The sequence below is a fragment of the Corynebacterium suedekumii genome (genome assembly GCF_030252185.1).
In the GTDB taxonomy this organism is placed as follows: Bacteria; Actinomycetota; Actinomycetes; order Mycobacteriales; family Mycobacteriaceae; genus Corynebacterium; species Corynebacterium suedekumii.
This window is the reverse complement of the sequence record NZ_CP126970.1, coordinates 1474795-1590137: the sequence shown is the minus strand read 5'-3', so window position 1 is coordinate 1590137 and position 115343 is coordinate 1474795. Positions and strand designations below refer to the sequence as shown.

Sequence of the window (115343 nt, the reverse complement as noted above, 5' to 3'; positions counted from 1 at the left end):
TTGGCCGTGTCCCGTGTCGCCTGCATGCCCACCACGCTAGACCACGGGCCCGACACTAGACCTGAACTGCGATTTCGTCGTCGATGTCACCGCCACGGGCGGCGAAGAAACCGATGGCCGCCATGAGGAGACAGCTGGCGCCGAGGGCGGCGAGGATGAGGCTCCAGTCGAGAGTGATCTGGTACGCGACGCCGACCAGGAAGGGGCCGGCCGCCGCGATGAGGTAGCCGTAGGGCTGGACGAAACCGGAGAGCCGGGCGGTGATCAACGGGGCGCGGGTGCGGGCCGGGATGAGGGCGATCGCGGTGGGGAAACAGTAACCGCCGATACCCAGCAGGGCCGCCCACAGGAGGGGCACGGCGGCGTCGGTGAACCAGATGCCGAGGTACCCGGTGGCCATGATCGCGGCGAAGATCAGTGGCAGCAGGTAGATACGGTCAAGCCGGTCGAGGACGAAGGGGATGGCGAAACCGCCGACGGCGTTGATGCCGCCGACCAGCGCGAGCGCTACGCTGGCGGTTTCCGCGGGGTGGCCGTAATCGAGGAGGATCTTGGGCAGCCAGCCCATCTGCACGTAGGCGTGCATCGACTGCAGGCCGAAGAAGAGCATGAGCGCGACCGCGGTACGGGAGCGCCACAGGGACTTCAACCCGGCCGGGGTCCCGGCACCGGGGGTCGGCGAGGACACGGACGGGAAGTCGAATCCCGCGCGGGCGGCGACCACGGCCCACACCGCGACCTGGGCGGCGGAGAATCCGGCCCAGAGGAACAGAGCCCATCGCCAGGCGCCGGGACCGGTGAACAGCAGGATGCTCAGGGGCCCGATGGCACCGGAGAGGCTGAGGATCGCACTGTAGACGGCCATGAGGGCGACGACGTGCCGCCCGCCGTGGGACTTGATCCACGCCGGCAGGAGCACGTTCGCCAGGGCGATGCCGGCGACGATGAGGGCCGTGAGCACGAGGAACAGCCACATCGCCCCGACCCAGGGTCGGGCGGCGAGGCCGACGAGCGCGATGACCATGCCCACGAGCAGGGTGCGGCTCAGCCCCAGGCGGGTGGCCACCGGCACGGCGACCAGACCGACGACGGCGAAGAACAGGCCCGGCATCGCGGTGATGACGCCCGCGATGGACCCGCCGGAGCCGAAGGCGGCGAGCGCGTCGCCGAGGACCGGGGCGAGGGAGGAGATACCCGCCCGCAGGTTGATCGCCGCGAGGAAGACGGCGATGAACGCGAGGGCGGCCGGGATGACCGCGCGGTTGTTCACCGTCAGATCAGGCCCATGTCAGGCCAGGACCGGGGCCCAGGACGGGCCGGTCTCCGCGAGTTCGGGGTCGAGCTTCTGGATGAGCGGCTTGGGCTTGGCCAGGGTGGTGCCGGGGACGACGTCGATACGCTTCCACGCCGCCTGCTGGGTGGTGTAGTCGCCGGTGATGACCGGGTAGCTCTGACCTTCCTCGGGCAGACCGACGCCGACGAGGTCGACCGGCATGTCGTCGGTGACCTCGTGGATCTCCGGGCGGGCGGCCCACACGCCGTCCCGGCCGAGGGTCTCGTGGACCTGCTGCGCGATGTGCGGCAGGTAGGGGGTGAGCATGACGTTGCAGTCGGAGACGACCTGGAGCGCGGTCCACAGGACGGTGGCCAGGCGCTCGCGCTGCGACTCGTCCTTGGCCAGCTTCCACGGCTCCTGCTCGGCGATGTAGGCGTTGGCCTCACCGACGACGTGCATGGCGGCGGTGATGCCGGCCTTGAACTTGGACTGCGCCAGTGCCTCGCCCACGTTGTCGAAGGTCTCGGCCGCGAGGTCGAGGATCTTCTGGTCGGCCTCGGTCAGTGACGCCGGTACGGGGACCTCACCGAAGTTCTTGTGCGCCATGGACACGGTGCGGTTGACCAGGTTGCCCCAGCCGTTGGCCAGTTCGTTGTTCACCCGGCGGACGAATTCGTCCCACGTGAAGTCGGTGTCGGTGTTCTCCGGGCCGGCGACGGCGATGAAGTAGCGCAGCGGGTCCGGGCCGAACTCGGCGAGGAAGTCCTTGACGTAGATGACCACACCCTTGGAGGAGGAGAACTTCGAGCCGGACATGGTGAGGAACTCGGAGGAGACGACCTCGGTGGGCAGGTTGATCTCGCCGTAGCGGTGGACCGATCCGCCCTTGGCACCCTTGCCGGCGTAGCCGAGGAGCTCGGCCGGCCAGATTTGGGAGTGGAAGGTGATGTTGTCCTTGCCCATGAAGTAGTAGCCGAGGGCGTCCGGGTTCTGCCACCACTGCTGCCACGCGTCCGGGTCACCGGAACGCCACGCCCACTCGATGGAGGAGGACAGGTAGCCGATGACGGCGTCGAACCACACGTAGAGCTTCTTGGCGTTGTTGTCCTGCCAGCCCTCCACGGGAATGGGGACACCCCAGTCGATGTCGCGGGTCATGGCGCGGGGGCGCAGGTCCTCGAGGAGGTTGAGGGAGAACTTGAGCACGTTGGGGCGCCAGTCCTCGCGGCCGCGCAGCCACTGCCCCAGCGCGTCGGCCAGGGAGGGCAGGTCGAGGAGGAAATGCTCGGTCTCGACGAAGTCCGGGGTCTCGCCGTTGATCCTGGACACCGGGTTGATGAGGTCGGCGGGGTCGAGCTGGTTGCCGCAGTTGTCACACTGGTCGCCGCGGGCGCCGTCGGCACCGCAGATCGGGCAGGTGCCCTCGATGTAGCGGTCCGGCAGGGTGCGCCCGGTCGACGGGGAGACCGCACCCATGGTGGTCTCCTTGATCATGTAGCCGTTCTCGTACAGACCGGTGAACAGCTCCTGCACCACCGCGTAGTGGTTACGGGTGGTGGTGCGGGTGAACAGGTCGTAGGACAGGCCGAGGCCGGCGAGGTCCTCGACGATCTGGCGGTTGTAGCGGTCGGCCAGCTCCTTGACCGTCACGCCCTCCTTGTCGGCCTGGACCAGCAGCGGGGTGCCGTGCTCGTCTGTACCCGAGATCATGAGGACCTCGTTGCCGATCATCCGCTGATAGCGGGCGAAGACATCGGAGGGGACGCCGAAACCGGCGACATGTCCGATGTGGCGGGGGCCGTTGGCGTACGGCCAGGCGACGGAGACAAGCACAGACTGGGTCATGGGTTACACCTTATTTGATGGGCCGCTTGCCGTTGCGCTTGGCCAGACGCTCCTGGCGACGCGCCTTGTTCTCCTTCGCCCGCTGGTGCTCGGCGTGGATCCGGCGTTCCCGGGCGAGCCGGGCCGCGAACTCCTGCTGGGATCGGTAGTCGAGGTAGAGGGTGTCCTCGCGCAGGTCCTTGGTCAGGGCGATCATGAGGCAGATGATGACGATGAGGAACGGGCTGGCGGCGATGATGGTGATGGACTGCAGGTTGCTCAGCGAATCCTCGTTGACGGTGAGCAGCACCATGCCGATGATGGCGGTGAGCAGACCCCACAGCGCGGACACCCACGGGGTGGCGTTGGTGCGGCCGTGCTGGGCGAGGGTGCCCATCACGGTGGAGGCGGAGTCCGCGGAGGTGATGAAGAAGGTGGCCAGCAGGATCATGGCGACGACACCCAGGATGGTGCCGCCGGGGAGCTGGTGGAGCAGGTTGAACAGCTGGGATTCGGCGGAGCCGTCACCCCAGATGGAGTTGCCGTCCTGCTCGAAGCGGATCGCGGTGCCGCCGAAGATGGAGAACCACACGACGGAGACCAGCGAGGGGACGACGAGGACGCCGATGGCGAACTCACGGATGGTGCGGCCGCGGGAGATGCGGGCGAGGAACATGCCGACGAATGGGGACCAGGAGATCCACCACGCCCAGTAGAAGATGGTCCAGGTGCTCAGCCACTCGCCGGCAGTGCCGTTGGCGGAGACGCCGGTGCGGCCGGCCATCTCGAAGAACTGGGCGAAGTAGGCGCCGATGGAGGTGGGCATGAGGTTGAGCATGGCCACGGTCGGGCCGAGGATGAACACGAAGATGGCCAGGATGGCGGCCATGATCATGTTGGCGTTGGACAGGTACTGGATGCCCTTGCCCACACCGGAGACGGCGGAGACGATGAACGCGAGGGTGAGCACGCAGATGATGCCCACGATGGTCCAGTCACCGGGCGAGTCGATGAGGCCGGAAGCCGAGAGACCGGCACGGATCTGCAGGGCACCCACGCCGAGGGAGGTGGCGGTACCGAAGACGGTGGCGATGATGGCCAGGGTGTCGATCAGCTTGCCCAGGAACCCCTTCGCACCCTTCTCCCCGATGAGGGGGACGAAGGCGGAGGAGATGAGCTGGGGGCGGCTACGGCGGAAGGTGGAGTAGGCGATGGCGAGGCCGACGATGGCGTAGATCGCCCACGGGTGCAGCGTCCAGTGGAACATCGCCGAGGCCATGGCGGTACCGACCTCGTTCTCGGCCCGCCCGGGGACACCGTCGCGGTAGAAGGTGAGCGGCTCGGTGGCACCGTAGAACATCAGGCCGATGCCCATGCCGGCGGCGAACATCATGGCGATCCAGGAGACGGTTCGGAACTCGGGCGCCTCGTTGTCGCCGCCCAGGCGGATGGAACCGAACTTGGACAGGCCGATGATGATCATGAAGGCGACGAAGATCGTGCCGAAGAGGACGAACGCCCAGCCGAAGTTGTCCACGACGAACGACAGCGAGCTCGACGCGAAGGAGGCGAAGCTGTCCGAGCCGAGCATCGCCCAAAGGACGACGCCGATGATCACGGCCGCGGCCGGGATGATGATCGCCCAGTCGAAGCGGGCCTTGCCATCGTCGGGTTCCCGGAAGTCCGGGTGGGCCGCGCCGCCGATCCGGTCGCCGATGTAGTCGGCGTTCGACATCATGGTCGCGAGCTGCTCGGTGGCGGTCGGCTCGGCAGGCGTCGCCGCCGAAGCCTCCGAAGCCGCCGACCCAACCCCCGGGTGCTCTGTGGAATTGTCAGGTGTGGTCATGAAACGCACCATTATCCAGATTCTCAGTCAATGCAAACCTGGCCGGGAGAATTCGGACATAAATGGCAGGCCCATTCCACGCCCGTCCCAGGTTGCGCCCACCACGGAAACACCACATCAGGCGAGGTCATGGCCCGTTTCTCCCGGGCGAAACTCACAATTGCATAACAATGCACATTAGTGTGACCTATCTCGCGGCGAGAACCGCCTCGTAGAGTTCCCGGTTGGACACTCCCCTGCCCGAGGCGACCTGCCGGCAGGCGTCCTTGAGCCGCACCCCCTCGGCGACGAGGGACTCGACGACGGGGACCAGCGACTCCACGTCGAACTCCCGCGGGGAGCCGCCTTCGATGACCACCGTGATCTCACCCTTGACTCCCTCGGCGGCCCACTCCGCGAGCTCGGGCAGGGTGCCGCGGCGGACCTCCTCATAGGTCTTGGTCAGTTCCCGGCACACCGCGGCGCGGCGGGTCGGCCCGAGCACCTCGGCGGCGACGGCGAGGGTGTCGGCCAGGCGGTGCGGGGACTCGAAGAAGCAGGCGGCGCGTTCCTCGGTCCGCAGCGATTCCAGCCATTCCCGGCGCGGGCCGGGCTTGCGGGGAGCGAAGCCGTCAAAGAGGAAACGTCCCACGGGCAGGCCGGACAGGGCCAGGGCGGTGGGGACGGCGGAGGGGCCGGGCAGGCAGGTGACGGGCACACCGGCGTCGTGGGCCGCGTCGACGAGCGAGTAGCCGGGGTCGGAGACCAGGGGCATACCGGCGTCGGTGACCACGAGGACGGTGCCGGAGCGGGCGGCGTCGAGCAGTCCGGCGGCCCGACCGGCCTCGTTGTGGTCGAAGTTGGAGATCACCTTCCCGCGGATCTCCACGTCGAGGGCGGTGGCGAGGGTGCGGACGCGGCGGGTGTCCTCGGCGGCGATGACGTCGGCGTCGGCAAGCGCCTGGCGCAGCCGCGGGGAGGCGTCGTGGATGTTGCCCAGCGGGGTGGCCGCGAGGACCACGCCCCGGGGAACAGGTCGGGGAAGGGATTCAGGCCGGGACATGCCTTGTACCCTAGACTCTTTCCCGTGAACCCCGCCACGACCTCCACCGCCGACACACCTGCCGTCGGCCCTGGGTTCGCCCGGCGGATCCACCCCGATCCCCCGCGGCCGTGGTCGTGGACGCGGGCGGACACCATCGCCACGCTTGTCATCGCGGCGCTGGCCCTGGTCACCCGGTATGCGGGCCTGACCAGCGCCGTGGCCTCCGGCACCCCGGTCTTCGACGAGAAGCACTACGTCCCGCAGGCGTGGGACATGGTCCGTTCCCAGGTCAACCCGCTCATCGGCGGCATCGAGTCCAACCCCGGGTACGGCCTGGTGGTGCACCCGCCGCTGGGCAAGCAGCTCATCGCCCTCGGCGAGTTCGTCTTCGGCTACTCCCCGCTGGGCTGGCGGGTGATGACGGCCCTGTTCGGCGCCGCCACCGTCGTCGCCGTCATGCTGCTGGCCCGCCGGCTGGCGGGGACGTGGCAGGTGGCGTTCTTCGCCGGCCTGCTGGCCACCGTCGACGGGGTGCTGCTGGTCAGCTCCCGTTTCGGCATGCTCGACATCTTCCAGGTGTTCTTCATCGTCGCCGCCGCCTGCGCCCTGGCCTTCGACCACGAGCAGATGCGCGGCCGCCTCCACCGGGCGTGGGGTGACGGCATGCTCGGCGACTCGCCGTTCGGCCCCCGCCTGGGGTTCCGCTGGTGGCGTTTCACCGCGGGCGTGTTCCTCGGACTCTCCCTCGGCGTGAAGTGGTCGGGGCTGTACTACATCGCCTTCTTCGGCCTCATGAGCGTGTTCTGTGACCTTGCGTTACGACGCCGCTACGGCGCCACCCGCCCCGTCACCGGCACCCTCGTGCGTGACGTCCTGCCCGCCCTCGCCTCGATCGTCGTGGTCCCCGTCCTGCTCTACCTGTGGGCCTGGCGCGCGTGGTTCTCCTCCGAGACCGCCGTCTACCGGCATGCCGCCACCGACGGCTCCATCGGGGACGACTCCTGGCTGGCCGCCCTGCCCGACTCCCTCGCCGGGTTCGTGTTCTACCACCAGTCCGTCCTCGAGTTCCACGCCTCCCTGACCACCTCCGGCGGGCACTCGCACCCCTGGGACTCCAAGCCGTGGGCGTGGCTCGTCGCCGCCCGCCCCATCCTCTACTTCTCCTCCACCGACATCGACTGCGCCGCCGGCACGTGCCGGCGGATGATCTTCCTCTTCGGCACGCCCGCGATCTGGTGGCTGACCGTCCCGGTCCTGCTGTGGGGGCTGTGGTGCCTGGTCATCCGCCGCGACCGCCGCTTCCTCATTCCCCTGGTCGCCTTCGCCGCGGGATTCCTCCCGTGGCTGGCCAGCTACGACCGGCAGATGTACTTCTTCTACGCCACCGCGCTCGTCCCCTTCACCATCGTGCTCATCTCGCTCACGCTCGGCCAGCTCCACGGCCGCGGACCCGAGGTCGGGCTCCGTACCGTCCGCACCCTCGCCGGCGGCCCGATCACGTGGGGCACGCTCGCCGTCATCGCCTACCTCGCGTTGGCGGTGGCGATGTTCCTCTACTGGTTGCCCATCCTCTACGGCATCGTCATCCCGGAGGGCTGGTACCACTCCCTCATGTGGCTGCCGAGCTGGACCTGAGGCTGGACCTACACGGGTGTGGCGCCCAGTTCCCGCCACCCGGCGCGCAGCATGACATACCCGTGGTGCGACAGCCACGCCCACGCCATGGCGGCGAGGGTGACCAGCAGCAGGAGCAGGCCGAGGTACTGGCCGGACTCGACGGTGCCGAGGACCATGTCGCGGACGGTGAAGCCGAACAGGAACATCCACAGGGCGCCGACAACGGGCAGCATGCCGGAGACGAGGCGGGGTTTCCACGCCACGGCGAACAGGCCGAAGGCGATGCCGAGGCGGTGGGCGGCGGCGTCGACAAGCAGACCCGCGGAGCGGGGTCGGCGTCGGGGGCGAGGATCTGCCCGTCGGCCTGCCCCCCGGAGGTGACGGCGGTGAGGCCGCCGGCGTCGCCGAGCAGCTGCAGGGACCACAGAACCCAGGCGATGCCGGAGATGATGAGCAGGACCCGCGCGAGCGCGAGACCGACGGCACGGGCGTTCGCGGTGCGACGCCACTCCGGTTCCACGCCGGCGATGATGACCTCGGACAGGTCCGGCGGGGTCATGCCGCCGTCGGCGGGCTCGGCGAAGGAGAGGGTGCGGCTCAGCGCCAGCGACTGCTCCCAGAACGCGGCGCACTGCCCGCACTCGGCGACGTGGGCGTCGACGACGTCATCGGGCAGCGGGACGGGTTCGCCGTCGAGGCGGGCGGAGAGGGCGGCCTGGACCCGGTCATGGTCAACCACGGGTGAGCACCCCGTCCAGGCTGGCGCGGCCGGCACCGAACACGACGATCATAAGCAACGCCACGATGAGCACCGCCGGCAGTTCCACCCCGCCGTCGGCGGCGAACAGGCCGTTGCCCAGGTGCACGAACCAGACCGCCGCGGCCATGAGCAGGGCCAGGGCACCGGCGACGAAGGTGGTGAGCAGCCCGACCACCAGCAGCGCCCCGCCGAGCAGTTCGCCGGCCATGACCAGGTAGGCGGACAGTTTCGGCTGCGGCACCCCCCACGCGCTGAACTGGCCGGTGGTCTCCGTCAGCCCGGTGATGAGCAGTTTGTCCCAGCCGTGCGCCACGAACACGATCCCGAGGACGAGACGCAGAAGCAGCAGCGCAGCATCCCTCACGGCCGGTTTATCCATGCCGATTAGACTACCTCCTACCCCACCCGAGGAGTACGTCATGCTCATCTCCACACCCATTGGACCGCTGACCCTCACCGCGAGTGACCGCGGGCTCACCGCCGTCGACTTCGGCGGGGAGGGCACGGGGTCCTCTCCCTGCTTATCGACGCCGCCGCGCAGCTCGCCGAATACTTCGCCGGCACCCGCCGTACCTTCGACCTCCCGCTCGACGTCCCCGACACCGGCTTCCGGGCCACCGCCCAGGCCGCCCTGGCCGACATCGCCTTCGGGCAGACGATGTCCTACACCGAGCTGGCGGCCGCCTGTGGCAACGACCTCGCCGTCCGCGCCGTCGGCTCCGCGTGCGCCACCAACCCGCTGCCCATCATCCGCCCCTGCCACCGGGTGCTGCGCGCCGACGGTTCCCTCGGCGGCTACCGCGGTGGCCCGGCGGCCAAGCAGTGGCTGCTCGACCACGAACAACGCGTCCTGGGGAACCGCTGACCGTTTCCGGCAGTCCAACAGGATATGGAGACCACCATCACCGACATCCCCGACATCACCGACACCGATTCCCTCATCCACTGCGAGGACGGCCGGGCCCGCCCCACCTGGGCATGCACCTCCGACCTGCTGCGGGACTACTACGATACCGAATGGGGCATGCCCGTCCGCGACGAGCAGGGTCTGTTCGAGCGCCTGAGCCTCGAGGGCTTCCAGGCCGGCCTGTCCTGGGAGCTCATCCTGCGCAAACGCCCCGCGTTCCGGGCCGCCTTCGCCGACTTCAACCCCGATGAGGTGGCGGTGTTCACCGACGCGGATGTCGAACGTCTGCTCACCGACTCCGGCATCATCCGCAACCGCCGCAAGATCGAGGCCGTGATCACCAACGCCCGGGCCACCATCGAGTTGCGCGAGAAGGGCGGCCTGGTCGAGCTCATCTGGTCGCACCAGCCCGCCGAGACCCCCGCCCCCGTCACGGCCGACGACGTCCCCTCCCGCTCCCCCGAATCCGCCGCCCTGGCCAGGGCACTGAAGAAGGAGGGCTTCACGTTCGTCGGCCCCACCACCATCTTCGCGCTCATGGAGGCCATCGGTGTCGTGGACACCCACCTCGTCGGCTCCTGGCGGCGCGGCTCCTCCGGGGTGTGGACATGAGGATCCTCCTGGCACCGGAGACCGTCAACCTCGGGGAGACCTCCCGCGGTGTCGAGGTCGCCCGTGCCCTGCTCACCGCACGAACCCACCCTCACCGTCCTCGGTTCCGCCCGCCTCCCCGTGCCACGGGAGCGGGCGTGGGAACTGCTCATCACCCCCGAACACATCGAACAGTGGTGGGGCCACCCGGCCGTCTTTCCCACCGGCACGCACGCGGGCGCCCACGGCACCTTCGAATGGGTCGGCCACGGCCTCATGCCCATCCACGTCACCCGCTTCGACCCCGACGAGCGACTCCACTTCTACTGGGGCGAACTCGGTGACCCGACCCCGGGAGATGACGCCTCACTCATCGAGTTCACCCTCGTCCCCCGACGGCGACAACACCGTCGTCCTGCTCGTGGAGAACATGGCCCCACCCCAGACCCGCGAGACCCTCGACGGCCAGGTCGGCGGCTGGACCATCGTCCTCAAGGCGCTGCAGGACTACGCCGCCAGATAGGTGGTGGCCGTGCCGCGAGGGACGGCCCCCTTCCCACGCCACCCGTGGCGGTCATGGGTCGTCACAGACCCAGGAGCAGTGCTGCACACGGGGCTCACTGCGTCGAGCTGTTACCCACGACGGGCTGGGACACTCTGGATCTGGGCACCGTCGTCTTGTGCCTCCCGGGTCCGGTGCAGCACGAACAAAGGACTCCGGTGCCACCACCGCCTGGCAGCAGGCCGACGGGTCGCCACCCGGTGGGCCACGTGAGACGATGACGGTCAACGTCATACCTGCGTTGTGCGCCCACGAAAGGTCGGCTGCCGATGACTCCAGTGGATCTCCGCTATCCGTTCAGTGGACCGTGGCTCGTCCAGAACTCGCCCGCGAACCGCGTGCCCAGCCACGGCACGGCCGCATTCGCGAGTTCGTATTCGATCGACTTCGTACCTGTCGACCACCGCGGGCGCACCGCGCCGATTCGGTTCGCCACGTGGGTGCGGCCTGAGCCCCCGACCCGATTCCCCGGGTTCGGTCGCGATGTGCTCGCCCCCGCCGATGGAGTCGTGGTCGCACTCGATGATCACCAGGTCGATCATGATGCCCACAGAGGTCTCCCCTCCGTCGCCTACGTCCTCAGCCAGGGCCGCCGAGCTGCTGCAGGGTGGAGCGCCCTGGCAGGCAACCACGTACTGATCCGAACCGACGCCGGCCCGTACGTTGCCCTGTGCCATTTGCGCCAGGGAAGTCTCGCCGTGGCCATGGGCAGTCGCGTGAAGGCCGGCGATCGGGTCGGCGCGTGCGGAAACAGCGGCAACAGCACGGAGCCACATCTGCACCTCCAGGCCATGGATCACCGCGACCCGACGACGGCGAACGCCGTCCCGATCACCTTCGACGGGCACCTCCCGAGGAACGGTGTGTTGACGAGTCCATAGCTGTGGAGGCTGGTCGCATCGACATCGACGAGCCGCCAGTAGTCGGTGTCTGCGCATGGGGCATGATTCGAAAAACCCCTGCCAGCGCACTGGCAGGGGTTACAGGGGTGGAGCTCAGGGGGCACGTGTCGAACTCTTGGCCTTCGGAAATCACCTGATGTTGATCCAGCCCGCCGTATTACTCAGACAAGACCAATACGCCAGGGACTAACCCAGGTCTCACGCGGGGCGTGAGCTGCCCGCCAGCCCCGTGAGGTCAGGAGCCAGTCGACGACGCGGCGGCCCCCTTGACTTCGGACATCCACGGCTCGATTTGGCGTGTGGCGTTCAGCGCAGGCACGCTGCTGGTCTTATGTCCCAGGAGCGGCATGTGCGCATGCTTTCAGGCGACTTGGATACGGCTGTCTCCCCTGACGTACTCGATTGACAGGTCGCCGCCGACCGCCTCGAGATAGCGCCTGATCGTGCCGATCTTGGCGTTGTCCAGGTCCCCGTGCTCGATCTTGGAGACCTGCCGCTGGCCCACGCCGATGCGCTCGGCAAGCTGTGCCTGGGTGAGCCCGGTGGCCTCACGGAGCTCACGCAGCCGAGAGGCCCGGACCTGGGCCAGCATCCGCTGCTTGTGCTCCTCCACCCGGCCACGGTTGACCGGGCGTCGCTGGTGCAGCTCATCGAGGGTGGTCATGTCGCTCACTTCTCCTTCAGTCGTTGCAGGTGGGCGTCGAACAGGTCATCGGCCACCGGGATGTTCTTCTTGGACCAGCGCTGCCAGTTGCCAGCCTTGTCGACGGCGACCAGGAAGATCCCTCGGGCTGGGGGTCGAAGGCAAACAGCAGCCGCAACTCCGTGCGTCCTGACGAGCCAGGCCTCAGCTCTTTCATGTTGCGATGACGCGACCGGTTGACCGTGTCGACGATCGGGCGACCCAGCTGTGGGCCGTACTCGCCCAGAAGCTCGATGGCCGCTGACACCTGCTCGTAGGAGTCCTCGTCCAAGCCCAGGAGCCAGTCCTGGACCAAGGTGACATCGACGCTCCACATCCCTGTATCTTAGACCATGCAAGTTCTATCGAGCAAGGTCACGTGACATCCCCTCATCGGCAGATGGGGACACTACAGACGCTCGCCGGTGCCGCTTGAACCGCATCCTCCGGGACTAACCCCGTGCTTGTGTGCGCTTCGATGAATCTTCACGCCGAGTAGCCAGCCAGCGCACACCGAATCGCCCCCGAACGGGACAGGTTGGGACGACGGTGCGGTCCCGCTCACATCTGAGCCAGAGTCGCCCGACGCACAGTGGGGCCGTGCGTCTACGTCTACTGAGGCTCGGTGAACGAGACTGGTTTGCCCGAGGCACGCGCGTAGTCGATCTCGCTTCGGGTCGACTCGCCGAGGTAGCCGCCCGAATTGACCACCAGCACGCGGTCAGCCAAATCGATCTTATGCCGGTGGAGCGCGTCAAGCATCGCCTCCTGCTCCATCGAGAGGCCTCCCTCCCCCGTGAGGATTGTTTCACCCGGAGCCAAAGGGGTGGAGGTCAGGGGCACGAGTCGAACTCCGGGCTTTCGGGAATCACTTGCTGAAGATGCAACCACTGGCTGCATTGAAAGAGAGTCCCCGGGGTCAGCAGGTGCCTTCTGTGTTCGGTCATGGTGAAGGGCGAGAAGGGGATGAGCTGCCGCGGTACAGGCATCCGTGGACTTCGTCCCGGCGGGCTGACAGACTCGGAGCGGGTTGCCACTGTGGCTTCCCGGCCTCTGGTGCGGTTGGGGTGGTGTTCGCGGCATGTCCCGCTGCTCGACAGCGTGGCTGGGTATGAGGTCGAGATACCCGGTTCTACGCCTGCGATGGGATGGGCGTCTGCTGGTAGAGGGCGAGTCGCCAGGTGCCGTCCTGACGGTTGTAGACGCTGGACATGCGCGCGATGAACGCGGGCTCATCCTCGTCGCGGTAGGCACGGCCGGTGTAGACAAGGACCGCGTGATCGTCGCTGAGGGCGACGAGCCTCTGATCGGCGATGTCGTAGCTCCGCCATGGGGGTACTTCGTTCAGGGATTCGATGACGGCCTGGCGGTCGAAGACCTGGCCGTGGGCGAGGACCATGACGCCGTCGCTGGCCATAATCTGCCCGTAGAAGTCTGCACCCGTGCTATTGCAGAGGGATGTCCATCCCTGATGTTCGAGGTCGAGCAGCTCTTCGAGCATGGCGCGTCACCTTTGTTTGTCAGGGTTTCAATCCCTTATACACCGACGCCCTCGCCTGAGTCCAGGGTCGCAACAAGGCCAGAACCGGAACTATCGCCCGTGGCAAGCACCCGCCAACCTCCGGCACAATGCGTACGTGCCGCTCGAAGCCCGACCTGCGCTCGTTGCCGGGGTAATAGGGAAAGCCCCTGCCAGCGAACTGGCAGGGGCCACAGGATGGTGGACGCGGGCGGACTCAAACCGAACACCTGGCAGCGGTTCGAGCGGCTCAGTTCCGCGTGGAATCAAGCGAAACTCGGTATGGGTCTCGAGTCAGACGGTGCCGCTGACGATGAGCCGGGCGTCGTGGCGAACCCTAGGAGACGAGCTAGAACACCCCTCACGGAGAGCCAAGTGGACGCTATCCGAACCGCCCGCACGAACGGCGAAAGCGTCGTCTCTATCTGCCAGCGGTTCGATGTGCATCGGATGACCGTCTGGACGCACACGAGAGACTTGCTCTGACTTCTCCTCGGACCGCACCCCCAGGGTGCCCCCGTGCACAAGCAGCGGCACATGAGCGCTGCTGAGTCCGGAGGCTTGTCGGCTTCATTTGCGACAATGGCACTATGAAGTTCAAGCGCCGCAACCTCGAAGCTCTCGCTGACCTCATCGTGGGCAACGCGGGCCGTGACGACGCTGAGAATGTGGACGAGGCCAAGTACTTCCCTTACAGGTCCAGCATGTACATCACCGAGTTCTTCCAAGAGCTGGAGACCGAATACCAGCATGACGGTTCAACTCGCCACCGCTGGGTGGCAGATGTATTGGAACAGATGCTGGCCGAACCGCACGACGGACCCAACCGCCCGCCAGAGATCTTCTGCCGCCTCATCGACCAACTGATGAGCCCGGCCGATCGGCTCAACGAAGGGTCCGACCGTCCTCGGGCGCTCGCGCAACTCAATGAGGTACTTGGCCGCGAAGGTTTCGAGGCGTTCTATGGCGAGGACAACCACTGCTACCTCCGTCATGTCGGCACCCAGACCGTGACCATCCTTGCCGCCAACCCCCACCGCCCCTTCAGCAAGGCTGAGCTGGAGCGGCGGCAGCTCCTGACGGCGTACCTCGACCAATGCAGCGAGGATGACCTCATTGAGGAGGTGCTCCTCCCGCTGTTCAGGCAACTTGGCTACCACCGCATCACCGCCGCCGGGCACAAGGACAAGGCCCTGGAGTACGGCAAGGACATTTGGATGCGCTACACCTTGCCGACACAGCACATTCTCTACTTCGGCATCCAGGCGAAGAAAGGCAAGCTTGACGCTTCGGGGGTTACCAAGACGGGAAACGCCAACATGGCGGAGATCTACAACCAGGCGCTCATGATGTTGGGCCCGACCCCCGGAAAGTAGACACGGGGGATGTGATCAGGAAGCAGATCTCAGCGTAACAGGACATTGCTCTTCAAACACTGCTGGAGCGAGATACCCGCACCAGGAATGCCGACGCGTGGTGTTGTAGCGGGTACACCAGCGGAAAACATCTCGCCGGCACTGCAACTGATTGGCAAACGTCTTCGCGTCCTGGAGGACCTCACGCTTCAACGCGGCGTTGAAGGACTCCGCCAGGGCATTATCAGCGCTGCTGCCGATCGCGCCCATCGACTGCCGGATCCCCAGCGTTCTGCACGTCTCCTGGAACGCATGGGAAGTGTAGACGGCGGATTCAATCGGTGGTCGCAACACCAGGTTCTTGGGCCGATGGTAGCTGCTCTGTGAATACCTCGGCTGGGGTTTTCCAGTTGAGCACTTTCCTCGGCCGGTTATTTAACGTGTACGCGACCGCGGCGAGATCGTCAGCACCCCATCTCGACAGGTCGGTGCCCTTGGGGAAGTACTGTCGCAGCAGCCCATTGGTGTTTTCGTTCGTGGGCCGCTGCCAAGGCGAGTGCGGATCAGCGAAAAACACCGTGGTGCCGGTCTCGAACGCGAATCTGGCATGCTCTGCCAACTCCTTGCCTCGATCCCAGGTCAACGTCTTACGCAGTTGCTGCGGTAGATCCGTGATTGCTCGGGTGAGCGCATCAGCCATCGCGGTCGCGCCGTGGCCGGCCAAGGCCGGCCCGTTTTTCACTCGCGGCTGCTGCCCGTAGCCTGCAAGTCGTGGCAGGTGCACCAGCAGCACAGAGCGGCTCTTGCGCTCGACGAGCGTTCCGATCGCGGACTGGTGTGTGCCGATGATCAGATCCCCCTCCCAATGTCCAGGCACCGCGCGGTCCGCCGCTTCGGCGGGACGCTCGGAGATGACGACATCGTCTGTGACATGGCCTTGTGGCTTGTTCCGTGAACGCCGTCGTGGTTTCCGCAGCGCTCGACCAGTGCGTAGACACGTGACGAGCTCGCGCTTGAGTGCGCCGCGCCCCTGGATGAACAGCGACTGGTAAATCGCTTCGTGGCTGATCCTCATGGCACCATCATCAGGGAAATCAACTTTCAGCCGGTGCGAGATTTGTTCCGGGCTCCAACCCGTGACCCATTGACGGTCCTCTCGGTGTGGCTTGTTTCGTCCCTTCCAGCGCGGTGCATCGGGCCCCTGAACTACCGTCCCGTCCGGCAGACTGACGCTGCCCTCAAGGCGTTGTTGCACATAGTCACGCAGCGCGGTGTTGGTCACCAGTTTCGCTTGTTTGGGCCGCTTGGCCGCAGACTCGGCCTTCCACTGCGCAACGGAAGCCCGGTACTCCACTTCCCCGGCACGGGTCGCGGCGTTTCGCCGCAGTTCCCGGGAGACTGTCCCGGGATCGCGTCCGAGTCGTCGGGCGATCTCACGGACGCCGACATTTTGAACGTGTAACAGCGCGATCTCTTCACGCTCAGCAAAGCAGAGATAACGGCCAGCAGCTGGAGCAAGATCTAGTGGAGGCATACCTCCAGCATGGCGAAACCACCGCGTACCCACCGGTGCTGACACACCAACAGCAACCGCGGCATCCTCGCTCGTAAGCCCATCAGCGATCTGTACCCAGAATGCCCGCTCGACCTCCCGTCGCGGGGGCGGGCGCCCCGGAGAGCGCATCGGTTGTCGCACCGCTCGATCCGCATCCGCCTGACGACGTAGCATCACACACCTCCATGTCATCGAGGTGTTGCGACGACCAGTTGAATCCGCCGACACTGCCATGGTCCGAGTGAAAAATTGCGTCGTCGAGACTTCCGCGCTGACCCTTGGCCATCACCAGGGCGTCCTGGACCAGGGAAGTACGCATGTGATCGGCGATCGCGAAGCCGGCCAGCCGGCGGGAGAAACAGTCGATGACGGTGGCGAGGTACATATTCGACCCGTCCGCGATCGGCAGGTACGTGATATCGCCGACGTAGACCTGGTTTGGTGCCGGGGCGGTGAATTTCCTCCCCACCAGGTCCGGAAACACCGGCTTCCTCCCATCCGAGACAGTCGTGGTGACCTTGCGCTTCTTCGAGTAGCCAACCAGCTGCAACGAGCGCATGATCCGGGCGACTTTCTTGTGATTGACCGGGCTGCCGGGCGAGTCGTCGTTGAGTTGCGCCGTGATGCGTTTGGAGCCGTAGCAGCCGCGTTCTGCGGCGAACACGGCCTTGACCCGTGCGCCGAGGATCGCGTCGCTGAGCAGGCGTTGTGTCCTGGCGGAGGAGGTGTTTCTCCATTTGTAGTACGAGGACCGGTTGAGTTTCAGAACCTCACATAACCGCTTGACCGAATGGCTGTTCTTGGCGTCGTCAACGAACTGGAAGCGGATCACCAGGTCGTCTCTTCCGCAAAATATTTCGCGGCCTTGCGCAGAATATCGCGTTCCTCCCGGAGTCTGCGTACTTCTCGTTCCAGCTGGCGGATGCGTTCCGCTTCGGTCACCACGGTCGGTGTGTCAGAGCTGGAGGAAGAATCCGAGCTGCTGGTGCGGGCTCCGGTGCCGTATTTGCGGACCCAGATCTGGAGGGTGTTGCGGTTGACGCCGAGTTCGGCGGCGAGGGCGTTGATCGATACGCCGGGGGAATTCTCGTAGAGGGCGACCGCGTCGCGGCGGAACTCCTCGGTGTAGGTCTTGATCGGCATGGTGGCAGGTTACCTTTCCTCCCCGGCAGAAAGCCGGGTTGTCGGGTGTCTACCAAACAGGGGTCAGGTCCGTTGGCACACGAGATCTTCGATCCCGAAACCAACCGTCGCGTCTTGGTCGATCACGCCTTCATCGTGGCAGGTGGCGAGATCACCAAGGCAGCCCGCAACTGGCTTGGCAACGCTCTCGACGCTAACAAGCGCAGTCAGATCATGTTTATGGATCGCGACGACATCTTGAACCTCTACGTCGTCGCAAACCTGCCGCTGCCCGAGGAGGCCCTGCCGCCAACACCACCGAATCCGTGGTCGACACACGACGAGGCACCGTTTTAGGACCTGACGCCGAAGACCTAGCTGTACTGACCGGAGACGTTGGTCGAATCTGTGTGATCCGGTGACATGACGAAGACCTCCCGTGTGGAATGGGAAGTGCTCTAATCCAACCCAGCCACACAAGAGGTCTTCGATGTCTCATGCTAACGCAGCCCTGACTCCCCGTCACCGCCTCAAGGTCGCCCGCCTCGTTGTCGACGACGGTCATCCCATCTCCGAGGTCGCCGCCCGGTTCCAGTGCTCCTGGCCCACCGTCAAACGCTGGGCCGAGCGCTACCGCGCCGGCCAGCCCATGACCGACCGCTCCTCCCGACCACACACCAGCCCGAACAAGACACCCCAGCACGTGGTCAAACGGGTGGTGTCACTGCGTCTGCGTAAACGTCTCGGGCCGCTGCAGCTGGCCGCTTTGTGCGGGATCGCCCCGTCGACCGCGCACCAGATCCTGAAACGGTGCCGGCTCCACCGCCTGGCGTACACCGACCGGGCCACCGGCGAGCCGGTACGCCGATACGAACACGACCACCCCGGTGCGCTCATCCATGTCGATGTCACCAAGTTCGGCAACATCCCTGACGGTGGTGGATGGGCCGACGTCGGCAAGCGCCAGGGCGATCGCCACCGGGCTGCGACCCCGGGCAAACCCCGCAACCGTTACCGCGAGCCGTTGATGGGGCACTGTTTCGTCCACACCGTCATCGATGATCACTCGAGGGTGGCGTACGCCGAGATCCACGATGACGAGAAAGCGGTCACCGCGGTCGGGGTACTGCAACGAGCTATCGGGTGGTTCGATCAGCGTGGGATCACCGTGGAGCGGGTGATCAGTGACAACGGGTCAGCCTACCGGTCGAAGCTATGGCAGCAGACCTGCGGGGAGGTGGGGATCACCCCGAAGTGGACCAGGCCGTACCGACCGCAGACCAATGGCAAGATTGAGCGGTTTCATCGCACCCTGACCGATGGGTGGGCCTATGCCCGGCATTACCTGTCGGAGCAGGAACGCAGAAACGCGTTGGGTCGGTGGCTGCATGACTACAATCACCACCGACCCCATTCCGCATGCGGAGGTCAGCCACCGATCACCCGGTTAACTAACCTCCCCGGTCATTACAGCTAGCCGACATCGACCGCCGCCTCGCCAGCGAGCACGACCACCACACCGGAGCACGCAAACAACTCAGCACGGCCCTCGGCCTGCTGGTCGACTGCGCAACGCTCTACGCGCGCACGAACGACCAAGGCAAACGTCTGGCGAACCAGGCACTCACCGACGGAATCGAGATCAGCGAAGACGAACGGGCGACGATCCGACTCGCTGAGCCCTTCGCCGCCCTCACACCAGAACCCGCACCTACAGATGTCAGGAGTTCTAGTACGTCTTCAATTGTGGAGCTAAGGGGAATCGAACCCCTGACCTTCGCATTGCGAACGCGACGCTCTACCAACTGAGCTATAGCCCCGTACGCTCCCTGGCGGGAGCAGATTCACACGTTACTCCTGCCGGGGCGGGGAGGAAAAATCAGCCGGCCCGACGGTCGTCGGAGATGCGGTCGAGGCGACGGAAGCCGCGGCGCGGGGCGGGCTCGTAGTCCTCCTCGAAGTGGGACTCGGTGACCGGGAGGTAATCGAAGTCGGGGGATTCGTCGTCAAGCTCGAGGACCACGGCGCCGGGGCGGCGGAGGTTGCGGGGGATGTTGAGTTCCTCGTCGGCGGCGTTGCGGACACCGAGGCTGGCGCGGCGCAGCTGGCGGATCCGGCGGTGACGCAGGGCCTCCTCCTGACGGACCTGGTTACGCAGGGCAACGAGGTAGATGGCGGTGGCCGCGAGGGCGATGCCCGCCAGTGCCCAGATCCAGCCGCCGAGGATGAACGCGAGGATCGCGGTGACCAGGACGGCGGCACCGAGGCCGATGAGGGTGCGCTGGCGACGCTGGTAGCGGGTGAGGGTGTACTCGGCGTCAGCGACGGGGTCGTAACCGCCACGGCCGCGGCGGCGCTCGGCGAACTCGATGTCCTCGTCGGAGAGTTCGTCGTCGAGCTCGCTGTCCAGCTGATCGGCATAGGCATCATCCTGAGCATCGGTTGCAGCGTCGTCGGCAGGCTCCTCCTCGAGCACCTCCACCACATCCGAGTCGCGGGTGTCGGGGTACATCAGGTCGGCCGGGGAGACGTAGGAGTCGTCGTAGGCGTAGACGGCGTCGCGCTCGTCATCCTCCTCGTCGTACCGGGCCTCCTCGGTCACCACCTCGGACTCATCGGCGTCGGTGTGCTCCGCAGTCTCCCCAGTCTCCGGGGCCTCGATCTCGTGGACGAGATCCCCGTCGACGACCTCGGCGACCTCCTCCTTCTCCTCGGCCGGTTCCTCCTTGCGGGTGAACATCCCCTTGAAGGCGCTGGCGGCGGTGGAGCCGCTGAAGGTGCGGGAGGGGCGGTCGTCGTCAAGCAGGACGTCCTCCTCGGCGGCGACGACCTCGTAGTCGTCCTCCTCCGTCTCGTGGGCGCGGCGCACGTCGGCCGGGGTCAGGCGCGGGCGACGACGCCCGGGCAGGACGTCGGTGCCGCCCTGGTAGAGGACGCGGGTGTCGTCGAATGCTTCGCCGGCGCGGCGGATCGGCTTCTGGCCGCGCAGGAGGAGCGGAGCGAGCACAAACAGCCACACCACGATGATCAGGACGATGATCAGGCTTCCGGACACGCTGTGTGCCACCTTCCATGGGGAGGGGAAATGAAACTTCGGCTTCAGGGTATCCGCGTGGACCGGGGTGACCGCCCTGCCACGCCGACCGACCGATCAGCGCAGTCGTCCGGCGCGGCGCAGGCGGGCGACACAGGTGTCGGGGTGGTCCTCGACCATCTGGGCCACGTAGTGGTGGTCGCGCCACCGGCCGTCGATGTGCAGGTTGCGGCGCAGGAATCCCTCGGTACGGAATCCGTTGTGGGCGAGCACCCGGCCGGAGGCGGGGTTGTCGGGCAGATAGGTGGCGGTGACGCGGTGGAGGCCGATGCGGCGGAAGGCGTGGTCGGTGCCGAGGGCGCAGGCGGCGGTGGCGACACCGCGGCCCATGTGGGCGGAATGGACCCAGTAGCCGATCCAGCAGTCGGAGACGCTGCCGTGCTGGATGGTGCCCAGGGTGACCTGCCCGGCGAAGGCGCCGTCGAGGTCGATGGCCAGTGGCACGACCTGGCCGCGGAGGGCGGCGGCACGCAGGCCGCCGATGACGTTCCACCAGGTGGCCGACGAGTGCGCCAGTTCCCAGGTCTCCGGGACGGTGGGTTCGACGGGTCGGAGATGAACCTCGTCGAGGAGGCGTTGTTCGCGCCAGGCCTTACCGTCGTGGGCGGTGAGCGGCCGCAGGCGGATCTCGCCGCCGTCGGGGAGCACGACGGTGGGGGTGGCTTCCGGCCAGCCGGGATGGACGGCGTCGCGGGGGCCGGTGGCGGCGGTGCGGAAACGTCGGCCGGCCAGCCCGAAGGGGTCGTACACTAGCGGGCCCGCATCAGGTGGTCTGGGCGAGGAACATGACCTCGACGACATCGCCCGGGCGGATCTCGGTGACGTCCTCGGGCAGACGGATCATGGCGTTGGCCTCGGCGAGGCCGGCGAGCAGGTGGGCGGGCGCTCCGGCGGCGCCGCCGAGGCCCTCGACCAGGTAGTCCTGGGTGTCGGCGTCGCGCATGAGGCGGGCGCGGATGAAACCACGGCGCCCCTCGCGGGAGGCGACGTGGTTGAGGGCGCGGGCCCGGACGACGCGGCGGTTGGAGTTGTGCTTGCCCAGCGACAGCCGGATGAGCGGCCGGATGAACACCTCGAAGGTGACCAGGGCGGAGACCGGGTTGGAGGGCAGCAGGAAGACAGGGATGCGCTCCTCGCCCAGCAGTCCGAAGCCCTGGACGGAGCCGGGGTGCATGGCCACCCGGGAGGTGTCGATGTCTCCGAGTTCGGCGAGGACCTCGCGGAAGGCCTCGGAGCCGGAGCCGCCGACGGCGCCGGAGATGACCAGGACCTCGCTGCGGATGATCTGGGACTCGATGATCTCCTTGAGGCGGCGGGGTTCGCCGGCGGCGATGCCCACGCGGTAGACATCCGCGCCAGCCTCGCGGCCGGCGGCGGCCAGGGCGTAGGAGTTGACGTCGTAGATCTGGCCGAGGCCGGGATCGCGGTCGATGTCGACGAGTTCCCGGCCGACGGAGATGACGGACATCCGGGGCCGCGGGTAGACGAGGACCTTGGAGCGGCCGACGGCGGCGAGCAGGCCGATCTGGGCGGGTCCGAGGACGGAACCGGAGGTCACGGCCACATCGCCCGGCTGGATGTCGTCGCCGGCGCGGCGGACGAAGTCGCCGGAGCGGACCACCCGGTGGGCGGTGACGCGGCGGCGGCCGCGGTCGGTCCACTCGAGGGGGAGGACGGCGTCGGCAAGCGTGGGCAGCGGCGCTCCGGTGTGGACGCGCACGGCCTGCTTGGGCTGCAGGCGCAGGGGCTGCTGGGACCCCGCGGCGACCTCGCCGACGACCGGGAGGGATCGCTCGACCGGTTCGACAGGGGCGTCCGGGTCAGGTTCGGGGGCGCCGAGGCCCCGCTCGCCGCCGACGTCGACGGCACGGACGGCGTAGCCGTCGATCGCGGCCTGCGGGAAGCCGGGCAGCGAGCGGGTGGCCTGGACCTCCTCGGCGCACATGAGGCCGAGGGCGTCGGCGATGGCGATGCGCACCGGCTCCGGGGTGACGGCGGCGTCGGTGACCAGGGCGAGCTGCTGCTCGACAGAACGCATGACCTGCTCCCTTCAGTCCTGCAGAGATCCCGGCGGGGTCCTACGAGGTGGTCCGGACGGCCTCGCCGGCGTCGTGCTCGGCGGCATCGTGCTCGGCGAGGATCTCGGTGATCGCCTTACGCAGCGCCGGGCCGTACGTCGGGTGGCTCAGTCCGAAGTCGACGCACGCCGGGATGTAACCGGCCGGGTTGCCCAGGTCGTGGCGCTTGCCCTCGTGGACGACGATGTGGACCGGGTGGCCCTCGGTGATCATCAGCTCAATCGCGTCGGTGAGCTGTATTTCGCCGCCCTTGCCCGGGGTGATGCGCTTGAGGGCGTCGAAGATGGCGCGGTCAAGCAGGTAGCGGCCGGTGGCCACCAGGGTGGAGGGGGCGTCGTCGACGTCCGGCTTCTCCACCATGCCGACGACGCGCTTGACGCGGGCGGCGGGCAGGTCACTGTCTGCGGCGATCTCCTCTACGTCGAAGACGCCGTAGTTTGAGACCTCCTCCGGGGAGACGTTGACGGCACACAGCACGGAACCGCCGAGCTCGGCGCGGACCCGGGCCATCTTCTCCAGCACGCCGAAAGGCATGACCAGATCATCCGGGAGCATGACGGCGACGACATCCTCGTCGTCATCGAGGACGCTCTCCGCCAGGCCCACGGCGTGCCCCAGGCCGAGCGGCTTCGCCTGCTCGACAGCGACCGGCTGGATGAGCTGGTTGGCGCGCTGCACCTTGGCCACCTGCTCGTCCTTGCCGCGCTCGCTGAGGGTCTCCACCAGGTTGGGGAACTGCCCGAAGTGGCGCATGACCTCCTGCTTGTTCGGCGCGACGATGACGGCCATGCGGGACGCGCCCAGGGCGGCGGCCTCCTCGGCGATGAGTTCGATGCCGGGGGTGTCCACGACCGGCAGCAGCTCCTTGGGAACCGTCTTCGTCGCCGGAAGGAACCGGGTTCCCATGCCTGCAGCGGGAACAATGACGGTCTTCACACCATGCGGGTGCTCGTGAGATGACAAGCTCATAGCGTCACACCCTACCCCGAGACCATGCCCGGATGTGCCCACCCCGCCGCATCGGTTTCGGTGCATGATGGAGGTCATGGACCCAGCAGAGATCAGGGAACGGAAGGTGGCGCTGCGCGCGCAGATGATCCAGGTGCGCCGGGGCATGAGCCCGGAGGACATCTCGCGGGAGGATTCCGCGATCATCGCGCACGCCGCCGCCCTGCTGCGCTCACTGTCCCCGGTGGAGACCTCGGTGGCCGCCTACTCCCCCTCCCGGGTGAGCCCGGCGGCACCCTGCTTCTCGACGCCCTGCACGGCGAGGCCTCCTCCCTCCTCCTGCCTGTCTCCCTTCCGGGCGGCCATCTCGACTGGGCCCGGTACCAGGGGCGCCTCAATCTCAACCCCGGCGCCCTCGGCATCGCCGAGCCCACCGGCGACCGCCTCGGCCCCGACGCCATCGCCTCGTGCCGACTCATCCTCGTCCCCGCCCTCGGGGTAAGCCCGGACGGCATCCGGCTGGGCAAGGGTGGCGGCTACTACGACCGGGCCCTGGCCCACCTGGCCGCCGGCGAGAACCCCCCACGCACCGCGGTTCTCCTCTATAACGGGGAGATCCGTGACGACATCCCCGCCGAGGGCCATGACATGCCCGTCGACCTGGCCATCACCCCGGCGGGGGTCCGCCACTTCCGCTGAACCTGAATCCGCCGGGAACCGTCGGCGCCCCTGCGGAGTCCAATGGGGTATGAGCCCTTCTCCCCTACCCTCTCTGCGCCGCACGCTGACCACCCCGGGGTGGCGGCGCTCCCTCCTGCTCCGCCGGGTGGCCGCCGCCCTCCTCGTCCTTCTCGCCCTCGCCCTGACCGTCCGGGAGGCCACCGGCCAGGATCCCTCCGCGGTCGTCTTCGCCCGCGACGTCCCCGCGGGCGCGGCGGTGACGGCCGACGATGTCTCCTCCGTCCGGGTTCCGCCGCATCTTCTTCCCGCCGACGCACTCACGGATCCGGGCGAGGTGGAGGGCCGGGTGGTCACCGCCGCTGCCCAGTCGGGCGAGATCGCAACAAAGCACAGATTCATCGAAATCGGCCCGGCCGGTACCGACGTGAGTGGAATCACACACCTGGTGCCGGTGCGACTCGCCGAACCCGAGGTGATCCCCCTGCTGCACCACGGCGACACCGTCGACGTGGTCACCCACGCCCCCGACTCCGGCCTTCCGGAGACCATCGCCGCAGGTGGAAAGGTCATTTTAGCTTCCGCTCAGGACACCCCCGGAACCCTCCTGGTCGCCCTCCCAGCCGATGACGCCCGGGCGGTCGCGGCGGCCTCACTGGGGTCACCCCTGGCGGTCGTCATCACCGGGGACCGTGCTTCCGGAGGGTGATTGGTCTACAGTCTTTTTGTCAATACGTCCTCCCAGATTCAAAGGAGATCCAACATGCTGCAGGGCTTCAAGGACTTCATCATGCGCGGCAACGTCATCGACCTGGCTGTCGCCGTGGTCATCGGTGGCGCCTTCACCGCGATCGTCACCGCGTTCTCGGACAACCTCATCAACCCGCTCATCGCCTCCATCGGTGGCGCTGAGGTCAACGGCCTCGGCTTCAACATCATCTCCGGCAACGACGCCACCTTCCTCGACTTCGGTGCCGTCATCACCGCCGCCATCAACTTCCTGCTCATCGCAGCAGTGGTCTACTTCGTCATCGTCGCCCCGATGAACAAGCTGAAGGAGATCCAGGAGGCCCGCCGCGGCATCAACCAGGATGAGGAGGACGTCGCCCCGACCGACGTCGAACTGCTCACCGAGATCCGCGACCTGCTCTCCCGCGAGGTCCGCTAGTCACTCACCCGTGGTGGGGAGGGCGCTGCTCGCGCCAGAACTCCTCACCCGTGAGTGCATCCTCGGCCTCCGGGTCGAGAAGAACTTCCCGCTGGTCGTCAGCGGGTTTTTCGATTCCGAAGCCGTGATCGGCCCGATCCACACTGCGGTCGATGTCAGGGGCATCGGAAGGCCGGTGCACCCTACGCCGCTCGCGCCGGCTGCTACTCAACGGTGTGCTTCTGCAGCTGGTCGATGAGGTGGTGCACCAGCGGCGTCAGGGTCGCCATACCGTCACGCACCGCCGCCCGAGAGGGAGCGAGGTTGACCACCACGGTCGATCCGGACACCCCCACAATGCCCCGCGACGTGCCCGCGTCCACCGCACCACAGGCCAGGCCCGAGGCCCGGATGGCCTGCCCGACACCCGGCACCATCACGTCGATGACCGCCCGCGTGGCCTCCGGGGTCTTGTCCCGCGGGCCGACACCCGTGCCACCGACGGTGAGCACGAGGTCAACTCCCCCGACCACCGCGGTCTCGATGGCCTGCCGGATCTGGGACTTCTTCGAGCGGACCGAGATGCAGCCGTCGACGGAGAAGTCGGCCTCCACGAGCAGCTCTGTCACCAGCCGGTCCGTGTCCTCCCCCGACCCGAGCGTGTGGTCGGAGACCAGCACCACCAGGGCGCGGCGCCGCGGCGGGAGACGGTCCTCCTTCTCCACGGCGAGCAGCAGCTCCTCGTCGGGCTCTGCCACGTCGAGCAGGGCAGATGTGCGGGGAATCTCCGGGACCGAATTCATGGTGTTGTTCATCGTGCGTCCTGACATGCGGGGGATATATGGCGAAAAACTACTCTGTGGTCAGAGTAACCTCTACCTCTCGGGTCTGTCCCGTATCCGGCTGAGTTACTTCCAGGGTGACGGTCTGGCCGAATTCCTGGGAACGGATGTCGGCCACGAGGGCGTCGGAGGTGTCGATGATCCGGTCCTCCACGCGGGTGACCACATCACCTTCTGCGAGACCGGCTTCCTCGGCCGGGCTGCCCGGCTCCACGGAGGCGATGAGCGCCCCGTCGACGTCACCCCGAGCAGCGACCTGCACACCGAGCATCGGGTAAGTCGCCTCACCGGTGGCGATGAGCTGGTCGGCGACGCGCTTGGCGAAGTTGGAGGGGATGGCGAATCCCAGGCCGATCGATCCGGCCTCCCCGCCCGAGCTCAGCGAGGCGATGACCGAGTTCATGCCGATGAGATGACCGTTCATGTCCACGAGCGGGCCGCCGGAGTTGCCGGGGTTGATGGCCGCGTCGGTCTGGATCGCGTCGATGAGGGAGGACTCCCCGCCACCGTCGGAGGCACGCACCGGGCGATTGAGGGAGGAGACGATGCCGGAGGTCACCGTGGAGCTCAGTCCCAGCGGGGAGCCTATGGCCACGACCTCCTGGCCGACGTTGATCCCCGAGGAGTCACCGAAGGTGATCACCGGAAGGTCCGAGATGTCCCGGATCTTGATCACCGCGATGTCGGTCGCCGGGTCGGAGGCGACGAACTCCGCCTCATGGGTGGCACCGTTGTTGAGCGTGACCTGCATCAGCCCACCGTTTTCTGCACCGGCGACGACATGGTGGTTGGTGAGGACGTAGCCGTCGGAGGAGATGATCGAACCTGACCCGCTGCTCGCGCCGGCGCGGGTGGCCAACTGGATGGACACCACGGTGGGAAGCACGTCCGCGGCGACCCGCTCCACCCCGCCTTCCGGGGCGTCCGGCGAGGGCTGGCTGGGCTCGCGCAGTGAGTTGACGGTCTCGGACTCCCCGCCCGCGTTCGTGTTCGCCAGGGTCAGTCCGACGATGCTGCCGGATGCCACCGAACCGACGAGCATGAGGGCCAACGCGGTCCCCAGACCGACCCGGCGCTTCTCCTTCGTCGGAGCCGGCGCCATCACGGGTGGCTCCGTGGCCGCCGAGGACGGGGTCCCCGTGTCCGGGTTCGGGGTGGCGGGCGGTGAATTGTCCCAGGACCGGTACGGGGAGTTCACCGGCTGGTAACCGCCGGAATTCGGGGTGTTCGGGGTGGTCTGGTCGTTCATGCGTTCCACCTTCCTCTCCCCCACTGGACCATCCCTGGGGCAAATCTGTACGTTACCTGGGTTCGCGGACGTCGTCCGCCACCGGTCGTCCGGGAAGCTCCACTCGCATGTCGGTGCCGCCGTCGTCGGACTCCTCGATCCGGATGCTGCCGCCGTGGCGTTCAATGATCTGCTTGACGATCGCCAACCCGAGGCCGGAACCCGGCATTGCCCGGGCCTCCGGCGAACGGTAGAAGCGCTCGAACACGCGCTCCCGGTCGTCCTCGTTGATACCGGGGCCGGAGTCCGCGACGGAGAGCTCGATCCGGTCGTCGGCGATCTGGGTCATGCGGACCCGCACCGTGGAGTCGGGCGGCGACCATTTTGCCGCGTTGTCCAGCAGGTTGAGTGTGGCACGGCCGATGGCGAAGGCGTCACCGTCGAGCACCCAGGGCAGGGTGTCGGTCTGGAAGTCGACGTCGAGCCGGCGGCGCCGGACGCGTTCGATGGACGAGGCGATGGTCTCTTCCAGGAGCACCGGTTCGTTGATCCGTTCCGGTGCATCCTCCCGGGCGAGGTCCACCAGATCACCGATGAGGGTGGACAGCTCCGACATCTGGGCGAGCACGTCCCGTTCCATGTCCCGCAGGTCGGCGTCCGACATGGTGTTGACCACCCCGGGCCGGTTGACCATCATGATGAGCTCGATGTTGGTCCGCATGGAGGTCAGCGGGGTCTTGAGCTCGTGGCCGGCGTCGGCGACGAGCTGGGCCTGCTGCGTGCGAGACTGCTGGAGGGTCTCGAGCATGGCGTTGAAGGAGCGGGTCAACTGGGCGAGTTCGTCGGTTCCGGCGACCGCGATGGGCCGGAGGTCGTCCGTGCGGGTGACGTAGTCCACGGCGCGTTGCAGGCGCGACAGCGGGCTGAGGCCGGCGGTGGCGACGACCATGCCGGCGGCGATGGCCAGGAGGATGCCCATGGCGGCGATGAACAGCAGGATGCCGCCGAGGGTGGAGATGAGCTGGCGCGTCGAGCTCATGTCGTGGGCGAGGACGACGGTGGTGCCGAAGCCGTTGTTCACGGCGATGATGCGCTCCCCGCCGACGGTGTTGAAGGTGGAGAAGTACTCCCCCGGCACCGGGTTGAAGTCGGTGCCCAGCCGGATGTTGTCTCCGCGGCTCGAGGTCCAGCCCGGTGGTGACACCGCGAGACGGGAGCCCGGGTTGTAGGACTTGAATCGTTCGATCTCGGTGCCGATGTGCACGAGCTGGAGCGGTTCACTGGCCCGGTCGATGAGCAGGCTCGACTTCTGGGACAGTTCCACGTCGACGGATGCCGTGAGGGTGGAGGACACCGTCCAGTACGTCACCAGGGTGACGGCGCCGACGGCGACGGCGACGACCGTGGCGGTGAGGATCGCCAGGCGCCAGCGCAGCGGCGTGTGCGTGACGATCCCCCCGTTGGGCCCCACGGCCGTGGAGGCCGGGGTCAGGTCATCGTGGGACAGAGGTTCCTGTGCGACGGCGGCGCGCCGCAACATCACGGAGCTGTCTCCCGCAGGACGTAACCGACGCCCCGGACGGTGTGGATGAGGCGGGACTCATCGTTGGCCTCGGTCTTGCGGCGCAGGTAACCGATGTAGACCTCGAGCGCGTTGCCGGAGGTCGGGAAGTCGTAGCCCCACACCTCCTCGAGGATGGTGGCCCGGGAGAGCACCCGTCGCGGGTTCTGCATGAGCAGCTTGAGCAGCGAGAACTCGGTGCGGGTGAGGCTGAAGGAGCGGTCGCCGCGGCTGACGTCGCGGGTCTCCGGGTCGAGGTGGAGGTCCTCGAAGACGAGTTCCTCCTGATCGTCCTGGCTGGTCGAGTTCTCCACGGCGGCGCGGCGGAGGAGGGAGCGGACGCGGGCGAGCAGCTCCTCGAGGGCGAAGGGCTTGGGCAGGTAGTCATCGGCGCCGGCATCGAGGCCGGCGACCCGGTCGGCGACGGCGTCGCGGGCGGTGAGGATGAGTATCGGCCGGTCGTATCCGGTGCTGCGCAGGTTGCGGCAGACCTCCAGGCCGTCCATCCGGGGCATCATAACGTCGAGGATGATGAGGTCGGGCTGTTCCCGCGAGATCATCTCCAGTGCTTCGACCCCGTCCTCCGCGAGGGTGACATCGTAGCTGTTGAATGCGAGTGACCTCCGCAGGGATTCGCGTACGGCCTGTTCGTCGTCGACAACGAGTATTCTCATGTATTCCATTATGGACTACTGGTGAATCAAAAACACCGGCCGTACCCGCATATTTATGCAGGTACAGCCGGGTTTCTGAGAATTCTGGGCCTGTGCTCAGAAACTAGAACTGCTCGACCTCAACGAGACCGAGCTGAGCGGCCTTGACCAGACGGCGCGGAATGCGCACGGTCTGACCGTCGATCTTGACCTCCTGGAGGGCGACATTGTCGGCCTTCCACTGGGAGCGACGCATGCGCGTGTTGGCGCGGGACTTCTTGAACTTCGGAACTGCCATGGTTGATTACCCTCCTTACGCCTTCTTCTTGCGGCGGGCCATGCCACCGAAACGCTTCTCGAACTTCTCGACGCGACCAGCGGTGTCCATGACACGCTGTGCACCGGTCCAGAACGGGTGGGACTCGCTGGTGACGTCAACGACGATCAGCGGGTACTCGTTGCCGTCCTCCCAGGTGACCTTGCGGTCGCTGGTGACGGTGGAACGGGTCAGGAACTGGAAGCCGGTACCGGCGTCCTGGAAGACCACCGGGTGGTAGTCGGGGTGAATATCGCTCTTCATAGATTCTCGATTCCCTCAGGATGGAACATCAGGTCGGTTCCCGGCATTCGCGTGCGGTCCGGGATCGTGCCTGAGTTGGGTTGGAGATTGACAACTCGGACCATGGTACACCCCGGAACCCGAAATCAGAAATCTCCGCTACCTGCGGCGACGCGCGTTCCACCAGGCCAGAATGATCACGCCGAGCAGGATCTGCGCCAGCCCGATGACCGTCCATGCCACCGGTCCGAGCGCGATCGGATACACGACCGACCCGACGGCCAGACCGATGTGGACGCCGCCGTGGGCGCCGGCCGCCCACCACACGTTGCCGGTCCACAGCATCAGGGCGCCGCCGAGGATGGACATGCCGAGCGGGATCATGAGGTAGATGAGGAAGTCGAGCGTCGACTGCTGCCCACCGGAGGAGGTGAGGTGGATGGCCGTGAACGCCACGGTGGTCCACGCCAGCGTCAGCCACGGGCGGGTCCGGGTGACGTGGAAGAACCAGCCGCGGAAGATGAGTTCCTCGGGCAGTCCCTGCAGGAGCAGGGCGCGGACGACCAGGTAGAGCAGGACCCAGCCGATGCCCACCTGGGTCAGATCGGTACCGCCGACGGCGACGGTCTCCGCCGGAGCATCACTCAGCGGCGGTGCCACGAAGGCGAGGACGAGCCAGGCGGCCGCCATGGCGACGGACACGATCGCCAGACCGCCGAGCAGGCCCACGCCAGCGCCACGGGGGTTGAGCAGGCCGGTCACGCGTATCGACGCCCGCTCCACCACCCGCATCCACACCGCGACGCCGGCGATGATGAGGGCCGGGGTGAGCAGGAAGATGACGGAGCTCGCGTTGACGAGGGCGGTGTCGTCGCCGGCGAAGCGATTCTCCGCCCAGGAGTGCAACGGGATCCGGGCGAAGTTCGCCACGAGCATGAGGGCGGTGCCGACGATCGCGCGGATGAGCAGGCACCACCAGGTGACGGGGAGTCGCGGGGACAGATCGGGAAGAGATGACGTGTCATGTCGCTCACGCTATGGACCTGCCCGACGTTCCAGAACCCCCTGGAGTCACGATTCGGCAGGCCAAGAATCATGACCCGGGTCATGGGTCGACGCCGGTAGCGTGAGGGACATGACCGAGTACAGCCCCGGCGTCGACCGGGACACCCCGGCAATGGATCACCGGTTGCTCACCTTCTTCTTCGGGGCGGCGGTACTCCTCTATCTCAGTGTCGTCCTCGCGTACGGCCGCCCCGCCGTCCTCCAGGCCCTCGGTGGCGGCATCGCCGTCCTGCTCGTCGTGGCGTGGATCGCCTGGTCCCGCCGGCCGTCGACGGTCACCGCCGCCGGTTTCGCGGTGGTGGCGTTCGCGGCCTTCCTCATCGCGGACTCCCCCGTGTCCATCGCGACGCAGTGGATGGCACTCATCGTCCTCACCCTCGGGACCACCCGGGGGGTCGCGCTGATCTACGGCGCCGTCACCCTGGCCGTCACCGCCGCGACACACGTCGCCGCCGGCAGTGGACTGGGCCGCATCCTCGGCGAATCCCTGGCCACCGTGCTCATCGTCCTCGCCGGCCTGTCCTTCGCCTCCCTGCTGCTGCGCGCCCGCACGCTGGATGAATCACGACGCCGGGCGCTCACGGAACTCGCTGAGGCGAACAGCCGCCTGCAGGCCAGCCTGCGGGACTCGCGGGACCTGGCGCTGGCCCAGGAGCGGGAACGGGTCGCCGCGGCCCTGCACGACGGGCTCGGTCACCAGCTCACCACCATCGGCCTGAGCCTGGACTTCTCCCGGCGGATGATCGACCGGGACCCGGCCCGCGCCGCCGAGGAGATCACCCGGGCCCGGGAGGCGACGTCCACGGCGCTGGACACCATGCGCGCCACCGTCCGGGCGATGCGCCCCACCGAGCTCGCGGAGGGCGGAATCCACGAGACGCTCGCCTCCCTCGCGGATTCCTTCCGGGGCACGGGGCTGACCGTCACCTTCCGTTCCGCCGCCGGCCCGGAACCGGACGAAGCGACCACCCTGCTCATCCTCCGCACAGTCCAGGAGGCCCTGACCAACGCCGTCCGCCACAGTGGTGCCGACCGGGTCGGCATCGACCTGTCCCCCACCTCACTCACGGTCGCGGACAACGGCCGGGGCAATGACGCCGCGCCGAGCTTCGGCCTCACCTCGTTGTCGGACCGGGCCCACGCCGCGGGTGGGAACCTCAGCCTGGACCCGCACGGCGGGCCCGACGGCGGCTTCCTGCTCACCCTCACCCTCCCGGAGCGCACATGATCCCCCAGATCACCGCCATCCTCATCGACGACCACCCCATGCTGCTGCGCGGGCTGTCCCTGTTGTTCGAGACGATCGACGGCATCGACATCGTCGCCACCTCCACCGACGGGGCCCGTGCCCTCGAGCTCGCGCGGGAGCATGACGCGGACATCGTCATCACCGACGCCGCGATGCCGGGGGTCGACGGGCTCGGGGTGGTGACCATGTGCGCTCCGCATCTGCCCACCCTCGTGCTCACCACCTTCGACGACGCGCAGCTCGTCTCCTCCCTCGTGGCCGCCGGCGCATCGGGCTACCTGCTCAAGGACGTGCCCCCGGATGATCTGGCCCAGGCGATCCGGGCGGCCGCCGACGGTGGGCTGGTACTCGATCCCCGCATCGCGCGGCACGCGCAGGCGGGGTCGACACCGCCGGACGGCGAGCTGGCGCTGCTGACGCGGACGGAACGGGACGTCGCAAAGCTGGTGGCGCAGGGACGCAACAACGCCGAGATCGCCGCCGAGATGGTGCTGGCGGAGGGGACGGTGAAAAACCACGTCTCGGCGCTGCTGCGGAAGCTGCACGCCCGGGACCGGACGGCGCTGGCGCTGCGGCTGGCGAAGGCCTTCGGGCTGTGAACACGGGATTAGGATTTCGGCCCGGATTTCTGTAGGGTTGTCCCTTGCTGTTGTCGAAGTATACGTCTACGCCCCGTCAGCCGACTCGAGACGGCGCCCCGACCTGTTCCCCACGGGAACGTGAGGTTGGTGCGGCGCGGTCCCGGTAGTTGCGACGTGGGCGGCTAGGAGAAAGAAAGTCCATGTCGGCTATTTGCCAGGTCACGGGACGCAAGCCGCAGTTCGGCAAGTCCGTCTCGCACTCGCACCGCCGCACCTCGCGCCGTTGGAACCCCAACGTGCAGCGTCGTCGGTTTTTCCTGCCCTCTGAGGGCCGTACCATCACCCTGAACGTTTCCACCAAGGGACTCAAGATCATCGATCGCGACGGCATCGAGTCCGTCGTGACCAAGATCCGTGCACGTGGGGAGAAGATCTAAGTGGCTCGTAATGACATTCGCCCGATCATCAAGCTGAAGTCTACGGCTGGCACCGGTTACACCTATGTCACCCGCAAGAACAAGCGCAACAACCCCGACCGTATCTCCCTGATGAAGTTTGATCCGGTCGCCCGCAAGCACGTCGAATTCCGCGAGGAGCGATAATCTATGGCTAAGAAGTCCAAGATCGCCAAGAACGAGCAGCGCAAGGAGATTGTCGCCCGTTACGCGGAGCGTCGCGCCGAGCTCAAGGCCATTATCAACAACCCGAACACCTCTGACGAGGATCGTCTGGATGCGCAGTTCGAGCTGAACCGTCAGCCGCGCGACGCCTCCCCGGTCCGCGTCCGCAACCGCGACGCCCACGACGGTCGCCCCCGTGGCTTCCTCCGTAAGTTCGGCCTGTCCCGTGTCCGTATGCGCGAGATGGCTCACCGTGGTGAGCTCCCGGGCGTCCGTAAGTCCAGCTGGTAAGAGAGGGTGGCACACATGAAGCAGCGCACCAACCACAAGAAGGCGCGGATCGAGCAGTCCCGCCGCCCCAAGAAGAACCCCCTCAAGGCTGAGGGCATTGAGAAGGTGGACTACAAGGACGTCAAGACCCTTCGTCTGTTCATCTCCGACCGCCACAAGATCCGTTCCCGCCGCGTCACCGGCCTGACCCCGCAGCAGCAGCGTCAGGTCGCCACCGCCGTGAAGAACGCACGCGAAATGGCACTCCTGCCGTTCACCAGCCGCTAAATCGGCTCAACGGGTAGCAACAGCGCAACTTTTGCCGCTGCCCCTCACACGGTGACACGGTAAAAGTTCCAGAAACCCGCTCCCCGGATTCCTCCGGGCGGGGCGGGTTCCTGTATTTTCAGAAGTGTTTTCCCGCCTCTTTTCCGCCCGTGCCAGAGGAGTTCTCCGTGCTGCACCAGTCCCTGACGGAGCTTGCCCAGCAGGCCTCGCAGTCCACCTCCCCCGCTGTGGCGCGCGGTGTGCTCGCGGAGGCCCAGGACCTGCTCCGCAACGCCCTCGACCACCGGGCCCCCGAGAACGAGCTGACCACCTGGTTCTCCTCGGTGGTGGCGGACACCCTCACCAGTCCGGCCGGCCGTGCGCTCGACCCCACGCTCGTGCCCACCGGCGCCGTGGCCCGTGGTGACGCCACCCCGGCCACGGCCGTGCAGTGGCTCAGCGACGACGGATCGGAGGTCGCCGACCTGGTCATTTCCGTGGGTCTCGACGTCGGTGAGATCCACCCGGTGGCGTCTGCCCCCGACGCCCTGCGTATCGACGCCGCCCTGGACACCCCCGACGCCCCGTCACCGTCCCTGCTCGCCGACGCCCTCACCCACCGCCCACCGGCCCTCCAGCTGCACCAGGGCCTGCCGGATCGGGCGACCCCGGTGGACATCACCGCCCACCTGCTCACCCCCGCGGTCGACGTCGCCCGCTGGGCTGATCCCCGGCAGGCCCGGACCCTCGACCGCCTCACCGGAGGGGTGACCAACGGCTCGCTCACCGAGAACGAGGCCTTCGCACTGACCCAGGCGTGGGAGACCGGCATCGCCCTGCAGCTGCGCCGCTGGCGCGACGGGGTGCCCGGCCACGAGATCCTCGTCGAGGACCTGCCCGCCCTCGACCGCAGCGCCTACGGTGCCGCCGCCCGCCTCGTCGGCGGAGCCCTGCGCTCGCTGGCCGCGCGCCACGGACTCTCCCTGTAACCGCACCGCTCGGTCCTCCCGTTCCGCTCACGGGTTATACTTTTTCGACCAGCCACCTTTTGGTCAACAGAAAGGAGTTGAGGTATCCATGGCCGGACATGTGGGCCGTCCCCGCAAGAAGAGCCCCAAGCGGCGCGGTTCAACCGCCCGGGAGGAGATCCTCGACGCATCCGCCGAGCTGTTCACCACCAAGGGTTTCGCCACCACCTCGACGCACCAGATCGCCGATGCCGTGGGGATCCGCCAGGCGTCCCTGTACTACCACTTCCCGTCGAAGACGGAGATCTTCCTGACGCTGCTCAACTCCACCATCGAGCCGTCCACCACCCTGGCCGCCGCACTCGGCGAATCCGACGCCTCCCCCACCCTGCGCCTGTGGTCACTCGTCGCCGCCGAATCCCGGCTCCTGCTGTCCACCCGGTGGAACGTCGGACGCCTCTACCAGCTGCCCGTCGCCGCCTCCGAGGAGTTCGCCGAGTACCACTCCCAGCGCGCCGAGCTGCGGGACATCTTCCGTTCTCTGGCCGCCGACATCGTCGGCACGGATGATCCCCGCATCGACCTGCCGTTCCACATCGCCCTCTCGGCGATCGAGATGCGCCCCAACAACGGTGAATCCCCCGCTCCGCTGTCCGAGGAGGAACTGCCGGAGGTCTCGGTCATGCTCGCCGACGCCGCCCTGGACATCCTCCACGCCGAGCTTCCCGACGACCGCGTGGCCCGCACCCTCGAACTGATCCGCCTGGCCGGTGAAACTGAGGATTAGTCGATGATCCAGGCTTCGGGCAGGTTCTCCGAGGCCACGAGGATGTCGTCCTGGTAGACGAGCACGCGGTCGCCGGACAGTAGGATGTTCGACGGTGACGCGGGGATGACGAAATAGCCGTTCGCCGGGTCGGACTGACTCATGTCCACCGGCATGGCCAGGGTCCCGCCGAACACGTCGGAGCGGTAGGTCAGCTGGCCACCCTCCCCACAGACGGTGACCCAGGCGTTGTCGCCCTTACCCGCGTAGATGAGGCCCTCCGCGGCGTGGCACCGGGTCGCGGAGTTGTCACTCCACCCCTTGAGCGTCAATCCCGCCGACTGCGCGGCCGCCGGCAGACCGGAGGACTGCTGCTGAGGTCGTGGCTGGGACTGTGCCCGGGTGGCGGTGGCGGCCGGGGCTGGTGCGGCCTCCGGGGCATCCTCCCCGGCGTCGTCAGCGACGGGGCCGGCCGTCTCCACGACGGTGGACTCCACCACGATGGTGCCTGGGCTCGACGTAGCCACTCCGTTGCCCCCGAGGTTACCGTTGAGGAAGAGGTACGCCACCACGCCCGCGATCGCGACCGCCAGCACGGCGATGAGGGCGACGAGGATGCCCGCAGCGCCGCGACGTCGCGGCGGCGGGGCGGCAGCGGTCCCCCACTGCTGGGTCTGGGGTGGCTGGTCCCACCCCTGCTCGCGGGTCTGCGGGGCAGGCTGTTCGTTCCAGGGGTTGGTGTCCCATGAGTTGCTCATCGTGTCGTTCCTTTGTCAGTTCACTTGTGTCCGTCAGCAGACGGGTAGCTGAAATCGCAGTTGTTCGGCCTCGGGCCCGTCCACCGTCAGCGCGAATCGTGCGGGGTTGAGCTGCGGGACAACGAGGTAACCGCCGTCGCGTTCGACGCTGTGGACCTCACAGGTGCCGTTGCTCCACACCACCCGCTGACCGTCGGTCTCGAAGGCGTCCCGGTTGTCACGATTGCCGAAGTCGATGGCACGTACCCGAGTGTCTCCGCTGTGACAGTCGATGACCGCGGACATTCCTTCCTCCCCCTCACCCGGTGCGCAGGACAGGCCGTTCCAGCCACTGAGTTCCTGGAACCGGGGCAGCAGGTCGGGGAAGGCCTGCACAACGGGGCGTTCCGCCTCCTCCCAGGCCGGGTGATTGGCGGCGAACCAGATGCCCGCGCCGAGGATGCCGGAGAGCAGGACCGCGATGGAGGCAAGCCCGGTCATCGCCCACGGCCCCAGTCCGGCCTTCTGCGCGGGCGGGGCGACCGCCAGCACCGGCACCGCGGTAGTGGCGCTGCCTTCCTCCCGGGACGGTGGGCGTGGCGGGTTCGAGATGGACGGCCGGTTCCCGGTCTTCACCAGTTCCTGGATGAAGGCGGTAGCCGTGGGGTAGCGGTAGGCGGGCACCGGATTGAGAGCCTTGCGGAACACCTTCTCCACACCCGCCGCGTCACCGAGGTCCCGCGGGTTCAGTCCGAGCTCCGCGAAGCTGGGGAAGGGCCGCTGGTGCTGACCCCACTGGTCCCGGCTCATCGTGTCCTGCAGGGAGTGCAGGGAGAGCATCTCGAAGGCGATGAGGGTGAGGGCATAGTTGTCGGTGGCCGCGGTGGGTTGGTTGTGCACGACTCCCTCACTGCCGGCGACGCCACCCGGGAACAGCTCAGGTGCGTAGTACTTCTCGGTGCCGATCATCATCGACAGGGACGTGATGCGGGTGTCCTCCGCCGAGAGGCTAATGCCGAAGTCAGTGAGCAGACTCTTCGCCTCCATCGCCGCACCCGAGGGGATGAGGATGTTGCCCGGCTTGATGTCGCGGTGGATGATCGGCGGGTCCATCTGCAGGTGCAGGAAGTCCAGGGCCGCGGCGACGGGGCGGAGGATGTCCACCGTCTCCTGGACCGTGAACCGCAGGTTCCATTCCCGGCGCTGCCGCAGCAGCGAGCCGAGGTCCTGGCCCGGGATGTAGTCCATGACGAAGTAGGCGTCACCGGTGTCGGTGAAATCGGCGAAGTGGATCTTGACCACCGCCGAGTGGCTGATCCGGCCGAGGGTGACCATCTCCGATTCGAAGCGACGACGTCCCGACTCCTCATCCAGCAGTTCCGTGGACAACTGCTTGACCGCCACGTTGCGGCGGAGTTTCGGGTCCCAGGCGCGGAACACCACCCCCATGCCGCCGCGGCCGATCTCGACGATGTCGGTGTAACCGTGCCGGGCGGTGAGGGTGTCGCGGAAGTCGGAGGAGTTCACGATCTACAGCAGGCTGTCCGTGTCGAGGTCAATGTTGTCCGCCGAGTCGGCCTTGGTCAGGTCCATCATTCGCCAGTCATCTCCGGCCTTGGCCATGAACACCACGCCGACATTGACACCTGCGGCATCCAGCACGGTGACCATGACGAGATCCTCGAGTCCCTCAGCGGCGGCGGCCTCGGAGAAGCGCTCCTGTGTCACCCGGTACATCGGTGCGAACCAGTCGCGGACCATGTTGACGGAATAGCCGACCTCGGGGTCGGTGGCCTGGAAGTATGCGTCGGTACCGGCGAAGTTGCCACCTTCGTTGAGACTCAGGGTCGAGGTCAGGCCGGAGCGGGTCTCAGCAGCGCTGTTCTCCCCCAGCCAGGTGCGTGCCTCGTCGGCGGTGCGCAGGTCGAGGAACTCCTGGACCTTCTTCTCGGCATCGCCGACATTGTCCACCCCGGTGGATCCGCCGCCGTTGCCGAAGACGACGAACGCGGCAGAGGCGAGCAGCGCGCCGACGACGAGGGAGGCGACGGCGGTGAGGATGAGTGCTGTGCGGGAGGAGTGCTTGTATTCGGAGGAGACCTTGTGGGCCTGTTCGGTGGCGCGTTCGCGGGGGGCGTCGAAGGAGGACGGGCGGCCGGAGCCGGCATCGGGTCCCAGCGCTGTCCCCGGGCCCGGCGCCGGTGCCCCGACCGGCTGAAGCGCGGCCAGCTCCCGGATCGCGGAGATGGTTACGGGTGGGGCGTCGGGGTCGTTGATGCGGGTGTCATAGAGCCGGCGCTTCTCCGGATCGCCGAGGATGGTGGAGGCCAGGCGCAGTTCCTCCTCACCGCCGGGGTTGTCGGTACGCCCGTCGTCAAGGCGCTGCTGAAGATCTGTGACGATGTCTGCGGAGCTGCCCGTCCGCTCGAGACCGAGGGAGGAGTAGAGATCGTAGTGGCCCACTGTCTTGCCTTTCGCTGAGGTTTAGCTGTCAATTTTCATAGTGGCAGACCGGGCGGAAATGTCCACTCCTCCGGACGTTTTCTGGGGAGTACTCCCCACGCTCGTCACCCCTGTGAGGTCAGCGTCGGCGCTGGGCCGCGGCGTAGTGGGCGAGGAACAGGCGGTAGGGTTTGTACACACCTGCGCCGTCCTGGGCCAGGCGGGCGCAGAGCCGTTCGATCTTCTGGTGGGTCTTCTTCTCCGACCAGCCGAGAGTCTCCGCCACCTCCTTGACCGTGGGAATGTCCGACTCAGAGGCGCCGGCGAACTTCAGCAGCGGCTCTGCGAGGACGTCCATGAGCTGGCGCTGCTCGAGCGTCGGCGTGTGGCGTTCGTAGGTGGCCTCGGTCCCCTCGTCGGGCTGGACCGGCTGGGGCCGCTGCAGACCACTGGTGGGGATGTCGATGTGCAGCTCGTAGGTGCGTTCCGGGGTGCTGAAGGCCACCGCGCTGGGCCCGGCCGGCAGCGGGATGATCGACCCCGGCCCCACGCTCGCCCGACTGCGGGTACGCACACTGCGCGACTCGACGTCGAGGGTGATGTGGGAGCCCCGGTTGCCCAGGAACCAGCCCTGCCCGCTGTACCAGACCTGAAAGAGAATGCGGTGCAGGTAGCGGTCGTCGGTGCCCACGGGGAAGCTGCCGGAACGCCCGACGGTGGCCTGCATCGTGGGGTCGAGGATGACGTAGTTGCCCAGTAGATCGTCGATACGCAGCGGGGGCGCCGGCAGGTCAGGCGAAGTCACAGGGAGTCTCCTGGTCGATGTATGAAGGTCTGCTCATTATCTCACCGGTCGCACGCCGTGGCAGGCATTCCCGCCAGCCGCTCCCCCAGGTCGGAGGCCAGCTGGGTCGCCATCGCCTGTGCTCCGAGGTAGCTTGCCGACGCCGGCTTCACCCACAGCGCCACCCCCACCTCACCGTGGTCCGTGGGGATGAGACCGAACTGCCGGACGGTGTAGCCACCGTCCGGATCCGGCCCCCAGCCGCCCTTGAATCGGGCGCCCGGGAACTGGCCGAGCCCGTATCGCTGGTCGGGGTCGACCCACGCCATGTCCGTCAGGACGGCGTCGGCGCCCGCGACACAACCGAGGCCGGCGGCGAAGACGGCCTGGTCGCTGACCGTCCACGGGGTCTGGCCGAAACTGCTGAACCCAGGTCGGGTGACGGTCTCGGTGACGTCGATGACCACCCCGGTCTCGGCGACGACGCTCTCCGTGGCGTCGGCCGCCGCCTCCGGTGGCCCCAGGCTGGCCCACAGGGTCTCGGCGGCGGCATTGTCCGAGGAGCGGATGGCCGCACCCGCCACCGGGGCGAGGGCGGGGTCGGCGCGCAGGGCCGCCACGGCGATCGGTACCTTGATCGTCGACCAGGCGACGTGCCCGCCGGCATCCCCCGCCACGAGCGTGTCCGCACCGTCGGAGACGGCCACCCCGGCGGTGCCGCCGTGGGTGGCCACGGCGGCGTCGATAAGCGGCTGCAGGTCAGTGACCACCGGGGGCTCCGGCTGCGCGGTGGAGGTGACGACCTCGGTGACCGGCGCCGGTTCCGACGGACTGCTGACGCACCCCACCACAAGCAGCGGGGCCAGGAACGGGATCGCGCGTCTCACCAGAGGTACACGACTGCGTTGTTACCACCGGTGCACGTGACGAAGGAACCGTTGTCGTCGCAGGTCATCCGGTACGTCTGTCCGGTCACCGGACTGTAGGCGGAGATGACCAGATCCTCCTCGCCGTTCATGGCGCGAGCGCGGCGGTACTCCTGCGCGACGGAGTTGGCGAAGGCCTCACTGGTCACCTCAGTCCCCCGGTAGACGTTCTCGAAGTCACCCGCGGGAGCCGAGCCGGCGCCGGTGACGGGCCGGGCGGCACCCGGCAACTGGGGTGAGGCCTCCCGGGGATCGGCCGGTTCCGCGGCGGCGGGCGCATCCTCCTCCGGAGCGACGACGTAGGTGCTGGTCACCGTCTGCGGGGCTGACTGGCTCGTCACCGAGCTGAACCAGCCCGCATTCCAGCCGTACGCAAAGACGCCCGCGGCCAGGAGAAGTAGCAGCGCCAGCGGAATGAGCAGCAGAGGGGCACGGGACGGCTTCGACTGTGCATAGGCAGGCTGGTACGTGGGCTGGTACGGCGGCTGCTGACCCCACGCGGGTGCCTGATGCTGGGACTGGTGCTGCGTGGGGAACTGCCGGGTCCCCCATTCGTCCTGCCCTGTACCGGACGCGGTGGGGCGAGCAGCCCAGTCGCCGCTCGCCCAGGTGCCATCGCCGCCGCCCCAGGTGTCATCGGGAGGACCGGGGCGATCGTTGTTGGTCATGGTGATCACTTTCCTTGTAGGGCGGGAACCGATTCCTGCCAGCTTCTACTTAATTAACTCACAGAAGGTGTCTAGGCACGATTGTTTTCACCCCAATGGGGAGTTCTCCCCGGAAAGTCGCCGGTGCCGGGCCCGCGGATTTACGTTCAGGTGGCAGGCAGTGATCAATGCCTCGACATCCCTCCCCCACCCCGAGTTCCAAGGAGTTCCCCCATGTCACGCACCACCCGTCGCGCCGCCACCGTCCTCGTCGGCGCCGCCGTCGTCCTGTCCTCGTTCTCCGTCGCCCAGGCGCAGACGCTGGCCGAGAACATCACCACCGCCCAGCAGGGAATCCAGGTGGCGAACCAGGGCGCACAGCTGGCCAACCAGTTCTCCAGCCTGTCCTCCAGCTCTGACACCGGCAGGACCACGGCTCCCTCCAAGCCCAACACCCCGGCCAACCCGGTGGGTGGGAAGTTCCTCAACTCGACCAATCAGACCGTCACCATCAACGGTGTCGAGTACCAGTTCTCCTCCTACAGCACCTACGGCTCCGTCCAACGTCTGTCCTGGCGGCTCGATGAGCCTTACACCCGCGCCACCGCCACCGTGGGATTCGTGGACAATCGAGCGCCTGTCGGTTACAAGGCCAACGTCGTTGTCCGTGCCGACGACACCATCATCCGGGAGTTCGAGGTCACTCCGGGCAAGCCTCATAGGCTGGACATCAGCCTGAAGAACCCGTCCGATCTGCGGATCGACTGGACCATCACCAACCATGCAGGCGAACGTGCCGGGAACAGCTGGTTCGCCGTCGGCTCCCCCAAGGTCTACTACTGAGTGCCCCTGAGGCAGGAACGCCTGCACCCCCGAACCTTGCCTGAGGTTCGGGGGTGCAGGCGTTGCGCGGTGTGATCAGTGGGCGAAGTGGCGTGCCCCGGTGAAGTACATGGTCACGCCGGCCTTCTCGGCGGCGGCGATGACTTCGTCATCACGGATGGAGCCGCCGGGCTGGACGACGGCCTTGACGCCGGCGTTCGCGAGCACCTCGAAGCCGTCGGCGAAGGGGAAGAACGCGTCGGATGCGGCGACTGACCCCTTGGTGCGGTTGGCGTCACCGGCGAGGGTGTTGGCGCGCTCGACGGCCAACTTGGCGGAGTCGACGCGGTTGACCTGACCCATGCCGACGCCGACGGTGGCGCCGTCCTTGGAGATGAGGATGGCATTGGACTTGACGGCACGCACCGCGGTCCAGGCGAACTGCAGGTCAGCGAGGACCTGCTCGTTAACGGCCTGGCCGGCTGCGAGGGTCCAGTTCGCGGCGGTGTCACCCTCGGCCTGCAGGGCGTCGCGCTCCTGGACGAGGACGCCACCGGAGATCTCCTTGGTCTCCAGACCGGAGCGGGTCAGCGGCTCGGCCTGGAGGACGCGGAGGTTCTTCTTCCGGGCGAGGACGTCGACGGCGCCGGAGGCGTAGGACGGGGCGATGATGACCTCGGTGAAGATGTCGGCGACCTGCTCGGCCATGGCGACGGTGACCTCGCGGTTGGCGGCGATGACGCCACCGAAGGCGGACATCGGGTCGCAGGCGTGGGCGCGGCGGTGGGCGTCGGCGATGGAGGTGTCGGAGACGGCGATGCCGCAGGGGTTGGCGTGCTTGATGATGGCCACGCACGCGCGCTCGTGGTCCCAGGCGGCGCGCCAGGCGGCGTCGGCGTCCTGGTAGTTGTTGTAGCTCATCTCCTTGCCGTGCAGCTGCTCGGCGTTGGCCAGACCACAGGCACCCTTGTCGGCGTAGAGGGCGGCCGCCTGGTGGGGGTTCTCGCCGTACCGCAGGGTGTGGGCCAGTTCGTGGGAGGAACCGATCCAGGCGGGGAAGGTCTCGTCCTCGCCGGCGGCCTGCTCGCCGAGCCAGGTGGCGACGGCGACGTCGTAGGCGGCGGTGTGGCGGAAGGCGTCGAGAGCCAGGCGGGTGCGCTGCTCGCGGGTGAAACCGCCGTCGGCGAGTGCCGCGGCGACGTCGGAGTAGCGGGCCGGGTCGACGACGACGGCGACGGACGGGTGGTTCTTGGCGGCGGCGCGGACCATGGAGGGGCCGCCGATGTCGATCTGCTCGACGCACTCGTCGAAGGAGGCGCCGGAGGCGACCGTCTCCGAGAAGGGGTAGAGGTTGACCACGACGAGCTGGAAGGGCTCGACACCGAGGTCGGTGAGCTGGGAGAGGTGATCGTCCTTGCGGGTGTCGGCGAGGATGCCGGCGTGGACCTTCGGGTGGAGGGTCTTCACCCGGCCCTCGAGGCACTCGGGGAACCCGGTGAGATTCTCGACGGGGGTGACGGGGATGCCCTGATCGGCGATGCGGCCGGCGGTGGAACCGGTGGAGACGATCTCCACACCGGCGTCGTGCAGGGCCTTCGCCAGCTCCTCGATTCCGGTCTTGTCGTAGACACTGATTAGTGCACGCTTGATTACCTTGCGATCATCGCTCATGGATGAAGTCAACCTTCCTGTTGTCCTGGCCGGTGTTGTCATTGATGGTGGCCGCCCGCAGCACCGACACGATGAGCTGGCGTTCGACGTGTTTGATCCGCTCGTGGAGTGAGGCTTCCGTGTCCTCCGCCGTGACCGCGACCGCCTCCTGGGCGATGATCGCCCCGGTGTCCACACCCGCATCGATGAAGTGGACCGTGGAACCGGTGACCTTGACCCCGTAGGCCAGGGCGTCGCGTACGGCGTGCGCGCCGGGGAAGGCAGGCAGCAGGGCCGGGTGGGTGTTGATGATCCGGCCCTCGAAGCGGTCGAGGACCCCGGCCCCGAGGATCTTCATGAATCCGGCGGAGACGATGAGGTCCGGCGATGCGGCGTCGATGGCGTCCGCGAGCGTGACATTCCAGGCGGCCCGGTCGCCGCTGAGCGGGACGACCTCGGTCTCCACTCCGGCGCGTTCCGCCCGCTCGAGGGCGGGGCAGTCCACGTCGGCGATGACCCGGACCACCCGATAGGAATCGTCCTGACTGTCCAGGATCGACTGCAGCAGGGTGCCGCTGCCGGAGACGAGGACGACGATGTCGAGGGGCTTGTCCGTGCGGGCGTGGAAGTCACGCGTCTGATACTAGTCCGTGGCCGGTGGTTTCCTGCCGTCTGTGCCTCCTGAGACGTCAGTGCCCTCTGCGTCCTCTGCGTCCGCTGTGGCTGCAGCGTCCTCTGTTATTACAGTGTCATTGTCATGATGCTGCGACTCGGGGGAATCCGCCGACTCATCGGATTCCGCAGGTTCCTCGACATCGTCGACACCCTCGACCTCCCCAGCATCGTCAGCGTCCGCGGCATCCGCCGCGTCCTCGTGCGTATCGACGTCTCCCTCGTCACCGTCGGCACCCTCGGAGCCCTCGGTCCCGTCAGCGTCATCAGCGCCGTCAGCGTCATCAGCGCCGTCAGCGTCATCAGCGCCGTCAGCGTCAACAGCGTCATCAGCGTCTTCAATGACCTCCCCGTCGATGACCTGATCGTCACCGTCGTCCACCGGCTCCGTATCCGCGTCGGGTTGCGGGTCAGCGTCGACCCCCGCCTCCGGCTCGGGCGCACGCCGGTCGGCCAGCTTGCCCACGCCGGCGGCGACGAGGCCGACGCCGGTGATCCAGGCGAGGGCGAGTCCGGCGGTGAGCAGACGCATCGGCCCGACGTCACCGAACTCGGCGAGCTGACCGGAGGTGAGCTCGGTGGCCACCAGGGCGACCAGGGCCGCGACGACACCGGCGGCCACCGCCTGAATGAGATTGAGCCGGGCCGAGCCCACCAGGTAGGCGGTGATGCCAGCGACCGCGACGAGCAGGATGACGGCCCACTGGCTCGCCGTGCCGGGAATGATCGCCAGCAGCGGCAGGGGCGGGAGCGGGACGAGATCGATGGCGAACAGGGAGACGGAGGCGGCACCGATGTGGAACTCCGAGCCCAGCAGGACCGCGACGGCGGAGATGACCGCGTTAGGGAGATAGAGCACGCTGAGGATGCTCACCGCGACCACGGCGGCGGTGCTGTTGTAGACGCCGGCGACCTCCACCTGGCGCGGCCAGCTCATGATGAACAGGATCACCATGACGACGGCGGCGGCCACGGCGAGCCAGCCGAGGATGCGGAGGGCGACCACGGCGGCGTCGACAAGCCCGTCGGGTGCGCCGTAGCGGCGCAGCAGCGCGCCCCACAGTCGCCCGCCCATGCCGATGACCAGGGCGGTGGCGTGGAGGAGCAGGGTGCGCCCGACGGCGTCGGCGAGCGGCGGGGCGCCGACGTCGAAGACCCGGCCGGCGTCCCACATCATGCCGGCGGCGATGAGGGTGAGCACGACGGGGATGACGAGGGTGCAGGCGGTGAGCACGAGCAGGTCGGCGACGCTCACGCGTTCGCGGACCGCCACCCGGATGCGGCGGGCGATGAGTGCGACGAGGCCGAGCGCGGGCAGCAGTGGCACGACGCCGATCTCGAGGCCGTCGATGGTGGCGGGTGCGGCGTTGAGGATCAGCCAGAGCTGGGCGATGGCGGCGGGCAGCCACGTCAGCGGCGAGGCGGTGAACATCAGTCCGGCGAGTGCCACGACAATGATGCCGAGGACGACCACGATGTTGGGGATACCCACGGTGGGCAGGAAACGCCGGAACCGGCCGAGGACGGTGGTGGGCACGTCCTTGTCCGGTGTGATCTTCTTCTGCGCGGCCTTCTGCCCGGCCTTCTGCGCTGCTCCGCGGGTGGCGGCCCGGGCTGATTCCCTCCCCTGCGTGGCCGGGGTGGATTCACCCCCGCGGAGCGTGCGCGGACGCCGGCGGGGCCGGGACTGGGGGCTGGTCTTTTTGCTCATCACCATTCACTGTGCCACGATGTGGCCCGCAGAAAGGGACGGCACGACCGACCGCCCCGGGGGATGTAACGGATCCGGCCGGGATGACGAATAAGAGAAATTTCTCGCCTGGTCAGTTGCCCTCAATCAATTGAGACGCTATTGTTACCGATCGTAGATAACGAGACGGTCACAATCCCGTAACCCAACGGGTTGTGGCGAAACGAAAGAAGGCTTCATGCGAACGAAGACTCAGCGGGTTACCGGGGGCAAGCACCGCAAGATCACGACCTCGCAGACCACCAAGGGTCGGATCGCACTGGTGGCGGTCGCCACCGGCACTGTCTCCTCCGCCGGCATCGGCGGCGCTGCCGCAGCTTCCCTGCAGGCCCAGCCGGAGTCCCCCGCCGTCGAGGTCAACGACATCGAACTCGCCGCCGATCCGGTGGCCGTGGCCGAGGCCGCCGCCCCGCAGATCCTGGCCATCTCCGAGTTCAAGCCGGTCGCCAACATCGAGGACCAGCTGACCAAGGCCGTCGAGCACAGCATGGAGCGCGCCCAGGCCGATCTGGCCATGCGCACCCCCTCCGTGGTCAAGCCCGCCGAGGGCGTCTTCACCTCCGGTTACGGCCCGCGCTGGGGCACCCTCCACGCCGGCATCGACATCGCCAACGCCGTGGGCACCCCGATCCTCGCCGTCATGGACGGTGTGGTCATCGACTCCGGTCCCGCCTCCGGTTACGGCAACTGGATCCGTATCCAGCACGAGGACGGCTCCATCTCCGTCTACGGCCACATGGAGACCCTCGCCGTGGGCGTCGGCCAGTCCGTCGTCGCCGGCCAGAACATCGCAGGCATGGGTAACCGTGGTTTCTCCACCGGCTCCCACCTGCACTTCGAGATCCACCCGGCCGGCGGCGGCGCCGTCGATCCGGTTCCGTGGTTCGCCGAGCGCGGCGTCACCATCCAGTAGCGCTTCTTCTCCCCCTTCTTTCCGGGCCCGACCTTCCCCAAGGTCGGGCCCGTCTCGTATGTGCGGACCCCGTCCCCGTCATCCCCGCACTCTCACTGTGTGTGATCAACTCTTTGTAGGCCGGTTGAGCAACAACTCCCGGCCATCTCAGCGGCTGGTTTCCTGCCAAAAGAGCACGGAAAACCGGCCACCCCACCGCACACCCGCCTTCCACCCGTCGGCGGCGGTTGCCGGTGTGTTTATCCCCGAAGACACGATCACACTCACCCCAGGTGGCCGGGCCCGCACCCCATCCACGGCTGTGACCTAAAGCCAATGGTCACAGGCCCCGCCACCGTTAGATAGGTTCCTCCTCGACGCTTCCCGACCCTTTTCACAAGCGGGGGCGCTAAGAGATAAGGAACCCGAAAGAAGATGGCGGTACCCATGACCGTTGTAGAAGATATCAGGAGACTCGACTCCCAGGGAGTCTCCGGCCGCGACATCGCCCGCCGACTCAACGTCAGCCGCGACTCGGTGGCCAAATACACCAGCATCGAGGACTTCTCCCCAACCCCGCCAACGATGAAACGTCCCGGATCGAAAGTCCTCGACGGACTCGAGGTCATCATCGACGGCTGGCTCGAGGACGATAAGAAACGCCCCCGCAAGCAACGCCACACCAGCCGACGCGTCTTCGACCGCCTGGTGGCCGAATATGACTACGCCGGCTCGTATTCACCTGTCCAGCGCTACATCAAAGCCTGGCGCCAGGCCCACCGCCAACCTGGTGACGGCTACATCGAACTGACCTGGGCACCCGGCACCGCCCAGGTCGACTTCGAGCAGGCAGAAGCCATCATCGACGGCGAACGTATGAACCTGCACATCCTCATCGTGACGTTCCCCTACTCGAACATGCGCTTCATCCAGGCTTACCGTGGGGAAACCGCGGAATGCGTCTGCCATGGGCTGCGCACCATCTTCGAACACATCGGGGGTGTGCCCGGGCAGCTGATCTTCGACAATGCCACCGGTGTCGGCCGACGCACCGGGGCCAAGGTCATCGAGTCCAAGCTGTTTGCCGCGTTCAAGCTGCACTACCGAACCACGGCGCGCTACTGTAACCCGTACTCCGGTCATGAGAAAGGCAACGTGGAAAACGCCGTCGGGTTCCTGCGCCGCAACCTCATGGTCCCCGAACCTGTGGCCACCACCCTGACCGGACTCAACACCAACTTCCTCACCCGATGTCAGGATCTGGCGCTGACACCGCACTGGCGCAAACACCAACCCATCATCGAGCTGTTCGCCGAGGATCTCGCCGCCTGCCTGGACCTGCCCGGGGTCGGTTTTGATCCGGTGCGCTACGAATCCCGCAAGGCCGACAAGACCGGCACCATCACCGTCGACGACAACTTCTACCTCGCCGGCCCCTCCTTCGGCAGCAGGGCACTGACAGTGGCGATCCGCCATGACATCATCGACATCCTGGATGAGACCTCCCGCCCGGTGGTGACCTTCCCCAGATCCTATGACCACCAGGATCAGACGATCTTCACCCCCATATCCCTGCTGCCGGCGCTGATCGCCAAGCCCGGGGCCTGGACAAACTCACCCGTGCGCCCCCTGATGCCCGACACCGTCCGTGACGTGCTCGACGCCGCCGACGCCACCGACCGTGCCCGCATGCTGGCCGGCATCAACCAGGCCAGCACCGCCACCTCCTTCACCACCGCCATCACCGCCTGTGAACAGATGATCGCGGTGGGACAGGATCCCGCCGGCCCCGGACTGGGGATGCTCGCCCGCCGCATCGCCCACGGCACCGAGCCTGCCGCCACGGGCGTAGATCTGTCGATCTATGACCTGCTGCCGAAAACCACCCGGGCACACCTGTCCAACACTCAGGAAGTCCAGGTGGGGGGCATGACAGAACCGATCACCGCGGTCGACATCATCACCGCAGGGAAAGCCACCTCGCTGACCGCGGCGGTGCTCGCGGAATGGGCTGAGAAAGGCACCCCGAAGCAACGCGAGTACCTCCACGGGCTGCTCATCGCCGAACAACACTCCCGCCACACAGCCCGTAGTACCCGGCTGCTTCGCGCGGCGAAACTACCCATGATCAAGACCCTCGACGGTTACGACTGGACCAACATCGGCTTCCCTGCCGGCTACGGTCGGGATCAGCTGCGCTGTCTGGACTTCCTCGACACCGGTGGTGATCTGGTCTTCTACGGTGATGTCGGCACTGGGAAAACACATCTGGCCTGCGCGCTGGTCGCCCAGGCCTGTCAGGCGGGCATCCCCGCGAGGTTTTTCACCACCGCCTCCCTGGTTGCGCATCTTAGGCGGGCGAAAGACGCGGACAGGCTGGATAAGGAACTGGCCAGTCTGGCGAAGAATCGGCTGCTGGTCATCGATGAATTCGGCTATTTGCCTATCGATACCGAGGGCGCGAGATTGTTGTTCCAGGTCATCGCCGACGCCTATGAAAAGCGCAGTCTGATCCTGACGACGAACCTGGCGTTTTCCAAGTGGGGTGCCGTCTTCGGTGATGATCATATGGCCGCCGCGGTCATCGACCGGATCGTCCACCACGGCAGGCTCCTGCACTTCACGGGCGAGTCCTACCGCGTCAAGCACGCCCTGATGACCTGACGCTCACATGGCCGGAAAACCCGCTGAGGTGGCCGGGTTTTCCGCGCTCTTTTGGCAGACAAAAAGTTGACAAAACACACTCTCACCCCTCACTCCCCGCCTGTCACCGCCCCGGTAACCGACGCCCACCGGTCCCGCCCCCTTGACGCCCCGAAGGTTACCCGGTAACTTCACCCCAAAGGTTACCCGGTAACCTACCGGCCCGGCCGCAAAGGAAGCCGCCCCATGTCCATCAAGCACTCCCTGCTTGCCCTGCTGGTCGACGGACCCCGGTCCGCCAGCCAACTCCAGCAGCGGTTCAGCGACGCCACAGAGGGTGTCTGGCCGCTCAACATCGGCCAGGTCACCCAGACCCTCGCACGCCTGGAACGGGACGGCCTCATCGTCGTCGACGGCCAGATCACCGGCGCGAACGGCCACATCACCGACACCTGGCGCCTTACCGACGACGGCCACGAGCTCCTGGCCCGCTGGTGGGACACCCCGGTCCAGCGTCCCCGGGCCGAGCGCGATGAACTCGTGATCAAGGTCGCGCTGGCGGCCCAGTGCCGCAGTGACCGCCTCATCCCGCTGCTCGACGACCAGCGTCGCTTCGTCATCACCGAGCTGCGTGAGCTCACCCGGGCCTCCCGGGGGATGGCGGTCAGCCGCACCGCGGACCGCCTCCACCTGGAGCGCCGCATCTTCGAACTCGAGGCCGAGGCCCGCTGGCTCGACCGCGTGGAATCACTGACCCAACCCGACACCTCCGACTCCTCCGACTCCCCCGACGCCTCCGACGCCTCAGCGAAGGATGCGTGACCGCCATGTCCCCCACCTCCCCCGCCCGCTCGAGCTGCAGGACGTCACGGGCGTGTTCGGCACCGGCCCCCGCCGGGTGACCGCGCTGGATCACGTCTCCGTCGCTGTCCAGCCGGGCAAACTCATCGCCGTCATGGGCCCGTCCGGCTCCGGCAAGTCCACCCTCCTCAACGTCGCCGGCCTGCTGCTGGCGCCGACCACCGGGCGCGTGCTCGTCGACGGTGCCGACACCGCCGACCTGTCCCCCGCCCGCACGGCGCACCTGCGGCGCACCCGCATCGGTCTGGTGTTCCAGCACTTCAACCTCGTCCCCACCCTCACCGTCGGGGAGAACGTCTCCCTCCCCCTCGAACTCGACGGTCTCTCCCCCGCCGACTGCCGCACCGCCGCCGAGGTGGCCCTCGCTGAGGTCGGCCTCGAGGGTCTGGCCGACCGGTTCCCGGGGGAGATCTCCGGCGGCCAGGCCCAGCGCGTGGCCATCGCCCGGGCGCTGATCGGTCAACGCAGCGTCATCCTCGCGGACGAGCCGACGGGAGCGCTCGACACCGCCACCGCCGACCAGGTGCTGCGTATCCTGCGGGACCGGGTGGATGCGGGGGCCGCGGGCCTGCTGGTCACCCACGAGCCGCGTTTCGCCGGCTGGGCCGACCGGGTGGTCCTCATGCGTGACGGCCGGATCGAGGAGTCATGATGTCCGCCCTGCTCGCCGCCACCCGCCCGACCCGGCGCGACATCCTCCGTCATCCGTGGCGTCTGCTCGCGGCCGTCCTCCTCATCGCTGTGCCGGTCATCGCCCTGACCGCCATGACCACGTGGCAGACCTCCACCGATTCGGCGCTGCGCTGGTCGGATCCGACCACGACCGCGACCTACGGCGGCACCTCGTGCATCCAGTCCATCTCCGGCCTGTCCTACGAATGCGAGGGCGATGCGCTGCAGGCCCCCGCGCCACAGCGTGAGCTTCTCGACGCCGCCCTCCCCCACGGTCTCCACGCCGAGCTCCGCCCGACCTTCTACCGCCCCGTCACCGCCGCAGACGGCCGGCAGGCCGACGCGCAGATCCTCCAGCTGCCGGTCTCCGCCGTCCCGCCGTCCCTGGACCCCGGGACCGGATCGCTGCCCACCGTAGGCGAGATCATGCTCACCCACCAGGTGGCCGACCAGCCCCGCGTGGGCGAGGGCGACACCGTCACCGTCGACTCCGCGGACCTGCGGGTCTCCGGTGTCCTGCCCGGTTACCAGTCCCTGGTCATCGAGCCGACGTTCACCGTCGATGACGCGACGATGCCCACCTTCACCATTCTCGGGGACGAGCCCTTCACCTGGGATGACGTGACACAACTCAATAAGGCCGGATTCGTCGTCGTCTCCTCGGATGTCCAGGACACTCCTCCTCCGGCGGAGGAGGCCTACCCCGAGATGGCTGACCCCAACCAGGAGTACCTCGGCGCCGACTGGGGCGGGTGGCTGTTCTTCCTGGTCAGCGCCTCCTATCTCCTTGTGCTCGGGGTCCTGCTCCTGCTTCTCATTTCCCCGGTGTTCACCATCGCCACCTCCCGGCAGTCGCGGATCTTCGCGCTCATGAGTTCCCAGGGCGCCTCGCCCGCCCATATCCGGCTGGGCGTGCTGGCCTACGGGCTGGGCGCGGGACTGGTGGGTGCCACCCTGGGCCTGGTTCCCGGCGTCGGCGGTGCCACCGCCTGGTGGGCGGTGACCAATCCGGGTTGGCCGGTGGCCGTCCCGTGGGGATGGGCGGGGTTGACGTGGTTGTGCGCCGTCGTCGGTTCGGTGGCCGCGTCATTCCTTCCCGCCTGGGTGGCCTCCCGGGCATCGATCAGCACCGGGGTCCAGGGCGCGACCCCGGACCGGATGATGCGGTGGCGGCCGTGGATGGCCGTCGGCCCGGTTGTCCTGGTGATCACTCTCGCCGTCGCACTGCTGCTCCGGCTGGATGTCCTGGCGGCGCCGGTCGCGCTGGTGATGGTACTGACGTTGACGGCGTCCACCCCGGCACTGATCATCGGGCTGGGCCGACTGGGGCGTTCGGCACCCCTGCCGTTCCGCCTGGCCACCCGGGACGCCGCCCGGCAGTCCCTGCGCTCGGTTCCGGCGCTGGCGGCCATCATGGGTGTCCTGTTCGTCGCGGTGGCGGTGCTCGCCGCCATTGATGCCGATCGTGACCGTCGGGACCACCTCACCGCCACGGTCTACGCCCGCGATGTGGTCACCGTCGGTCCGTCGGCGAGCGCCGGTGATCCGGTGCGGAAGGAGGACCTCGCCCCGAGCATCGCCGGGGTGCGCGCCATGATCGGCCCGACCACGGAGATCGACCTGTTCGGGATCGCACAGCCACAGGACACCACCGCGTGGCGCTCGGTCACCGTCGGCCCAGGTTGGCAGTGCCCGGCCTCGGATGAGGTGGATCTGGATAATCCGACTGTCGCCGCGGAGTGCCTGAGCAGTCAGCGGCATGACTGGGTGTCGGCCCCGTCGCCGGCGGCCCTGTCCGGTGTGATCATCGCCGGTCCTGAGATCCTCGAGCTGTTCGACCTCGGCGAGGCCACCCGGGCCGCGGCGGCCGACGCGCTTGCCGGCGAGGCGGTCCTCAGCAGCTCCGCGGCGCCGCCGTCGATCACCGCCGGCGGTGAGGCGGAGGTGTGGATCAGCGACGGCGAGCTCGAGGGCCGGCCGGTGACCATGCGGGTCCACCCGATCCTGCCGGAGCTGTTCCCGCTCCATGTCCTCAGCCGCCCCGCCGCGGCCCGCCTGGGCATCGAGCCGGACTACCTCGGCACCGCGCTCCTGCCTGACGAGCCGGTCTCCCCCGCCACCCGGCACACGGTCACCGAGATGGTCACCGACGCCAGCCTCGGCCTCCACGTCGGTTTCTCCCGTCAGGCACCGGCCTCTCCCCGGTGGGTTCCGGGTATCCTCGCCCTCGGCGTCATCGTCGTGGTCACCCTCATCCTGGCTCTGTCCACCCAGACCACGCGCCGGTACTTCGCGCTTATCGACGCCGTCGGCTCCTCACCGTCGCTTCCTCCCGCACCACCGCCATGTTCGCGGGACTGCTCGCATTCGTGGGTGCCGGGGTGGGCACCCTCACCGCCTACCTGTTCACCTGGGCGACGGCCTCCCGCACGACCACCGACGTCAACGGACGGGTCCTGGAGACCGGTGCGGTCGGCTTCCTCCACGTCGACTGGTGGCTGGTCCTCCTCCTGCTCGTGGGGACCCCGGTCGTGGCTGCGACGGTCGGTTCACTTTTCCACCGTCGACACCGGGAGGTGGAGTACCGGGAGACCTGAGCGGGGGTACCCCAGAAATCTATTTTCATCCCTCCAGTCACACCAGTAACATGCCCGTGGCCTGCACTTATGCGTGATCCCTGATTGAAATAGCCCGCCCACCTGCACTTTCTCGCGTTGCCTCGAGCCCTAGTCCCCGGTACTTTTGACTCGATCCCGAAAACGAGAAGGTAGACACATGCAGAAGCACACCGGAGGCAAGGCACTTCTTGCAACCGTCGTCCTCGCCACCGGTTTCTCCTCCGCCGTGGCAGCCCCCGCCGCCAGCGCCCAGGAAGCCTCCTTCCAGGTCACCGACGAGGGTGTGTCCGGCATTGAGGCCGATGACATCCTCACCATCCTCACCGCCGTCACCCGACTCGCCGACACCGTCAACCAGTCCCAGGCGACCGACACCACCGACCCCGCCGCGGTCAGTGGCGGCAGCTCCGAGGCCGATGTCATCCTCGACCCGCTCATGCTGCTGCTGGAGAGCTCCTCCATCCAGTCCGCGGACGTCGAGAGCCTCGAGGAGCTGGAGAGCCTCACGGACCTCGAGGACCTCATCTCCGTGACCACCATGCGTCCCGAGCGTGGCCAGACCGCCGACGGCCGCACCGTCGTGTTCCCCACCTCCGGCCGCTTCACCTCCGGTTACGGCGCCCGCTGGGGTGCCACGCACGAGGGCATCGACATCGCCAACCCGATCGGCACCCCCGTCCTCGCGGTCATGGACGGCGAGGTCATCAGCGCCGGCAACGCCAGCGGCTTCGGCAAGTGGGTCCGCGTGCGTCACGACGACGGCGCCATCTCCGTCTACGGCCACGTCGCCACCATCGACGTCACCGTCGGCGAGCGCGTCACCGCCGGACAGCGCATCGCCGGCATGGGCAACGAGGGCCGCTCCACCGGCCCGCACCTGCACTTCGAGATCCGCCCCGACGGCAACCGTCCCGTCGACCCCGTCGACTGGTTCGCCGAGCAGGGCATCGACGTGCGCTAGCTACAGCTTCTCCATCGGCACCCCGCCGATGAGCATGAGACGGACCTTTCCCGAGGACCCGAAGTCGATGGTCACCGTCGCCCGGGCACCCGAGCCGTCGGAGGCGATGACCGTCCCCAGCCCGTACTTGTCGTGGTTGACTCGGTCCCCCACGGCCAGCTGCAGGTTCGTGTTGTTGCGGGACTTCGGCGCGGTGGGCAGGGTCTTCTTCTTCGGGATCGACCGGGGCTGCTGACCCCAGGTGTCCCCCCACGAACCGCCGCCGCCCCAGGAGTCCGCGAAGGAGTGCTCCGGTTCCTCCCGACGCCAGTCGATCAGCTCGTCCGGGATCTCCCCGAGGAACCGGCTCGGCGGGTTGGTCACCGCGTTACCCCACGAGGACCGCAGCATCGCCCGGGTGACATAGAGCTGCTCCCGGGCACGGGTGATGCCCACGTACGCCAGCCGCCGCTCCTCCGCGAGCTCCTTCGGGTCACCCAGCGCACGCAGATGGGGGAACTGACCGTCCTCCCAGCCGGTGAGGAACACCACCGGGAACTCCAGGCCCTTCGCCGTGTGCAGCGTCATGAGTGTGACCACGCCCTGCTCGTTGTCCGGGATCTGATCGGCGTCCGCCACCAGGGACACCTTCTCCAGAAACGCCTGCAGCGAGCCTGGCAGGGCCTCCCCCTCCTCCGGTTCGAACTCCCCGCCGTCCATCTCCGCGTAGGCGATCTGGTTCGCCGCCTCCGAGGAGAACTCGCGGGCCACCGACACCAGCTCGTTCAGGTTGTCCAGGCGGGCACCGTCCTGCGGGTCATTGCTCGCCTCCAGCTCCGCGCGGTAACCGGTGACGTCGAGGATCCGGCTGATGAGCTCACCCAGGTCTGGCATCCCCGTCGCCTCGTTGACCATGGTCGGCATCCCCGCCCGCAGCGTGTCCATGATTTCGTTAAACTTGATCACCGCATTGCGCCCCCGCGCGCCGAGGAGGGAGACCTTGTCCTCCGCGGCGTCGACAAGCGCCTTACCGAAGCTGACCCCGAGATTCTCCGCGTGCAGGGCGATGAAACCCTGCGCCTTGTCGCCGATGCCACGCCGCGGCGTGTTGATGATCCGGCGCAGGCTCACCGTGTCATCCGGATTGTCCAGCACCCGCAGGTAGGCGACGATGTCCCGGATCTCCCGGCGCTCGTAGAACCGGGTGCCCCCGACCACCTTGTAGGGGATGCCCGCCCGGATGAAGATGTCCTCCACCGCTCGCGAGGCGTTGTTCGTCCGGTACATCACCGCGATCTCCGAGTACGACCGGCCCCGGTCCACCGCGGCATCGATCTCACCGGCGATGAAACGGGCCTCATCGTGCTCGTTGTCCGAGACATAGCCGACGATCTCCTGCCCCTGCCCCAGCGCCGTCCACAGCTTCTTCTCCCGCCGGCCGTCATTGCGCGAGATCACCGCATTCGCCGCATTGAGAATCGTCTGCGTCGACCGGTAGTTCTGCTCCAGCAGGATCGTCCGCGCCTGCGGATAATCGCGCTCGAACTCCTCGATGTTGCGGATCGTCGCCCCACGGAACGCGTAGATCGACTGATCCGAATCACCCACCACGCACAACTCCGGCGCATCCGGCCCGTCGCCGACCAGCGTGGAGATGAGCTTGTACTGCGCATGGTTGGTGTCCTGGTACTCGTCAATGAGCACATGGCGGAACCGGCGCCGGTAGTAGTCGGTCACCTGGGGATGATCGGTGAAGATCCGCACCACCTCACCGATGAGATCGTCGAAGTCCACCGCGTTCGCCGCACGCAGGCGCCGCTGATAGTCCGCGTACACCTCCCCCACCGTCATCTCGAAGGGATTCCGCGTCGCCGCCGCCTCCGCGGCTGCCGCGTCCGGGTCAATGAGCTCGTTCTTGAGATTCGAGATCGCGTTCGCCAGCACCCGGGCCGTGAACTTCTTCATGTCCAGACCCTGATCCTTCGCGATCATGCTCAGCAGCCGCCGCGAGTCATCCGAGTCGTAGATGGTGAAGTTCGTGTTCAGCCCCGGCACCAGCTGTGCCTGCTGCCGCAGAATCCGCACACACACCGAGTGGAACGTGGCCACCCACATCCGCTCCGCCACCGGACCCACCAGCGACGACACCCGCTCCTTCATCTCCGCCGCCGCCTTGTTGGTGAACGTGATCGCCAGGATCTGCCACGGCGCCACCCCCCGATGGCTCATCAGGTACGCGATCCGGCGGGTGAGCACCGCCGTCTTACCCGAACCGGCGCCGGCGACGATGAGCAGCGGCGATCCCGCATGCTCCACGGCGGCACGCTGCTGCTCGTTGAGGCCGAGCGTGAGATCGGCGGACTGGGACGACTGGGGCGACGATTGGGCGGCGGGAGAAAACGGCGAATTCATGATGCCTAACAACCTACTAGTACGACCCGACACGACCCCCGTGGCACAATGTTGACCATGACAGACGCTGCTGAGAACCAGTTTGAGATCCGCATGCCCTCGGGCACCGACGACCCGTTGTCCGACGCGGAGATCCAGCAGTACCGGCAGGAGATCGACCGGCTCGACCGCGTCATCCTCGACGCCGTCCAGCGCCGCACGCAGGTGTCCAAGGCCATCGGCAAGACCCGCATGGGATCCGGCGGGACCCGCCTGGTCCACACCCGCGAGGTGGCGATCATCAACCAGTTCCGCGAGGAACTCGGCGACGAGGGCCCCGCACTCGCCAGCATCCTGCTCCGCCTCGGGCGCGGCCGCCTCGGCTGACTTGCGCACGGAGCTGGCCACGCGCTCCCTCGCTTGTCCTCGACCTCGTGGCATGAACCGTTGTGGGGCCGTGGGCGTTGTGGAAGAGGTCGTTGCTTCCCGGGTATTTTCGTTTTCTTCGTTTTGCCCCCATCACCGCTGGTAGCGCTACCAGCGGTGATGAGCCCAATTCGAGAACAACGAAAAAGCGCCGGAAACAGCACCTACCCCGCCAGCTCTACAGCGGCAGCGAGATGAACTTCGGCTCGAGGAACTCGTGGATGCCCTCGAAGCCGCCTTCGCGTCCGAGGCCGGACTCCTTGACGCCGCCGAAGGGGGCGGCCGGATCGAACAGCGCGCCCTTGTTCACGGCGACCATCCCGGCCTCGATCCGCTCCGCCAGGTCGAGGGCGTGGGTGAGGTTCTCGGTGAACAGGTAGGACGCCAGGCCGAAGGGGGTGTTGTTGGCCATGGCGATGGCCTCGTCGTCGGTGTCGAAGGTGCTCACCGCGAGGACGGGGCCGAAGATCTCCTCGGTGAGGATCTCGGAGCCCTCGGCGATGTCGGTGAGGACGGTCGCCGGGTAGTAGTAGCCGTCCGGGTGCAGCCCGTCGGGCAGCTCGCCGCCGAGGGGGCGGTTCGCGCCGCGTTCCATGGCGTCGTCGACGAGGCCGCTGACCTTCTCCAGCTGGTCGGCACCGGACAACGGGCCGTAGGTGACTCCGTCCTCGGTGCCGGGGCCGATGCGGAAGGACTTCATCACCTCGGTGGCCTTGGCGACGAACTCGTCCTTGACGGAGGAGTGGACGAGGAAGCGGTTGGCGGCGATGCAGACCTGGCCGGCGCCGCGCATCTTGGCCACGGCGACGGCCTCGGCGGCGACGTCGAGGTCGGCGTCGGCGCAGACGATGTAGGGGGCGTTGCCGCCGAGCTCGAGGGAGACCTTCATGGAGTGTTCGGCGGCCTTGGCGCCGAGCATCTGGCCCACTTCGGTCGAGCCGGTGAAGGTGAACTTGCGCAGGCGGGCGTCGCCAAGCAGCGCGGAGACGTTGGCGCTGTGGCCGGTGGGCAGGACGGCGAGGACGCCGTCGGGCAGTCCGGATTCCTTGAGCGCCTTGGCCAGGAAGAGCATGGTCAGCGGGGTCTTGGAGGCGGGTTTGATGATCATGGTGCAGCCGGCGGCGAGCGCGGGGGCGATCTTGCGGGCGCCCATGGCTAGCGGGAAGTTCCACGGGGTGATGGCCAGGGACGGGCCGACAGGCTGTTCGTGGACGATGATGCGGCCGGCGCCGTTGGGGGCGTGGCGGTAGTCGCCGCGGACGCGGACGGCCTCCTCGGCGAACCAGCGGAAGAACTCGGCGCCGTAGGTGACCTCGGCCTCGGAGTCGGGCAGGGCGCGGCCGAGTTCGGCGGACTGGAGGTAGGCCAGTTCCTCGGTGTGGTCGATGAGGTACTCGTAGGTGCGGCGGAGGATCTCGGCGCGTTCGCGGGCGGGGGTGGTGCCCCAGGTGGTCTGGGCGTCGGCGTTGACGTCGAGGGCGCGGCGGGCGTCTGCCTCGGAGGCGGAGGCGACGGTGGTGAGGACGGAGCCGTCGGAGGGGTTGATCACCTCGAAGGTGTCGCCGTTGTCGGCGTCGGTGAACTCGCCGCCGATGAACAGGCCGGTGGGGGTGGTGTCGATGAGCTGCTGGAGGTCGGTGGAATTCATACCTCCACCTCTACTCCTTATTTTTCGGCGGAGTCGCCTTTGGTGTCATCAGTGGAGTCGAGGACGATCTCGAACTCGAGGAGTTCGGCGCCGACGGCGACGGGGCGCTGCCCACCGTGTCCACCGTGCGCGACGCGGGCGTCACCGTCGCGCCAGGCCTGGTAGGAGGCCTCGTCTGCCCAGCGGGTGACCACGAAGTACCGGTCGTCGCCGGCGACGGGGCGCAGGAGCTGGAATCCCTCGAATCCGGGGAGGAGTCGACGGCGTGTTTGCGGGCGGCGAAGCGGGCCTCGAGTTCGGGGCCGGCGCCCTCGGGGACAGTGATGGCGTTGATCTTGACGATGCTCATGCCGCCCATTGTGCCCGGTTCTTCATTACATTCGGTAGGGAATGCTTCGTACGTCCTTCGCACGTCCACTTTCAAGGAGTCAGACATGGCCGACATCACCACCACCGCGGAATGGCGCAACCTGGAGTCCGTCTTCGAGCGCACGCAATCCACCACGCTGCGGGATCTGTTCGCTGCGGATGAGCGGCGCGCGGAGAGGTACACGTTCGATGCCGCGGGTCTGCATGTGGATCTGTCCAAGAATCTGCTGGACGACACCGTCGTGGAGGCCCTCGTCGCCCTGGCCAAGGAGGCGGAGCTCACTGACGCGATCGAGGCGATGTTCCGCGGCGATCACCTCAACAACACCGAGGACCGTGCGGTGCTGCACACGGCGCTGCGGCTGCCGGCCGAGGAGGATCTGGAGGTCGACGGGCAGGACGTGGCCGCGGACGTCCACGAGGTGCTCGGCCGGATGCGGGACTTCGCCTCGGCGCTGCGTTCGGGTAACTGGCAGGGGCACACGGGCCGGACGATCAAGAAGGTGGTCAACATCGGCATCGGCGGTTCGGACCTGGGCCCGAAGATGGCGACCCTGGCGTTGCGGGCCTACGCCACGGCCGGCATCACCGCGGAGTTCGTCTCCAATGTCGATCCAGCGGACATGTCGGCCGTCCTCGACGACCTCGATCCCGAGTCGACGCTGTTCATCATCGCCTCCAAGACCTTCACCACCCAGGAGACCCTGGCCAACGCGCACGCCGCCAAGCGTTGGCTGCTGGACAAGTTCGACGGTGACGAGTCCGCGGTGGCCAGGCACTTCGTCGCGGTGTCGACGAACGCGGAGAAGGTCGCCGAGTTCGGCATCGACACGAAGAACATGTTCGGTTTCTGGGACTGGGTCGGCGGCCGCTACTCCGTCGACTCGGCGATCGGGCTGTCGCTCATGGCGGTCATCGGCCCGATGGACTTCATGCGTTTCCTCGAGGGCTTCCGGGCGATGGACGAGCACTTCCGTTCCAGCCCCTTCGAGAGGAACGTCCCCGTCCTCATGGCGCTGCTGGGGGTCTGGTACTCCAACTTCCACGGCGCCGACACTCACGCGGTGCTCCCCTACTCGCAGGACCTGTCCCGCTTCCCGGCCTACCTGCAGCAGCTGACCATGGAGTCCAACGGCAAGTCCGTGCGCCGGGGTGGCGAGGCCGTCACCTACTCCACCGGTGAGATCTACTGGGGTGAGCCGGGCACCAACGGCCAGCACGCGTTCTACCAGCTCATGCACCAGGGCACCCGCATCGTGCCGGCGGACTTCATCGGTTTCGCCCGCCCGAAGGAGGATCTGCCCACCGCCTCCGGTGAGGGGTCCATGCATGACCTGCTCATGGGCAACCTCTTCGCACAGACGAAGGTGCTGGCCTTCGGTAAGACGGTCGAGGAGATCGTCGCCGAGGGAGTCGCCGAGGACCTGGCGGTGCACAAGGTCATGCCGGGCAACCGCCCGACGACGACGATCCTCGCGGAGGAGCTGACCCCGGCTGTGCTCGGTGCGCTCATCGCCCTCTACGAGCACATCACCTTCGTCCAGGGTGTGATCTGGGACATCAACTCCTTCGACCAGTGGGGCGTGGAGCTGGGCAAGGCCCAGGCCAACCAGCTGGCCGCGGCGGTATCCGGCGAGGAGAAGGCCGATTCCGGCGACTCCTCCACGGACGCGCTCATCGGGTGGTACCGCTCGCATAAATAACCCCCGCAACCCATGAATCTGTGGTTATCTCAGATCCATGGGTGAAGCCGTATCCTCCGAGAAGTACACGCCGCAGCAGCGGACCCGTTACCGGCAGCGGCTGGGTGATGATCTGGAGATCTTCGACCGTCATCTCCAGACGGCCGAGTTCGTCGATCACGGCACGATCGGGCTCGAGCTCGAGCTCAACCTCGTCGACGAGAACATGCAGCCCGTCCGCTACAACCGGGAGGTGCTCTCCCACCTGGATGAGGAGTACCAGTCGGAGATCGGTTCCTACAACGTCGAGCTCAACCACCCGCCGCTGAGTGTGGAGGGTGACGGCCTGCGGAAGATGTTCGAGGGGGTGTCGGCGAGGCTGCAGGCGGTGCGGGACGCGGCGTCGACAAGCGGGGCGCAGGTGGCGATGATCGGCACCCTGCCCACGCTGACCGAGGAGTTCCTCTCCGACCCGGCGTGGATGACCCCGGAGAACCGTTACCGGGCGCTGAGCAACGCCGTCATGGAGAGCCGCGGCGAGCTGGTGCGCATCGACATCTCCGACACCGAGCACCTCGAGGTCGACTTCGAGGACATCGCACCGGAGTCCTCCTGCACCTCCATGCAGCTGCACCTGCAGGTCGCGCCGAACCGTTTCCCTGACGCGTGGAACGCCTCGCAGGCAATCGCCGGTGTGCAGGCGGCCCTGGGGGCGAACTCGCCCCTGTTCCTCGGCCGCCGGCTGTGGCACGAGAGCCGGGTGCCGGTGTTCCAGCAGTCCATTGACACCCGCACCCCGGAGCTGGTCAACCAGGGTGTCCGGCCGCGCGTGTGGTTCGGCGAACGGTGGATCACCAGCGTCTTCGACCTGTTCGAGGAGAACGTCCGCTACTTCTCCCCGCTCATCCCCGAGGCCCGGGAGGAGGCCGGCGCCCCGATCATGGAAGGCCGTTCCCCGCGCCTGCACTACCTCAACCTGCACAACGGCACGGTGTGGCGCTGGAACCGCCCCATCTACGCCCCCGGCCAGGAACTCGCCCACCTGCGGGTGGAGAACCGGCTCCTGCCCGCCGGCCCGACGGTCACCGACATCGTCGCCGACGCCGCCTTCTACTACGGCATGGTCAAGCACCTCGCCGAGGAGACCCGCCCGGTGTGGTCGCGCCTGACGTTCCCCGACGCCGAGGCGAACTTCCTCGCCGGCGCCCGCTCGGGCCTGTTCGCCCGCATGAGCTGGCCCACGCTGGGCCGGATCGACGTCGGCGATCTCGTGGGTAACCATCTCCTGCGGGAGGCGCGCAACGGCCTCGAGCTTCTCGACGTCGACGCCGACCTCATCGACCATTACCTCGACGTCATCGCCGAACGCGCCCGCACCCGCCAGAACGGCGCGACCTGGCAGCTGCGGACCATGCAGTCGATCACCCCCCGCGGCACCGTCCCGGGCTCCCCCGAACGGCAGGAGGCCCTCGCCGAGATGCTGCGCGCCTACCTGCGCAACCAGGCCACCGGCGAACCGGTGCACACCTGGAAGATCGGGGTGTAGCTCGCGGCTACAGCTTCACCATCGACTCGTAGCCGTACGGGATCCGGTCGGAGGCGACGATCTCCTTGCCGAAGGGGAAGCACGTCACCGGGATCATCTTGATGTTGGCCACCGCCAGCGGGATGCCGATGATGGTGACGGCCTGGGCGGCGGCGGTGGTGATGTGGCCGATGGCCAGCCACAGGCCGGCGATGAGGAACCAGATGCCGTTGGTCACGGCGGAGAGCCCGCCGGAGCCGCCGACGGGCTGGACGACGGAGCGGCCGAAGGGCGCGACGGCGTAGGAGGCCATGCGGAAGGACGCCACCCCGGCGGGGATGGTGATGATGAGCAGACAGGCGAGGATGCCGAAGAGGACGTAACCGGCGGCGAGCAGGAAGCCACCGAAGATGAACCAGACGATGTTGAGCAGGAGATTCATGCCCCCAGCCTACTGCGCTGCGGCGACGTAGACTGAGTGCCATGAATGACGAGCTGCGCTTGTCCGACAATGACCGCATCAACGCGCTCCAGGCGCTGGCCAGCCACTACGCCGAGGGCCGCCTCGACCACGTAGAGTTCGACGAGCGCACGGAGGCGGTGACGCAGGCCCGCACCAACGGGGACCTGCGCCCGTTGTTCGCGGACCTGCCGGGCGGACTGCAGGAGGCATTGACGCCGACGCGGATGAGCGGGGTCGTCGACACGCAGACGGACGCCGAGCTGGAGCGGGTGCGCACCGTGGGCAAGAAGATCGAGACCTATGACGGGGTGGTGTTCTCCGTCACGCTGGCGTCATTCTTCATCCTCATGTTCGTCTTCAGCATCTCGTGGGCGTGGGTGGTGTGGCCGGTCATGGCCGCCGTCATGGCGATTCCGCGGGTCATCGGCAGTTTCTCCGAATCGGACGAGAAGACCTACCAGGAGCTGAAGAAGGCCGAGGAGGCGGAGCGGGTGGAGCGGCTGAGACAGGCAACTGCCAGGTTGCGTGAACTGGAGTAGGACCGACCCAGGAGTACGGTGTCAGGCATGCTCACTTCTGTCGTCGACTGGGTCGTCAATCTCATGGAGGTCCTGGGGGCCCCGGGCGTGGGAATCGCGATCCTCCTGGAGAACCTCTTCCCGCCGATCCCCTCCGAGGTCGTGCTCCCGCTGGCCGGATTCACCGCCGCACGCGGCGACCTCAACGTCATCGCCGCGTTCGTCTGGGCGACCGCCGGCTCGGTCATCGGCGCGCACCTGCTCTACTGGGTCGGCGCGGCCATCGGAGCGAATCGTCTGCGCCGCATCGCGGACTGGATGTGGCTGGTTGAGCCGGAAGATGTGGACAAGTCGCTGGAGTGGTTCGACAACCACGGGCAGTGGTCGATCTTCTTCGGCCGGTTCATCCCCGGCATCCGCTCGCTCATCTCCATTCCGGCGGGCATCGACCGGATGAATCTCGTCTCCTTCGGCCTGATGACCACGGCCGGCTCCGCGATCTGGAACGCCGCGCTCATCGCCGCCGGCTGGTGGCTGGGTGACCGCTACCACCTCGTCGAGGAGTACATCGGCCGCTACTCCGATATCATCTACATCGTCATCGCCCTGGTCATCGTCGGCGTGATCATCGTCCTGCTGCGCCGGAAGCGGAACCGGAAGAAGGCGGGGCCTCAGTCTGATCACCCGTCGGATCACCAGGCTGACACCTCGGACACCACCAGATGATCCTCTCCCCCAGCCCGGCCTTGCGGATCGGTGACCCGCAGCGCCGGCAGGGGCGGCCGTTGCGGCCGAACACGTAGGAGTTTTCCCCCGCCCGCTTCACGCCGGTGGTCACCCGGACCGGGGAGTTCCGGTTGGCCCACATGATCCGGCGGGTGACGTCGAGGACCTGGTCCACATCCACCCCAGCGACAGGCGTCGCCGGGTGGATCCCGCAGAGGAAGCACACCTCGGCACGGTACTCGTTGCCCACGCCCGCGAGGTTGTGCTGGTCCAGCAGCGCCTCACCGATGCTGCGGCGGGGGTCAGCGAGCAGTCTGCGCCGCGCCTCCGACCGGTCCCAGTCCTCGTCGAGCACGTCGGGGCCCAGGTAGGACATCCGTTCGTGGTACTCGTCGGTCCGGAACACCTCGACCAGGCCGAGGGAATGGCCGACGATCTCGATGGGTCGCGGGTGCGGGGCGCCGGTCAGCTGGAGCACGACCCGGGCGGTGTGGCCGGGTTTGCGCCACCGGTCACCGACCAGGTGCATCGCCCATGTCCCCTCCATCTTGAGGTGGGTGTGCAGGATCCGCTCGCCGAACTGCATGAACAGGTGTTTGCCGTAGGGCCACACCCGGTCGACGGTCTCCCCGGTGAAGTCGACGAGCGCGACCGACGGCACGCGCAGTGATGTGGCCAGGACCTCCCGGCCGGTCATGAACTGCAGTCGCCGGGACAGCTGGAGGACGGAATCACCTTCGGGCACGGTCCCAACCTACCCCCGGCCGCCACGGGGCACGCCCACCGCCGTCGTCCCCCCGAGGTGTCCCTTGGTGACGATGGTCGGCGTTGCTCCGTGGCCTGCCGCCAATATCAACACAAGTTGACCCGTGGCGCTCGTTGAGCACTGCCCACTGGAGTGGGCGGGCCTCAATCGTCGAAGCTCAGCTCCCCGAGGGCCTGGCTCATGCTCCGCCCGCGGGTGGGGGTCCGCGGGGGTGCGGACCGCCCGCCGATGCGCGCCCCCTTCGGGCTTATCGACGCCCCCGCCTCCCTCACCGCCGCCAGCAGCGGCGAGGAGAACACGGGCTCACCGTTGAGTTTCTCCACCGTCAGCGGCTGGCTCACCGACTCCGCCAGTGCCCGGACGATCATCGCGGTGTGGGTCTGGTCGACGATCGTCAGCGTCCGCCCGCCCCGGGTGAGGTGCGCGAGCAGCAGGCCGTCGGCGATGACCACCATCGCCCCGGCGGCCCGGTTGGGCCCGGTCTCCGGCCACGGCAGCGCCGCGCCGTAGGGGTTCGCCGGGTCGGCGGCGGCGAGGACGTGGACGTCCGGGTCGGTCGTGCCCGACGGCCAGCCCTCGATGTCCGGGGTGTCGTTGCGCCCCCGCAGCCGGTCGATGACGGCCGGGGTGGAGAACTGCGAGGCACCGAGCCCGTCGACGAGGTAACCGCGCATGGCCTTGCCCGACTCCTCAAAACCGCTGAGCACCTTGTACGCCAGGGCGAAACCACCGAGGACGTCCTCGGCGACGACACTGCCCCGGGTGACCACCCCGTAGCGGTCGAGCCACGTCTCACCGAGCACGACCGACCGCGCGGTGGCGTCCGCGCTCGGCGTGACGCTCAGTGCCCAGCGCCCACCCATGTCCAGGGTGGTCCGTGCCGGCGCCGCGACCGGTTCGGCCGCCGCCGCGCCCGGTGGGCGGTGGTCCCGCCGGTGGTGGCCAGCCGGGCCCGTAACGGGGCGAAGCCGTCGGGGCTGACCAGGCCGGCGTCGACGAGTCCCCACATCGCCTCCCGCAGCTGCTCGTGGGTGACCATGTCCGACAGTTCCGCGGCCAGGTCGGTGAACAGGAATCCGCCGCCCCGGCGCAGGATGGCCATGACCTGCTCCTGGATGAAGGTCAGCCCTTCCGGTTCGGTCTGCGGGACCAGTTCGGTGGCGTAGTCGGCGGGCAGGAGCATGATCCACGGGTCCCGGGCGGCGGCGGTGCCGGCGCCGTGGATGAGCACCTCGCCGGAGGCGGTGAGTTCGTCGAGCATGAGCGGCGAGTAGTCCCCCACCCGGCCGGGCAAGACGAGGGATTCCCAGGCGCTGGCCGGCAGGCGCACCCCGGCGAGCTGCTCGACGGCGGTGTACACCCCGTCCGCCCCGCGCAGGGCCGGCCGCTTCCCCACGGGGGCGACCTGCTGCCAGTCGAGCAGGAAGCGCGCGTAGGCCGACTGCGACACGGGGCTGGTGGCGGCGCGGGCGGCGGCCAGCGAGCGGCGGCGGAGGACGCCGAGGACCTCGGCCGAGCAGTACTCCTGTTCCTCGACGCCCTGCCGGAAGCGGCCGTCGATGACGCGGCCGTCGGCAAGCAGGGGCTGCAGGGCCGAGTGGGCGGCACCGACGCCGAGCCCGAAGGCGTGGGCGAGGTCGCGGAGGATGAACGGGCCGCGGGTGCGCACCCAGCGGGAGACGAGCTGATCGAGCGCGTCGACGATGGTCTCCACCTGGGCGGGCACCCCGGGTGGGACGGGGATGCCCAAACCGTCGCGCAGCAACGGGGCGTCGAGAACCTGCGCCAGATGCGGCACACCTCCGATACGGACCTCCATGACCCGACCGGCCAGATGCCGGCGGGCGACACTGAGCGGGTCGTCGAAGGAGCAGCGGTCGGGCAACCCGGCGATGGGGACCGGCCCGAGGATGCGGAGGATGTCCGCCAGCTCCTCCGGGGAGCGGGCCCGCCGGTCGCCGAGGCGTTGGAGCTGCTCGTGGACCTCCGTGATGATCTCCGAGTCGAGCAGTTCCCGCAGCTCCACGGTGCCCAGGAGCTTGGCCAGCAGGGCAGGGTCGAGGGCGAGGGCGGCGGCCCTTTTCTCCGCCAGGGGCTGTCCCCCTCGTACATGAACGCGCCGGTGTAGTTGAACAGCAGCGAGGAGGCGAAGGGGCTGGGCTGCTCCGTGGTCACCTCGGTGATGCGGATCCGGCGGGTGCCCAGGTCGCGGCACACCTCCGTGAGGGCCGGCAGATCGTAGACGTCCTGGAGGCATTCCCGGACGGTCTCGAGGATGATGGGGAAACTGGGGTACTTCCGGGCGACGTCGAGCAGCTGGGCGGCGCGCTGGCGCTGCTGCCACAGGGGTGCCCGCTTGCCCGGGTTGCGGCGCGGGAGGAGCAGGGCGCGGGCGGCGCACTCGCGGAAGCGGGCGGCGAACAGCGCCGAGTTGCCCACCTGTTCGGTGACCAGGTCGCCGATGTCGTCGGCGTCGACGAGGAACAGGGACGCCTCCGGGTCGGCCTCCCCCTCGGGCAACCGCAGGACGATGCCGTCATCACCGGCCACGGCCTGGGCGTCCATGCCGGTGCGTTCCGCCACCCGCGCGCCCACCGCCAGCGCCCACGCCGCGTTGACACCCCGGCCGAAGGGGGTGTGCAGGACGACGCGCCAGTCCCCCAGCTCATCCTTGAACCGCTCGAGCACCAGGGTCTTCTCGTCGGGGATGACCCCGGTCGCCTCCTGCTGCTCGTCGAGGTAGGCCACCAGGTTGTTTCGGGCGTTGAGGTCGAGGTCGAGCCCGTCGGCCAGCGCAGGGTCGGTGTGGACCTCCCGGCGGAACCGGCCGAGGGCCAGGCCCAGCTCGTAGGGGCGACCGGCGGCGTCACCGGTCCAGAACGGCAGCCGGCCGGTGTGGCCCGGGGCGGGGGTGACCAGGACCTGGTCACGGGTGATGTCCTCGATCCGCCAGCTGGATGCGCCGAGGGTGAACACGTCGCCGACGCGGGACTCGTAGACCATCTCCTCGTCGAGCTCACCGACCCGCCGTGGGGCGCCCTCGCCGCCGAGGAGGAACACCCCGAACATGCCGCGGTCGGGGATGGTGCCGCCGGAGGTGACGGCCACCCGCTGGGCGCCGGGGCGGGCCTGCAGCTGGCCGCTCACCCGGTCGAAGACGACCCGGGGACGCAGCTCCGCGAAGTCCGTCGACGGGTACACCCCGCTGACCAGGTCGATGACCGAGTCGAAGACGTCCCGCGCCAGCTCCCGGTAGGGCCAGGCCCGGCGGACGACGGCGTACCACTCGTCGACGTCCCAGTCGGCGACGGAGACGGCGGCGACGGTGTGCTGCGCCAGGACGTCGAGCGGATTGGTGGGCACATGGAGTTCCTCGATGAGCCCGGCGCGCATCCGCTGCACGGTCACCGCGGACTGGACGAGGTCGGAACGGTGCTTGGGGTAGAAGGATCCGGCGGACACCGCACCGACGGAGTGCCCGGCGCGACCCACGCGCTGCAGCCCGGAGGCCACACTCGGCGGGGATTCGACCTGGATGACCAGGTCGACCGCACCCATGTCGATGCCCAGTTCCAGCGAGCTGGTGGACACCACCGCCTTGAGCGCACCCTCCTTGAGCATCGTCTCCGTCAGGGCACGTTCGTCCTTGGACACCGAACCGTGGTGGGCCCGGGCGATGACGGGCGGGGCGGCACCGGCGGTGTCGCTGGCGACCATGATCTGGGCGGGTGGTCGCCGCAGCTGCGGGGACAGGGACTCCGGATCGTGGATCTCGGCGTGGATCTCATTGAGCCGGCTGGTCAGCCGCTCAGCGGTGCGGCGGGAGTTGACGAACACCAGCGTCGACCGGTGCGCCATCACCTCGTCGTAGACGTCGCGTTCGATGTAGGGCCAGATGGACTTCTGCTGGGGAAGGGCGGACTCGCCCGGGCCCTGGCTCTGACTGAGGCTGTCCCCGCCGAGGCCGTTGTCACCGAGGCCGTTGTCACCGAGGCCGCTTTCACCCGGCCCGGACAGGCCGAGCGGGTCGTCGATGGTGGCCTCCCCGATCGTCGACCCGACCTCCGGCACGGGCAGGTCCGACATGTCCTCCACCCCGACGTGGACGCCGAGGGTCCACTGCTTCTCCGAGGCCGGGGCGATGATCTCCACGGGACGGTCGCCGCCGAGGAAGTTGGCCACCGTCTCCAGGGGGCGGACGGTGGCGGACAGTCCGATGCGCTGGAAACCGCCGGTGAGCTTGGCCAACCGCTCAAGGGTCAGGGCGAGGTGCACGCCGCGTTTGGTGCCGGCCAGGGCGTGGATCTCGTCGATGATGACGGTGTCCACCGACGCGAGGATGCCCGCCGCCTTGGAGGTGAGCATGAGGTAGGCGGACTCCGGGGTGGTGATGAGGATGTCCGGTGGCCGGCGTACCTGCCGGGCCCGCTCCGCCTGCGGGGTGTCACCGGAGCGCACCGCCACGGAGATGTCGGGCAGGTCCAGTCCGAGCCGGTCGGCGACCCGGGTGATGCCGGTGAGCGGGGCGCGCAGGTTGTTCTCCACGTCCACGCCGAGGGCCTTGAGCGGGGAGATGTAGAGCACCCGCACCCCACCGTGGGTGGCCTTGGGGTCCGCGACTGGCAGGGCCGTCTGGCCGGGCCGTTCCACCAGGGAGTTGAGTGCCCAGAGGAACGCGGCGAGGGTCTTGCCGGATCCGGTCGGGGCGACGACGAGCGCGTTGTCCCCGTCCGAGATCGCCTCCCAGGCACGCTGCTGCACCGGGGTCGGCTGCGCGAACACCTCCTCGAACCAGGTGGCCACCTGGGGGCGGAATCGGGAGAGGACGCTGTAGACCATGCCCAACTCTAACCCGCGCGGTAAAGTCGTCCCCATGACTGCCAAGCTTTCCGACGCCCGCCTCACCCACCATCTCGCCCAGGGAACGGGCGAGATCCTCAAGGGCGTCCGGAACGTCGGTGTCCTGCGGGGACGTAACCTCGGTGACGCGGGCGACGACCTCGCCCAGAACTGGATCGCCCGGGTCCTGGAGCAGCACCGCCCGGACGACGGTTTCCTCTCCGAGGAGGCCGCCGACAACCCGGCGCGACTGGACAAGGACCGGGTGTGGATCATCGACCCGCTCGACGGCACGAAGGAGTTCGCCACCGGTCGTTCCGACTGGGCCGTGCACATCGCCCTCGTGGAGAACGGCCGCCCCACCCACGCGGCCGTCGGCCTGCCGGACCTCGGCGTGGTGTTCCACTCCGACGAGGCCCGCGCCGTGACCGGCCCGTACGCGAGGAAGATCGCCATCTCCCACAACCGCCCGCCGAAGGTGGCCCTCCACATCGCCGAGCAGCTCGGTTTCGAGACCGCGGCGATCGGTTCCGCCGGCGCCAAGGCCATGCACGTCCTCCTCGGCGACTACGACGCCTACGTCCACGCCGGTGGCCAGTACGAGTGGGACTCCGCCGCCCCGGTCGGCGTCGCCCAGGCCGCGGGCCTGCACTGCTCCCGCCTCGACGGCACGGAACTGACGTACAACAACAAGGACACCTACCTTCCGGACGTGCTCATCTGCCGCCCCGAGATGGCCGAGGAGATCCTGGGCATGGCCGCCGCCTTCAAGGAGGAGCACGGCTCCTACTGAGCCCGGTCGCGGCAGCGGTATGGTGTACCCCATGACTGACTCCCCCATCCCCACCCCGTACGAGGACCTGCTGCGGGAGATCCTCGAGCAGGGCGCCGCCAAGGGTGACCGCACCGGGACGGGCACCCTCAGTGTCTTCGGCAGGCAGCTGCGCTACAACCTCGCCGACTCCTTCCCGCTGCTGACCACGAAGAAGGTCCACCTGCACTCCGTCGTCGGGGAGCTGCTGTGGTTCCTGCGGGGCGATTCGAACGTCACGTGGCTGCAGGACAACAACATCCGCATCTGGAACGAGTGGGCCGACGCCGACGGCGAGCTCGGCCCCGTCTACGGCGTGCAGTGGCGGTCCTGGCCCACCCCGGACGGTGAGCACGTCGACCAGATCACCCGCGCCCTGGAGACCCTGCGGGACAACCCGGATTCGCGCCGCAACATCGTCTCCGCCTGGAACGTCTCCGAGCTCGATGAGATGGCCCTGCTGCCCTGCCACCTCCTGTTCCAGCTCTACGTCGTCGACGGCACCCTGTCCATGCAGGTGTACCAGCGCTCGGCGGACATGTTCCTCGGCGTCCCCTTCAACCTCGCCTCCTACGCGCTGCTCACCCACATGTTCGCCCAGCAGGCCGGACTCGAGGTCGGCGAGCTCATCTGGACCGGCGGCGACTGCCACATCTACACCAACCACCTCGAACAGGTCCGGGAGCAGCTCTCCCGCGAGCCCCGCCCCTACCCGCAGCTGAACCTGCGGAAGGCCCGGTCCCTCTTCGACTACGACTTCGACGACATCGCGGTGGAGGGCTATGACCCACACCCGGTGATCCGCGGCCGGGTCGCGGTGTGATGACGATGCTCGGTGCCGTGTGGGCGCAGTCCCTCGACGGGATCATCGGCGATGGCCGGGACATGCCCTGGCACGTGCCGGAGGACCTCGCCCACTTCAAGGAGATCACCGCCGGGCACCCCGTCATCATGGGGCGGCGCACCTGGTTGAGCCTGCCCGAACGATTCCGTCCCCTGCCGGGGCGCGACAACTACATCCTGTGCAGCCGGAAGGCGGGCGAATGGTCCGCCGGCGGGAAAGTCATCCCGGCGATGCCGGAGACGTTCGAGTCCCCCGAGGTGTGGGTCATGGGGGGCGGGCAGGTCTATGCCGCCACCATCGACGACGTCGACGTCCTCGAGGTCACCCTCATCGGTGCCCACCTGGGTGATTCCCTCGGCGACCGGGCTGTCCACGCCCCTGCCATCCCCGTCAGCTTCGGGCTGGTCTCCGACACCGACTGGCTGGTCTCCGAGCGGGGTCGGCTCACCGTCGACGGGCAGCGCAGTGATTTGCCCCTAAAATACCGTTTTCTCCGTTACGAACGAAAGGACGCCGCATGAGCGACAACCATGTGACCATCTACGCCACCGACTGGTGCCCCTACTGCGCGAATCTGATCAAGCGCCTCAACCGCACCGAGACCCCCTACGAGCTCGTCGACGTCGAGGCCGACAGTGAGGCCGCCGCCTGGGTCGAGTCCGTCAACGACGGCAACCGGGTCGTGCCCACCGTGAAGTACTCCGACGGCACGCACGCCACCAACCCGGAGGCCTCGGCGGTGCGCCGCAAGCTCGAGGAGCTCACGGCCTAGGTCCTGGTCGGTTCTAGTCCTCGTCGTCCTCGCCGAACAGCTGCACCATGTCCTCCGGGGACAGGGAGGCGTTGAGGCCCGAGAGCTCCAGGGAGTAGACCTGCTTGAGGTAGTGGTCGAGGACGTCGGCGAGCTGCTTGGCGTCGACCTTGTTGAGCAGCAGCAGGCGCTTGGAGGACCCACCGGGGACCTGCTTGTCGATCGACAGCACCGGAACTCCGTCCTTGGTCACGATCTCGGCGAACACCTCCCGACGCTGGACGTCGGTGAAGGTCGGCTGGTTCTGGGCCACGGGGTGGTCCTTTCTGGCGGGGATCAGTCGTGTTCCACTCCAGAATAGTGGGCGCCCCACCGGTTTCCGACACCTCCCCCACATGCGGTATCGTTACCGCAGTCTGCCCTAGTAGCTCAGTGGATAGAGCACCGCTCTCCTAAAGCGGGTGTCGGAGGTTCGATTCCTCTCTGGGGCGCAAAGAAGGCTTCTGACATGGCCTGACGGAAAAACAGTAGGTCGCGTAACACAGTGATCTACTGTCTTATCTACTATCTATGCTCGGAAATACTGCCCCAAGCCTGTCGACTACCCCTTGCGCGGGACTAACTCCGCAGTAGGACGAAAACCCCTGCTCACCTGATCGTGATCGGGGGTTCCCTCCTGTCCAGAGGCGTCGGATCTGGTCGCCGCGGCTCGGCGGAGAACTTTGGCAGAGAATGCAGAAGAACAATCGCCAGGGATATCTAGTACGGATAACTATCGCCAAAAAACCTCTGCGAACTTCGTGTATGAATTTTCCGCGGTCAAGAGGCTTTCACTACGTTTCAGGGCTCTTCACGATTTAGAGTGCGTTGATCCTGGCCTGCAGCTGCCCGGAGTGAATCAGGCACCGCAAGATGTAGTTGTCCAGGTTCCGGAACCCGAGTGCGATGCCACGTAGGTGCTCAAGCCGTCCGTTGATGGCTTCGACCGGGCCGCTGGATGCACCGATGTCGAAGTACGCCAGGACATCCTCACGCCGGCGCCACAAGGTCCGTCCCAGCTGGGCAAGCTCCGTGAGACCTTCGGGTAGGCCCTTACGAATGCTGTTGATCACCCTGCTCATGAGCTTCTTGCCCTCCGATTTCTTCGGATGCCCGTACGCCTGGATCAGGTCCTGTGAGATCATCCAGGTGACTTCGAGTGCGACGTACTCATCGTCGGTGGCCCACAACAGGTCCAGCCGCCTGTTCTGCCGCTCGGTGAGGTAGTTCGTCCTGGTCAACAGGGTGCGTCGGTACTTGTATAATGGATCATCCTTACGCCCACGCCGCCCCGAGGTTTCACGTTGCAGGCGTTGCCGACAGCAGGTCGAGCTTGTCCGCGGCCAGGTGCACGACATGGAAGGGATCCATGACCTTTCTCGCCTGAGGCAGCGCCTGGTCCACTGCGGTGGCGTAGCCGGCAAAGCCATCCATGGTCACTACCTGCACTTGTCTCCTGAACTCAGGGCTGCGTTCCTGCAGCCAGGTTCGCAGGACCTCGGCACTGCGTCCCGGGCGCATGTCCAGCAACCGGGCAGGACCTGCCCCGGTGACCAGGGGTGTGAGGTCCACCAGGACCGTCACGAACGAGGAGGGCTGGCCGGGGCGGCGGGTGTGCTTCCACACATGCTCGTCGACCCCGAGGATGCGTACGCCGTCCAGGTGGGAGGGGTTGTCGTAGACAAGCTTGCGGCAGGCGTGGACAGCGACCTGGTTGACCAGCTCCCAGCCCACCCCGAGTGCTTTCGCCGTGGCGGACACACTCATGCGATCGACTGCCAGGCGCTGGAGGACCCAGCGGGTGACCCGGTGGGTCAGCTTCGCACCATCATCGGCACACGTCAGGGAGGCCTGGAAGATCTTCCTGCCGCAGGCTGGATAGCTGCAGGTGAACCTCGGGACACGGACATGAAGGCGGGTGGGGAACCCCACGACGAGAAGGTCGACCAGGGTCCGGACGATGTGGTCCCGTAGCTTTCCGGGATTTCCGCACTCGGGGCAGAGTCCGTCCACGGTCACAGGTGCGGCGTCGATGATGGTGAGGGTACCGGCGTCGGCGGCACCGGTGATGGTCAGGCCGATTTCCGCAGTACGGCAGATGGTGTCGGCCACGAGGTTGCCAGTAGTAGGCTGCACAGTAGGGTCCTGGTTCGGTCAGATGGAAGCTTCGCAACTCTCATCTTGTACCGGCCAGGACCCCTATATGTTGTGCCACCCCGAACCCCACCCTGGGCTCACCTACGCACTCCGAAACGCGAAGAGCCAGTTATCTTAGACGAGTGGATCAACGCCTTTCGATCCGCAACGCTGAAACCGAGGACCTTCAATCATCGGGTCCCCGGGAAGAACGAGGGGCGGTCAGATGAAGGAGCAAATTGATGGATCCTCTAGCCGCAACTGCGGTGAAAGACGCCGGTAGCCTAGCAGGTAAGCCGATCTTTAAGATTCTCGCGAAGCCTATCCAACGATTTCGCGTAGCTCGAATGGTAGTCAAGACTGCCAAAAAAGAAGAGATTCTAGTCAAATGGCTGAAACTGAGTTCGTTGTTGAAGGACGCCGACACGCGTAGTGCCATTGCTTCGGGAGACCCTCAAGCGCTTCAAGAATTTGCAGACCGGCTTTCCCGTGAAGTTAAACCGACGGGACCGGACATGAGTGCAGTCGTGGCACGAATTATAGATCTCGTCCAAGACGAATTATTGCGACTAATGCCTGAGGGGGAGGCTCGACTGGCTCAAACGCGTCGTCTAGAAAACGCCTTTGAATCTAGTGCCCACCAGCAGCGGGAATTGCTCACTGCTAGCGGCGATGAGGTCGCGTTCGTTAATGCTATAGAGAAGTTGCATCCATGGCGCGCTGAGACAGCTCGAGAAATTGCCGCCCAGTGGAGTGCATTCCGTGGACTAGTCATCACCCTGACCAAAGAGCGTGACCGCCATGCCCTTCTGATGCAGTGGGGTGGTACACCGCCAGCTGCCATGTCTGGTGCTCCGGCTGAGGTCTGGTGTTGGTTTGCTTGTGTAGCCGCCGACTATGGCGCAGAGGAGTCTGCTCTACAGTTCATCACAAAGGGAGTAGAGGCGGGTGGCTCAGCTTCATACTGGTGGGCACGTGCAGGCTTGATGGTCGGTACCGCCACGCCGGAAGCCTCGGCTCGTGCGCGTGAATTATGGAGCCGCTCGATCCCAAAACATCCGATCGCTGAAGCTTGTGAAGCGATCGAGCAGGGTGAGTACGTGAAGGCCGAGCAGATTCTCGATGCTTGGGACTCTGAAAAACCTGATGATAAAGCCTTCAGGGCTGTCCTTCAGGCTGCGGCCGTGACCGGACAAGGCGATTTTAACCGCGCCATCGCTATCGGAAAGGCTGCTGCCGTTGCTCAACCTGAGGGTAGCGGCAACACCTTGCGGACAGCCGAAGCTTTAATGACCCGCGGATACCATAGGCTGAGCGATCATCCGCTGGATGATTTCGCCCAAGCTTTTAACTTGGCGGTCCAAGTCCGCGACTCGCGACGTATCTGGCTAGGCGACAGCGTTGCACCAATTCTCGTGGCTGTGAAGGCCTCTGTGCTTGCTACTAACACAGACCAGGCGTGGCGTTTGACGCAGGAGGCGCCTGACGGGGTGGCGCTGCCGCATGAAGCCCGTGACGAAAGGCTGCGAGAGCAGTCTGCCATCCTTGCGGCCACTATGGGCCGCTTCGAACAGGCTCGAACTATCGCCGATACACTCGACAATCCATTCATCTCTTACACGGTCGATGGCTGGGAGGCATCCAACGAAGACCGTTGGGAGGATGCCGAAGAGGCCTGGTTTCGGGCGTGGGATTGCGCACCTGACGATATATCGCGACTCCAAACGGCTTCTGCGCTGGCAAACCTCGGTAGGGGGCTGCCTGATCTCAACTCATTGCCCGAGGAGTACAGCAGTGCCATCGAACGAATTTTGACTCACCATGAGGTGCTGAGTAGCGAAGACCCCATGGCTTTGCTCAGGGTGCGAGCAACTAAATCTACAGAGCTCACAATCCTTTATGCAGAGCAGCTCGCAGCCCAGGGGGAAATCGAAGAAGCCGCAGCAGTACTTGAATCTGGAGGCTTGCGGTGGAGCCACCCTTTAATGACGCAGATGGCCGCTGGGCGGTACGTGAACATCGGTAACTACGAAAAAGCCTACGCCGTTGCCGCGACGGCTCTCTCGCTCGGTGGATCAAACTGGGCAGGTCGCCTGGATACTTTAATGATCCAGTTCACTTCACTCGAAGCGCAGGGCGACTTCAGTCGTTCTCTCGCCATTGCCCGAGAGATGGTCACTCTAGCGCCGGAAAACCTAGACGTCCGGTGGGTTCTTGTCCACAGCCTAATCCGCGCTGGAAATATCCATGAGGCCTGGCGAGCGCTTACTCATCAAGGCAGACCAATCGATCCGCGCAATCACGCTGATGCTCGCACCTGGATTGGCCTAGCTGCTGAATACGATAACAGCCCCGAGTTCGTTCAACGGTCCCTGGAGATGATGAGCGATTGGCAGCATGAGGCCGATGTCGTTGGCGTCTTCCTTTCCGAAATTTACCGTGGGCTACATCGTCACGAACGCGAGGTGACTGAAGCGGACCTCGGCGAACTACACAAAGTAACGAAGGAGTTTACCGATAAGCATCCTGAGAACCAGGTCTTTCGAAAAATCTCCTTGGATGAGGCCGACCCCTTTGGCTCCCTAACGGCCCTCCTAAAGGACCACGCAACCGTTGATCCGGCAATCAAGGACATTCAAAAGAAGATTGAGCACGGCGAACTGCCGCTTGGCTTTACTACCGCGCTTGCACGACGGACTTACGTCGAAGTCTGTCTTACCGGCGTCGGCCTGATCCACAGCCACCTGCCGACGATGGCAGCAGTAGGACAATCTGCAGCGAAGGCCGCAATCGACTCCCGCGTAGTTATCGACGCGTCTGCGGTTGCGACCCTAACCCTGCTCGACGCAACAGTCGCCGACAAGCTTGTAGCCGCATTCTTTGCCTTGGAGACTACAGACGCAGCATTCCGTGACGCGCTCGCCGCCCAACGGAGTATCAACATGCAGTCGACTATGACTCTGCAATGGGACACTAAGCACAACCAACCACTGGCCATCGAGAGCGGTCCGGGCGAAGCGGAGGAACTTTCTCGTCGCGCCAACAGGGTCGTCGAGCTTCTTACACGTTCCGAACGCCGTAGTTGGCCAACTCTCCGACGATTTGCAGACTTTGCCCGCGGAGGTTCCTGGCTCAGCGCCCTGGATCTTGCACTGTCCGAGGGACTCCCTTTCTGGTGCGACGACAGGTCTTTGCGACAGATCGCCGCCTCAAAAGGTGCTCAGACCTTTGGCACAGTCGATCTTCTCGCAGCCCTGAAAGCTGAAGAATATCTCGATCCGGGCCTCGAGGTGTCTATTCGCGCCAGTTTAGTAGTGGGGCGCCATGTTGATCTGGACTTTGACCCCGCCGTCCTGACTCTCGCCGCGGAGCGTGAGGGCTGGATGGCCAAAGGCGCCGCAGTTGCGTTGACCCGAGTGCATTCTTGGCGCGACCCCGCAATATGTATGCGCTTCGCAACTACGGCAATGACTCGGAGCGCGTCGGTTTCTCCATCCAGCGTTGCCCACTGGACAGCGGCAGCCGCGCTCGGTCTGATACGCATTGCAAGCGACAATGAAGGTGCTTCCGAGAACTTGAAGTTACTGCTTACCCACCAATTCGCCCAACCCTGGCTGAGGCCGAATACGTTACCCTTCGTCGTGCAAGGTATCCGAGGAGCCATACAGGACCTGCCTGAAATCGACGATCCACTCCCAGAAGTAATGGCCCTCACCTACGCCCGAATTGCCGAGAAGCATGGGACCCCCAGTGCTGCCGAGTTCCTGCTGATGCTCGTTAAGAATTTAGATGAAGAGGACCGGATCACCGCCACGAAAGTCATCCTCATGGGGGATTCCCGCTAGTAGTACGGGTCTGCTGCACGATCAGGTGACAGTGGTTAGTCACGCAGCCTGATCGGCTGGTGTGGTCATGATTGTCTCGAACTCGATCGGGGTCAAGCGGCCTAGGCGGTCCTGTCTGCGGCGTCGGTGGTAGGTCCTCTCGATCCAGGTAACGATGGCGATCCGGAGCTCTTCTCGGCTGGCCCATGCGCGGCGGTCGAGGACGTTCTTCTGCAGGAGTGCGAAGAAGCTCTCCATGGCTGCGTTGTCCCCGCACGCACCGACGCGGCCCATGGATCCGGTCATGTCGTGAATGCCCAGAGCGCGCACGAATTTCCGGCTACGGAACTGAGACCCGCGGTCGGTGTGGACCACGCAGCCGGCCACGTCGCCGCGGCGGGCGACCGCGTTGTTGAGGGCAGCCACGGCTAGGCGGGACTTCATCCGCGAATCGATCGAGTACCCCACGATCCGGTTGGAGTAGACATCCTTGAACGCACAGAGGTAGAGCTTGCCCTCATTGGTCCAGTGCTCGGTGATATCGCCGATCCACAATTCGTTCGCGCCATCGGCCTTGAACTCGTGCCGGGTTCTGCCCTCCTCATCGGTGACGGCGCAGAGGTCATCGTGGACCGGTGGGCCGGGCTTCTTACCGTTCTTGCCGCGTTTCTTCCCGAACACCGACCACCAGCGGTTGTCTGAGCAGATCCGCCACGCAGTGCGCGCTGCCATCGGTTGACCGAGATCGCGGGCCTCATCCACCAAATAGCGGTAGCCGAACTCGGGATCATCCCGGTGGGCGTCGAACAAGGCATTGGCACGGTAAGCCTCATTCAGCTCTGCATCGGTGATCGGGTCCGCCAGCCACCGGTAGTAGGGCTGGCGAGCAAGATTGAGCACCCGACACGTCACCGTGACGGGGACACCGTCCACGGCCAACTCACGAACGAGCGGGTACATCATTTTCCCGGCAGATTGGCCTGCGAGAGATACGCCGCGGCACGGCGGAGGACCTCGTTCTCCTGCTCCAAGAGACGGATCCTCTTCCTGGCGTCGCGCAGTTCAGCCGACTGAACCTGAGTCGAGCCCAACACTTCACCGTCCTCGAGGTCAGCCTTCTTCAGCCACGAGTACAGGGTAGTGAAGTGGACCCCGAAGTCCTTGGCGATCTGGGAGAGCTCGACACCGGGCTCACGATTCCGTGCGACACGGACAACGTCATCGCGGAACTCTTTGGGATAGGGCTTGGTCACGGTGTACATCCTTCCAGCCCAACCATCTGATTAGGCTGCTCGGTTGTCACCTGATCGTGCAGCAGACCCTACCCCTCCTCTCAACTAGCTCAACCTGTCCCTACCGACCGACACTACGGGCCTCACTCAATCAGTCTCAGATCGGAGACGACAAAGGACAATTGAAGTCGCCAGGAGTGAGCGCCATTGGTCGACCTCTGATGCTTCAGAAGTGTCCGAAGTAGGTACTGAAATAGCAGAAACGGAGGCAGAGCGCCCCTGAAGAACTTATGAAGCCCATCTGGTGTTCTTTCGCACCTTGGTTTCGATAGCAGGTTAGGCCTACCCGGATAGCCCCAACCTGCTATCGAGAACGCCCTAATAACGGGCTCTTCGCGTTTCGGAGTGCGTAGCTGACCATGGGGTGGAGTTCGGGGTGGCACAACATATAGGGGTCCTGGCCGGCACAAGACGAGAGTTACCACACCATCATCTGACCGAACCAGGACCCTACTGTGCAGCCTACTACTGGCAACCTCGTCGCCGATACCATCTGCCCCACCGGAGAAATCGGACTGACCATCACCGGAGCCGCTGACGCCGGCACCATCACCATCATCGACGCCGCACCAGTAGCGGTGCACGATACCTGCCCCGACTGCGGGCACCCCGGCAAGCTGCGGGATCACACCCTCCGCCGGCTCGTCGACCTGCCCGTGGTGGGGTTGCCCACCCGCCTGCATGTCCGCGTCCCCAGGTTCCTATGTACAGCCACGTCGTGTCCCCGCAAGATTTTCCAGGCCTCCCTGAACTGCGCTGATGACGGATCCAAGCTCACCCACCGCGTCACCGGCTGGATCCTGCAGCGCCTGGCCATTGACCGGATGACTGTGTCCGCCACCGCCAAAGCACTCGGTGTCGGCTGGGCACTGGTCAACCAGGTCGCACTCGATGCCTGCCGCCAGCTCGTCTACGACGACCCGCACCACCTGGACGGAGTACGCGTCCTCGGTGTCGATGAGCACGTCTGGAAACACACCCGAAAGCCAGCTCAGCCGTCCAATCTGGTGACGATCCTCGTCGACCTCACCCCGCTGGTGGATGGGCGGGGGCCTGCCCGTCTACTGGACAGCCGCCCGGGACGCAGTGCGCAGGTACTGAGCTCCTGGCTGCAGGAACGCGAGCCCAGCTTCCGGGAGAAAGTGCAGGTAGTGACGATGGACGGCTTCACCGGCTACGCTTCCGCCGTCGACCAGGTCCTCCCGGACGCGACCAAGGTGATGGATCCGTTTCATGTGGTGCATCTGGCGGCTGAGAAGCTCACCGGGTGCCGGCAGCGGCTGCAACGGGAGACTACCGGACGCCGCGGACGCAAAGATGATCCGCTGTATAAGTACCGTCGCACGCTGTTGACCAGGACGAACTACCTCACGCAGCGGCAGAAACAACGCCTGGACATGTTGTGGGCCACCGATGATGACTTACGTGGCACTCGAGGTGACGTGGCTTTTTTACCAGGACATGATTGCGGCGTACGGGCATCCGCAGAAGGCAGAGGGCAAGAAGCTGATGAGCAGGGTGATCAACAGCCTGCGTAAGGAACTGCCCGCCGGTCTGGAGGAGCTTGCCCAACTGGGGCGCACCTTGTGGCGTCGGCGTGATGACGTGCTCGCCTTCTTCGACATTGGGGCGTCCAACGGCCCGGTCGAGGCCATCAACGACCACCTCGAGCACTTGCGCGGGATCGCGCTGGGGTTCCGAAACCTCAACCACTTTCATCTTGCGGTGCCTGATCCACTCCGGACAGCTGCAGGCCAGGATCAACGCACTCTAAATCGTGAAGAGCCGACAAACGCCCCACCGCTCTTCTATGGACCAATCGGAACGGCAGACATGTGACAACCCCGAGCCGCCGCTCCTGGTGGCACTCTGCGGTCGATGCCTGCAAAGAGATCGACGGCTCTTTCCCCGATGTCACCCCCCACGATCTCCGCCATGCTGCTGCCTCAGTGATTCACTCTGCCGGTGCCAATGTCCTGGTAATCCAGCGCCAATTGGGCCACAGTTCAGCGAAGATGACCCTCGATAAATACAGTCATCTTTTCGACTCCGACCTGGACGCCATAGTGGATACTTTCCCCCAGGATCGTGGAAACGTCGTGGAAAGCGAGGTAAATTGACGATAACTGCAGGTAAACAGTAGTACGTCAGAGATTCGATTCCTCTCTGGGGCACCACTTCCACCGCCCTGACCTGGGAGTATCCTCCCGGGCCAGGGCGTTTCGCTTGTCGACGCCCCGCCTCACTCCCCCTCCTGCCCTTCCGGACCACTAGCAGGATGTTTCCCCTGTTGCTAGTGTGACCCATGTGAATAACGCATTCAATCGCCGCACCTTCCTGCGCTCCGCCGCCGTCGCCGTCGCCGCGGGTACCGTGGGCGCGAATCTCCCCCAGGCCCACGCCCTCGGCCCGGTCCTGGGCACCGTCCTCGACTACTCCGCCGGGGTCCCCTCCGGCGCCGCTATCCGCGCCGCCGGCCACCTGGGCACCGTCCGTTACGTGTCCCAGCGTCGCCCGGGGGCGGAGTGGATGATCGGCAAGCCGGTCACCCTCGCCGAGACCCGGGACCACGCCGCGAACGGACTGAAGACCGCGTCGGTCTACCAGTTCGGTCGCGCGGGAACCGCCGACTGGCTGCAGGGCGCCGCGGGTGCCGCCACCCACGCCCCGCAGGCCATCGCCCTGCACCGGGCCGCCGGTGGCCCCACCGGTCGACCGATCTACGTCGCCATCGACGACAACCCCACCCGCGCGCAGTACGACAACCAGATCCGCCCCTACCTTCGCGCCTTCCAGGTCGCGCTGACCGCTGCCGGTTACCAGACGGGCGTCTACGGCAACTACAACGTCATCGAATGGGCCGTCCGCGACAACATCGGCAGCTTCTACTGGATGCACGACTGGGGCTCCGGCGGGAAGATCCACCCGCGCACCACGATCCACCAGCTGCCGCAGAGCCGCCAGGTGCGGGTCGGTGGCGTCGAATGCGACCTCAACCACGTCTACGCCGCCGACTGGGGTCAGTGGACCCCGGGCCAGGCCACGACTCCCCCGCCGGCAACCACCCCGGGCACCCCGGCGAACCCGGGAAACCCCGGGACGATCACCCTGCCCAACGGGTCCTCCCTGAGCCAGGAGCAGATCTCCCAGCTGTCCGGTGTCCTCAACGGGCTGTCCAGCCAGCTCTAGTCTGACTACTTCTCTGCGGCATCCTCGACCTCATCGGTGAGCTGGAACTCCACCAGCCCGGTGAGGTCGTCTGCCGTTCCGGTGACGGCTGCCGCGACGACGAAGTTCTCGCCGAAGGACACCGAGGAGTGCAGGTCGCGGTCATCGGACCAGCCCCATTTCGTGCCGATGACCCCGGGCAACACCGAGGTGCCGAAGTCCTGGCCGTAGCCGTCCGCGGCCACCGGGTCGGCCTCCGCCATGGCCACGAGAATCGGATGGGTGGCGTCCTGCTCGATGAGCTGGGCAATGAAGCTGACGGCGTCGTAGGTGGAGGTCACCGAGAAGCCCCACTGCTGTGCGCTGCGGGTGGAACCGAGACCGTAGTCCCGGGCCACCGTCGAGATGGAGTCGGGGTACTTCTGGAACAGTCGGCCCGCTGACCGGTCGTCCGAGGAGCTGATCATCTCGATGGCCTGGTACTGCTCGGCGACGGAGCCGTGCTCCAGGACGTACTCGGCGATGTAGAGCTTGATCAGGCTCAGTGCCGGTCGGGCGAAGCGTTCGGTGGCGGTGCCGGTGCGGTGGCCGTCGGACAGGCGGTAGAAGCTGACCTGGGAGCCCGTGGAGTTCTCCACGAAGGTGGAGTAGTCGGGTTCGGGGATGTCCGGTTCCACCGGGGCGGTCTCCCGTTCCCGGGCCGCCGGGGTGGTGGTCGGTGCGTCGGTTGACGAGCCCCCGAGGTAGACGACGGCGGGGATCGCGGCGAGCGCGAGGAGGAGGATGAGGGTCAGCGTCGCCGTGACGGCCGCCCGACCGGAGGATCGTGCCACGTTTGAACATGATAGTGCCGCCGTCGCGACGGATCGTGACGGCGGCACTGTTATGCGGTGAGGCGGTGCGACTAGTGGTCGACCGGGGCCTCGACGCCGACACCGGTCAGCGAGCGGACCTCCATCTCAGCGGTGAGATGATCGAGGTTGTCCGGCTTGCTGGCCAGGGTGGCGATGATGCCGGCGAGGAAGGCCAGCGGGATGGAGACCAGACCCGGGCTGGTGAGCGGGAAGATCGACCAGTCGGCGTTCGGGAACATCGCGGTGGGGGCACCGGAGACGGCCGGGGACAGGAAGATCAGGGTCAGGGCGGAGATGACACCGGTGTACATGGAGGCGACGGCACCGGCGGTGTTGAAGCGCTTCCAGTACAGCGAGAACAGGATCGTCGGCAGGTTCGCGGAGGCCGCGATGGCGAAGGCCAGGGACACCAGGAAGGCAACGTTCTGCTGCATCGCGAGGATGCCCAGGATGATGGAGATGATGCCCAGGACCACGACGGTGATGCGGGAGACGCGGACCTGCTCCTCCTCGGAGGACTTGCCGTCACGGAACACGGCGTCGTAGACGTCGTGGGCCACGGAGGCGGAGGCGGTGATGGCGAGGCCGGCGACGACCGCGAGGACGGTGGCGAAGGCCACGGCGGAGATCAGGGCCATGAAGATGGAGCCACCGAGCTCGAGTGCCAGCAGCGGTGCGGCGGCGTTCGCGCCACCCGGTGCGTCGAGGATACGGTCCGGGCCGACGAGGGCGGCGGCACCGTAGCCGAGGACCAGGGTCATGAGGTAGAAGGCACCGATGAGGACGATGGCCCAGGTGACGGACTTACGGGCTTCCTTGGCGGTGGGGACCGTGTAGAAGCGCATGAGCACGTGGGGCAGGCCGGCGGTACCGAGGACCAGGGACAGGCCCAGGGAGATGAAGTCGAGCTGCTTGGTGAAGGTCGCGCCGTAGTTGAGACCCGGCTTCATGATGTCGGCGGCCTCGTAGCCCTTGGTCTGGATGGCCTCGGAGGTGGCGTGCATGGCGATCGCGCCGTCGAAAAGCGTGGAGAAACCACCGCGGACGGCGATGAAGGTGAGAACCGTCATGATCGCGACGCCACCGACGAGGAGGACGGCCTTGATCATCTGGACGTAGGTGGTGCCCTTCATGCCGCCGAGGAGGACGTAGGCGATCATGATGATGCCCACGATGGCGACGACGATGGCCTGCTCGACGGTGCCGTGCAGATCCAGGAGGACGGAGACCAGGGAGCCGGCGCCGGCCATCTGGGCGATGAGATAGAACAGCGAGACGGCGAGGGTGCCGATCGCGGCGGCCACACGGACCGGCTTCTGGCGCAGGCGGAAGGACAGCACGTCTGCCATGGTGAAGCGGCCGACGTTACGCAGCGGCTCGGCGACGAGCAGCAGGGCGACGAGCCAGGCGACGAAGAAGCCGATGGAGTAGAGGAACCCGTCGTAGCCGTTGAGGGCGATGGAGCCGACGATGCCGAGGAAGGACGCGGCGGACAGGTAGTCACCGGCGATGGCGAGGCCGTTCTGGGTACCGGTGAAGGAGGCGCCACCGGTGTAGAAGTCGGAGGCCTCCTTGGTGGACTTGCCGGCACGCAGGACCACGGTCATGGTGACGATGATGAAGACGACGAAGACCGCGATGTTGAGGATCGGGTTGCCCGTGTTGGATTCCTGGGCGAGGTATGCGGTGGTCATGTTGGACTAACCCTCCATTGCTTCGCGGATGGCGGCCGCCTGCGGCTCGATGTTCTTGTTGGCGTAGATCACGTAGATCCAGGTGATCGCGAACGTGGTGACGAACTGCAGGAGTCCGAAGATGATGCCGATGTTGAAGCCGCCGCCGACCTCGGTGGCCATCCAGTCCGGGGCGAAGGTGGCCACGAGGACGTAGACGGCGAACCAGAGGAAGAACGCCACAGACATCGGGAAGGTGAAGGAACGGTAGGTCTTGCGGAGTTTCTCGAACTGCGGGCTCGCCTGCATGTCGATGAACTCCTGGGAGGTCGGCTCGCGCCGGCCGTCCGCACGGACAACTGGAGTTGCGCTCACTTTTGATCTCTCTTTCATTTGGCCCCGGTTGCCCGAGGGTGGAACCACTGGTGCCCCGACCTTCGGGCCTCATACCCGAAACAGATGGATACACCACGTGCTGCAAACTGAAGTTACCTGGCTCACATTGCAACGTTGAAGTGAACGATCAATCTTTCCTCGACCCCCGCCACTTTCCACCCCCACAACCCGCCCCGACCTGCAGTTAAATTGGTATGACCTCCACCCCCACACCGGACACATGGTCGCCATGCCAAGATTGCAAACCGCACCTTAACAAACTGCACATTCTTCGCAACTATTGCCAACGGCCCCGGCCCCGGGTGACAACAACTGCTAACACCCGGGAAACCCGCAGGTCAGGCCGGGAAAGTCCGGGGATCGTCGAAGACCCGGCCGAATCCCTGCTGATGATCAAGCTCCGTGATCGCGTCCATTTGTGCGGGAGTGAGGGTGAAGGACGCGGCCTCGATGTTCTGTGCGAGGCGACGCGAATCCCCCGACTTCGGGATCACCGAGCACCCCAGCTGCATCGCCCACCGCAGCGCCACCTGGGCGGTGGACTTGCCCACCTCCCGGGCCACCTCGTCGATCACCGGATTCATGAGCACGATCCCGCGCCCCAGCGGCGACCACGCCTCCGTGCGGATCTCCAGCTCCTCATGCAGAGTCCGCAGCGGGGCCTGGGAGAATCCGGGGTGCAGCTCCACCTGGTTGAGCGCCGGAACGGTACCGGTCTTCTCCACCACCTCGCGCAGGACCTCCTCGTAGAAGTTGGCCACGCCGATGGCCTGGACGATACCCAGCCCCTGCAGGCGGGCGACCGCCTCGAAGCTCTCCACGTACTTTCCCTGCGTCGGATCCGGCCAGTGCACCAGGTACAGGTCGATGTACTCCAGACCGAGCCGGTGCAGCGAGTCCTGGAAGGCGGCCGGGATCCGGTCGGCCCCCTGCTCGTCCTGCCAGGCCTTGGTGGTGATGAACAGCTCGTCGCGGGTGACGTCGCCTGCGGCGATCGCGTCACGGATGGCCTGTCCGATCGCCTCCTCGTTGCCGTAGGAGGAGGCGGTGTCGATGTGCCGGTACCCCAGTTCGATGGCCTCCCGCACGATGCGGACGGCGTCGTCGCCCCGCAGCTTCCAGGTTCCCAGACCGATCTGGGGCATCTCGGTTCCGTCGTTGAGGGTGATGGTGGGTACGGCAGCTGCAGTCATGGTCTCCATTGTGCCCTGATACACGCGGGCATGGAGGGTAGTTGCCGATCACACCCACCGTAGACTGGAAGCCATGACTGACCTGCGCAATCCTCACGTCCATCACATCACGGAGCTCTCCGACGACGAGATCTTCGCCGCCCATGAGGGAGGCAAGCTCACCATCCGCACGGCGCGGCCGTTGAAGACGCAGCGCGACCTGTCGATCTCCTACACCCCCGGTGTCGCGCGGGTGTGCACCGCGATCGCGGAGGACCCGTCCCTCGCCCACCGATTCACCGGCACCGGCCACACCGTGGCGATCATCTCCGACGGCACCGCGGTCCTCGGCCTCGGCGACATCGGCCCCCGGGCGGCCCTGCCCGTGATGGAGGGAAAGGCCCAGCTGTTCGACCGTTTCGCCGGCCTCAACGCCGTGCCCATCGTCCTCGACGAGACGGACACGGACCGCCTCGTCGACGTCATCACCGCCCTGGCCCCGTCCTTCGGCGCCATCAACCTGGAGGACATCTCCGCGCCGCGCTGCTTCGAGGTGGAACGTCGGCTGGCCGATGCCCTGGACATGCCGGTCATGCACGATGACCAGCACGGCACCGCGGTGGTCATCACCGCGGCGCTGCGCAACGCGTGCCGCCTGCTGGGCCGGGAGATCACGGATCTGAGGGTGGTCATCTCCGGTGCGGGTGCGGCCGGGGTGGCGTGCGCACGGATGCTTCTCGACGCCGCCGTCACCGACGTCGTCCTCCTCGACTCCCGCGGCGTCATCCACGCCGGGCGCGACCACCTCAACGAGGAGAAGGCGGCCCTGGCGGAGATGACCAACCCGCGGGGCGTCAGCGGTGGTGTCGACGAGGCGCTGGCGGGGGCCGACGTGTTCATCGGCCTGTCCCGCGGGCATGTCCCGGAGGAGGCACTGCGTGGGATGGCGGCGGCGCCGATCCTGTTCTCCCTGGCCAACCCCGACCCGGAGATCGATCCGGAACTCGCGTACCGCTACGGGGCCGTGGTGGCCACGGGGCGGTCGGATCTGCCGAATCAGATCAACAACGTGCTCGCGTTCCCCGGGATCTTCCACGGGGCGCTCGCGGCGGGCGCCACCCGCATCACCCCGGAGATGAAGCTGGCGGCGTCGCGGGCCATCGCGCAGGTGGCGGAGGAGCAGCTCGACGTCGAGCACATCGTCCCCTCGCCCCTGGATGCCCGCGTGGCCCCTGCCGTGAGCAAGGCAGTGGCCGCGGCGTGGATGGAGCGGGAGGGTTAACCCGCGGCCAGCAGGTCGATGACGAAGACGAGCGTGCGGCCGGACAGGGGGTGTCCGCCGCCGGCGGGGCCGTAGGCCAGCTCCGGCGGGATGGTCAGCTGGCGACGGCCGCCGACCTTCATGCCGGGGATACCCTCCTGCCAGCCGGCGATGAGGCCGTTGAGCGGGAACTCGATGGCCTCGCCGCGGTCCCAGGAGGAGTCGAACTCCTGGCCGGACTCGAAGTCGACTCCGACGTAGTGGACCTTGACCAGCCCGCCGGGCTGGGCTTCGTCGCCGTCACCGACGATGAGGTCTTCGGCCACCAGGGTCTCCGGTGCGGGGCCGGTCTGGGCGTCGATCTGAGGCTTCTCCATGAGGAATGTCTCCTTAAGCTTGAAAAAACGAGCCGGGCACAACGCCCACCATTATATGGTGACGGCGTCGTGCCCGGGGTGTCGGCGTATGCCCGTGTTACCTAGCGCTCCTCGCGCGGGGTGACGGTACGCAGGTTCTGTCCGGTGTAGATCTGGCGCGGACGGTTGATCTTGGTGGTGGTCGCCAGCTGCTCGCGGTAGTGGGCGATCCAGCCCGGCAGACGGCCGATGGCGAACAGGACGGTGAAGAAGTCCGTCGGGAAGCCCATGGCGCGGTAGATCAGGCCGGTGTAGAAGTCGACGTTCGGGTACAGCTTGCGGGAGATGAAGTACTCGTCGTTGAGGGCGATCTCCTCGAGCTTCATGGCCAGGTCGAGCAGGTGGTCGCCACCGAGGTGCTCGAGGATCTCGTGCGCGGTCTCCTTGACGATGGCCGCACGCGGATCGTAGTTGCGGTAGACGCGGTGTCCGAAGCCCATGAGGCGGACACCCTTCTCCTTGTTCTTCACGCGGTTCATGAAGTCGGTCGCGTCGCCGCCGTTGGCGTCGATCTCCTCGAGCATCTCGAGGACGGCCTGGTTGGCACCGCCGTGCAGCGGGCCGGAGAGGGCGTTGATGCCGCCGGCGATGGAGACGAACATGTTCGCCTGGGCGGAGCCGATCATGCGGACGGTGGAGGTGGAGCAGTTCTGCTCGTGGTCGGCGTGGAGGATGAGCAGCTTGTCCAGGGCCTTGACCATGATCGGGTCGACCTCGTACGGCTCGGTCGGGTAGCCGAACATCATGCGCAGGAAGTTCTCACGCGCGTTGAGGGAGTTGTCCGGGTACATGTACGGGGCACCCTTGGAGGCGCGGTAGGCGTAGGCCGCCAGCATCGGCACCTTGGCCATGAGGCGGACGGTGGCCTTGTCCAGGTGCTCCTCGTTCATCGGGTCGAGCTGGTCCTGGTAGTAGGTCGACAGGATGTTGACCGAGGAGGCCAGGACGGACATCGGGTGGGCGTTGCGCGGGAACACGTTGAACTGGGACTTGAAGTCCTCGTCCAGGAGGGTGTGGTGACGGATGTCGTTGTTGAACTTGTGCAGCTCCTCGACGGTCGGCAGCTCACCGTTGATCAGGAGGTAGGACACCTCGTTGAAGGTGGCGTTCTCGGCCAGGTCGGCGATGTCGTAGCCACGGTGGCGCAGGACGCCGTTCTCACCGTCGATGTAGGTGATCTCGGACTCGCAGGAGCCGGTGGAGACGTAGCCCGGGTCGTAGGTCACCAGGCCGGTGTCCGCGAGCATCTTGCCGAGGACGACACCGTCATTGCCCTCGGTGGCCTTGATGATGTCCAGTTCGTACTCGCCGCCCGGGTAGTGGAGTACGGCCTTGTCATTGTTGTCAGTAGCCACTGTGTACCTTTCAAACTTCAGTTGTCGACCTTGCAGCGGCCGATGAGGACCGGATGTGAGAAGTGACGCCCACCGTAGTCCCAACATGACGGTGAGTCATGTTTCAGCTTAGGTGACGCTTTCACGTGGAGTCTGCCGCTTTCCCACCCCGGATTCTCCACGAGGTTGCGAAGAACGGAACGGATCGGCCGCATGTGTGCGGTTGTGGTTCCACCACAGGGCATTTCAGCTGCTCTCATAGAAACCGTCGTGCACTGCAAGAGGTGGATCACGGCACAGTTTAGCAAATGATGTGATGGGGGCAACAATGACCACCGTCACAGGTCACACCCGCTCCCTTCACCCGTCTGTTGTGCCCGTCTCCCCCGTTGCGCACCCCCGCCACGTCCGCTCGCCCCAGATCCCGGGTTCGGGTTATCCGGTTGGGAGGTGCCGACTAGAGTTGTTCTCGTTTGAACTCCCCCCGCGAACATGAAAGGGACGCCACCGCCATGAGCGAGTTCCCCACCCTCCCCGCTGACCTCATCCCCTCCGACGGCCGTTTCGGCTGCGGCCCCTCCAAGGTCCGCCCCGAGCAGATCCAGGCCATCGTCGACGGCGCACAGGACATCATCGGCACCTCCCACCGCCAGCCGGCCGTGAAGAACGTCGTCGGTTCCGTGCGCGAGGGCCTGTCGGAGCTGTTCTCCCTACCCGAGGGCTACGAGATCATCCTGTCCCTGGGTGGGGCCACCGCCTTCTGGGATGCCGCGACCTTCGGCCTCATCGAGAAGAAGTCCGGACACCTGTCCTACGGCGAGTTCTCCTCCAAGTTCGCCAAGGCCGCCAAGCAGGCGCCGTGGCTGGATGAGCCGACCGTCATCGAGGCCCCGGCGGGCGACGCCCCAGCACCGCAGGCCATCGAGGGCGTCGACGTCATCGGCTGGGCCCACAACGAGACCTCCACCGGCGCCATGGTCCCGGTGGTCCGTCCCGAGGGGTCCGAGGGCTCGCTCGTCGTCATCGACGCCACCTCCGGTGCCGGCGGCCTGCCCGTCGACATCGCCGACACCGACGTCTACTACTTCTCCCCGCAGAAGTGCTTCGCCTCCGACGGTGGCCTGTGGCTGGCCGCGATGTCCCCGGAGGCGATGGAGCGCATCGCCAAGATCAAGGACTCGGGTCGTTTCATCCCGGCGTTCCTCGACCTGCAGACCGCGGTGGACAACTCCCTGAAGAACCAGACCTACAACACCCCGGCCGTGGGTACCCTGCTCATGCTGGACAACCAGGTGCAGTGGATGAACGCCAACGGCGGCCTCGACGGCATGGTCGCCCGCACCACCGCCTCCTCCGACGCCCTGTACTCCTGGGCTGAGGGCCGCGCGGAGACCACCCCGTACGTCACCGACCCGGCCAAGCGCTCCCTGGTCGTGGGCACCATCGACTTCGACGAGTCCGTCGACGCGGCCGTGCTGGCCAAGATCCTGCGCGCCAACGGCATCCTCGACGTCGAGCCCTACCGCAAGCTGGGCCGCAACCAGCTGCGCATCGGTATGTTCCCGGCGATCGATTCGGCGGACATCGTCACGCTGACCAAGGCGATCGACCACGTCCTCGACTCGGGTGCCGCCAAGGCGTAAACGCCCCGCACACCCCCGTCAACATGCGCCGGACCTGTCACGGTCCGGCGCATGTCTGCGTTAGGGTGGTTCCATCAGCCCGGCTGGCCCAAGGAGTACGTATGCGCGAGTTGTTCCTCGTCACTGAAGAGTCGACGACCACGTCACTGGTGCTGCGCACCGACGACGGTGAGCAGTTCTTCCTCGCCGTGGAGGGGCTTGACGACGCCGCACGGAACGCCTTCTCCCTCCCCGCCCGCGCCGAGGAGCCCCCGACCCCGGAGGAGCCCGCCACGGAGCCGGAGACAGCGCCGGAGACGGCGCCGGAGCCGGAACGCGAGCGTTCCCTGCCGACCCCGGATCCCCTGCTCACCGCTCCTCTGACCATGCGCCCGCGGGAGATCCAGGGCCGCATCCGGCAGGGTGCGTCCGTCGCGGACCTGGCCGGGGAGATGGGGGTCGCCGAGGCCCGGGTCGAGCCCTTCGCCCACCCGGTGCTGCTCGAGCGGGAGCGGATGGCGGAGCTGGCCAAGCAGTCCCACCCGGTCCGGGAGGACGGCCCGGCGCGACTGACCCTGTGGGAGGTCCTCGCCGCCGCATTCGCCGCCCGGGGGCACTCCGTCTCCGAGACCTCCTGGGACGCGTTCCGGGAGGCCGGCGGGTCGTGGATCGTGCGCGTGACCTGGACCGCGGGCCTGAGCGAGAACGTCGCCGAGTGGACGCTCAACCACCACGCGACCTCCAACTCCACCACTGAGGCGCGCAACCCGGTCGCCGCCGACCTCACGGACCCCGATTTCGTGCAGCCGGTGCGCACCCTCACCTCCGTCGGCCGGGGCAACCGGTACGAGGAGGACCGCGACCTCCACCACGACGATGACGACACCGCGGATCTCGGGATGCTCGGAGACTTCGACGGGGACGGGGAGGCCGAAGGGGATGAGTTCCTGCGCCATCCAGACCCGGAGGAGAAGCCGGCGCCGGCGAAGCGGCGTCGTAAAGCGGTGACGCCGCACTGGGAGGACGTCCTGCTGGGTGTGCGCACCAACACGAAGCGTCCGCGCGGGTAGGGGGCGGGTCGATGGAGTCCATCGTCACTCTCTGGTTCGTCAACGTGACCGATCCGGGGACGGTGCTCGAGGCTGAGCCGAAGGCCGACCGCGGCTTCGGGCGCAAATACCTGGCCCAGCTCAACCCGGCGTGGCCGATCACCCCGATCGGACAGTTCCCGCTCAACCGCTCCGCCCAGGCCTCCCCCGGCGAGTTCTACATCGCCGGTTTCCCCGGCATCACCGTCGTCCAGACGGTGCTCACGGAGACCCCCTCCCTGTCGGAGCTGAACCCCCGGCTGCTCGACTCGATCCCGGCGAAGGACATCTACGCGTTCGCGGTCAACCGGGACACCGGTTACGGCGGCATCGCCCACTGGCATGACGGCGTGCTCAAGCGGTCCCTGTGCGCCGAACGCACCCGCACCTACGAGGACGTCGGCCTGCCCATCCCCTTCGAGTCCCCGTTCTGGGCCGGCGAGCGGGCCGAGGCAGCCGGCGGCATCTCCCTGCCCTTCGAACCGGTGGACCTCGTCGACGAGGCTCAGCGTTCGTGGCTCGGGGTGGACATCTCCCCCGACGGCCCCGACATCCACGTCGTGGGCTACGCCGTCGACGGCCGCCCCGAGCCGAAGGTGGCCGAGGCACCCCGGCACCGGGCACAGCCCGGTCCCGACCGCACGGCGGAGCAGAGCCCGGCACCGGGTGACTCCGGTGACTATGACGACTACGAGGACCACAAGGCGGAGGAATCATCCTCCGACAGCCTCGCCCGGCTCGCGGACACGACCGGCACGGCGGCCCGCCAGCTGGGACGCGGAGTCGGTCACTGGTGGCAGCGGACCCGCACCTACGTCACCGAGAAACTGCGCCACAGCGACCGCGACTGACCGGCCCTACCGCAGGCTGCGTTCCCGCTCGTAGAAGGCGATCGCGGCCGAGGTGGCCAGGTTGAGCGAGTCCGTACCGGGCGCCATGGGGATGCGCGCCCGGACGTCGGTGGCGCGCATGGCGTGCTCGGTGAGGCCCGGCCCCTCCGCGCCGACGAGCAGGGCGACCTTCTCCCGGCCCGCCAGGGCGTCCGCGAGGTGCTCGGCCGCCGGATCAGGCGTCAGCGACACCAGGTGGAACCCGGCCTCCCGCAGCTGCTCCAACGAGCGCTGCCAGGTGGTGTAGCTGCCCTCCAGGTGAGCGAACGGGGTACGCAGGACATGGCCCATGGACACCCGGACGACGCGTCGGTAGAGCGGATCGGCGCAGCCGTTGCCGAAGAGGATGGCGTCCACGCCCATGCCGGCGGCGTTGCGGAACATCGAGCCGATGTTCTCGTGGTCGCCCACCCCCTCGAGGACGGCGACGGTCCGGGCGGTGGTGAGGATGTCGGCCAGCGGGGTCTCCGGGGCGCGGTGGGCGGCGGCGAGCAGGCCCCGGTGCAGGTCGAACCCGGCGACGGCGGCCAGGGTCTCGCGCGTGACCTCGTAGACGGGCACCCCGTCGGGGATCTCGTGTTCTTCGAGGAAGGCGTCGAGCTTCGCCGGGAATCCGACGACGCAGCGCACCGGGAACCGGGACTCCAGCAGGCGGCCGACGACGAGATTGCCCTCCGCGATGACCAGCCGCCGGTCGGCGGCGTCCGAGCGGTTGAGGTCGCGGACGTCGTCGAACCGGGGGTCGGTGGGGTCGTCGATCCGGATGCGGTGCTGGGTCATCGGGGTCCTCAGCCGATGGCGTTCATGATCGGGTCCATGCCGAAGAAGACCACGAACAGGGCGGAGACCAGCCACATGATCCAGTGGACGTCCTTCGCACGGCCGGCGGCGACGGCCATGACGGAGAAGGCGATGAAGCCGACACCGATGCCGTTGGCGATGGAGTAGGTGAAGGGCATGACCACGATGGTGAGGAACGCGGGCAGGGCGATGTGGAACTTGGACCAGTCGATGTCGGTGACCTGGGCGATCATCATGGCGCCGACGATGACCAGGACGGGGGCGGCGGCCTCGATGGGCACGACCTCGTAGAGCGGGGTGAGGAACATGGCCAGCAGGAACAGCAGGCCGGTGACGATGTTCGCCAGGCCCGTGCGGGCGCCGTCGGCGACACCGGCGGAGGAGTCGGCGTAGACGGTGGCCGAGGAGGAGGAGGTCGCGCCGCCGACGATGGCGCCAAAGCCCTCGACGACGAGGGCCTTCTTCATGTCGGGCAGGACGCCGTCCTCGTTGACCAGGTTGCCCTGCTTGCCCAGTGCGGTCATGGTGCCCATGGCGTCGAAGAAGTTGGCCAGGACGAGGGTGAACACGAGGAGCGAGGCGGCGAGCACGCCGATGCGGGTGAATGCGCCGACGATGTCGACGGCGCCGACGATGGACAGGTCCGGCAGGCCGCCGAAGCTCTCCGGGATGACCGGGACCGCCAGGGACCAGCCGCCGGGGTTGGGCTGGCCGTCCTCGAAGGAGGGGCCGGATCCGGTGAGGGCCTCGACGATCATGGCGATGACGGTGGTGGCGACGATGCCGATGAACAGGCCGCCGCGGACCCGGCGGACGACCATGGCGCCGCAGATGATCAGGCCCAGGACGAAGGTGACGGTGGGCCAGGAGGAGATGGAGCCGTCGATACCCAGGCCGACGGGGACGGTGGTGCCCGCGGCGTCGGGGATGCGGCGGACGAAGCCGGCGTCGACAAGCCCGATCATGGCGATGAACATGCCGATGCCGACGCCCATGGCGGCCTTCATCGACGGCGGGATGGCGCGGAAGACGGCGGTGCGGAAGCCGGAGACAGCGAGCAGCACGATGACGATGCCGTCGAGGACGACCAGGCCCATGGCCTCCGGCCAGGTCAGGCCCTCACTGGCGACGAGGGTGACGGCCACGAGGGTGTTGAGGCCCAGGCCGGCGGCGATGCCGAAGGGGTAGCGGGCGATGAGGCCGAAGGCGATGGTCATGACGCCGGCGGCGAGTGCCGTGGCGGCGGCGACCTGCGGGATGCCCAGGACGTTGCCGTCGACGTCGGGGGTGGTGCCGATGATGAGGGGGTTGAGGATGACGATGTAGGCCATCGCGAAGAAGGTGACCACACCCGCACGGATCTCGGATCCGACGGTGGAACCACGCTCCGAGATGTGGAAGTACCGGTCGAGGGCACTGCGGTTGGGCTGGTGTTGCACGCCTGTGGTCATATGTGGGCTCCCCTGTCCAGGATCCTTATGAGTGGAAGTTCGGCACCCAGATTCTCACCTCAGGTGCGTTTGCACAAAACTTCGCCTAGATTCATGGGCGACCCATCAAGGAGCCGCTGAACCGTGTACGCCGCCACGTTCCTCATGCGCGACGGTCGCGTCGCCAACCTGGACCGCCATCTCGCCCGCCTGCGCAAGGAGACCGCCTTCGACCCCGACGTCGTGGAGGAGGTCCGCGACAAGCTCCGCGCCGCGGGCGACGGGGTGTTCCGCCCGCACATCCAGGTCGTCGGCTCGAGCGTGGATGTGCAGCTGCACCCGACCGTCCTGCCCGCCGACGAGGTGGTGGTCAATGCCGAAGGTATCCGTGACCTGCGGCGACGCCCCACCGCGAAGGGCCCGGACTTTGGCTGGCAGGTCCGTGAGCTGCAGCGGATCCGGCAGGCCGGGGCCGATGCGGGCCTGCTTGTCGACGACCGCGGGTATGTCATCTCCGGCATCTTCTCCGCCGTCCTCTACTTCGACGCCGGCACCGCGCACATCTCCGCGCACCCCCGCGCCGCCTACTCCACCACCCTGGATTCGGTGCTGGAGATCCTCGACGAGGCCGGCGTCGACGTCGTCGAGCACCCCGACGGTTTCCCCATGACGCGGCTGCGTGGCCACGAGACCTGGCTGCTCAGCTCCCTCGAGGGTGTGCGCAAGATCACCGGCTGGCTGGAGTACGGCTCGGTCATGGGGCCCCGTGACACCCACGCCCCGCGCGGCGGTGCCCCCACCCACCGGGAGGTCAACGACCGGCTCTGGCAGCTCGCCGAGCGGGTGTGAGCCGGTGTGCGGCCCGGGGAGCCGGGTCAGAAGATCGGGCGCTCGTCGTCGTAGGCGTCCGGGCCGTCGATGTGGTCGTCGAGCGGGGTCCGGGAGTGCGCCCCGCAGCCGTAGGTGGCGTGGACGACGTGGCCGTCGGCCGAGTACTCGTTGACGCACACGCCGAAGTTGCGCCCGATGGGCTCGCCGACCTCCACGAAGAACGCGCAGGTACGGCAGTTCATGGTCGCCTTCTCCGCCATCTCACTGGTGGGGCCGTGATCACCGGTGCGCCAGCGCTGCCGGGCGTCATCGAGGCCGCGTTGGGAGAGCTCTCCGTCGACGAGGCGGTCGTCGTCGGGCAGCGGCGGCATGAGGTCGCCGGGACCGAGATCGCCCGGGCGGATCCGCTCGGCCCACGGCACCCACTCGGGCGCCTGCAGGGCCTCGCCGGTGGGGGCGGGCACGAGCGCCAGTTCGTTGACGGTGACATGCCGGGAGCCGGACGCGCAGGCGAGGACGGCGTTCCATTCCCAGCCGCTGTACCCGGGCACGTCGGCGGCGAAGCGGTGGGTGGCCACGTTGCGGCCGAGCCCCTGCACACCGATGTGCTCCCCCACCTCGCCGTCGCCGAGTTCCTCGAGGGCGACGCGCGCCAGGTCGACCGCGCGCGGGTCGAGCAGCGGACTGGCCTTCTCAGGCTGGCGGGAGGACTTCCGGCGACGATTCGAAGGGGACACGCCCCTCATTATGGGTCATCTGGGGCAAGATGTCGGACATGAGCCGCCGTATCCTCTCCTGTGTCCTCGCCCTGTCCTCCGCCACCGTCTCCTCCTGCGGTGGCTCCCCCGCCGTGGACACCCCCGCTGACGCCCTTTCAGACACCCCGGTGGAGCAGTTGACGGTGGAGATCGTCGAGTCCCACCCCTTCAACGACACCAGCTTCACGCAGGGCCTGGAGATGGAGGAGGACGGCACCCTCCTCGTGGGAACCGGTTGGACGGGCGAGTCCCGCATCTACCGCAGCACCCTCGACGGGCGGGAGCTGACGTCCCAGGATCTGGAACCGCACTTCTTCGGGGAGGGAATCACCCGGCACGGTGACACGGTGTGGCAGTTGACGTGGCAGGCGGGCCTGGCCATCGAGCGCGACGCGGAGTCCCTGGCGGAGGTCAGCCGCGTCTCCTATCCCGGCGAGGGGTGGGGTCTGTGTTCCTTCGACGATGAACTGATCATGTCGGACGGCACCGCCGAGCTGCGTCGCCTCGACCCGGACACCTTCGAGGAACGCTCCCGGTTCACCGTCACCCGCGAGGGGGAGCCGGTCGCCGGTCTCAACGAGCTCGAGTGCGTCGACGGTGAGATCTACGCCAACGTGTTCCTCACCACCGACATCCTGCGTATCGACGCCGCCACCGGCGACGTCACCGCCGTCATCGACGCCTCCTCCCTCCCGAACCGAGCCACCGACGACCCGAACCACGTCCTCAACGGCATCGCCGCGGTGCCCGGGACGGACCGGTTCCTCCTGTCCGGCAAGCGTTGGCCCGACCTTTACGAGGTCGAGCTCGTGGCCGCCCAGTAGGATCTGGGGTCATGGCCACCCGTAGACAGGCAAGGCAGAAGTCGCTGCTCCAGATCCTCGCGCTCGTCATCGCGGTGGTGATCGTCGTCGTGGCGGCGGTGCTGGTGCAGAACTGGTGGAACGACCGGCCGGGGCCGGATCCCCGCGAGGTGGCCCTGACCGGCAGCGTCGGCGGGGAGTCGGTCAAGGTCTCCCCCTACCTGGTGTGCGAACCCGGTGAGGAGTGCCCCGAGGGGGAGGTCCCCAACCTCCCGGTCGGTGAGGACGACACCCTCGTCCTCGAGCTGCCGGAGTCGGTGGCGGACCACGACTGGCAGCTGCTCATGATCTACGACGATCCGGCCGCCAACGACCAGCAGCTGCACGGCCCCAACGACACCGACCGGGTGGAGATCCCCGGCTCCGTCGACCCCGTCGGCGAATCCACCGAGCGCCCCCGGCTCCAGGTCGTGGAGGTCTCCTCGGTGATGATCGGTGACAACGACGCCGGTGAGGAGACCCCCTTCGCCACCGTGTGGTCGCTGAGCACCCTGGAACAGTAGCCCCGCCGGGTCAGGCGTCGAGCTCCTTGGCCACGGCGCGGAGAATCTCCGCCACCTGGCGACCGACCTTGCGGTCCGGGTACCGGCCTGCGGCCAGGCCCGGCTGGACCTGCGACTCCAGCAGAGTGAGCAGGTCGGAGATCATGCTGTTGAGTTCCTCCGGCTTGTGGCGGTGGGTGGGCCGACGGCGCGGGGTCTCCAGGACCTTGACGCGCAGGGCCTGCGGGCCGCGGCGACCGGCGGCGAAATCGAACTCGATGCGCTGCCCGGCGACCAGCTCGTCCACGCCCTCGGGCAGGACCTGCTTGCCCACGTACACGTCCTCGTCACCGGGGTTGGAGACGAAGCCGAAACCCTTGTCGGCGTCGTACCACTTCACCTTGCCAATGGGCACGATGCTCACCACTTTCCTACTCATTTTCGTGAACGCCCGATTATACCCGTCAGCCCCCTCCGACATAACCGGCCGCGCATCCCCGCGTCACCGTCACCCGACCGCGACTATGGCATGAATCACATTAGGTACCCCTTGCCCACTGACCTGCGACGATCGCACCCCATTTCCGACACCAACCGCAGCAGGCGAAAGATTTCGACCCCAATTCGTGAGTCCAGCGTGACTTAACCGTTATAAACCGTTACTGTGGCCCGCAGGCACAGCGACGGTCTGACATTCCACCTCCGACGCCGAACCCTGTCCAGGGCGGTGGAAGACCACGCGAACAGTGCACCACCACACGTGAATATCCCACTGGACAGGGGCGGGGAAACCACCGCGGGCCAGCCAGGTCCGCACCGGTCGACAGTTCGGTCACGAACCGTCGCCCTCGGGGTGAAGCCGCAGACGCGGCCGGGCACAGTGATCCTCCGCCCGAACCCGACAGCTCACCTCGCAGGCGTCTCACACCGAGAGGAACACTTCATCACCATGGCACGCCACTCCCGCAAGACCGTCTCCACCGCGACCAAGTTCGCCGCCACCACCGCCGCGTTCGGCGCCGCCGCAGCCCTGCTGTCCCCGGCCGCCGCTGCCGCCCCGGATTCCGACTGGGACCGTCTCGCACAGTGTGAGTCCGGCGGCAACTGGCAGATCAACACCGGCAACGGTTACCACGGTGGCCTGCAGTTCTCCCCCTCCACCTGGCGCGCCTACGGTGGCGGCGAGTTCGCCCCCTACGCCTACCAGGCCACCCGTGAGCAGCAGATCGCCGTCGCCGAGCGCACCCTCGCCGGCCAGGGCTGGGGCGCATGGCCCTCCTGCTCCGCCCGTCTGGGCCTGAACTCCGCCCCGACCCCGCGCAACGTCACCTCTGCCCCGGCCCCGGTCCAGCAGATCGTCGCCCAGGCCGAGTCCCAGGCCGCCGCCACCGGCACCTCCTCCGACGCCCTCGCCGTCGATGCCCTCTACGCCCTGGTCAAGGACACCTTCGCCCAGTACGGCCTCGCCGTCCCGGCCGAGGTCGAGTCCTACTACCAGGCCAACCGCCACGACTTCAACGCCTTCTACGGCGCCAACCGTCAGGTCATCGACCCGGTCCTCGGCCTCTAAGAAGCCGCCCGTCGTCCGCCCCCGCGATCACGCGGGGGCGTTTCGCGTCTCCGGGCCGGACCGCCCTGATTCGGGCATGACTGATCCCCGCTCCACCACCTCCCGAAACGAGGCGACGGAGCGGGGATCAGTGGTCAGCCGACCACGGCGCCCGCGGTGCTACTTGTTGAAACGGGTGTACGGGTGCACGTAGCTGAGCTGCTCGGCCGGGACCGGCAGCACCGTGTCATCGCCGAAGGGGCTGGACGCACCAGCCAGGTAGGAGGTCATTTCGGTCACCACGTGGCCGTCGCCCGGGATGTGCTTCGGCCATGCCGGGTCGACGAAGCCCTTCTTCTCTACGTTTGCCATGTGCTCCATTGTTGCAAACCCGGGGCCGAAAAGTAACTTGAACTGGCGTTAAAATCGGTCACACCATGACAGTCACCCCCGAACGTCCCGATTTCCGCACCTGGCTGGCCGCCCGCAGCGACGCGGAACTGTCGGAACTGCTTCGGCTGCGCCCGGACGTCGTCCTGCCGCTACCCCCGGGGATCACCCCGCTGGCGGCCCGCCTCGAGCTGCGGGCCTCGGTCGGCCGCGCCCTGCGCACCCTCACGGCACTGGAACTGGCCACCGTCGAGGCTGCCGCGGAGCTGGGGGCGGAACTGGAACCGGTCACCGCCACCGACATCATCAACGAGACCGTCGCCCGCGCCGGCGATCCCTCACCTGAGCAGGTGGAGGACGCGCTCGGACGGCTGGCCACCCTGGCGGTGATCTACGGGGACCCGGGCGGGCTGCTGCTCACCAGGGAGGCGATGCCCTCACTGCCGCAGGACTGGCAGCTGCTCGACGCCGACGCCACGACGCCGGCCGTCGGGCTGATCGACACCCTCCCCGCCCCACAGCGGGCGATCTTGGATACCCTGCTCGCCTCCGGCGGGGTGGGGCGCACGAGACACGCGGGCGCCGACGCCGACCCGTCCCACCCGATTCCGCAGTTGATCTCCGCGGGACTGCTGCTCCGGGTGGACTCGGGCACCGTCCGTCTCCCCCGCCCCGTCCGAGCCGCACTCCGCGGTGAGGAGGTCACCCGCCGCCCACTCATCCCCTCCGACCGGGTGAGCGGGCGGACCTCAGCGGCCCCGGCGGCCCAGGACCGGGCCGACCAGATCGGCGCCGGCGCCGGCCTCGAAGTGGCCCGGCACCTGCGCCAGCTCATTGACCTGCTGGGTGCCGGGCCCGTCGACCTGCTCAAGGAGGGTGGCGTCGGTGTGCGGGCGGTGACCACCCTCGCCCGCACCCTCGGGGTCGCCGAGGACGAGATGGAGCGCCTCGTCAGTCTCGGCACGGCGGCTGGACTGCTCACCCGCGACGGCGAGATTCTCGCCCCGACCCGTGCGGCCGACGACTGGCTCGACGCTGACCTGGCCACCCGCTGGCTCCGCCTCATCCAGGGCTGGGTCGACTCTCCGTGGGCGAGCTGGCTCGTCGGCGGGAAGGACGACAAGGGTCAGCCCATCCGCCTGCTGTCCGACCCCACCCGGCGCGATCACCTGCCCGGGCACCGCCGGATGATCCTCGAACAGTTCACCCGCCCCGCAGCCGGCGTGGGCCTCTCGGATGATCACCTCCGCGACGACTTCTTCTTCACCCACCCCATCGCCAGCACCCTGCTGCCCGACCGGACCGTGACCGCCATCGTCGACGAGGCCCGGTGGGTCGGGGCGGTCGCCGGCGGAACCGCCACCTCCCTGGTGCGTGCCGTCCTGGATCCGGAGGCCGACCCCGCCGCCGTCGCCGCCGACGTCACCCCGGGCACGGTGGAACGGGTGATCCCGCAGGCCGACATGACCATCCTCGCCCCGGGGCCGCTGCCGCGGGAACTGCAGACCGAGCTGGACCTGCTGGGCGACCTGGAGTCCGCGGGCCTGGCCAGTGTCTACCGGGTCACGGACGCCTCGATACGACGCGCTCTCGACGCCGGGCGCACCGCCGGCGAACTGCGGGACTGGCTCACGGACCATTCGCTGGGCGAGGTCCCGCAGTCCATCACCTACCTCATCGATGACGTCGCCCGCCGCCACGGCACCCTGCGAGGCGGACCGGCGATGAGCTACCTGCGGTGCGACGACCCGGGCCTGCTCGCCGAGGCCGCCCGGACTCCCGCCGCCGAGGAGGTCGCGCTGCAGGTCATCGCCCCCACCGTGGCGATCGCTCAGGCGCCGCTGGTCCGGGTCATCGAGGCCCTGCGGGAGGCCGGGTTCCAGCCGGTGGCGGAGGATGCCAGCGGCGCGGCCCTGGACATCCGGCCGGCGCCGGTGCGCCTGCCGGATCCCGACCGGCCCAGCCAGCGCGAGAAGGCCGGGAAGACACTGCCGGAGAGCCGGATCCAGGCGGCCGTCACCGCCATCCGGACCGCCGAGTCCTCGGGCGGACGGGCCGACTCGGATTCCTCTCAGACGTTGTCCATTCTGCAGGCGGCGGCGAGGAGTGGACGGACGGTGACGCTCGGGTTCGTCGACAAGCAGGGCCGGGCCGTGCACCGGGTGGTGACGCCGCTGACGGTGACCGGCGGGCAGGTCGACGCGCTCGACGAGGTCAGCGGGAAGGTGCAGCGATTCATGCTGCACCGGATCACCGAGGTTCTGCTGGGATAGTGCCCGGTCAATGCCGGGACATCAGCTCCAGCGTCTGACACCGGAGCCGACACTGAGGCGATTCGCGCCCGGTGTCAGACGTCGCTGCTGATTCCCGCCACGGCCGGATGCGCGGGACGACGCGGTGATGGTCAATAATGTCGGGCATGGCTTTCGGAGATGGACCCCTGATCGTGCAGTCGGACAAGACGGTGCTGCTGGAGATCGACCATGCCCTGGCCGATGAGGCCCGCGCCGCGCTGGCCCCGTTCGCGGAGCTGGAGCGCGCCCCGGAGCATGTGCACACCTACCGCATCACCCCGCTCGCGTTGTGGAACGCACGCGCTGCGGGGCATGACGCGGAGCAGGTGGTGGATGTCCTGGAGCGGTACTCCCGTTTCCCGGTGCCCCAGCCGCTGCTCATCGACGTCGCCGACACCATGTCCCGCTACGGCCGGGTCACCCTGCACAAGCACCCCGCCCACGGCCTCGTGCTGGAGTCGGCGGAACCGGCGATCCTCGCCGAACTGGAGCGGCACCGGAAGATCAGGCCCATGCTGGGCGCGCGGATCGACGACGAGACCATCGCCGTCCACCCTTCCGAGCGGGGCCGGCTCAAGCAGGAGCTGCTCAAGGTCGGCTGGCCGGCGGAGGATCTGGCCGGCTACGTCGACGGTGAGGCCCACCCCATCGCCCTGTCCACCGCCACCGAGCCGTGGGAGCTGCGGGACTACCAGCGTTATGCCGCGGACTCCTTCTGGGAGGGCGGTTCCGGGGTGGTGGTCCTGCCGTGTGGCGCGGGCAAGACGATGGTGGGGGCGGCGTCGATGGCGCGCGCCCAGGCGACCACGCTCATCCTGGTGACCAACACCGTCGCCGGCCGTCAGTGGCGCGATGAGCTGCTGCGCCGGACCACGCTGACGGAGGAGGAGATCGGTGAGTACTCGGGGGAGCGCAAGGAGATCCGCCCGGTGACCATCGCGACGTATCAGGTGGTCACCCGGAAGACGAAGGGTGAGTACCGGGCCCTGGAGCTCTTCGACTCCCGGGACTGGGGGCTGATCATCTACGACGAGGTCCATCTCCTGCCCGCCCCGGTGTTCCGGATGACCTCGGACCTGCAGTCCCGTCGGCGCCTCGGGCTGACGGCCACGCTCGTGCGGGAGGACGGCCGCGAGGGTGACGTGTTCTCCCTCATCGGGCCGAAGCGGTATGACGCCCCGTGGAAGGACATCGAGGCCCAGGGGTTCATCGCCTCCGCCGAGTGCGTCGAGGTCCGCACGACGATGAGCGAGTCCGAGCGCATGACCTACGCCACCGCGGAGACCGCGGACCGCTACCGCCTGGCGGCGAGCGCGAGCGGGAAGCTGCGGGTCGTCGAGAAGCTCCTGGCGAAGCATGCGGGACAGCCGACGCTGATCATCGGCGCCTACATCGACCAGCTGGAGGAGCTCTCGGCGCGTTTCGACGCCCCCGTCATCGAGGGCCGCACCGCCACGAAGCGTCGGCAGGAGCTGTTCGACGCCTTCCGCACCGGCGAGATCTCGGTGCTCGTCGTGAGCAAGGTGGCCAACTTCTCCATCGACCTGCCCGAGGCGGCCGTCGCGATCCAGGTCTCCGGCACCTTCGGTTCCCGGCAGGAGGAGGCGCAGCGGCTCGGCAGGCTGCTGCGGCCCAAGGCCGACGGCGGCCAGGCCCACTTCTACTCGGTGGTCTCCCGCGACACCCTCGACTCCGAGTACGCCGCCCACCGGCAGCGATTCCTCGCGGAGCAGGGCTACGCCTACCGGATCATCGACGCCGACGACCTGGATTAGACTGGTCTGCCATGAAGGTATTCAGGTTCGAGGTCGATGAGGCGTTCGCCAAGCAGAACAACGAGATGCTCAAGGACACCCGCCGGCTGCAGTGGTCGGCGTTCCTCTTCGCCCTCGTCCTGTTCGCCGCCGCGGCGGCCGTGTACTTCTGGTTCGGTGCCGGGCAGGCGTGGGGGCTGATCGTCGGCATCATCCTGCTCACCTTCGCCCTGGTGTCCGTCATCCTCGGCATGGTCATCCCGAAGAAGGTGGGCACCGCCCAGCAGCTCTACGACACCTATCCCCTGGCCCCGGCCGTGATCGTGGAGACCAACCCGCGCGACTTCGTCATCATGGCGCTGGTCAACACCAACGTCGACGCCTCCCTCCCGCCCCGCTGGGGTGCCGCCCTGCGCACCGTCACCCGGATCAACGGCATCAAGGAGCCGAAGCTGGGCACCCGCCTGCCCGTCGCCGCCGTCCAGGGCCGCCGTTCCATCGGCGACCAGGAACACTGGGACGAGATCTCCCCCATGCCGATCGCGTGGGGCACCCCGGACTCCTCGGTGGTGGAGGTGGCCCGCAAGGCCATCCCGGACGACCAGTGGAACCGTCTGGAGAAGGCCCGCAAGCGCCTCAACGACGTCAAGGCCACCGACCACCACCTGCTGGTCCTGTGAGCGGCCGGGAGGTGTCCCGGCTCCGGGACTTCGGGGAGACCGTCTTCGCCACGATGACCGCCCGGGCCATCGAGTTCGACGCCGTCAACCTCGGCCAGGGATTCCCGGACACGGACGGCCCCGAGCGGATGCTCGAGATCGCGGGCGAGCAGATCCGGGGCGGGAACAACCAGTACGGGCCCGGTCGGGGCCTGCCGGAGCTGCGGGAGGCGGTCGCCGCCCAGCGAGCCCGCGACTACGACGTCACCTACGATCCGGCGTCCGAGGTGCTCATCACCGTCGGCGCCACCGAGGCGATCTCCGCGACGGTCCTCGGCCTGGTCGAACCGGGGTCCGAGGTCATCGTCCTCGAGCCCTACTACGACGCCTACGCCGCCGCCATCGCCCTGGCCGGCGCGACACGGGTCCCGGTACCGCTCGTGGCCGACGGCGACACGTGGACCGTCGACGTCGACGCCGTGCGCGCGGCCGTCACCTCGCGGACCGCGATGATCATCATCAACTCCCCGCACAACCCCACCGGCGCCGTGTTCGGCCGGGAGGTGCTGGCCCGGCTGGCGGCGCTGTGCGTGGAACGCGATCTGCTCGTCCTGTCCGACGAGGTCTACGAGAATCTGCGTTTCGACGTCCCTCACACCGCCGTCGCCGCCCTGCCCGGCATGCGGGAACGCACCGTCACCGTCTCCTCCGCCGCGAAATCCTTCAACGTCACCGGCTGGAAGACGGGGTGGGCGCTGGCCCCCGCCCCGCTTCTCGACGCCGTGCTCAAGGCCAAGCAGTTCATGTCCTACGTCGGCGTCACCCCGGTCCAGCCCGCCATCGCCCACGCTTTGGTCCACGAGTCCGCGTGGCTGGCGGACATGGTCGCGGGTCTGGCGACCAACCGAGACCTGCTCGGCGCCGCCCTCCGGGACGCCGGCTTCGGGGTCCACGCCACCGCCGGCACCTACTTCACCGTCGCCGACATCGCCCCGCTGGGCTACACCGACGGCGTCGAGTTCTGCCTCGACCTGCCGGAGAAGGCCGGGGTCGCCGCCATCCCCGTCCAGGTCTTCTGCGACGATCCCGGCCCCTGGCTAACGAAGGTCCGCTTCGCCTTCTGCAAGACCCCGGCCACCCTCGCCGAGGCCGCCCGCCGGCTGACCACTATCCGATAGCCGCCAGCGGCGAGGTCCGGGCCGCCTGCCGGGCCGGCCAGATCGCCGCGAGCGCTCCGACGAACACCGCCGCCACCGCGACCAGCCCGATCTGGTCCCAGGGGACGGCCCAGCGGTCGAGCCCCTGGTCGGCGAGCACCCGGACGAAGCACCAGCCCAGCCACGCACCGACGACGATGCCGGTGGCCGCGCCGAGTACCGCGATGTAGATGGACTCCAGGGACACCATCCGGCGGATCTGGGACCGCTGCATCCCGACGGCGCGGAGCATGCCGAACTCGTGCCGGCGCTCGATGATCGACAGCGCAAGGGTGTTGATGATGCCCAGCACAGCGATGACCACCGACAGCGCCAGCAGCGCGTAGACCACGGCCATGAGCTGGTTGACCTGCTGCGCACCGACCATGCGGAACTCCGACGTGTCCATCACCTGCAGCACCCCGTAGGGCGCGACCGTGTCGACGACCCGCTGGTGCACCTCCGCGTCGTCCGCCCCCTCGGCGAAACTGACGTAGAGGGTCTGCAGGAACCAGGAACTGCGGTCCGGGATGAGCTCGGCTGCGGTGGTCTCACTGACCAGGACCGTCGAGTAGGAGGTCGTCTCCTCCCAGATCACCACCACCGGTGCCGTGGTGGACCCGCCGTGGGCCGGGGCCTCGACGGTCGTGGTGTCGCCGATCTCCAGGCCCAGTCGCTCGGCGGTGGGCCTGTCGACGCCGACGCCCGGGCGGGAGGCGGCACCGTCGAAGGTGCCCGCGACGACGTCGATGGCCATGGCCAGACTCGGGTCCGCGGTGAGCACCGCGGACACCGGGTACTGCCCGTCGGTGCTGGACGCCTCCCCGTTGACGGTCAGCGGCAGCCACACGTGCGGCATGGCGGAGGCCACGCCGTCGACGGAGGTGATCTCGTCGACGGCCTGCCACGGCACCCCCTGATTGGAGACCACGGCACCGGAGACGATCGTGTCCGCACGCAGCTCCTCGTCGATGACGCCGAAAATGGACTCCTTCATCGACTCCCCGAGGATGCCCACCGCCGCGACGAGGGCGACACCGAGGGTGAGTGCGAAAGCCGTGGCGGCCGTCCGCCGGGGGTTCCGGGAGAGATTGGTGCCAGCGAGCAACGGGACCACCCCGGGCACGGGAGGACGGATACTGAACATCGCCCTCGCCGCCCACGCAGAGACCAGCAGGACACCGAGAATGATGCCCAGGGCGCCGACCCCGGCGAGCACCGCCCGGTCGCCTGTCTCCCACGAGTCCAGGGCGGCCGCGGCCACAGTGGCGATGATGCCCGTGAGGACGAGCACGGATCCGACAACGGTCCGGGCCCTCAGCGGCGGTGCGGACGCCTGCTCCCCCATCCGCATCGCCTGCACCGGATGCACCCGGCCGGCCCGCCTGGCGGGTGCCCAGGCGCTGCCCGCGGTGACCACGACGCCGATACCGATCGGGACGAGCACGCTGGCGGTGGTGAACCCCAGGCCCGCGTCCGGGAAGCCGAACCCGGCCATCTCCATGCCCGCGACGATGCCCCGCACCAGCCCGACGCCGACGAGAATGCCCACCGCGGAGCCGATGGCACCGAGCAGGATCGCCTCCGCCAGCACCGAACCCGAGAGCTGCCGCCGGGACATGCCCAGGGCCCGCAGCAGCGCGAACTCCTTCGTCCGCTGCGCGACGATCATGGAGAAGGTGTTGGAGATGATGAACGTGCCCACGAGCAGGGCGATGAGACCGAAGGCCAGGAGAATGTAAGTGAGGAAGGACAACGCCTGGCTGATCTCCTCGGACTCCTCCGCCGCCGCGTCGGCGGCGGTACTGATGTCCATACCGGGATGCGCGGATCGCAGCGAATCGACGGGGACAGAACCCCGGATGGCCAGGCGTCCGGCGCTCTCCCCGTCGGTGAAGTCGGCGCGGAAGGTCTCCGTCGGGATGAGCACGCCCGCCCAGCCGCCGGCCGCCACCCCCTCGGAACCGAGGCCGACGATCTCCAGGTCCGTCCGCTTCTCCGAGTCGATGACGGTGATCGTCTCCCCCACCTCGATGCCCGCCGTCTCCGCGGCGCTGACATTGATCATGGCCTCACCCGCAGCGGTGGGGATCCGCCCCGCCTCCGGTGTCATCACCGGGATGACCGACTCCTCCTCCGGGGTGTGCGGCATGAGCCAGGACCCCGCGCCGCCGGTCTGGAGGGGCTTGTCGTCGGGGCCGATGATGATCACCGGGACGGTGTCGAGGACCTCGACCCGGGAGACGTCGTCACGCGCCTCGATCGCCTCCGCGAGGTCGAGGGTGACGGGGAACTCGGGTGTGGAGTTGACGACGATGTCCGCGCCCTCGTAGTTCGCCGCGGTGATGTCGTCGAAGGCCTTCGACAGCGAGGCGGTGAGGATGAAGGCACCGGACACGAAGCTCGTGCCCAGCACGACAGCCAGGATGGTGAACACGAGACGGAGTTTGTGTGCACCGAGGCTGCGCAGGGAGAGCTTCCGGAGGATGCCGAGCGAGTTCATCGCACATCCACCTTCTCGAAGGAGGCCATCACGGCCAGGATGGACTCGGCGGTGGGATTGCGCAGCTCCTCGACGAGGAGGCCGTCGGCGAGGAAGATCACCCGGTCCGCGTAGGCTGCGGCCCCGGGATCATGGGTGACGATGACGACCGTCTGCCCCAGGTCATCCACCGCAGACCGCAGGATCGACATGACCTCCGCCGAGGAGTTGGAATCGAGGTTACCGGTCGGTTCATCCCCGAAGATGATGGCCGGCCGGCCGACGATGGCACGCGCACAGGCGACGCGCTGCTGCTGCCCACCCGACAGCTCCGCCGGCCGATGGGAGAGCCGATCCCCCAATCCGAACCTGCCGACGACGTCGGCGAACCAGCCCGGGTCAGTGTCCTTCCCGGCGATACGCGCCGGCAGGGTGATGTTCTCCTCGGCGGTCAGTGTGGGCACGAGGTTGAAGGACTGGAAGATGAAGCCGAGCCGGTCCCGGCGGAGCGCGGTGATTTCCCGGTCGTTGAGGGTGGACAGATCGGTGTCCCCGATGAACGCGGTCCCCGAGGTCGGGCCGTCCAGTCCCGCCATGCAGTGCATGAGGGTCGACTTGCCGGATCCGGACGGCCCCATGATCGCGGTGAACTCGCCGGTGATGAGCTCGACGCTCAACCCGGCCAGGGCGTGGACGGCGGTGTCCCCCGACCCGTATGTCCTCACCAGGTCAACGGCGCGGGCGGCGGGAATCGGGGGTTCGGGAGGGGGCTGAGGTGTGGAGGTCATGGTGCAAACTCGGTTCTGTGGATCCTGCGGACATGCGGACACCTTCAGTGTCTGCTTTCCATCACCAAAGGACCATCGGGAATCGCCCCTAATTGACCCTGAACCACCAATGGAGGGATCCCCTGGTTGGGGATCCCTCCATCGGAATTCTCTTAAGTTTTTGGTCGGCGGTAACTTACTCTCCCACACCCTCCCAGGTGCAGTACCATCAGCGCGAACAGGCTTAGCTTCCGGGTTCGGAAAGGGACCGGGCGTTTCCCTGCCGCTATCAACCACCGACACACACACAGGACACACAAAGTATCCGGTGACACGTGTGTCGTGTCAGACACTGCATAGTGGACGCGAACCACACCATCACTGGTGCGATCAAATAATTTGTTTTGTTACAAACGCAAGCAACACATCACCACCACCCGTCAACCGGGGGTTTGTGTGTTACGTCGGTAAATTAGTACCGGTCACCTCCACACATTACTGTGCGTCCAGATCCGGCCTATCAACCCCGTCATCTCCAGGGAACCTCAAAAGAAACCTCATCTCGAAACAGGCTTCCCGCTTAGATGCTTTCAGCGGTTATCCCTTCCGTACGTAGCCAACCAGCCCTGCCCCTGGCGGAACAACTGGCACACTAGAGGTACGTCCGTCCCGGTCCTCTCGTACTAGGGACAGCCTTCCACAAGTTTCTACGCGCGCGGCGGATAGAGACCGAACTGTCTCACGACGTTCTAAACCCAGCTCGCGTGCCGCTTTAATGGGCGAACAGCCCAACCCTTGGGACCTACTCCAGCCCCAGGATGCGACGAGCCGACATCGAGGTGCCAAACCATCCCGTCGATATGGACTCTTGGGGAAGATCAGCCTGTTATCCCCGGGGTACCTTTTATCCGTTGAGCGACACCACTTCCACAAGTAGGTGCCGGATCACTAGTCCCGACTTTCGTCCCTGCTCGAGCTGTCACTCTCACAGTCAAGCTCCCTTGTGCACTTACACTCACCACCTGATTGCCAACCAGGCTGAGGGAACCTTTGGGCGCCTCCGTTACTCTTTAGGAGGCAACCGCCCCAGTTAAACTACCCACCAGGCACTGTCCCCGACCCAGATCATGGGCCAAGGTTAAGGTATCCAATCCGATCAGAGTGGTATTTCAACAACGACTCCCACACAACTAGCGTCATGTGATCACAGTCTCCCACCTATCCTACACAAACCGAACCGAACACCAATACCAAGCTATAGTGAAGGTCCCGGGGTCTTTTCGTCCTGCCGCGCGTAACGAGCATCTTTACTCGTACTGCAATTTCACCGGGCCTGTGGTTGAGACAGCAGGGAAGTCGTTACGCCATTCGTGCAGGTCGGAACTTACCCGACAAGGAATTTCGCTACCTTAGGATGGTTATAGTTACCACCGCCGTTTACTGGGGCTTAAATTCTCCGCTTCGACCACCGAAGTGATCTAACAGGTCCTCTTAACCTTCCAGCACCGGGCAGGCGTCAGTCCGTATACATCGACTTAAGCGTCTTCGCACGGACCTGTGTTTTTAATAAACAGTCGCTTCCCTCTATTCTCTGCGACCACCACCAGCTCACCATGCAAGATGGGTCACCGACAGTGGCCCCCCTTCTCCCGAAGTTACGGGGGCATTTTGCCGAGTTCCTTAACCACAGTTCACCCGAACGCCTTAGTATTCTCTACCTGACTACCTGTGTCGGTTTAGGGTACGGGCCATATATGTACATCGCTAGAGGCTTTTCTCGACAGCACGGGATCACCGACATCACCCCAAAGGGCTACGCATCACGTCTCACACATCCAAGGGGCGGATTTACCTCTCCCCTCGTGCTACACGCTTACACCACAATCCAATAAATGGCTCGGCTACCCCACTGCGTCACCCCATCACTTGGCTACTACCAGTTCAGGCCCCACGCACGCACACAACACGACAAGCAAAGCTTCCCGTGATCGTGATTGTGGGTGGTTAGTATCACTGATTCACACATGGGCGCACATACACGGGTACGGGAATATCAACCCGTTGTCCATCGACTACGCCTGTCGGCCTCGCCTTAGGTCCCGACTCACCCTGGGAAGACGAACTTGACCCAGGAACCCTTAGTCATCCGGCGGACAAGATTCTCACTTGTCTATTCGTTACTCATGCCTGCATTCTCACTCGCACACACTCCACCGCCCCTCACGGTACGGCTTCACAGCAGTGCACGACGCTCCCCTACCCAACATCCCGCAAACGGGATTGTTGCCGCGGCTTCGGCGGTGTACTTGAGCCCCACTACATTGTCGGCGCAGAACCACTCGACCAGTGAGCTATTACGCACTCTTTCAAGGATGGCTGCTTCTAAGCCAACCTCCTGGCTGTCTTCGCGATCCCACATCCTTTTCCACTTAGTACACGCTTAGGGGCCTTAGCCGGCGATCTGGGCTGTTTCCCTCTCGACTATGAAGCTTATCCCCCACAGTCTCACTGCTGCGCTAACTTAAACCGGCATTCGGAGTTTGGCTGACATTGCTAAGATTGTAGTCCCGCTCAACCAACCAGTAGCTCTACCTCCGGCAAGCACCACACAACGCTGCACCTAAATGCATTTCGGGGAGAACCAGCTATCACGGAGTTTGATTGGCCTTTCACCCCTACCCACAACTCATCCCCTCAGTTTTCAACCTAAGTGGGTTCGCGCCTCCACAGAGTCTTACCTCTGCTTCACACTGGCCATGGGTAGATCACTCCGCTTCGGGTCCAGGACATGCCACTAACAACACCCTCGTTAGGATTCGCTTTCGCTACGACTACCCCACACGGGTTAACCTCGCGACATGCCGCTGACTCGCAGGCTCATTCTTCAAAAGGCACGCCATCACACACAAGAGGTGCTCTGACGGATTGTAAGCACATGGTTTCAGGTACTATTTCACTCCCCTCCCGGGGTACTTTTCACCATTCCCTCACGGTACTATCCGCTATCGGTCACACTGAGTATTTAGGCTTACCGGGTGGTCCCGGCAGATTCACAGCAGATTTCACGAGCCCGCTGCTACTCGGGAAAAACAACAACAACCAGCAAGCGCCCTACACGTACAGGACTCTCACCTACTCCGGCAGGCCATCCCAGACCACTTCCGCTAAACACTCAACTGGTCGCCCCAGGCTGACAGACCCAGGCCGTTGCATCCCACAACACCGCATGCGCAACCCCTGTCAGGTATCACACACACACGGTTTAGCCTCATCCACGTTCGCTCGCCACTACTAGCGGAATCATTGTTATTTTCTTCTCCTACGGGTACTGAGATGTTTCACTTCCCCGCGTCAACCCCCACAACAGCTATGAATTCACTGAAGGGTGACCACCCATAACGATGGCCGGGTTTCCCCATTCGGACATCCTCGGATCAACGCTCAGTTGACAGCTCCCCGAGGCATAACGCAGTCTCTCACGTCCTTCATCGGCTCAGTATGCCAAGGCATCCACCATGTGCCCTTACACAAACACACAACAACCACACCACCAGACCCCACAAAAAGGGAACCCGACGATGCGACTGGTGAACATGACTTACTCACAAAACAAAAAATAAAGATGCTCGCGTCCACTATACAGTTCTCACACAACACACCACCCCACCCACACCACACACAACCGCGTGTGACCTGGTTCAGGGGTGATCACCGGGAACAATGTTGCCCCAGACACCCAACAGCATGCCAACGCACCCCACCCACCACAACGGGCACGATGATGTTTTCTGATAACCGATCATGCATTTTTTGTGGTCACCCACACGGTACGCGTCCACCCGATTCATTGATGCCGGCGGGTCAACACGCGTGACCACCAACCAGCAGATGCCCACATCACACAGTGACGCAGGACTTTTTTATGCTCCTTAGAAAGGAGGTGATCCAGCCGCACCTTCCGGTACGGCTACCTTGTTACGACTTCGTCCCAATCGCCGATCCCACCTTCGACAGCTCCCCCACAAAAGTGTTGGGCCACTGGCTTCGGGTGTTACCAACTTTCATGACGTGACGGGCGGTGTGTACAAGGCCCGGGAACGTATTCACCGCAGCGTTGCTGATCTGCGATTACTAGCGACTCCGACTTCATGGGGTCGAGTTGCAGACCCCAATCCGAACTGAGGCCGGCTTTCAGCGATTAGCTCCACCTTACGATGTCGCGACGCGTTGTACCGACCATTGTAGCATGTGTGAAGCCCTGGACATAAGGGGCATGATGATTTGACGTCATCCCCACCTTCCTCCGAGTTGACCCCGGCAGTCTCTCATGAGTCCCCACCATCACGTGCTGGCAACATAAGACAAGGGTTGCGCTCGTTGCGGGACTTAACCCAACATCTCACGACACGAGCTGACGACAACCATGCACCACCTGTACACCAGCCACAAGGGAAAGACCATCTCTGGCCCGGTCCGGTGTATGTCAAGCCCAGGTAAGGTTCTTCGCGTTGCATCGAATTAATCCACATGCTCCGCCGCTTGTGCGGGCCCCCGTCAATTCCTTTGAGTTTTAGCCTTGCGGCCGTACTCCCCAGGCGGGGCGCTTAATGCGTTAGCTACGGCACAGAAGTCGTGGAAGACCCCTACACCTAGCGCCCACCGTTTACGGCATGGACTACCAGGGTATCTAATCCTGTTCGCTACCCATGCTTTCGCTCCTCAGCGTCAGTTACTGCCCAGAGACCTGCCTTCGCCATTGGTGTTCCTCCTGATATCTGCGCATTTCACCGCTACACCAGGAATTCCAGTCTCCCCTACAGCACTCAAGTATTGCCCGTATCGCCTGCACGCCCGGAGTTAAGCCCCGGAATTTCACAGACGACGCGACAAACCACCTACGAGCTCTTTACGCCCAGTAATTCCGGACAACGCTCGCACCCTACGTATTACCGCGGCTGCTGGCACGTAGTTAGCCGGTGCTTCTTATACAG

Annotated in this window: 100 protein-coding genes, 2 tRNA genes, 3 rRNA genes, 11 pseudogenes and 1 riboswitch (2 of these 117 only partly in view); of the genes and pseudogenes, 55 read left to right on the top strand and 61 right to left on the bottom strand. The window is 66.8% G+C overall.

Annotation, left to right across the window (positions count from 1 at the left end; genetic code table 11):
* From QP029_RS07990 to rsmI, 5 genes are all read right to left on the bottom strand, one after another.
* Positions 1-26, bottom strand: the 5' portion of a protein-coding gene (locus QP029_RS07990) for a RecQ family ATP-dependent DNA helicase (RefSeq protein ID WP_284873818.1). Its footprint begins 2041 nt before the window's first position; the window shows 26 of its 2067 coding nt (coding positions 1-26); the start codon lies at positions 24-26; its stop codon lies off the left edge, out of view.
* 29 nt (positions 27-55) lie between these two features.
* Positions 56-1270: an MFS transporter gene (locus QP029_RS07985; protein WP_284873817.1), complete on the bottom strand. Its 1215-nt coding sequence runs from the start codon at positions 1268-1270 to the stop codon at positions 56-58.
* An 18-nt stretch (positions 1271-1288) separates the two neighbouring features.
* Complete coding sequence (gene metG, locus QP029_RS07980; RefSeq protein ID WP_284873816.1) at positions 1289-3121, bottom strand: methionine--tRNA ligase; 1833 nt, start codon at positions 3119-3121, stop codon at positions 1289-1291.
* A 10-nt stretch (positions 3122-3131) separates the two neighbouring features.
* Positions 3132-4946 carry a BCCT family transporter gene (locus tag QP029_RS07975; RefSeq protein ID WP_284873815.1) on the bottom strand — a complete coding sequence of 605 codons (1815 nt, stop codon included), beginning with the start codon at positions 4944-4946 and terminating at the stop codon, positions 3132-3134.
* A 187-nt stretch (positions 4947-5133) separates the two neighbouring features.
* Positions 5134-5988, bottom strand: coding sequence for a 16S rRNA (cytidine(1402)-2'-O)-methyltransferase (gene rsmI / locus QP029_RS07970; protein WP_284873814.1), 855 nt, complete (start codon positions 5986-5988; stop codon positions 5134-5136).
* Between the two features lie 24 nt (positions 5989-6012).
* Between rsmI and pmt the strand changes: the two genes are divergently transcribed.
* Positions 6013-7605 (top strand): protein O-mannosyltransferase, encoded by a 1593-nt coding sequence (pmt, locus tag QP029_RS07965; protein WP_284873813.1) that lies wholly within the window; start codon positions 6013-6015, stop codon positions 7603-7605.
* 8 nt (positions 7606-7613) lie between these two features.
* Here the strand turns inward: pmt and QP029_RS07960 are convergent, their stop codons facing one another.
* The 3 genes and pseudogenes from QP029_RS07960 to QP029_RS07955 all read right to left on the bottom strand — a co-directional run bounded on the left by QP029_RS07960 (position 7614) and on the right by QP029_RS07955 (position 8726).
* Entirely contained in the window at positions 7614-8012 is a 399-nt protein-coding gene (locus QP029_RS07960; protein WP_284873812.1) for a hypothetical protein, read from the bottom strand.
* Between the two features lie 245 nt (positions 8013-8257).
* A pseudogene (locus tag QP029_RS14305) lies at positions 8258-8326 on the bottom strand (zf-HC2 domain-containing protein); the annotation flags it as partial.
* A complete protein-coding gene (locus QP029_RS07955) occupies positions 8319-8726 on the bottom strand; it encodes a DoxX family protein (RefSeq protein ID WP_284873811.1) in 408 nt (135 codons plus the stop codon). The pseudogene QP029_RS14305 and the gene QP029_RS07955, both read right to left, overlap by 8 nt.
* Here QP029_RS07955 and QP029_RS14300 point away from each other — a divergent pair.
* From QP029_RS14300 to QP029_RS07935, 6 genes and pseudogenes are all read left to right on the top strand, one after another.
* Positions 8632-8826: pseudogene (locus tag QP029_RS14300) on the top strand (hypothetical protein); the annotation flags it as partial. The gene QP029_RS07955 and the pseudogene QP029_RS14300 overlap by 95 nt on opposite strands.
* Positions 8827-9005: 179 nt before the next feature.
* Positions 9006-9212, top strand: coding sequence for a methylated-DNA--[protein]-cysteine S-methyltransferase (locus QP029_RS14215; protein WP_349293704.1), 207 nt, complete (start codon positions 9006-9008; stop codon positions 9210-9212).
* Positions 9213-9236: 24 nt separating this feature from the next.
* Positions 9237-9866 (top strand): DNA-3-methyladenine glycosylase I, encoded by a 630-nt coding sequence (locus tag QP029_RS07945; RefSeq protein ID WP_284873810.1) that lies wholly within the window; start codon positions 9237-9239, stop codon positions 9864-9866.
* 48 nt (positions 9867-9914) lie between these two features.
* A pseudogene (locus QP029_RS14295) lies at positions 9915-10181 on the top strand (SRPBCC domain-containing protein); the annotation flags it as partial.
* Between the two features lie 22 nt (positions 10182-10203).
* Entirely contained in the window at positions 10204-10368 is a 165-nt protein-coding gene (locus QP029_RS07940) for a hypothetical protein (RefSeq protein ID WP_284873809.1), read from the top strand.
* Between the two features lie 308 nt (positions 10369-10676).
* Positions 10677-11288, top strand: coding sequence for a M23 family metallopeptidase (locus tag QP029_RS07935; protein ID WP_284873808.1), 612 nt, complete (start codon positions 10677-10679; stop codon positions 11286-11288).
* Between the two features lie 382 nt (positions 11289-11670).
* Here QP029_RS07935 and QP029_RS07930 read toward each other — a convergent pair whose 3' ends face one another.
* The 4 genes and pseudogenes from QP029_RS07930 to QP029_RS07915 all read right to left on the bottom strand — a co-directional run bounded on the left by QP029_RS07930 (position 11671) and on the right by QP029_RS07915 (position 13492).
* Positions 11671-11973 (bottom strand): helix-turn-helix domain-containing protein, encoded by a 303-nt coding sequence (locus QP029_RS07930; RefSeq protein WP_284873807.1) that lies wholly within the window; start codon positions 11971-11973, stop codon positions 11671-11673.
* A 5-nt stretch (positions 11974-11978) separates the two neighbouring features.
* Positions 11979-12328, bottom strand: a pseudogene (locus tag QP029_RS07925) (type II toxin-antitoxin system RelE/ParE family toxin).
* A 275-nt stretch (positions 12329-12603) separates the two neighbouring features.
* Positions 12604-12768 (bottom strand): hypothetical protein, encoded by a 165-nt coding sequence (locus tag QP029_RS07920; protein WP_284873806.1) that lies wholly within the window; start codon positions 12766-12768, stop codon positions 12604-12606.
* Positions 12769-13123: 355 nt separating this feature from the next.
* On the bottom strand, positions 13124-13492 hold the full coding sequence (locus tag QP029_RS07915; protein ID WP_284873805.1) for a nuclear transport factor 2 family protein: 369 nt from the start codon (positions 13490-13492) through the stop codon (positions 13124-13126).
* Positions 13493-14100: 608 nt separating this feature from the next.
* On the opposite strand from QP029_RS07915, the gene QP029_RS07910 reads away from it, so the two are divergent.
* Positions 14101-14886: a hypothetical protein gene (locus tag QP029_RS07910; protein ID WP_284873804.1), complete on the top strand. Its 786-nt coding sequence runs from the start codon at positions 14101-14103 to the stop codon at positions 14884-14886.
* A gap of 15 nt (positions 14887-14901) precedes the next feature.
* On the opposite strand, the pseudogene QP029_RS07905 reads toward QP029_RS07910, so the two are convergent.
* The 3 genes and pseudogenes from QP029_RS07905 to QP029_RS07895 all read right to left on the bottom strand — a co-directional run.
* A pseudogene (locus QP029_RS07905) lies at positions 14902-15195 on the bottom strand (integrase core domain-containing protein); the annotation flags it as partial.
* A 4-nt stretch (positions 15196-15199) separates the two neighbouring features.
* Complete coding sequence (locus tag QP029_RS07900; protein ID WP_284873803.1) at positions 15200-16594, bottom strand: IS30 family transposase; 1395 nt, start codon at positions 16592-16594, stop codon at positions 15200-15202.
* A 45-nt stretch (positions 16595-16639) separates the two neighbouring features.
* Positions 16640-17563, bottom strand: a pseudogene (locus QP029_RS07895) (IS3 family transposase); the annotation flags it as partial.
* A gap of 72 nt (positions 17564-17635) precedes the next feature.
* Here QP029_RS07895 and QP029_RS07890 point away from each other — a divergent pair.
* Positions 17636-17899, top strand: coding sequence for a hypothetical protein (locus tag QP029_RS07890; protein WP_284873802.1), 264 nt, complete (start codon positions 17636-17638; stop codon positions 17897-17899).
* A 133-nt stretch (positions 17900-18032) separates the two neighbouring features.
* Entirely contained in the window at positions 18033-19019 is a 987-nt protein-coding gene (locus QP029_RS07885) for an IS481 family transposase (RefSeq protein WP_284873801.1), read from the top strand.
* A 270-nt stretch (positions 19020-19289) separates the two neighbouring features.
* Here the strand turns inward: QP029_RS07885 and QP029_RS07880 are convergent.
* The 5 genes from QP029_RS07880 to QP029_RS07860 all read right to left on the bottom strand — a co-directional run bounded on the left by QP029_RS07880 (position 19290) and on the right by QP029_RS07860 (position 23683).
* Positions 19290-19362, bottom strand: a tRNA-Ala gene (locus tag QP029_RS07880).
* 59 nt (positions 19363-19421) lie between these two features.
* Positions 19422-20597, bottom strand: a complete 1176-nt coding sequence (sepX, locus tag QP029_RS07875) for a divisome protein SepX/GlpR (RefSeq protein WP_284873800.1) — start codon at positions 20595-20597, stop codon at positions 19422-19424.
* 96 nt (positions 20598-20693) lie between these two features.
* A complete protein-coding gene (locus QP029_RS07870) occupies positions 20694-21386 on the bottom strand; it encodes a GNAT family N-acetyltransferase (protein ID WP_284873799.1) in 693 nt (230 codons plus the stop codon).
* Positions 21387-21399: 13 nt separating this feature from the next.
* Positions 21400-22674, bottom strand: coding sequence for a molybdotransferase-like divisome protein Glp (gene glp / locus QP029_RS07865; RefSeq protein WP_284873798.1), 1275 nt, complete (start codon positions 22672-22674; stop codon positions 21400-21402).
* Between the two features lie 40 nt (positions 22675-22714).
* On the bottom strand, positions 22715-23683 hold the full coding sequence (locus QP029_RS07860) for a UTP--glucose-1-phosphate uridylyltransferase (RefSeq protein ID WP_284873797.1): 969 nt from the start codon (positions 23681-23683) through the stop codon (positions 22715-22717).
* A 24-nt stretch (positions 23684-23707) separates the two neighbouring features.
* Here QP029_RS07860 and QP029_RS07855 point away from each other — a divergent pair, with 24 nt between their 5' ends.
* From QP029_RS07855 to mscL, 3 genes are read left to right on the top strand one after another with little or no spacing between them, the layout of a single operon-like run.
* The gene (locus QP029_RS07855; protein WP_284873796.1) at positions 23708-24361 is read left to right on the top strand and encodes a 5-formyltetrahydrofolate cyclo-ligase; all 654 of its coding nucleotides are present in this window, start codon (positions 23708-23710) and stop codon (positions 24359-24361) included.
* A 49-nt stretch (positions 24362-24410) separates the two neighbouring features.
* On the top strand, positions 24411-25049 hold the full coding sequence (locus QP029_RS07850) for an SAF domain-containing protein (protein ID WP_284873795.1): 639 nt from the start codon (positions 24411-24413) through the stop codon (positions 25047-25049).
* 54 nt (positions 25050-25103) lie between these two features.
* Positions 25104-25508: a large conductance mechanosensitive channel protein MscL gene (mscL, locus tag QP029_RS07845; RefSeq protein WP_284873794.1), complete on the top strand. Its 405-nt coding sequence runs from the start codon at positions 25104-25106 to the stop codon at positions 25506-25508.
* 203 nt (positions 25509-25711) lie between these two features.
* Here the strand turns inward: mscL and QP029_RS07840 are convergent, their stop codons facing one another.
* The 7 genes from QP029_RS07840 to QP029_RS07810 form a co-directional block, all read right to left on the bottom strand.
* A complete protein-coding gene (locus QP029_RS07840; protein ID WP_284873793.1) occupies positions 25712-26302 on the bottom strand; it encodes a MogA/MoaB family molybdenum cofactor biosynthesis protein in 591 nt (196 codons plus the stop codon).
* A 37-nt stretch (positions 26303-26339) separates the two neighbouring features.
* On the bottom strand, positions 26340-27578 hold the full coding sequence (locus QP029_RS07835) for a S1C family serine protease (RefSeq protein WP_284873792.1): 1239 nt from the start codon (positions 27576-27578) through the stop codon (positions 26340-26342).
* A 52-nt stretch (positions 27579-27630) separates the two neighbouring features.
* Positions 27631-29097, bottom strand: coding sequence for a HAMP domain-containing sensor histidine kinase (locus tag QP029_RS07830; protein WP_284876191.1), 1467 nt, complete (start codon positions 29095-29097; stop codon positions 27631-27633).
* A complete protein-coding gene (locus QP029_RS07825; RefSeq protein WP_284873791.1) occupies positions 29097-29792 on the bottom strand; it encodes a response regulator transcription factor in 696 nt (231 codons plus the stop codon). The genes QP029_RS07830 and QP029_RS07825 overlap by 1 nt, the downstream gene beginning before the upstream one ends.
* A 103-nt stretch (positions 29793-29895) precedes the next feature.
* Positions 29896-30069 carry a 50S ribosomal protein L32 gene (rpmF, locus tag QP029_RS07820; protein ID WP_284873790.1) on the bottom strand — a complete coding sequence of 58 codons (174 nt, stop codon included), beginning with the start codon at positions 30067-30069 and terminating at the stop codon, positions 29896-29898.
* A 15-nt stretch (positions 30070-30084) separates the two neighbouring features.
* A complete protein-coding gene (locus QP029_RS07815; protein ID WP_284873789.1) occupies positions 30085-30351 on the bottom strand; it encodes a type B 50S ribosomal protein L31 in 267 nt (88 codons plus the stop codon).
* 138 nt (positions 30352-30489) lie between these two features.
* A complete protein-coding gene (locus tag QP029_RS07810; RefSeq protein WP_284873788.1) occupies positions 30490-31260 on the bottom strand; it encodes a CPBP family intramembrane glutamic endopeptidase in 771 nt (256 codons plus the stop codon).
* A 205-nt stretch (positions 31261-31465) separates the two neighbouring features.
* On the opposite strand from QP029_RS07810, the gene QP029_RS07805 reads away from it, so the two are divergent.
* The 8 genes from QP029_RS07805 to QP029_RS07770 all read left to right on the top strand — a co-directional run bounded on the left by QP029_RS07805 (position 31466) and on the right by QP029_RS07770 (position 36137).
* Complete coding sequence (locus QP029_RS07805) at positions 31466-32623, top strand: sensor histidine kinase (RefSeq protein ID WP_284873787.1); 1158 nt, start codon at positions 31466-31468, stop codon at positions 32621-32623.
* Entirely contained in the window at positions 32620-33243 is a 624-nt protein-coding gene (locus QP029_RS07800) for a response regulator (RefSeq protein ID WP_284873786.1), read from the top strand. The genes QP029_RS07805 and QP029_RS07800 overlap by 4 nt, the downstream gene beginning before the upstream one ends.
* A gap of 182 nt (positions 33244-33425) precedes the next feature.
* On the top strand, positions 33426-33662 hold the full coding sequence (gene rpmB / locus QP029_RS07795; RefSeq protein ID WP_284873785.1) for a 50S ribosomal protein L28: 237 nt from the start codon (positions 33426-33428) through the stop codon (positions 33660-33662).
* Positions 33663-33827, top strand: coding sequence for a 50S ribosomal protein L33 (rpmG, locus tag QP029_RS07790; protein ID WP_123048541.1), 165 nt, complete (start codon positions 33663-33665; stop codon positions 33825-33827).
* A gap of 3 nt (positions 33828-33830) precedes the next feature.
* Complete coding sequence (gene rpsN, locus QP029_RS07785) at positions 33831-34136, top strand: 30S ribosomal protein S14 (RefSeq protein WP_284873784.1); 306 nt, start codon at positions 33831-33833, stop codon at positions 34134-34136.
* Between the two features lie 15 nt (positions 34137-34151).
* Entirely contained in the window at positions 34152-34403 is a 252-nt protein-coding gene (rpsR, locus tag QP029_RS07780; RefSeq protein WP_047252593.1) for a 30S ribosomal protein S18, read from the top strand.
* A 167-nt stretch (positions 34404-34570) separates the two neighbouring features.
* Positions 34571-35371, top strand: a complete 801-nt coding sequence (locus QP029_RS07775; RefSeq protein ID WP_284873783.1) for a putative nucleotidyltransferase substrate binding domain-containing protein — start codon at positions 34571-34573, stop codon at positions 35369-35371.
* 88 nt (positions 35372-35459) lie between these two features.
* Positions 35460-36137, top strand: a complete 678-nt coding sequence (locus QP029_RS07770; protein WP_284873782.1) for a TetR/AcrR family transcriptional regulator — start codon at positions 35460-35462, stop codon at positions 36135-36137.
* On the opposite strand, the gene QP029_RS07765 is transcribed toward QP029_RS07770, so the two are convergent.
* From QP029_RS07765 to QP029_RS07740, 6 genes are all read right to left on the bottom strand, one after another.
* On the bottom strand, positions 36134-36874 hold the full coding sequence (locus tag QP029_RS07765) for a hypothetical protein (protein WP_284873781.1): 741 nt from the start codon (positions 36872-36874) through the stop codon (positions 36134-36136). The genes QP029_RS07770 and QP029_RS07765 overlap by 4 nt on opposite strands.
* A 33-nt stretch (positions 36875-36907) precedes the next feature.
* Positions 36908-38380: a serine/threonine-protein kinase gene (locus QP029_RS07760; protein WP_284873780.1), complete on the bottom strand. Its 1473-nt coding sequence runs from the start codon at positions 38378-38380 to the stop codon at positions 36908-36910.
* 3 nt (positions 38381-38383) lie between these two features.
* On the bottom strand, positions 38384-39316 hold the full coding sequence (locus QP029_RS07755; RefSeq protein WP_284873779.1) for a hypothetical protein: 933 nt from the start codon (positions 39314-39316) through the stop codon (positions 38384-38386).
* A gap of 118 nt (positions 39317-39434) precedes the next feature.
* Entirely contained in the window at positions 39435-40100 is a 666-nt protein-coding gene (locus QP029_RS07750) for a DNA-binding response regulator (protein ID WP_284873778.1), read from the bottom strand.
* Between the two features lie 41 nt (positions 40101-40141).
* Positions 40142-40966, bottom strand: coding sequence for a serine hydrolase (locus QP029_RS07745; RefSeq protein ID WP_284873777.1), 825 nt, complete (start codon positions 40964-40966; stop codon positions 40142-40144).
* Positions 40963-41673: a hypothetical protein gene (locus tag QP029_RS07740; RefSeq protein ID WP_284873776.1), complete on the bottom strand. Its 711-nt coding sequence runs from the start codon at positions 41671-41673 to the stop codon at positions 40963-40965. The genes QP029_RS07745 and QP029_RS07740 overlap by 4 nt, the downstream gene beginning before the upstream one ends.
* 213 nt (positions 41674-41886) lie before the next feature.
* On the opposite strand from QP029_RS07740, the gene QP029_RS07735 reads away from it, so the two are divergent.
* Positions 41887-42495: a hypothetical protein gene (locus QP029_RS07735; RefSeq protein ID WP_284873775.1), complete on the top strand. Its 609-nt coding sequence runs from the start codon at positions 41887-41889 to the stop codon at positions 42493-42495.
* A gap of 75 nt (positions 42496-42570) precedes the next feature.
* Here QP029_RS07735 and purH read toward each other — a convergent pair whose 3' ends face one another.
* Genes purH through QP029_RS07720 form a run of 3 tightly spaced genes read right to left on the bottom strand, consistent with a single transcriptional unit; the run spans position 42571 to position 46507 of the window.
* Positions 42571-44145, bottom strand: coding sequence for a bifunctional phosphoribosylaminoimidazolecarboxamide formyltransferase/IMP cyclohydrolase (gene purH, locus QP029_RS07730; protein ID WP_284873774.1), 1575 nt, complete (start codon positions 44143-44145; stop codon positions 42571-42573).
* A complete protein-coding gene (purN, locus tag QP029_RS07725; protein ID WP_284876190.1) occupies positions 44135-44722 on the bottom strand; it encodes a phosphoribosylglycinamide formyltransferase in 588 nt (195 codons plus the stop codon). The genes purH and purN overlap by 11 nt, the downstream gene beginning before the upstream one ends.
* Before the next feature lie 45 nt (positions 44723-44767).
* Positions 44768-46507 carry a cell division protein PerM gene (locus QP029_RS07720; RefSeq protein ID WP_284873773.1) on the bottom strand — a complete coding sequence of 580 codons (1740 nt, stop codon included), beginning with the start codon at positions 46505-46507 and terminating at the stop codon, positions 44768-44770.
* A gap of 217 nt (positions 46508-46724) precedes the next feature.
* Between QP029_RS07720 and QP029_RS07715 the strand changes: the two genes are divergently transcribed.
* The 7 genes and pseudogenes from QP029_RS07715 to QP029_RS07685 all read left to right on the top strand — a co-directional run bounded on the left by QP029_RS07715 (position 46725) and on the right by QP029_RS07685 (position 55193).
* Entirely contained in the window at positions 46725-47459 is a 735-nt protein-coding gene (locus QP029_RS07715) for a M23 family metallopeptidase (RefSeq protein ID WP_284873772.1), read from the top strand.
* A 426-nt stretch (positions 47460-47885) separates the two neighbouring features.
* Positions 47886-49313 (top strand): annotated as a pseudogene (gene istA, locus QP029_RS07710) (IS21 family transposase); the annotation flags it as partial.
* 54 nt (positions 49314-49367) lie between these two features.
* Positions 49368-50102 (top strand): IS21-like element helper ATPase IstB, encoded by a 735-nt coding sequence (gene istB / locus QP029_RS07705; RefSeq protein WP_284876189.1) that lies wholly within the window; start codon positions 49368-49370, stop codon positions 50100-50102.
* Positions 50103-50327: 225 nt separating this feature from the next.
* Positions 50328-50903, top strand: coding sequence for a PadR family transcriptional regulator (locus tag QP029_RS07700; RefSeq protein WP_284873771.1), 576 nt, complete (start codon positions 50328-50330; stop codon positions 50901-50903).
* Entirely contained in the window at positions 50896-51594 is a 699-nt protein-coding gene (locus QP029_RS07695; RefSeq protein WP_284873770.1) for an ABC transporter ATP-binding protein, read from the top strand. The genes QP029_RS07700 and QP029_RS07695 overlap by 8 nt, the downstream gene beginning before the upstream one ends.
* Positions 51591-54260, top strand: a complete 2670-nt coding sequence (locus QP029_RS07690; protein WP_284873769.1) for an ABC transporter permease — start codon at positions 51591-51593, stop codon at positions 54258-54260. The genes QP029_RS07695 and QP029_RS07690 overlap by 4 nt, the downstream gene beginning before the upstream one ends.
* 129 nt (positions 54261-54389) lie before the next feature.
* A complete protein-coding gene (locus QP029_RS07685; RefSeq protein ID WP_284873768.1) occupies positions 54390-55193 on the top strand; it encodes a M23 family metallopeptidase in 804 nt (267 codons plus the stop codon).
* Here QP029_RS07685 and pcrA read toward each other — a convergent pair whose 3' ends face one another.
* Positions 55194-57584 (bottom strand): DNA helicase PcrA, encoded by a 2391-nt coding sequence (pcrA, locus tag QP029_RS07680; RefSeq protein WP_284873767.1) that lies wholly within the window; start codon positions 57582-57584, stop codon positions 55194-55196.
* Between the two features lie 57 nt (positions 57585-57641).
* Between pcrA and QP029_RS07675 the strand changes: the two genes are divergently transcribed.
* Entirely contained in the window at positions 57642-57950 is a 309-nt protein-coding gene (locus tag QP029_RS07675; RefSeq protein WP_284873766.1) for a chorismate mutase, read from the top strand.
* A gap of 217 nt (positions 57951-58167) precedes the next feature.
* Here the strand turns inward: QP029_RS07675 and QP029_RS07670 are convergent, their stop codons facing one another.
* Complete coding sequence (locus tag QP029_RS07670) at positions 58168-59637, bottom strand: NAD-dependent succinate-semialdehyde dehydrogenase (protein ID WP_284873765.1); 1470 nt, start codon at positions 59635-59637, stop codon at positions 58168-58170.
* Between the two features lie 17 nt (positions 59638-59654).
* Positions 59655-59986: pseudogene (locus QP029_RS07665) on the bottom strand (antibiotic biosynthesis monooxygenase family protein).
* Between the two features lie 85 nt (positions 59987-60071).
* Here QP029_RS07665 and pgi point away from each other — a divergent pair.
* On the top strand, positions 60072-61709 hold the full coding sequence (pgi, locus tag QP029_RS07660; protein ID WP_284873764.1) for a glucose-6-phosphate isomerase: 1638 nt from the start codon (positions 60072-60074) through the stop codon (positions 61707-61709).
* Positions 61710-61746: 37 nt separating this feature from the next.
* Entirely contained in the window at positions 61747-63234 is a 1488-nt protein-coding gene (locus QP029_RS07655) for a glutamate-cysteine ligase family protein (RefSeq protein WP_284873763.1), read from the top strand.
* Between the two features lie 7 nt (positions 63235-63241).
* Here the strand turns inward: QP029_RS07655 and QP029_RS07650 are convergent, their stop codons facing one another.
* Positions 63242-63655 (bottom strand): YccF domain-containing protein, encoded by a 414-nt coding sequence (locus QP029_RS07650; RefSeq protein ID WP_284873762.1) that lies wholly within the window; start codon positions 63653-63655, stop codon positions 63242-63244.
* A gap of 41 nt (positions 63656-63696) precedes the next feature.
* Between QP029_RS07650 and QP029_RS07645 the strand changes: the two genes are divergently transcribed.
* Positions 63697-64215 (top strand): DUF1707 SHOCT-like domain-containing protein, encoded by a 519-nt coding sequence (locus QP029_RS07645; protein WP_284873761.1) that lies wholly within the window; start codon positions 63697-63699, stop codon positions 64213-64215.
* Between the two features lie 27 nt (positions 64216-64242).
* Positions 64243-64920: a DedA family protein gene (locus tag QP029_RS07640; protein WP_284873760.1), complete on the top strand. Its 678-nt coding sequence runs from the start codon at positions 64243-64245 to the stop codon at positions 64918-64920.
* Here QP029_RS07640 and QP029_RS07635 read toward each other — a convergent pair.
* Together QP029_RS07635 and QP029_RS07630 are read right to left on the bottom strand one after the other, a co-directional pair.
* A complete protein-coding gene (locus tag QP029_RS07635) occupies positions 64820-65665 on the bottom strand; it encodes a DNA-formamidopyrimidine glycosylase family protein (protein ID WP_284873759.1) in 846 nt (281 codons plus the stop codon). The two genes, QP029_RS07640 and QP029_RS07635, sit on opposite strands and share 101 nt — an antisense overlap.
* Positions 65666-65829: 164 nt before the next feature.
* A pseudogene (locus QP029_RS07630) lies at positions 65830-70525 on the bottom strand (Lhr family ATP-dependent helicase).
* Positions 70526-70559: 34 nt separating this feature from the next.
* On the opposite strand from QP029_RS07630, the gene QP029_RS07625 reads away from it, so the two are divergent.
* The 4 genes from QP029_RS07625 to QP029_RS07610 are packed head-to-tail and all read left to right on the top strand — an operon-like array spanning position 70560 to position 72952.
* Complete coding sequence (locus tag QP029_RS07625) at positions 70560-71318, top strand: 3'(2'),5'-bisphosphate nucleotidase CysQ (RefSeq protein ID WP_284873758.1); 759 nt, start codon at positions 70560-70562, stop codon at positions 71316-71318.
* A gap of 31 nt (positions 71319-71349) precedes the next feature.
* Positions 71350-72159 carry a thymidylate synthase gene (locus QP029_RS07620; protein ID WP_284873757.1) on the top strand — a complete coding sequence of 270 codons (810 nt, stop codon included), beginning with the start codon at positions 71350-71352 and terminating at the stop codon, positions 72157-72159.
* Positions 72160-72164: 5 nt separating this feature from the next.
* Positions 72165-72701: a dihydrofolate reductase gene (locus QP029_RS07615; protein WP_284876188.1), complete on the top strand. Its 537-nt coding sequence runs from the start codon at positions 72165-72167 to the stop codon at positions 72699-72701.
* Positions 72698-72952, top strand: coding sequence for a mycoredoxin (locus tag QP029_RS07610; RefSeq protein ID WP_284873756.1), 255 nt, complete (start codon positions 72698-72700; stop codon positions 72950-72952). Before QP029_RS07615 ends, QP029_RS07610 begins: the two co-directional genes overlap by 4 nt.
* Positions 72953-72965: 13 nt before the next feature.
* Here the strand turns inward: QP029_RS07610 and QP029_RS07605 are convergent, their stop codons facing one another.
* The gene (locus QP029_RS07605; protein ID WP_284873755.1) at positions 72966-73244 is read right to left on the bottom strand and encodes a cg0963 family protein; all 279 of its coding nucleotides are present in this window, start codon (positions 73242-73244) and stop codon (positions 72966-72968) included.
* Between the two features lie 105 nt (positions 73245-73349).
* Here QP029_RS07605 and QP029_RS07600 point away from each other — a divergent pair.
* A tRNA-Arg gene (locus tag QP029_RS07600) sits at positions 73350-73422 on the top strand.
* Positions 73423-73788: 366 nt separating this feature from the next.
* Here QP029_RS07600 and QP029_RS07595 read toward each other — a convergent pair.
* Positions 73789-75106 (bottom strand): annotated as a pseudogene (locus tag QP029_RS07595) (ISL3 family transposase).
* A gap of 242 nt (positions 75107-75348) precedes the next feature.
* On the opposite strand from QP029_RS07595, the gene QP029_RS07590 reads away from it, so the two are divergent.
* A complete protein-coding gene (locus QP029_RS07590) occupies positions 75349-78951 on the top strand; it encodes a PIN domain-containing protein (RefSeq protein WP_284873754.1) in 3603 nt (1200 codons plus the stop codon).
* A 39-nt stretch (positions 78952-78990) separates the two neighbouring features.
* Here the strand turns inward: QP029_RS07590 and QP029_RS07585 are convergent.
* Positions 78991-80183 (bottom strand): IS3 family transposase gene (locus QP029_RS07585; protein ID WP_432418662.1). Its coding sequence is split into 2 segments (ribosomal slippage): positions 78991-79896 and positions 79899-80183, totalling 1191 coding nucleotides; the frame shifts between segments, so codons are not numbered across the junction.
* Positions 80184-80677: 494 nt separating this feature from the next.
* Here QP029_RS07585 and QP029_RS07580 point away from each other — a divergent pair.
* From QP029_RS07580 to QP029_RS07570, 3 genes and pseudogenes are all read left to right on the top strand, one after another.
* Positions 80678-81996 (top strand): annotated as a pseudogene (locus QP029_RS07580) (ISL3 family transposase).
* A 61-nt stretch (positions 81997-82057) separates the two neighbouring features.
* Positions 82058-82342: a tyrosine-type recombinase/integrase gene (locus QP029_RS07575; RefSeq protein ID WP_284873752.1), complete on the top strand. Its 285-nt coding sequence runs from the start codon at positions 82058-82060 to the stop codon at positions 82340-82342.
* Positions 82343-82529: 187 nt separating this feature from the next.
* Positions 82530-83411 carry a DUF1906 domain-containing protein gene (locus tag QP029_RS07570; protein WP_284873751.1) on the top strand — a complete coding sequence of 294 codons (882 nt, stop codon included), beginning with the start codon at positions 82530-82532 and terminating at the stop codon, positions 83409-83411.
* 5 nt (positions 83412-83416) lie between these two features.
* Here the strand turns inward: QP029_RS07570 and QP029_RS07565 are convergent, their stop codons facing one another.
* From QP029_RS07565 to QP029_RS07550, 4 genes are all read right to left on the bottom strand, one after another.
* The gene (locus tag QP029_RS07565) at positions 83417-84223 is read right to left on the bottom strand and encodes a hypothetical protein (RefSeq protein WP_284873750.1); all 807 of its coding nucleotides are present in this window, start codon (positions 84221-84223) and stop codon (positions 83417-83419) included.
* 71 nt (positions 84224-84294) lie between these two features.
* Positions 84295-85938 (bottom strand): solute symporter family protein, encoded by a 1644-nt coding sequence (locus tag QP029_RS07560; RefSeq protein WP_284873749.1) that lies wholly within the window; start codon positions 85936-85938, stop codon positions 84295-84297.
* 6 nt (positions 85939-85944) lie between these two features.
* Positions 85945-86310: a DUF485 domain-containing protein gene (locus tag QP029_RS07555; protein WP_284873748.1), complete on the bottom strand. Its 366-nt coding sequence runs from the start codon at positions 86308-86310 to the stop codon at positions 85945-85947.
* A 341-nt stretch (positions 86311-86651) separates the two neighbouring features.
* Positions 86652-87506 carry an aldo/keto reductase gene (locus tag QP029_RS07550; RefSeq protein WP_284873747.1) on the bottom strand — a complete coding sequence of 285 codons (855 nt, stop codon included), beginning with the start codon at positions 87504-87506 and terminating at the stop codon, positions 86652-86654.
* Positions 87507-87579: 73 nt separating this feature from the next.
* Here QP029_RS07550 and QP029_RS07545 point away from each other — a divergent pair, with 73 nt between their 5' ends.
* Positions 87580-88767, top strand: coding sequence for an NAD(P)-dependent malic enzyme (locus QP029_RS07545; RefSeq protein ID WP_284873746.1), 1188 nt, complete (start codon positions 87580-87582; stop codon positions 88765-88767).
* On the opposite strand, the gene QP029_RS07540 is transcribed toward QP029_RS07545, so the two are convergent.
* Together QP029_RS07540 and QP029_RS07535 are read right to left on the bottom strand one after the other, a co-directional pair.
* Positions 88764-89123 (bottom strand): FKBP-type peptidyl-prolyl cis-trans isomerase, encoded by a 360-nt coding sequence (locus QP029_RS07540; protein WP_284873745.1) that lies wholly within the window; start codon positions 89121-89123, stop codon positions 88764-88766. The genes QP029_RS07545 and QP029_RS07540 overlap by 4 nt on opposite strands.
* Positions 89124-89224: 101 nt before the next feature.
* Entirely contained in the window at positions 89225-90517 is a 1293-nt protein-coding gene (locus tag QP029_RS07535) for a citrate synthase (protein WP_284873744.1), read from the bottom strand.
* A 491-nt stretch (positions 90518-91008) separates the two neighbouring features.
* On the opposite strand from QP029_RS07535, the gene serC reads away from it, so the two are divergent.
* The 3 genes from serC to QP029_RS07520 all read left to right on the top strand — a co-directional run bounded on the left by serC (position 91009) and on the right by QP029_RS07520 (position 94057).
* Positions 91009-92139 carry a phosphoserine transaminase gene (serC, locus tag QP029_RS07530; RefSeq protein WP_284873743.1) on the top strand — a complete coding sequence of 377 codons (1131 nt, stop codon included), beginning with the start codon at positions 91009-91011 and terminating at the stop codon, positions 92137-92139.
* Positions 92140-92240: 101 nt separating this feature from the next.
* A complete protein-coding gene (gene sepH, locus QP029_RS07525; RefSeq protein ID WP_284873742.1) occupies positions 92241-93188 on the top strand; it encodes a septation protein SepH in 948 nt (315 codons plus the stop codon).
* An 11-nt stretch (positions 93189-93199) separates the two neighbouring features.
* Complete coding sequence (locus QP029_RS07520) at positions 93200-94057, top strand: DUF6928 family protein (RefSeq protein WP_284873741.1); 858 nt, start codon at positions 93200-93202, stop codon at positions 94055-94057.
* Between the two features lie 6 nt (positions 94058-94063).
* Here the strand turns inward: QP029_RS07520 and QP029_RS07515 are convergent, their stop codons facing one another.
* Both QP029_RS07515 and QP029_RS07510 read right to left on the bottom strand, forming a co-directional pair.
* Positions 94064-94876: a TrmH family RNA methyltransferase gene (locus tag QP029_RS07515; protein ID WP_284873740.1), complete on the bottom strand. Its 813-nt coding sequence runs from the start codon at positions 94874-94876 to the stop codon at positions 94064-94066.
* Between the two features lie 8 nt (positions 94877-94884).
* Complete coding sequence (locus QP029_RS07510; protein ID WP_284873739.1) at positions 94885-96348, bottom strand: NCS2 family permease; 1464 nt, start codon at positions 96346-96348, stop codon at positions 94885-94887.
* Between the two features lie 123 nt (positions 96349-96471).
* On the opposite strand from QP029_RS07510, the gene QP029_RS07505 reads away from it, so the two are divergent.
* Complete coding sequence (locus QP029_RS07505) at positions 96472-97176, top strand: aminotransferase class IV (RefSeq protein WP_284873738.1); 705 nt, start codon at positions 96472-96474, stop codon at positions 97174-97176.
* 26 nt (positions 97177-97202) lie between these two features.
* On the opposite strand, the gene QP029_RS07500 is transcribed toward QP029_RS07505, so the two are convergent.
* Positions 97203-97904 (bottom strand): DUF3027 domain-containing protein, encoded by a 702-nt coding sequence (locus QP029_RS07500; RefSeq protein WP_432418661.1) that lies wholly within the window; start codon positions 97902-97904, stop codon positions 97203-97205.
* Between the two features lie 29 nt (positions 97905-97933).
* Between QP029_RS07500 and QP029_RS07495 the strand changes: the two genes are divergently transcribed.
* Both QP029_RS07495 and QP029_RS07490 read left to right on the top strand, forming a co-directional pair.
* Entirely contained in the window at positions 97934-98740 is an 807-nt protein-coding gene (locus tag QP029_RS07495) for a glutaminyl-peptide cyclotransferase (protein ID WP_284873736.1), read from the top strand.
* Between the two features lie 11 nt (positions 98741-98751).
* Positions 98752-99282, top strand: coding sequence for a DUF2771 domain-containing protein (locus tag QP029_RS07490; RefSeq protein WP_284873735.1), 531 nt, complete (start codon positions 98752-98754; stop codon positions 99280-99282).
* Positions 99283-99292: 10 nt separating this feature from the next.
* Here QP029_RS07490 and QP029_RS07485 read toward each other — a convergent pair whose 3' ends face one another.
* Positions 99293-99676 carry a cold-shock protein gene (locus QP029_RS07485; RefSeq protein ID WP_284876187.1) on the bottom strand — a complete coding sequence of 128 codons (384 nt, stop codon included), beginning with the start codon at positions 99674-99676 and terminating at the stop codon, positions 99293-99295.
* A 345-nt stretch (positions 99677-100021) separates the two neighbouring features.
* A riboswitch (cyclic di-AMP (ydaO/yuaA leader) is annotated at positions 100022-100196 on the top strand.
* Between the two features lie 14 nt (positions 100197-100210).
* On the opposite strand from QP029_RS07485, the gene QP029_RS07480 reads away from it, so the two are divergent.
* A complete protein-coding gene (locus QP029_RS07480) occupies positions 100211-100831 on the top strand; it encodes a resuscitation-promoting factor Rpf1 domain-containing protein (RefSeq protein WP_284873734.1) in 621 nt (206 codons plus the stop codon).
* Between the two features lie 159 nt (positions 100832-100990).
* On the opposite strand, the gene QP029_RS07475 is transcribed toward QP029_RS07480, so the two are convergent.
* The gene (locus QP029_RS07475; protein WP_284873733.1) at positions 100991-101182 is read right to left on the bottom strand and encodes a hypothetical protein; all 192 of its coding nucleotides are present in this window, start codon (positions 101180-101182) and stop codon (positions 100991-100993) included.
* A 65-nt stretch (positions 101183-101247) separates the two neighbouring features.
* Between QP029_RS07475 and QP029_RS07470 the strand changes: the two genes are divergently transcribed.
* The 4 genes from QP029_RS07470 (at position 101248) to QP029_RS07455 (ending at position 107085) form a co-directional block, all read left to right on the top strand.
* Positions 101248-103473 carry a helicase-associated domain-containing protein gene (locus tag QP029_RS07470; protein WP_284873732.1) on the top strand — a complete coding sequence of 742 codons (2226 nt, stop codon included), beginning with the start codon at positions 101248-101250 and terminating at the stop codon, positions 103471-103473.
* Between the two features lie 146 nt (positions 103474-103619).
* Positions 103620-105269: a DNA repair helicase XPB gene (locus QP029_RS07465; protein ID WP_284873731.1), complete on the top strand. Its 1650-nt coding sequence runs from the start codon at positions 103620-103622 to the stop codon at positions 105267-105269.
* Between the two features lie 11 nt (positions 105270-105280).
* Positions 105281-105928 carry a DUF3239 domain-containing protein gene (locus QP029_RS07460; RefSeq protein WP_284873730.1) on the top strand — a complete coding sequence of 216 codons (648 nt, stop codon included), beginning with the start codon at positions 105281-105283 and terminating at the stop codon, positions 105926-105928.
* Between the two features lie 53 nt (positions 105929-105981).
* Positions 105982-107085 (top strand): pyridoxal phosphate-dependent aminotransferase, encoded by a 1104-nt coding sequence (locus QP029_RS07455; RefSeq protein ID WP_284876186.1) that lies wholly within the window; start codon positions 105982-105984, stop codon positions 107083-107085.
* Here QP029_RS07455 and QP029_RS07450 read toward each other — a convergent pair.
* From QP029_RS07450 to QP029_RS07430, 5 genes are all read right to left on the bottom strand, one after another.
* Positions 107075-109606 carry an ABC transporter permease gene (locus QP029_RS07450; RefSeq protein ID WP_284873729.1) on the bottom strand — a complete coding sequence of 844 codons (2532 nt, stop codon included), beginning with the start codon at positions 109604-109606 and terminating at the stop codon, positions 107075-107077. The two genes, QP029_RS07455 and QP029_RS07450, sit on opposite strands and share 11 nt — an antisense overlap.
* A complete protein-coding gene (locus QP029_RS07445) occupies positions 109603-110373 on the bottom strand; it encodes an ABC transporter ATP-binding protein (protein ID WP_284873728.1) in 771 nt (256 codons plus the stop codon). Before QP029_RS07445 ends, QP029_RS07450 begins: the two co-directional genes overlap by 4 nt.
* A 162-nt stretch (positions 110374-110535) precedes the next feature.
* A 5S ribosomal RNA gene (gene rrf / locus QP029_RS07440) occupies positions 110536-110653 on the bottom strand.
* 150 nt (positions 110654-110803) lie between these two features.
* Positions 110804-113890, bottom strand: a 23S ribosomal RNA gene (locus tag QP029_RS07435).
* 395 nt (positions 113891-114285) lie between these two features.
* A 16S ribosomal RNA gene (locus tag QP029_RS07430) occupies positions 114286-115343 on the bottom strand (it continues 467 nt past the right edge of the window).
* Together the 16S, 23S and 5S rRNA genes form the textbook arrangement of a ribosomal RNA operon.

Coding starts and splice junctions, on each gene's coding strand:
- metG (WP_284873816.1), bottom strand. CDS start 3,121: ATGACCCAGTCTGTGCTTGTCTCCGTCGCCTGGCCGTACGCCAACGGC.
- QP029_RS07975 (WP_284873815.1), bottom strand. CDS start 4,946: ATGACCACACCTGACAATTCCACAGAGCACCCGGGGGTTGGGTCGGCG.
- rsmI (WP_284873814.1), bottom strand. CDS start 5,988: ATGTCCCGGCCTGAATCCCTTCCCCGACCTGTTCCCCGGGGCGTGGTC.
- QP029_RS07955 (WP_284873811.1), bottom strand. CDS start 8,726: ATGGATAAACCGGCCGTGAGGGATGCTGCGCTGCTGCTTCTGCGTCTC.
- QP029_RS14215 (WP_349293704.1), top strand. CDS start 9,006: ATGTCCTACACCGAGCTGGCGGCCGCCTGTGGCAACGACCTCGCCGTC.
- QP029_RS07945 (WP_284873810.1), top strand. CDS start 9,237: ATGGAGACCACCATCACCGACATCCCCGACATCACCGACACCGATTCC.
- QP029_RS07940 (WP_284873809.1), top strand. CDS start 10,204: ATGACGCCTCACTCATCGAGTTCACCCTCGTCCCCCGACGGCGACAAC.
- QP029_RS07935 (WP_284873808.1), top strand. CDS start 10,677: ATGACTCCAGTGGATCTCCGCTATCCGTTCAGTGGACCGTGGCTCGTC.
- QP029_RS07930 (WP_284873807.1), bottom strand. CDS start 11,973: ATGACCACCCTCGATGAGCTGCACCAGCGACGCCCGGTCAACCGTGGC.
- QP029_RS07920 (WP_284873806.1), bottom strand. CDS start 12,768: ATGGAGCAGGAGGCGATGCTTGACGCGCTCCACCGGCATAAGATCGAT.
- QP029_RS07915 (WP_284873805.1), bottom strand. CDS start 13,492: ATGCTCGAAGAGCTGCTCGACCTCGAACATCAGGGATGGACATCCCTC.
- QP029_RS07910 (WP_284873804.1), top strand. CDS start 14,101: ATGAAGTTCAAGCGCCGCAACCTCGAAGCTCTCGCTGACCTCATCGTG.
- QP029_RS07900 (WP_284873803.1), bottom strand. CDS start 16,594: ATGCTACGTCGTCAGGCGGATGCGGATCGAGCGGTGCGACAACCGATG.
- QP029_RS07885 (WP_284873801.1), top strand. CDS start 18,033: ATGTCTCATGCTAACGCAGCCCTGACTCCCCGTCACCGCCTCAAGGTC.
- glp (WP_284873798.1), bottom strand. CDS start 22,674: ATGCGTTCTGTCGAGCAGCAGCTCGCCCTGGTCACCGACGCCGCCGTC.
- QP029_RS07860 (WP_284873797.1), bottom strand. CDS start 23,683: ATGAGCTTGTCATCTCACGAGCACCCGCATGGTGTGAAGACCGTCATT.
- QP029_RS07855 (WP_284873796.1), top strand. CDS start 23,708: ATGCCCGGATGTGCCCACCCCGCCGCATCGGTTTCGGTGCATGATGGA.
- QP029_RS07850 (WP_284873795.1), top strand. CDS start 24,411: ATGAGCCCTTCTCCCCTACCCTCTCTGCGCCGCACGCTGACCACCCCG.
- mscL (WP_284873794.1), top strand. CDS start 25,104: ATGCTGCAGGGCTTCAAGGACTTCATCATGCGCGGCAACGTCATCGAC.
- QP029_RS07840 (WP_284873793.1), bottom strand. CDS start 26,302: ATGAACAACACCATGAATTCGGTCCCGGAGATTCCCCGCACATCTGCC.
- QP029_RS07835 (WP_284873792.1), bottom strand. CDS start 27,578: ATGAACGACCAGACCACCCCGAACACCCCGAATTCCGGCGGTTACCAG.
- QP029_RS07830 (WP_284876191.1), bottom strand. CDS start 29,097: ATGTTGCGGCGCGCCGCCGTCGCACAGGAACCTCTGTCCCACGATGAC.
- QP029_RS07825 (WP_284873791.1), bottom strand. CDS start 29,792: ATGAGAATACTCGTTGTCGACGACGAACAGGCCGTACGCGAATCCCTG.
- rpmF (WP_284873790.1), bottom strand. CDS start 30,069: ATGGCAGTTCCGAAGTTCAAGAAGTCCCGCGCCAACACGCGCATGCGT.
- QP029_RS07815 (WP_284873789.1), bottom strand. CDS start 30,351: ATGAAGAGCGATATTCACCCCGACTACCACCCGGTGGTCTTCCAGGAC.
- QP029_RS07805 (WP_284873787.1), top strand. CDS start 31,466: ATGACCGAGTACAGCCCCGGCGTCGACCGGGACACCCCGGCAATGGAT.
- QP029_RS07800 (WP_284873786.1), top strand. CDS start 32,620: ATGATCCCCCAGATCACCGCCATCCTCATCGACGACCACCCCATGCTG.
- rpmB (WP_284873785.1), top strand. CDS start 33,426: ATGTCGGCTATTTGCCAGGTCACGGGACGCAAGCCGCAGTTCGGCAAG.
- rpsN (WP_284873784.1), top strand. CDS start 33,831: ATGGCTAAGAAGTCCAAGATCGCCAAGAACGAGCAGCGCAAGGAGATT.
- rpsR (WP_047252593.1), top strand. CDS start 34,152: ATGAAGCAGCGCACCAACCACAAGAAGGCGCGGATCGAGCAGTCCCGC.
- QP029_RS07770 (WP_284873782.1), top strand. CDS start 35,460: ATGGCCGGACATGTGGGCCGTCCCCGCAAGAAGAGCCCCAAGCGGCGC.
- QP029_RS07765 (WP_284873781.1), bottom strand. CDS start 36,874: ATGAGCAACTCATGGGACACCAACCCCTGGAACGAACAGCCTGCCCCG.
- QP029_RS07740 (WP_284873776.1), bottom strand. CDS start 41,673: ATGACCAACAACGATCGCCCCGGTCCTCCCGATGACACCTGGGGCGGC.
- QP029_RS07735 (WP_284873775.1), top strand. CDS start 41,887: ATGTCACGCACCACCCGTCGCGCCGCCACCGTCCTCGTCGGCGCCGCC.
- purH (WP_284873774.1), bottom strand. CDS start 44,145: ATGAGCGATGATCGCAAGGTAATCAAGCGTGCACTAATCAGTGTCTAC.
- QP029_RS07720 (WP_284873773.1), bottom strand. CDS start 46,507: ATGAGCAAAAAGACCAGCCCCCAGTCCCGGCCCCGCCGGCGTCCGCGC.
- QP029_RS07715 (WP_284873772.1), top strand. CDS start 46,725: ATGCGAACGAAGACTCAGCGGGTTACCGGGGGCAAGCACCGCAAGATC.
- istB (WP_284876189.1), top strand. CDS start 49,368: ATGACAGAACCGATCACCGCGGTCGACATCATCACCGCAGGGAAAGCC.
- QP029_RS07700 (WP_284873771.1), top strand. CDS start 50,328: ATGTCCATCAAGCACTCCCTGCTTGCCCTGCTGGTCGACGGACCCCGG.
- QP029_RS07695 (WP_284873770.1), top strand. CDS start 50,896: ATGCGTGACCGCCATGTCCCCCACCTCCCCCGCCCGCTCGAGCTGCAG.
- QP029_RS07690 (WP_284873769.1), top strand. CDS start 51,591: ATGATGTCCGCCCTGCTCGCCGCCACCCGCCCGACCCGGCGCGACATC.
- QP029_RS07685 (WP_284873768.1), top strand. CDS start 54,390: ATGCAGAAGCACACCGGAGGCAAGGCACTTCTTGCAACCGTCGTCCTC.
- pcrA (WP_284873767.1), bottom strand. CDS start 57,584: ATGAATTCGCCGTTTTCTCCCGCCGCCCAATCGTCGCCCCAGTCGTCC.
- QP029_RS07675 (WP_284873766.1), top strand. CDS start 57,642: ATGACAGACGCTGCTGAGAACCAGTTTGAGATCCGCATGCCCTCGGGC.
- QP029_RS07670 (WP_284873765.1), bottom strand. CDS start 59,637: ATGAATTCCACCGACCTCCAGCAGCTCATCGACACCACCCCCACCGGC.
- pgi (WP_284873764.1), top strand. CDS start 60,072: ATGGCCGACATCACCACCACCGCGGAATGGCGCAACCTGGAGTCCGTC.
- QP029_RS07655 (WP_284873763.1), top strand. CDS start 61,747: ATGGGTGAAGCCGTATCCTCCGAGAAGTACACGCCGCAGCAGCGGACC.
- QP029_RS07650 (WP_284873762.1), bottom strand. CDS start 63,655: ATGAATCTCCTGCTCAACATCGTCTGGTTCATCTTCGGTGGCTTCCTG.
- QP029_RS07645 (WP_284873761.1), top strand. CDS start 63,697: ATGAATGACGAGCTGCGCTTGTCCGACAATGACCGCATCAACGCGCTC.
- QP029_RS07640 (WP_284873760.1), top strand. CDS start 64,243: ATGCTCACTTCTGTCGTCGACTGGGTCGTCAATCTCATGGAGGTCCTG.
- QP029_RS07625 (WP_284873758.1), top strand. CDS start 70,560: ATGACTGCCAAGCTTTCCGACGCCCGCCTCACCCACCATCTCGCCCAG.
- QP029_RS07620 (WP_284873757.1), top strand. CDS start 71,350: ATGACTGACTCCCCCATCCCCACCCCGTACGAGGACCTGCTGCGGGAG.
- QP029_RS07615 (WP_284876188.1), top strand. CDS start 72,165: ATGCTCGGTGCCGTGTGGGCGCAGTCCCTCGACGGGATCATCGGCGAT.
- QP029_RS07610 (WP_284873756.1), top strand. CDS start 72,698: ATGAGCGACAACCATGTGACCATCTACGCCACCGACTGGTGCCCCTAC.
- QP029_RS07590 (WP_284873754.1), top strand. CDS start 75,349: ATGGATCCTCTAGCCGCAACTGCGGTGAAAGACGCCGGTAGCCTAGCA.
- QP029_RS07560 (WP_284873749.1), bottom strand. CDS start 85,938: ATGACCACCGCATACCTCGCCCAGGAATCCAACACGGGCAACCCGATC.
- QP029_RS07555 (WP_284873748.1), bottom strand. CDS start 86,310: ATGAAAGAGAGATCAAAAGTGAGCGCAACTCCAGTTGTCCGTGCGGAC.
- QP029_RS07550 (WP_284873747.1), bottom strand. CDS start 87,506: ATGACTGCAGCTGCCGTACCCACCATCACCCTCAACGACGGAACCGAG.
- QP029_RS07545 (WP_284873746.1), top strand. CDS start 87,580: ATGACTGACCTGCGCAATCCTCACGTCCATCACATCACGGAGCTCTCC.
- QP029_RS07540 (WP_284873745.1), bottom strand. CDS start 89,123: ATGGAGAAGCCTCAGATCGACGCCCAGACCGGCCCCGCACCGGAGACC.
- serC (WP_284873743.1), top strand. CDS start 91,009: ATGAGCGAGTTCCCCACCCTCCCCGCTGACCTCATCCCCTCCGACGGC.
- sepH (WP_284873742.1), top strand. CDS start 92,241: ATGCGCGAGTTGTTCCTCGTCACTGAAGAGTCGACGACCACGTCACTG.
- QP029_RS07520 (WP_284873741.1), top strand. CDS start 93,200: ATGGAGTCCATCGTCACTCTCTGGTTCGTCAACGTGACCGATCCGGGG.
- QP029_RS07515 (WP_284873740.1), bottom strand. CDS start 94,876: ATGACCCAGCACCGCATCCGGATCGACGACCCCACCGACCCCCGGTTC.
- QP029_RS07510 (WP_284873739.1), bottom strand. CDS start 96,348: ATGACCACAGGCGTGCAACACCAGCCCAACCGCAGTGCCCTCGACCGG.
- QP029_RS07500 (WP_432418661.1), bottom strand. CDS start 97,904: ATGAGGGGCGTGTCCCCTTCGAATCGTCGCCGGAAGTCCTCCCGCCAG.
- QP029_RS07495 (WP_284873736.1), top strand. CDS start 97,934: ATGAGCCGCCGTATCCTCTCCTGTGTCCTCGCCCTGTCCTCCGCCACC.
- QP029_RS07490 (WP_284873735.1), top strand. CDS start 98,752: ATGGCCACCCGTAGACAGGCAAGGCAGAAGTCGCTGCTCCAGATCCTC.
- QP029_RS07480 (WP_284873734.1), top strand. CDS start 100,211: ATGGCACGCCACTCCCGCAAGACCGTCTCCACCGCGACCAAGTTCGCC.
- QP029_RS07475 (WP_284873733.1), bottom strand. CDS start 101,182: ATGGCAAACGTAGAGAAGAAGGGCTTCGTCGACCCGGCATGGCCGAAG.
- QP029_RS07470 (WP_284873732.1), top strand. CDS start 101,248: ATGACAGTCACCCCCGAACGTCCCGATTTCCGCACCTGGCTGGCCGCC.
- QP029_RS07465 (WP_284873731.1), top strand. CDS start 103,620: ATGGCTTTCGGAGATGGACCCCTGATCGTGCAGTCGGACAAGACGGTG.
- QP029_RS07460 (WP_284873730.1), top strand. CDS start 105,281: ATGAAGGTATTCAGGTTCGAGGTCGATGAGGCGTTCGCCAAGCAGAAC.
- QP029_RS07455 (WP_284876186.1), top strand. CDS start 105,982: ATGACCGCCCGGGCCATCGAGTTCGACGCCGTCAACCTCGGCCAGGGA.
- QP029_RS07450 (WP_284873729.1), bottom strand. CDS start 109,606: ATGAACTCGCTCGGCATCCTCCGGAAGCTCTCCCTGCGCAGCCTCGGT.
- QP029_RS07445 (WP_284873728.1), bottom strand. CDS start 110,373: ATGACCTCCACACCTCAGCCCCCTCCCGAACCCCCGATTCCCGCCGCC.